The organism is Paenibacillus sp. GM2 (assembly GCF_900069005.2).
GTDB lineage: Bacteria > Bacillota > Bacilli > Paenibacillales > Paenibacillaceae > Fontibacillus.
Window position 1 is genome coordinate 288,358 of the sequence record NZ_LN831279.1, and the last position, 96,656, is coordinate 385,013.

General features: G+C 44.5%; 86 protein-coding genes and 4 pseudogenes (1 of these 90 running past the window's edge). 79 read left to right on the forward strand and 11 right to left on the reverse strand.

Annotated elements, in window-relative coordinates; genetic code table 11:
• From BN1360_RS11200 to BN1360_RS11260, 13 genes are all read left to right on the forward strand, one after another.
• A protein-coding gene (locus BN1360_RS11200) for a hypothetical protein (protein ID WP_229520982.1) crosses the window boundary here: on the forward strand, positions 1-1,701 show its 3' portion. 192 nt of this gene lie to the left of the window's left edge; 1,701 of the gene's 1,893 nt are visible here — the last part of the coding sequence; its start codon lies off the left edge, out of view; the stop codon is at positions 1,699-1,701.
• Positions 1,702-1,718: 17 nt separating this feature from the next.
• A complete protein-coding gene (locus BN1360_RS11205) occupies positions 1,719-3,434 on the forward strand; it encodes a M23 family metallopeptidase (RefSeq protein WP_068779927.1) in 1,716 nt (571 codons plus the stop codon).
• Positions 3,435-3,568: 134 nt separating this feature from the next.
• Positions 3,569-3,982, forward strand: a complete 414-nt coding sequence (locus BN1360_RS11210) for a hypothetical protein (RefSeq protein ID WP_068779928.1) — start codon at positions 3,569-3,571, stop codon at positions 3,980-3,982.
• Positions 3,979-5,268, forward strand: coding sequence for a hypothetical protein (locus BN1360_RS11215; RefSeq protein WP_068779929.1), 1,290 nt, complete (start codon positions 3,979-3,981; stop codon positions 5,266-5,268). Before BN1360_RS11210 ends, BN1360_RS11215 begins: the two co-directional genes overlap by 4 nt.
• A gap of 99 nt (positions 5,269-5,367) precedes the next feature.
• A complete protein-coding gene (locus BN1360_RS11220; protein WP_068779930.1) occupies positions 5,368-6,099 on the forward strand; it encodes a hypothetical protein in 732 nt (243 codons plus the stop codon).
• Positions 6,047-7,393 carry an ATPase, T2SS/T4P/T4SS family gene (locus BN1360_RS11225; protein WP_068779931.1) on the forward strand — a complete coding sequence of 449 codons (1,347 nt, stop codon included), beginning with the start codon at positions 6,047-6,049 and terminating at the stop codon, positions 7,391-7,393. The genes BN1360_RS11220 and BN1360_RS11225 overlap by 53 nt, the downstream gene beginning before the upstream one ends.
• A 3-nt stretch (positions 7,394-7,396) precedes the next feature.
• The gene (locus tag BN1360_RS11230) at positions 7,397-8,263 is read left to right on the forward strand and encodes a type II secretion system F family protein (protein ID WP_068779932.1); all 867 of its coding nucleotides are present in this window, start codon (positions 7,397-7,399) and stop codon (positions 8,261-8,263) included.
• A gap of 16 nt (positions 8,264-8,279) precedes the next feature.
• Positions 8,280-9,173, forward strand: a complete 894-nt coding sequence (locus BN1360_RS11235; protein ID WP_068779933.1) for a hypothetical protein — start codon at positions 8,280-8,282, stop codon at positions 9,171-9,173.
• 19 nt (positions 9,174-9,192) lie between these two features.
• Positions 9,193-9,441, forward strand: a complete 249-nt coding sequence (locus BN1360_RS11240; protein ID WP_036714855.1) for a hypothetical protein — start codon at positions 9,193-9,195, stop codon at positions 9,439-9,441.
• 105 nt (positions 9,442-9,546) lie between these two features.
• Positions 9,547-9,903: a DUF4320 family protein gene (locus BN1360_RS26385; protein ID WP_420707929.1), complete on the forward strand. Its 357-nt coding sequence runs from the start codon at positions 9,547-9,549 to the stop codon at positions 9,901-9,903.
• A gap of 17 nt (positions 9,904-9,920) precedes the next feature.
• The gene (locus tag BN1360_RS11250) at positions 9,921-10,355 is read left to right on the forward strand and encodes a hypothetical protein (RefSeq protein WP_009225522.1); all 435 of its coding nucleotides are present in this window, start codon (positions 9,921-9,923) and stop codon (positions 10,353-10,355) included.
• Between the two features lie 18 nt (positions 10,356-10,373).
• Entirely contained in the window at positions 10,374-11,159 is a 786-nt protein-coding gene (gene cpaB / locus BN1360_RS11255; RefSeq protein WP_068779935.1) for a Flp pilus assembly protein CpaB, read from the forward strand.
• 34 nt (positions 11,160-11,193) lie between these two features.
• Positions 11,194-16,167 (forward strand): fibronectin type III domain-containing protein, encoded by a 4,974-nt coding sequence (locus BN1360_RS11260; protein ID WP_068779936.1) that lies wholly within the window; start codon positions 11,194-11,196, stop codon positions 16,165-16,167.
• 65 nt (positions 16,168-16,232) lie between these two features.
• Here BN1360_RS11260 and BN1360_RS11265 read toward each other — a convergent pair whose 3' ends face one another.
• Positions 16,233-16,436: a hypothetical protein gene (locus tag BN1360_RS11265; protein WP_068779937.1), complete on the reverse strand. Its 204-nt coding sequence runs from the start codon at positions 16,434-16,436 to the stop codon at positions 16,233-16,235.
• A 203-nt stretch (positions 16,437-16,639) separates the two neighbouring features.
• Here BN1360_RS11265 and BN1360_RS11270 point away from each other — a divergent pair, with 203 nt between their 5' ends.
• Positions 16,640-18,151, forward strand: a complete 1,512-nt coding sequence (locus BN1360_RS11270) for an SAM-dependent methyltransferase (protein ID WP_068779938.1) — start codon at positions 16,640-16,642, stop codon at positions 18,149-18,151.
• A complete protein-coding gene (locus BN1360_RS11275; RefSeq protein WP_068779939.1) occupies positions 18,129-19,076 on the forward strand; it encodes a BsuBI/PstI family type II restriction endonuclease in 948 nt (315 codons plus the stop codon). The genes BN1360_RS11270 and BN1360_RS11275 overlap by 23 nt, the downstream gene beginning before the upstream one ends.
• Before the next feature lie 231 nt (positions 19,077-19,307).
• Here BN1360_RS11275 and BN1360_RS11280 read toward each other — a convergent pair whose 3' ends face one another.
• Together BN1360_RS11280 and BN1360_RS11285 are read right to left on the reverse strand one after the other, a co-directional pair.
• Positions 19,308-20,687, reverse strand: coding sequence for a helix-turn-helix domain-containing protein (locus BN1360_RS11280; protein WP_068779940.1), 1,380 nt, complete (start codon positions 20,685-20,687; stop codon positions 19,308-19,310).
• A 231-nt stretch (positions 20,688-20,918) separates the two neighbouring features.
• Positions 20,919-21,068 carry a hypothetical protein gene (locus BN1360_RS11285; RefSeq protein WP_157259344.1) on the reverse strand — a complete coding sequence of 50 codons (150 nt, stop codon included), beginning with the start codon at positions 21,066-21,068 and terminating at the stop codon, positions 20,919-20,921.
• 447 nt (positions 21,069-21,515) lie between these two features.
• Between BN1360_RS11285 and BN1360_RS11290 the strand changes: the two genes are divergently transcribed.
• The 4 genes from BN1360_RS11290 to BN1360_RS11305 all read left to right on the forward strand — a co-directional run bounded on the left by BN1360_RS11290 (position 21,516) and on the right by BN1360_RS11305 (position 29,765).
• Positions 21,516-22,505 carry an exodeoxyribonuclease VII large subunit gene (locus BN1360_RS11290; RefSeq protein WP_068779941.1) on the forward strand — a complete coding sequence of 330 codons (990 nt, stop codon included), beginning with the start codon at positions 21,516-21,518 and terminating at the stop codon, positions 22,503-22,505.
• Positions 22,506-22,678: 173 nt separating this feature from the next.
• The gene (locus BN1360_RS11295; protein WP_068779942.1) at positions 22,679-25,723 is read left to right on the forward strand and encodes a metallophosphoesterase; all 3,045 of its coding nucleotides are present in this window, start codon (positions 22,679-22,681) and stop codon (positions 25,721-25,723) included.
• Positions 25,724-26,423: 700 nt separating this feature from the next.
• Positions 26,424-27,305, forward strand: a complete 882-nt coding sequence (locus BN1360_RS11300) for a copper amine oxidase N-terminal domain-containing protein (RefSeq protein WP_068779943.1) — start codon at positions 26,424-26,426, stop codon at positions 27,303-27,305.
• A gap of 75 nt (positions 27,306-27,380) precedes the next feature.
• Positions 27,381-29,765: a CARDB domain-containing protein gene (locus tag BN1360_RS11305; protein ID WP_068779944.1), complete on the forward strand. Its 2,385-nt coding sequence runs from the start codon at positions 27,381-27,383 to the stop codon at positions 29,763-29,765.
• A 158-nt stretch (positions 29,766-29,923) separates the two neighbouring features.
• Here the strand turns inward: BN1360_RS11305 and BN1360_RS11310 are convergent, their stop codons facing one another.
• A complete protein-coding gene (locus BN1360_RS11310; RefSeq protein WP_197070091.1) occupies positions 29,924-30,034 on the reverse strand; it encodes a putative holin-like toxin in 111 nt (36 codons plus the stop codon).
• Positions 30,035-30,186: 152 nt separating this feature from the next.
• On the opposite strand from BN1360_RS11310, the gene BN1360_RS11315 reads away from it, so the two are divergent.
• From BN1360_RS11315 to recA, 11 genes are all read left to right on the forward strand, one after another.
• The gene (locus BN1360_RS11315) at positions 30,187-30,612 is read left to right on the forward strand and encodes a prepilin peptidase (RefSeq protein ID WP_068779945.1); all 426 of its coding nucleotides are present in this window, start codon (positions 30,187-30,189) and stop codon (positions 30,610-30,612) included.
• Positions 30,613-30,815: 203 nt separating this feature from the next.
• Complete coding sequence (locus BN1360_RS11320; protein ID WP_009225510.1) at positions 30,816-31,181, forward strand: hypothetical protein; 366 nt, start codon at positions 30,816-30,818, stop codon at positions 31,179-31,181.
• On the forward strand, positions 31,178-32,425 hold the full coding sequence (locus tag BN1360_RS11325) for an FtsZ/tubulin family protein (RefSeq protein WP_068779946.1): 1,248 nt from the start codon (positions 31,178-31,180) through the stop codon (positions 32,423-32,425). Before BN1360_RS11320 ends, BN1360_RS11325 begins: the two co-directional genes overlap by 4 nt.
• Positions 32,426-32,522: 97 nt before the next feature.
• On the forward strand, positions 32,523-33,164 hold the full coding sequence (locus BN1360_RS11330; RefSeq protein WP_068779947.1) for a hypothetical protein: 642 nt from the start codon (positions 32,523-32,525) through the stop codon (positions 33,162-33,164).
• Between the two features lie 241 nt (positions 33,165-33,405).
• The gene (locus tag BN1360_RS11335) at positions 33,406-34,419 is read left to right on the forward strand and encodes a replication-relaxation family protein (protein WP_068779948.1); all 1,014 of its coding nucleotides are present in this window, start codon (positions 33,406-33,408) and stop codon (positions 34,417-34,419) included.
• Between the two features lie 39 nt (positions 34,420-34,458).
• Positions 34,459-34,947 carry a hypothetical protein gene (locus BN1360_RS11340; RefSeq protein ID WP_068779949.1) on the forward strand — a complete coding sequence of 163 codons (489 nt, stop codon included), beginning with the start codon at positions 34,459-34,461 and terminating at the stop codon, positions 34,945-34,947.
• A 9-nt stretch (positions 34,948-34,956) separates the two neighbouring features.
• Positions 34,957-36,315 carry a type IV secretory system conjugative DNA transfer family protein gene (locus tag BN1360_RS11345; protein ID WP_082790025.1) on the forward strand — a complete coding sequence of 453 codons (1,359 nt, stop codon included), beginning with the start codon at positions 34,957-34,959 and terminating at the stop codon, positions 36,313-36,315.
• A gap of 7 nt (positions 36,316-36,322) precedes the next feature.
• A complete protein-coding gene (locus BN1360_RS11350; RefSeq protein WP_068779951.1) occupies positions 36,323-36,766 on the forward strand; it encodes a hypothetical protein in 444 nt (147 codons plus the stop codon).
• A 68-nt stretch (positions 36,767-36,834) separates the two neighbouring features.
• Positions 36,835-37,653 (forward strand): S1 RNA-binding domain-containing protein, encoded by an 819-nt coding sequence (locus BN1360_RS11355; protein ID WP_229520984.1) that lies wholly within the window; start codon positions 36,835-36,837, stop codon positions 37,651-37,653.
• A gap of 61 nt (positions 37,654-37,714) precedes the next feature.
• Entirely contained in the window at positions 37,715-38,386 is a 672-nt protein-coding gene (locus BN1360_RS11360; RefSeq protein WP_068779953.1) for a hypothetical protein, read from the forward strand.
• Between the two features lie 105 nt (positions 38,387-38,491).
• Entirely contained in the window at positions 38,492-39,535 is a 1,044-nt protein-coding gene (gene recA, locus BN1360_RS11365; RefSeq protein WP_068779954.1) for a recombinase RecA, read from the forward strand.
• Positions 39,536-39,623: 88 nt separating this feature from the next.
• Here recA and BN1360_RS11370 read toward each other — a convergent pair whose 3' ends face one another.
• On the reverse strand, positions 39,624-39,803 hold the full coding sequence (locus BN1360_RS11370) for a DUF2188 domain-containing protein (RefSeq protein WP_068779955.1): 180 nt from the start codon (positions 39,801-39,803) through the stop codon (positions 39,624-39,626).
• A 111-nt stretch (positions 39,804-39,914) separates the two neighbouring features.
• Between BN1360_RS11370 and BN1360_RS11375 the strand changes: the two genes are divergently transcribed.
• From BN1360_RS11375 to BN1360_RS11430, 12 genes are all read left to right on the forward strand, one after another.
• Positions 39,915-41,060 (forward strand): SEC-C domain-containing protein, encoded by a 1,146-nt coding sequence (locus BN1360_RS11375; RefSeq protein WP_068780026.1) that lies wholly within the window; start codon positions 39,915-39,917, stop codon positions 41,058-41,060.
• A 365-nt stretch (positions 41,061-41,425) separates the two neighbouring features.
• Positions 41,426-41,740 carry a hypothetical protein gene (locus BN1360_RS11380; protein WP_068779956.1) on the forward strand — a complete coding sequence of 105 codons (315 nt, stop codon included), beginning with the start codon at positions 41,426-41,428 and terminating at the stop codon, positions 41,738-41,740.
• A gap of 288 nt (positions 41,741-42,028) precedes the next feature.
• A complete protein-coding gene (locus BN1360_RS11385) occupies positions 42,029-42,940 on the forward strand; it encodes a hypothetical protein (RefSeq protein WP_068779957.1) in 912 nt (303 codons plus the stop codon).
• On the forward strand, positions 42,937-43,263 hold the full coding sequence (locus BN1360_RS11390; protein WP_020816499.1) for a hypothetical protein: 327 nt from the start codon (positions 42,937-42,939) through the stop codon (positions 43,261-43,263). Before BN1360_RS11385 ends, BN1360_RS11390 begins: the two co-directional genes overlap by 4 nt.
• A gap of 187 nt (positions 43,264-43,450) precedes the next feature.
• On the forward strand, positions 43,451-43,933 hold the full coding sequence (locus BN1360_RS11395) for a hypothetical protein (protein ID WP_229520986.1): 483 nt from the start codon (positions 43,451-43,453) through the stop codon (positions 43,931-43,933).
• Complete coding sequence (gene ssb / locus BN1360_RS11400) at positions 43,930-44,358, forward strand: single-stranded DNA-binding protein (RefSeq protein ID WP_036715197.1); 429 nt, start codon at positions 43,930-43,932, stop codon at positions 44,356-44,358. Before BN1360_RS11395 ends, ssb begins: the two co-directional genes overlap by 4 nt.
• Entirely contained in the window at positions 44,358-45,041 is a 684-nt protein-coding gene (locus tag BN1360_RS11405) for a PD-(D/E)XK nuclease family protein (protein WP_068779959.1), read from the forward strand. Before ssb ends, BN1360_RS11405 begins: the two co-directional genes overlap by 1 nt.
• Positions 45,042-45,176: 135 nt before the next feature.
• Positions 45,177-45,338 carry a hypothetical protein gene (locus tag BN1360_RS11410; protein WP_157259345.1) on the forward strand — a complete coding sequence of 54 codons (162 nt, stop codon included), beginning with the start codon at positions 45,177-45,179 and terminating at the stop codon, positions 45,336-45,338.
• Complete coding sequence (locus BN1360_RS26390) at positions 45,313-45,654, forward strand: type II toxin-antitoxin system PemK/MazF family toxin (protein WP_157273511.1); 342 nt, start codon at positions 45,313-45,315, stop codon at positions 45,652-45,654. The genes BN1360_RS11410 and BN1360_RS26390 overlap by 26 nt, the downstream gene beginning before the upstream one ends.
• Positions 45,655-45,679: 25 nt before the next feature.
• Positions 45,680-46,036 (forward strand): hypothetical protein, encoded by a 357-nt coding sequence (locus tag BN1360_RS11420; RefSeq protein ID WP_229520987.1) that lies wholly within the window; start codon positions 45,680-45,682, stop codon positions 46,034-46,036.
• Positions 46,037-46,172: 136 nt separating this feature from the next.
• Complete coding sequence (locus BN1360_RS11425) at positions 46,173-46,661, forward strand: JAB domain-containing protein (RefSeq protein ID WP_068779961.1); 489 nt, start codon at positions 46,173-46,175, stop codon at positions 46,659-46,661.
• Positions 46,658-46,822: a hypothetical protein gene (locus BN1360_RS11430; protein ID WP_157259346.1), complete on the forward strand. Its 165-nt coding sequence runs from the start codon at positions 46,658-46,660 to the stop codon at positions 46,820-46,822. The genes BN1360_RS11425 and BN1360_RS11430 overlap by 4 nt, the downstream gene beginning before the upstream one ends.
• An 875-nt stretch (positions 46,823-47,697) precedes the next feature.
• Here the strand turns inward: BN1360_RS11430 and BN1360_RS11435 are convergent.
• Positions 47,698-49,029: a sensor histidine kinase gene (locus BN1360_RS11435; protein WP_068779962.1), complete on the reverse strand. Its 1,332-nt coding sequence runs from the start codon at positions 49,027-49,029 to the stop codon at positions 47,698-47,700.
• Between the two features lies 1 nt (position 49,030).
• Entirely contained in the window at positions 49,031-49,717 is a 687-nt protein-coding gene (locus BN1360_RS11440; protein WP_068779963.1) for a response regulator transcription factor, read from the reverse strand.
• 278 nt (positions 49,718-49,995) lie between these two features.
• On the opposite strand from BN1360_RS11440, the gene BN1360_RS11445 reads away from it, so the two are divergent.
• From BN1360_RS11445 to BN1360_RS11490, 10 genes and pseudogenes are all read left to right on the forward strand, one after another.
• A complete protein-coding gene (locus BN1360_RS11445; protein WP_229520988.1) occupies positions 49,996-50,145 on the forward strand; it encodes an SHOCT domain-containing protein in 150 nt (49 codons plus the stop codon).
• A gap of 68 nt (positions 50,146-50,213) precedes the next feature.
• A pseudogene (locus BN1360_RS26395) lies at positions 50,214-50,414 on the forward strand (DJ-1/PfpI family protein); the annotation flags it as partial.
• Between the two features lie 269 nt (positions 50,415-50,683).
• Positions 50,684-51,511: pseudogene (locus BN1360_RS11455) on the forward strand (DJ-1/PfpI family protein); the annotation flags it as partial.
• 43 nt (positions 51,512-51,554) lie between these two features.
• Positions 51,555-52,193, forward strand: coding sequence for a DUF2306 domain-containing protein (locus tag BN1360_RS11460; protein WP_068779964.1), 639 nt, complete (start codon positions 51,555-51,557; stop codon positions 52,191-52,193).
• Positions 52,194-52,218: 25 nt separating this feature from the next.
• Positions 52,219-52,965 (forward strand): DJ-1/PfpI family protein, encoded by a 747-nt coding sequence (locus BN1360_RS11465; protein WP_229520990.1) that lies wholly within the window; start codon positions 52,219-52,221, stop codon positions 52,963-52,965.
• Positions 52,966-53,315: 350 nt separating this feature from the next.
• Positions 53,316-53,630, forward strand: coding sequence for a thioredoxin (gene trxA / locus BN1360_RS11470; protein WP_068779966.1), 315 nt, complete (start codon positions 53,316-53,318; stop codon positions 53,628-53,630).
• Positions 53,631-53,654: 24 nt separating this feature from the next.
• Complete coding sequence (locus BN1360_RS11475; RefSeq protein ID WP_068779967.1) at positions 53,655-54,557, forward strand: NAD(P)/FAD-dependent oxidoreductase; 903 nt, start codon at positions 53,655-53,657, stop codon at positions 54,555-54,557.
• Positions 54,558-54,668: 111 nt separating this feature from the next.
• Positions 54,669-55,577 (forward strand): class I SAM-dependent methyltransferase, encoded by a 909-nt coding sequence (locus tag BN1360_RS11480; protein ID WP_028537997.1) that lies wholly within the window; start codon positions 54,669-54,671, stop codon positions 55,575-55,577.
• 152 nt (positions 55,578-55,729) lie between these two features.
• Positions 55,730-57,115, forward strand: coding sequence for a DHA2 family efflux MFS transporter permease subunit (locus BN1360_RS11485; RefSeq protein ID WP_068779968.1), 1,386 nt, complete (start codon positions 55,730-55,732; stop codon positions 57,113-57,115).
• Between the two features lie 122 nt (positions 57,116-57,237).
• Entirely contained in the window at positions 57,238-57,639 is a 402-nt protein-coding gene (locus BN1360_RS11490; RefSeq protein ID WP_068779969.1) for an Rrf2 family transcriptional regulator, read from the forward strand.
• Between the two features lie 649 nt (positions 57,640-58,288).
• Here the strand turns inward: BN1360_RS11490 and BN1360_RS11495 are convergent.
• Positions 58,289-59,308: an alpha/beta fold hydrolase gene (locus BN1360_RS11495; RefSeq protein ID WP_068779970.1), complete on the reverse strand. Its 1,020-nt coding sequence runs from the start codon at positions 59,306-59,308 to the stop codon at positions 58,289-58,291.
• Between the two features lie 146 nt (positions 59,309-59,454).
• On the opposite strand from BN1360_RS11495, the gene BN1360_RS11500 reads away from it, so the two are divergent.
• From BN1360_RS11500 to BN1360_RS11535, 8 genes are all read left to right on the forward strand, one after another.
• Positions 59,455-60,339, forward strand: coding sequence for a LysR family transcriptional regulator (locus BN1360_RS11500; RefSeq protein ID WP_028537996.1), 885 nt, complete (start codon positions 59,455-59,457; stop codon positions 60,337-60,339).
• Between the two features lie 827 nt (positions 60,340-61,166).
• Positions 61,167-61,892 (forward strand): hypothetical protein, encoded by a 726-nt coding sequence (locus tag BN1360_RS11505; protein WP_068779972.1) that lies wholly within the window; start codon positions 61,167-61,169, stop codon positions 61,890-61,892.
• Between the two features lie 451 nt (positions 61,893-62,343).
• A complete protein-coding gene (locus tag BN1360_RS11510) occupies positions 62,344-62,784 on the forward strand; it encodes a hypothetical protein (RefSeq protein ID WP_068779973.1) in 441 nt (146 codons plus the stop codon).
• A gap of 88 nt (positions 62,785-62,872) precedes the next feature.
• On the forward strand, positions 62,873-63,769 hold the full coding sequence (locus BN1360_RS11515) for a DUF6744 family protein (protein WP_068779974.1): 897 nt from the start codon (positions 62,873-62,875) through the stop codon (positions 63,767-63,769).
• A gap of 109 nt (positions 63,770-63,878) precedes the next feature.
• A complete protein-coding gene (locus tag BN1360_RS11520; RefSeq protein WP_068779975.1) occupies positions 63,879-64,973 on the forward strand; it encodes an AAA family ATPase in 1,095 nt (364 codons plus the stop codon).
• A 3-nt stretch (positions 64,974-64,976) separates the two neighbouring features.
• Positions 64,977-66,344: a vWA domain-containing protein gene (locus BN1360_RS11525; RefSeq protein WP_069188332.1), complete on the forward strand. Its 1,368-nt coding sequence runs from the start codon at positions 64,977-64,979 to the stop codon at positions 66,342-66,344.
• 56 nt (positions 66,345-66,400) lie between these two features.
• A complete protein-coding gene (locus BN1360_RS11530) occupies positions 66,401-67,414 on the forward strand; it encodes a DUF262 domain-containing protein (protein WP_068779976.1) in 1,014 nt (337 codons plus the stop codon).
• Between the two features lie 85 nt (positions 67,415-67,499).
• Positions 67,500-67,805, forward strand: a complete 306-nt coding sequence (locus BN1360_RS11535; RefSeq protein WP_068779977.1) for a hypothetical protein — start codon at positions 67,500-67,502, stop codon at positions 67,803-67,805.
• 601 nt (positions 67,806-68,406) lie between these two features.
• Here the strand turns inward: BN1360_RS11535 and BN1360_RS11540 are convergent.
• Positions 68,407-69,105: a pentapeptide repeat-containing protein gene (locus BN1360_RS11540; RefSeq protein ID WP_068779978.1), complete on the reverse strand. Its 699-nt coding sequence runs from the start codon at positions 69,103-69,105 to the stop codon at positions 68,407-68,409.
• Positions 69,106-69,768: 663 nt separating this feature from the next.
• Between BN1360_RS11540 and BN1360_RS11545 the strand changes: the two are divergent.
• From BN1360_RS11545 to BN1360_RS11585, 9 genes and pseudogenes are all read left to right on the forward strand, one after another.
• Positions 69,769-70,131 (forward strand): annotated as a pseudogene (locus tag BN1360_RS11545) (CpaF family protein); the annotation flags it as partial.
• Between the two features lie 17 nt (positions 70,132-70,148).
• Positions 70,149-70,958 carry a type II secretion system F family protein gene (locus BN1360_RS11550; protein WP_068779980.1) on the forward strand — a complete coding sequence of 270 codons (810 nt, stop codon included), beginning with the start codon at positions 70,149-70,151 and terminating at the stop codon, positions 70,956-70,958.
• Between the two features lie 9 nt (positions 70,959-70,967).
• Entirely contained in the window at positions 70,968-71,843 is an 876-nt protein-coding gene (locus BN1360_RS11555; protein WP_068779981.1) for a type II secretion system F family protein, read from the forward strand.
• 168 nt (positions 71,844-72,011) lie between these two features.
• Positions 72,012-72,212: a Flp1 family type IVb pilin gene (locus tag BN1360_RS11560; RefSeq protein WP_068779982.1), complete on the forward strand. Its 201-nt coding sequence runs from the start codon at positions 72,012-72,014 to the stop codon at positions 72,210-72,212.
• 6 nt (positions 72,213-72,218) lie between these two features.
• Entirely contained in the window at positions 72,219-72,896 is a 678-nt protein-coding gene (locus BN1360_RS11565) for a TadE/TadG family type IV pilus assembly protein (RefSeq protein ID WP_068779983.1), read from the forward strand.
• A gap of 92 nt (positions 72,897-72,988) precedes the next feature.
• A complete protein-coding gene (locus tag BN1360_RS11570; protein ID WP_068779984.1) occupies positions 72,989-75,205 on the forward strand; it encodes a hypothetical protein in 2,217 nt (738 codons plus the stop codon).
• A complete protein-coding gene (locus BN1360_RS11575) occupies positions 75,174-76,175 on the forward strand; it encodes a TadE/TadG family type IV pilus assembly protein (protein ID WP_068780028.1) in 1,002 nt (333 codons plus the stop codon). Before BN1360_RS11570 ends, BN1360_RS11575 begins: the two co-directional genes overlap by 32 nt.
• 74 nt (positions 76,176-76,249) lie before the next feature.
• The gene (locus tag BN1360_RS11580) at positions 76,250-76,759 is read left to right on the forward strand and encodes an A24 family peptidase (RefSeq protein ID WP_068779985.1); all 510 of its coding nucleotides are present in this window, start codon (positions 76,250-76,252) and stop codon (positions 76,757-76,759) included.
• Between the two features lie 17 nt (positions 76,760-76,776).
• Entirely contained in the window at positions 76,777-78,543 is a 1,767-nt protein-coding gene (locus BN1360_RS11585; RefSeq protein ID WP_068779986.1) for a DUF6382 domain-containing protein, read from the forward strand.
• A gap of 249 nt (positions 78,544-78,792) precedes the next feature.
• Here the strand turns inward: BN1360_RS11585 and BN1360_RS11590 are convergent, their stop codons facing one another.
• Positions 78,793-79,800: an epimerase gene (locus BN1360_RS11590; RefSeq protein WP_068779987.1), complete on the reverse strand. Its 1,008-nt coding sequence runs from the start codon at positions 79,798-79,800 to the stop codon at positions 78,793-78,795.
• A 308-nt stretch (positions 79,801-80,108) separates the two neighbouring features.
• Positions 80,109-80,576, reverse strand: coding sequence for a DUF2621 domain-containing protein (locus tag BN1360_RS11595; RefSeq protein WP_068779988.1), 468 nt, complete (start codon positions 80,574-80,576; stop codon positions 80,109-80,111).
• 317 nt (positions 80,577-80,893) lie between these two features.
• Between BN1360_RS11595 and BN1360_RS11600 the strand changes: the two genes are divergently transcribed.
• The 10 genes and pseudogenes from BN1360_RS11600 to BN1360_RS11650 form a co-directional block, all read left to right on the forward strand.
• The gene (locus BN1360_RS11600; protein WP_068779989.1) at positions 80,894-82,006 is read left to right on the forward strand and encodes a deoxyribonuclease IV; all 1,113 of its coding nucleotides are present in this window, start codon (positions 80,894-80,896) and stop codon (positions 82,004-82,006) included.
• Between the two features lie 85 nt (positions 82,007-82,091).
• Positions 82,092-82,988, forward strand: coding sequence for a formyltetrahydrofolate deformylase (gene purU / locus BN1360_RS11605; protein ID WP_068779990.1), 897 nt, complete (start codon positions 82,092-82,094; stop codon positions 82,986-82,988).
• 951 nt (positions 82,989-83,939) lie between these two features.
• A pseudogene (locus BN1360_RS26400) lies at positions 83,940-84,299 on the forward strand (DUF7408 domain-containing protein); the annotation flags it as partial.
• 1,445 nt (positions 84,300-85,744) lie between these two features.
• Entirely contained in the window at positions 85,745-86,674 is a 930-nt protein-coding gene (locus BN1360_RS11620; protein ID WP_068779993.1) for an ABC transporter ATP-binding protein, read from the forward strand.
• Positions 86,671-87,621 (forward strand): ABC transporter permease, encoded by a 951-nt coding sequence (locus BN1360_RS11625; RefSeq protein ID WP_068779994.1) that lies wholly within the window; start codon positions 86,671-86,673, stop codon positions 87,619-87,621. The genes BN1360_RS11620 and BN1360_RS11625 overlap by 4 nt, the downstream gene beginning before the upstream one ends.
• 82 nt (positions 87,622-87,703) lie before the next feature.
• Positions 87,704-89,458, forward strand: coding sequence for a coiled-coil domain-containing protein (locus BN1360_RS11630; protein ID WP_068779995.1), 1,755 nt, complete (start codon positions 87,704-87,706; stop codon positions 89,456-89,458).
• 24 nt (positions 89,459-89,482) lie between these two features.
• Positions 89,483-90,472, forward strand: a complete 990-nt coding sequence (locus BN1360_RS11635; protein ID WP_068779996.1) for an AAA family ATPase — start codon at positions 89,483-89,485, stop codon at positions 90,470-90,472.
• Positions 90,469-91,488, forward strand: coding sequence for a DUF58 domain-containing protein (locus BN1360_RS11640; protein WP_068779997.1), 1,020 nt, complete (start codon positions 90,469-90,471; stop codon positions 91,486-91,488). Before BN1360_RS11635 ends, BN1360_RS11640 begins: the two co-directional genes overlap by 4 nt.
• A 444-nt stretch (positions 91,489-91,932) precedes the next feature.
• Positions 91,933-94,107, forward strand: coding sequence for a vWA domain-containing protein (locus tag BN1360_RS11645; RefSeq protein WP_068779998.1), 2,175 nt, complete (start codon positions 91,933-91,935; stop codon positions 94,105-94,107).
• The coding region (locus BN1360_RS11650) for a VWA domain-containing protein (RefSeq protein WP_068779999.1) at positions 94,091-96,656 on the forward strand (2,566 nt) is incomplete at its 3' end. The genes BN1360_RS11645 and BN1360_RS11650, both read left to right, overlap by 17 nt.

The following is a 96,656-nucleotide window of genomic DNA, read 5'->3' on the forward strand; positions in this document are numbered from 1 at the left end:
GATGGGTTCTTGCAAGGGGGTACGGAAGACCTTCGATCAAGTTTATACCTTGGAGTATTTTCCGAGGGAATGATGAATGCGATAGACGCGATCTATACTGCTTTGGAACGTTTTATACCGTATCCTATTTTTATTGCTCTTATACTGATAGCGTTCTTACTTCTCTGGCACGGATATACCGGGGAAGGGCGAACGAAAGCAAAGGATTATGCAACAGCCTTTGTTGTTGGGCTGATATCCTTAAGATTTGGTGTATATCTATGGAATTTCATAGCCACCATTGTAAGTTGGTTTACGGATTTAATCTGGGCGGTTATGGTTGATTATGGACTTCAGCCAGGATTGTTCCTCAATACGATTTGGGGGACAGGTGAAGCCGGATATGATAATATGGTTAGTTATCGGGGATTTATCGTTTCAATTTTAGTTCTGCTAGCCGCACTTATGACTGCAAAACTAAACTACGACTATACCATACGATCCATCAACCTGATGCTACTCATAATCACATTCGTTCCGTGTTGCATAATGACGCTGTTTCCTCGCTATCGCAACGCTTTGCAAACGTGGTGGGATCAGTTTGTTGCCAATATGATATTGCCCTTAGCCCATGCTCTAGCATTAGGGCTATTTTTTTTATTGCTTCATTTTAGTAGTGAAGGTATTTCTAATTGGGTGATTGTAGCGTATCTGTTTGGTTTTTCTTCCATACAAAATCTTGTTCAACGTCTATTAGGGGTTGAGCAGCCAGACTCTAGAGCGGGGAGAGCTTTAGGTTTCGGCACGATCCTTGCGATGAGTAAAATGTTTTCAGGAAAGAAATCAAACAGTGTTAATAATGGAAAGACGAGCGCGTCCAAAGACCAGTTGGTAGGAGAGAATAGCTCATCTGACGCGATCGGCGGTATGCCTGGTGATGCTACGTCTGCGGGGACAAGAGGAACCGTTTCTGGTACTTCGTCTTCTAGTGCAATGTCTGGTAAGCCGAATTTCAGAAATAAGGCGACAAATATAAGTAAAAAGGTCGCAGGTTTCGCATTAAATCAAGGAGCTAAAGGTGCTGGCGCTGTTTTAGGGGCCTCTATCGGATTTATGGCTGGGGATCCCCTAAAAGGAGCTGTAATTGGCGGAGCGGCTGGAGGCCTTATCGGAAAAGGAACCCAAAAAATTGGCCAAGGCAGTATGTGGTTGGGGAAGAAAGCTTACTCTGGAGTACAGAAATTAAATGGGTTGAGTGCAACTCCACCAGCCTCTGATGAAGAGGATGGCAGCGTGATGTCATCAGTACCATTTTATGAAGAAAAGCCGGTGCAATCCTCCACAACCGGTACAACAGAACAGCCATTCAGATCAAAAGCAAGAAGTGGATCAGGGGTTCTAAACGAAGGCGTAGTTATAAATGGCGGAAGGTTTGATGGGGATGTAATGTCAATTAATACTGACAAGGAAAAAAAGACACAAGGTAAGTCTGATATTGTCAATGGAACTCATATAAATCGAGGTGTCAAAATCAACGGTGGGAACTTTAAAGGTAACATTATTTCAGATGGTGGAGAAGTCACAATTACAGGAGGGGTAATGGATGCCAATAAAATCAAGAATGCGAATGGCGAAACTATATATTCGCCGAGAGAGAGCAACAGTCCGTCCTCTTCGTCATCTCCTACTTCTGGAGGGAAACATTATAACTACCACGTTTAAAGGCTCAAGGTGAAATTATGGATATAGAAAAGTTATTGAAGCAAAGCGGCAAGTTTCTTCTTGATAAAATGGCTATGGCTGCATTAAAGGCGGTACTCCCATATGTACTTGCTATAGGAGGCATTGCACTGCTTTTATTCTTGCTCTACTTCATGATTTTTGAGCTTCCTAAGCAATCGGTACTGGGCACATTTGATACCGTTAAGGAACGTACAACGGGTTTCTTCTATGGGACAAAAGAAGAAACCGATGAGCGGTTGTTTGATGAGTATCAGAGTATTGCTGACCGCTGGCATGAAGAATTAACAGCAGAGCAAGAATCGCAGGTTCAAACATATGCTCTAAATTGGCAATGGTTGGCTCAGGTGGATCGTTCACTCAACGATCCATCTTTTTTTAACACGTTTTTAAATGAAAATGTTAAGGAAGTGGAGCTAAGACCAGAAGAGACTTTTGAAGAAGTACGTCCCAAGTTCACTTGGAAAAATTCTGAGATTATCACGGTGAAAGAGGTTTGTCTTCGAAATGGAGGTGAGGAAGGTGAAGCTACGTACAAAAAGTCAACAGTGACTGAACGTCAGCCTGTTCTTCTTTTGAAAAAGGCAGAGACAATACAAAATGATTATCTTTATACCTACGCTTCAGAGACTACGACTGAAACTTCCCCCTCTGCATGTGGTGAGTTGACTACAACCGTGACCCAAGATATATTACAACGGATTGAGCCAATGTACAGCGAAGATTGGGTGCCATTAAGAGAAATCCTTATTGCTCATGGTGCAAAGAGAGTAGAAGATCAGGACTTTCTTTTAGAATACTGGCTTTCATATCTTTCTGATGGTGACGGCGAAGGAGATCCTCTAATTGGCTGGTCTCCAGTTATTGGGGAAATAGTTTGGCCAACAGAGGGGAGTAAGATCACATCAACTTTTGGAAGCCGAGTCCATCCAATCACAGGACTAATAAAACTGCACGCAGGCGTTGATATTGGAGTACCGATTGGTACACCTGTTTATGCTGCGAAATCCGGTAAAGTGATCTTTGCTGATTTTTTGGGTACCGCAGGCAATGCGATCATGATTCAACATGATGGTGGTATGGAGACGAGGTATTATCATCTGAATAAGGTTAAGGTGGAATCTGGGCAAACGGTAAAGGCAGGGGAGGAGATTGCAGAGTCGGGGAATACTGGCGGTTCAACGGGACCGCATTTGCACTTTGAAGTACGTGTCAATGGAGAACCTGTAAATCCGCTGGTTTATTTCGGTTATGAGGAATCATCCGATATATTGGTTTACCGCCCTTTGGATATACCTGTATTACTTGAATGGTTAGGCAAACGAAATTCAATGTTGGCTACAAAAGAGATATTAACCATGATTGACGATGCGGCAAAAGCTCAAGGAATTGATCCTTATTTGCTAATTGCTATCACTGGAGCAGAACAATCTTTTGTTCCAAAAAGCAATAAGTATGCGGATAAGATTGTGAAGAATCCCTGGAATGTCTTTGGAAGCTGGAAAGAAGGGAAGGGAGCTGAATTAACCACTAAGGACGCCGCTATAATTGCGGCCAAGACGATAGTAAAGCTTTCGAGGGGGAAACCATCTACAGTTAGTCCTATCGCATGGTTGAGCGATCCTGAAAATCCAAACGGGGTATATGCTACCGGTTCAAATTGGGTTAGGAACGTAACCAGTATTTATGTACAATTATCCAAATTAGTGGATTGACGGTTATCCAAAGTCGAGATAAAATAATATTGTCCTTAGCGAAGCTATATTCTTTTAATTGTAAAAATATTCCAAAACAACAACCTCTATATTCAGGGGTTGTTTTTGTTTTGCTATAAAATGGAGGAGTACAGATGATTTTCAAAGTACGGGCGTTGTTAATGGCGATTATTTTATTGGTCAGCCATGTCCCTTTAAATACGGCTTTTGCTTCAAATAATGCATCGATTGAAGCATCTATAACTCAGGAGATCAAAGACAATTCAAAGACATTTGATCCTGAAAAAGTGGGGAATCGCTTAAACGAAAAGGGGGAAGAACTTTTTTCTGCCGTTCAATCAGGAAGTAACTTTTATATTTATCTTGCACTTGGTATTTTTCTTATCTTGCTTATCGGCGGTCTATTCTATAAAAAGCTACTTTCAGTTGCATTTTTGCTCTTGTTATTATCCATTGTTGGATATCTAATCATCAATTTCTGGCCGCAGATATTTGACGGAGTGATGTCTATTTTGAATTGGTTGTTTGATGGGAGGAGCGAACAGTGAAACTACACCTGGTGTTTGATTTGTCCATTCTAACGCCACTTGCTGAAGCTTTAGAAACACAAGGTTATTCTATTGCTGGTACGGATGTAACGCTTGAGCAGTTTGCAGTTGCTGCATCAGCAGGGCAGGTAGATGCGGAAATTGCAATTGTTGATGGAGGGCTAGGAGTAGTACATAGGCAGGATTGTGTGAACTTCTTGAAGGAAGTGCGCATGCGCGTACCAGATACAAGACTGATTGTTATCTTGCCAGAAGTAGATAGCGAGTGGCAAAGAAGTTTGGGGATGTACGGTATATATGATGTTTATGCCGCCGAACAATTCGGAATAGAGGATGTACAAAGATGGATTCAAACGAAAAAAACATTGGCTGATATTCCTGGCTTTAATCCTGAATTACCGGCGTCTCAAAAGAAAGTTGAGAGGAAAGTTGGATTTTCTTTAGAGAAGAATAAGGGGAAGGTTCAGACGCTGTTGTCCGACTGGACAAGGGGATTTAAACGGGCTGAAAAAATTACTGTACCGGTAAATGATGAAAGTAAAGAGAGAGAAGCCCGTGAGTTAACAGATCATGTAGAGAGTCCTGTTACTTTAAAAGAAAAACAGGAATATGTAGACATGGATAAGCAGAACAAAACCGATTCTCAACCGGAGAAACTGCCGATCTATCATGTATCCCAGCCCTACATCGTTGCAGTTGGGGGACTGGCACGTAGGAGTGGTAATACACACACAGCCCTCCAGATTGCCTATGAGACAGCGAGTAAGGGATTGAAAACGGCTTTTGTTGAATATAGAAATAAGCCCAGACCATCAGACATCGTGAGTTTTGCTACAGATTTTGACGGTTTAAAGTTCAAGCGCCACGGTATTGATTTCTTCCCTAATCGTTCGCCATTTGATGTAGCTGAAGTTTATACGCTCGGGTATGACTCAGTTATTCTTGACCTTGGCGTATTGGTGGATGAGAACGAAGGAAGATTAGAAATGAATTCGGCTGCGCAAGAATTTTTGCGTTGCCCATTTCAACTCATTACGCTCTCAGCTGCACCATGGGATTTACACTATATTGTCCAACACTTGAGCCAACTTTCTGTCCTGTTGAGGAAATCCTCTTTCATTATTAATTATGCCGATGAAGATATGATCAAGGAATTTAGAGAGATGTTCCCATCTATAACCTCTATTATGAATCTTCTAGAGGCTAATCCATTTACGGATGCAGGGGAACTTGCTTATTGGCTGGAGCAGCCCAAGGCAAAAAGAAAACGATGGTTTGTACAATAAAGGAAGCCTCTACTCTATTTTTGAGTGGAGGCTTTTTTTATTTAAGAATGAGGGGAACATCTATTCCCCGATGAATTTTATTTGGAAAGGAGACACGGAATGCTTAGATGGAAGAAAGAAAAAGAACCACCGCGCTCACCGACAGGCGTTATGGTTGCGCTGTGGAACCCAGCGGGTACAGACTCTTCACTTCTCTTAGAGAAGCTGTTGAGTCAGGTGAAAAAACGGGAAGAAACGGCCGTGGTTGTTGAGTTTCCATGTTTGGGTTTGCCACGCGTTGCTTACCGCATGGGGGTGACGGAGCTCGAGCATGCACAGTCGGTAGATCAGTTGCTGATTGACTATGATAGGGGGATGTTACAGGGGATTCACCAGTATTTGCAGCATTTTGATGGGTTTGATGGATTACTGATTCAGCCCAAAAGCAAGCCTGATAGTCCTACATTGATTAAACTTCAACAAGACAAAACATTAAGTGAATTACCAGCGTATTTGAAAGTCCATTTGTCTGGATATCACTACATCTTTACGGTCCTACAGGGGCAACTGATTCATCCAATGACCTTCTTCTCGCTAAGAGAAGCAGATCAAGTCGTGCTAAATATGAATGAGCCGGTTGAAATTATTCGTACTTATGCAGCCTACAAAACGCTAAGACAGGACTACGATATAGGGAATGTATGTCTGTTTAGTAGTGAATTTAAAAACGGTGATTTTAAGGAAGAACCTCTTCTGAGCCGTCCAGAACAATTATTTGCATTATGGGAGGGAGAAAAGGATGGCTATCGGATTGATCAATCCGGCAGAGTACGTACAGTACCGTCGGCCTGAAATTAAGGCGACCAATACCCGCAGTAAGACGGATGACGAAAACCTAAAGACTTTGCTGGAGCGGACGCAGCAATACCTTATCACAAACTACAATGATGAGTTTGTACGGGCGATTATCGATGAACAGGCGAGAAACCGGGTGAAATACCATATTTCGGACTTTATCCGGGATCAACGGGATTTAAAGTTCAGTATGGATATTGGTGAGGTTATTGAGTATGTCCGTACCGAGATTACGGAGATGGGTGTATTGCAGCCGGCACTAGATGATCCGGCAATTAGCAGTATTGAGATTAACGGTCCCGCAGAAGTGATCGTAGAGCGAAATGGGTTTCCTGTGCATATGACCGAAATCCGTTTTCGTGATAACGATCATATTTATCAGACCATTGATAAAATGCTAATGCCAATTGGTAAGACGCTTACTGCAAATGAGCCTGTTATTGACGCGAATTATCGCGGATTCCGTATCAATGTAATTATGGATGTGACTAGGGGAGGGGTCAGTACCCGCAGCCCAATTATCTCTATTCGAAAATTTCCGCCAGATGTATTTTCGGATGATGAATGTATTTCTTATGGCAACCTGTCAAGGGAAATATCCGAATTCCTCAAGGATGTTCTCCCCTATGGGGTAAACTGCATCATCGCGGGTGGAACCAATAGCGGGAAGACAACTCAACTCATACGCTTCCCTCAGTACTACGATCCTTTGACCCGATTTTTCTGTATTGAGGATTCCGAGGAAATGTTACTCAAAGCTAAGCTTAGCTATCAGGATTATCCCAATATTGCTTCCGTAATTGTAAAGGAACATGAGGATGAGCGAAAAGCTTATCCAATTCCGAAACTTGTAAAAACGAGCCTTCGGCAAAATCCTGATGTCATTTTGATCGGTGAGGTACGGGATGAATTTGCTGCCAGCCAAGCCCTTGTGGCTGCGAACACAGGACATATTGTCCACCTAACGATACATGCTAATGGAACAGAAGAGGCTGCTGTGCGGTTTTTACAACTTTCAGGAAATAATCCTATGACTGCATCACAGATCGTCATGTCCTTTGACCTGATTTTGTTTCAGAAATATGAAGCGAGTACTGGGAAAAGGGTGGTCTTTGAAATTGGTGAATTGATTGGTTTTGAAGGTGATAAGCCGATTATTCAACCAATATTTCAATATGATCCAGTTCGTCGTCGATTTAATCAGACGGGAAAGCTGACAAAGCTAAAACGAAAACTGATTGCCGAAGGCGCTCCTGAAGAAACAATATCTCGTTGGTGTGAGGAGGAGTGAGTAATGTCATTATGGGTCAGTTTCATTTACTTTTTTGCTTTGTCTCTTGTAACATTGCTACTGGTCATTCCTAATGCCAATGCAGGTAAGGGATTCACACTCTCCAAGTTTCTTGGTTATGAGCAGGTGCGTAAGGAAGCGGAGACGGTTGGGTGGTCACTCACCTTTCGGGAGTTCGCTTTCCTGGTTGTGTTTTCCGTTGGTTTGATCGGCTTGATTGCCTTGTTCACAGGAAACTACTTTTTTATTGCCTTGGGAGCCGTATTGTCTTTTACATTGCCAAGAACGATTGTCCTGAAAGTGAAACGAAAAATCAGACAAAACGTCCTGTTCGATCTTCCTTCAAACTTGCGTCTTTTTATCAGCAAGCTAACTGATTTTCCGAACGTCCAGAAAGCATTAGAAAATGCAGTGCTTGATATGGACGGTGTGACTAAGCCGATCTTCGAAAAAGCATCAAATCAATTACGCGTGGGGCTTCCGATTGATCGAGTTTTTGAAGAGATGTTAAGTGAACTGAAGATCAGAAAGATGGAAGACTTCTTGGATAAGCTCAGAATGGCTCAGATGGAAGGATTTCATCCTCAGTCATTGGATAGTTTGAAGGAAACCGTGGATGAGATTGGAGAGGATATCACTCAGATTCAGGAACTGGACATTGAAGCTAAAAGCAAACGAAAACAGCTCTTTACTGTCATCGGTATGGCGTGGATGATGCCAGTCATGATGTCCTTTATGAACAATGGCAATGCAAATGTCTTTTTAAATACTTTGCATGGTCAGATTTATATAGTTTCCTTTGCAGCCGCAACGCTGTTTTCTATAGGAAAAGGCGACGATTACCTGTCGCTTAATCTCGACAAAGTTTAAAAAGGGGGGATGTCCATTGATTGTATCTAATATCTTGCTGTTTCTGTCCGTCATGATTATTTCCGGACTGGCACTAAAAGTTTTGTTGCCCAGTTTCGATATGGAAAAGCGCTATGCGAATCAGGCAGCGTTACTTCAGAAAAATCACAGAGAGTTACGGCAACTGAAAATGGACCCAATCACGGTTATGTTTGCAGAAAGGCTCATGCCGAAGTTACTCAATCTTCGGCTGCCAATTTTTAATGGGAAGCTTCGTCGGATGTACAATCTGCTTGGAAAAGAAAACACCTTTGAGGAAGAGCTTGCTGACAAAGCGGTTAAATCGCTTGCCGGGAGCCTTCCTTTTTTAGTGCTTCCTTTTCTGCTCGATCTTCCAGTTCTGTTTTTAGCCATACCGTTGGCAGTAGCTGTGTTCTTTTTTGCGCAACTTGGTGAAATAACCAAGGCCTATAAGCGCAGGCAGGAAGAGATCACAAGGGATTTGCCGCAGCTCATAAGCAAAATGATGATCGCTCTCGAAACAGGTAAGTCATTCATGACGACAATTCAGAGGCTGGAGGAAACGAGTGGTCCCCGGATGAAGAAAATGCTGGCACGGCTCAATGCCAACATCCGCATTATGAAACTCACCGATGCCGTAGATTTGTTTGCAGCTGAAACCGATGTTCCCGTCATGCGGGACTTTGCTGCTGCGGTAAAGATTGGGATTAATAGCGGTTACGGAGAAGCCAAGAAGTACTTCGACAGCATTAAGGGGGATCTCCGGAAACTCCGGCTTGCTGCGCTAAAGGAAGTCACCCGTAGCCAGCCAGAGAAGATTAAGACGCTATATATTCTGGTGGCTCTTCACGCTTTTGCAGCCGTCATTATTGCTTTTATTGATATTTTTTCACAAATTCAAAACTTATAAAATTCAGGAGGTAATTGGAATGAAAAGATTTATGAACAAAGTGGTAACTTGGAAAAATGGTGTGGCTGAGAAGTTGGTAGTTCGTACTGAAACAGTTGTACTCAGACTGGCAAGACCTTTACAAAATCAACAGGGGGCTTCAATCGTAGAAATTTTGGGTTACGCCCTGTTAGCTGTACTTGCTATTGTGGTTGTATGGGGCTTGATCAAAGGCTGGCTCCCTACTTTCTGGCAATCCATCACAGGGAAACTTGACAACCTTTCTTAATGATTAATACCAAAAAAAGCCACGGGAGGGGAGAGAAGTTCGGTGCTTAAAACATGGCTAGCTCCGCTCAGGAATAACCGTGGAGCTGTAGGTTCCATTCCACTCATGTTTTTCACGCTGGTCGCAGCCATTTTTCTCTATCTTGGTATCGACCTGTACGGTTACATCGTACAGCAGCAGAAATTGACTGTTGCTACAAATGAGTTGCTTGAAGTTATCAAGGCCGAGAATGGTTACGATAGTGCGAATCGCGAGCAGTTCAATAGGCTTATTCAAAAGACTGGTATTGATCCGGCTAGAGTAACTCTCACGGCTACTCCGAAACTTGTGGAAAGAGGAAATACCGTTGAGGTTGAGGCTAGTATGGAATATGAATGCATCGGTCTAAAACCGCTGGGAAAGACGGTAAAGCTCCCGATACGCGTAAAGCAAGATGGTTTAGCTCGTACATTCTTCCGATGACAGGGAAGTGATCTAATATGTTCCGAAATCTGGCGCTGATATTATTCGGCGCCTTTGCTTTGTTTTTTCTCACTGATTTTCTGGTAGTCTACAACGCCCATATCAAAATTGAGAAGGCTGTGGAACAAGCGCTTGATGGAGCGATTATTGCTGGTGTCGAAGAAATAGAGCACCAGAGAGGGAGGTTGGAACTAAATGAATCTATAGCTCAAAGAACGGTTCATAACATTTTGAAAACTAATTTGAAACTAAACACCGACCTAACCAATGATTTTTTTTCGAATAGTCACTTGGTGACAACAATTTCCTACCTGAACACAGCATCAAAAGTGCCAAGAATTGAAGCTCAGTTTGATACTCGTGTGAAACTCGTTGCGGGTAGGATTTTAGGATTTAATTCTTATCCATTAACTATCAAGCGCCACACACCTTATCTTGGAGAATTTAAGTAACAGGGAGTGAAATGTATTTTGAAAAAATTATGGAATAAGGCCACACGACGATTGCTCATCGTATTTGTCGCCTTAATTTTGGCTGGAGTAGCCGTTGTTATTCAGAGTAGCATCGTCAATAAGCAGGTGACAACGGAATTGGTTTATGTGGCAGCAGATAATTTAACTCCGTATAGTCTGGTGGAAGGTAAGCTCGTACAACGTAATGTTGTGAAGAGTGAAGTTCCAGATGATGCTATCCGGGATTTGAAGGAGCTGGAAGGCGAATCTTGGGTAACAACTGAGGTTGGAATTCCTAAAGGAATACCAGTTTCCAAGTCGATGCTTATCCCGGCTAAGGAAAGCAAATTTGGAGAAAGTCTTGAATTAAAAGACGGAGCGATGTTTGTTGGTGTCAAGACGGACCAGGTTAAGAGTGCCGGGGACATGATTAAGCCGGGAACCATTGTTGATGCTTATGTGTACATCAAGGGGCAAGACCGACAGCCACCCGAGTTGGTCACTCCTTCTGATGATCCTTTGCTTAAAGGTCTACTCATTAAAGATAGACAGAATCAGAACGGTTATGAACCTCAGAGGGAAGGATCGGGGAATCAGAATCCGATCCCAGCCATTGCGGTCGTAGAGACTACTAATCCAGATGTGGCAGCAGCACTGATTAAGTATCAACAAGAAGGAGAGGTTTACTTCACCCCGACTGGTGTGAACGTAGATGTGATTCCCTTAGAAAAAGAAGTAAATGCTGCTCAAAGCCCTGATGAAGTTTACTCATCCCCATCTGGTACGGAGTCCCCTGATCAGTGATTAGGGGACTTATTCTATAACAGGAGGTTAGAGAATGTTTAGAAAGTCACTTATATTTTTGATATCCGTAGCTATGTTTACATCTACACTGCTTGGACAAGGCCCACGTGCATTTGCTGATGATAAAGTTCAGATCAGCATTAAGGCTGATCCTAAGATTGACATTGCACTGGCAGCAGGAAGCACGAATTTAGAATTGTCCAATTTCGAGCAGGATTTAAAGGCTAAATTAGCTGCTAAAGGTGTAGATGCTAATCAGTTACAAGTACAAGCTTTAGAAATGAAGTCTATGACAGCAGAAGATACATTTGATTGGCAAATATATGACCATATTAATTATCCAGAACCGTATGGTAACTCACTTTATCGGCATATTATCGTGAGTAATAAGGATATAAGTTTCTATGGTTATACTGATAAAGCTCATAAAGATTTTATGTTTATGCCAGATTCCTCTGCGGAGAAAAAAACTTTCACGTTCGAGGTTTTAGAGCAAAAAATGGACTGGCATACACTCGAAGGGGCTGGATTCTTATTTAATGCAACCATTAACACTGGATACGTTTCAGGATATGTTATTTTATTCGGTCAAACGGAAATCAAATTATTTGAGCTAAATCAGGTAAATGTAGATCTTCTTCGAAATGGCACTTATAATTCATTAGCCAATGCAGGAAGGCTGGTTTCTACATTTCCAAGACTTGCGGTGACTTCGCATCAAGTCAAAATAGAGGTAACTCCAACTAGTATTAATATGTGGGATAACAATCAAGTGTTAATAAATAACTACACTTTAACAAGTAAGTATGGGAATGGGTTTGGTCCATTTGCAAGCTATACAAGCCATGGTTGCTCTTCTGTATCTTCCTTTACGTTTAAAAATATAAAAATGGAAACGAAAAAGCCAAAGCAATACAGAGAGGTATTATTGCAACCAATCTGGAGGGAAGGGTCAGATCGCTTTATTGTCAATGTTGATAATAATGTGATTTCCGATTTAAACAGTACAACGGCTTCTGGAGAAATTTTAACACGTATGATTAATAACGCTGTTGATTACGTAGCTATAGGCTCTTCAACTAACCAAGAACAGGCCAATGCCTTTATTACACGTAACAATGGTAACGGAGTATTTATTAATGGGAATAACTATGCAACTGCGATCGATCAGCTAGCAAACTATATCTTCACTAAAATCAGATCGAATGGCAGTTCACAATACATGATCCTTGATGAGGATAATCATCTTGAGGTTAATCCATCTTCATTCATGAATAATACCCAAACACCAGAATTTCCAAATGGCCGTTGGAAAATTGAACATGATAGTACGTATTATGAGAACAGTACTGGTCAAGCCCAATGGAGCGGAAGATGGCAAAAGGATTTGCCGCTGAAATTTGATAAACCAGGGCGCTATGAAATCTGGTTTGGCGAAGACCACCCTACACCACAATATCTCTATGTGCATCGTAGACCAGTAGCAGATTTTACACTAAAAGTTACGAAGGGGACTAGCAATTACACGATTACCGTTAACAATCAGTCCTATGATCTCGACATGGAGTCCACACCAACAAAGGGGATTGCACAAACGGAGTGGAAATGGCGCGAGACAACAGCCACCACATGGACAGATGGCATGATTCCTGGCAACCTTCCTTTGGGTAAGGACTATTTAGTGCAACTTAGAGTATTGGATTATCAAGGAGCATGGAGCCAACCAATGGTACGTTATGTTGCTACCGGTTCCACTGCATTGAAGCCTATTGCAGATTTTCGAGTTCCAGATCAAGTGACCAAGTATAAAACGCTTGAAATACAAGATCATTCGTATGACCCGGCTGGCAGAAACATTACACAAAGGGTTTGGAGTATTAAGAGAGAGGGTACTGAAATATACTCTGGTTCAACCATGATAAGTAACTTTTTAGCTTACGGTGCAGGGGAGTATACAATCTCATTAAAAGTTTTAAATGATGCCAATTTGTGGTCGGATGTATTTCAGCGTCATATTACAGTGACGGAGGATTTATCGGCACCTAAAATCTCATTTAGTCCTTCTGATGCAACTTGGACAAGCGATCCTGTATCTGTCACTATTCATTATTTTGATGATAGTGGATTGAGCAATAAATACTACAAAGTGACTCAATCTAACCAAACTCCGTCTTCATGGGATACGGCAATAGATATTGAAAATATTACACTTACCAATGAAGGTCAGTGGTATATTCACGCTAAAGCACAGGATATTGCAGGGAAAGAGACCACGATCTCAGCGGGGCCATACCAACTTCAACTGTCCCCGGATATTCCTGTTTTAAAACTCAATTCTATTGGTGAGAACTGGTCCGAGATCGGATGGTCACTGCCAAACCACTCTTTAGGGGATGGATATCAGTATAAAGTTGAGAATATTACAACAGGACGCTCATGGTTAGTGAACCATCCAACGGATCATATCAGGGAAGAAGGATTGGCTGCTGGATCGATTTATCAATACCGCATAAAGGCGGTGAATCACGTAGGAGAAAGTGAATGGAGTGAACAGTTTGAAGTGCTCACTCTTCCGGCTCCTGTTGATGGTTTGAAGGTATCATTTGTGCCAAATAACAGTGGGACGGTCAATGTCTCGTTTGATGATGTTGAGTCTGCTGTAAGCTACCAACTCACTATCAAGGAGGGATCTGATATTGTTTATGAGGAGGAGCTTAACACCGCTGGAACACATCAAGTAACAGGACTAGAGGGAGGCAAGCAGTATACTGTAATTGTAACTGCTCATAATGCAAGTGGCGCTGGTCAAAGTAGTGTACTTGGCTTTTTATCTCTTCCAGCAGCTCCGGGCGAATTCCAATCCGTTCAGATCAGAGAAACAGAAGTGGAGTTGTCATGGACGGCATCGCCAACCGCAGCGCTGTATGAAGTGCTGCGTGATGCAGTAAGTCGATATAGCGGGTCTGATCTATCCTTTACTGACACCGGTCTGAAAAGCGGAACAGAGTATGATTACTCGATTTCAGCTAAGAATGAATCTGGGTTCGGTGATATCGCTTATCTTAATGGGGTTTTGACGCTTCCGGGCAAGACGAAGATTACTGTCGATGAGATTGGTAAAGATGTGGTCAACTTTTCAATTTATACGGTTCGTGGTGCTGAGAAATATGTGGTGCTGGTGAACGGAGTGAAGGAAAAGGAATTGGCTCCTGAAACAAAGCAATTTGAAATCGATTCTCTTAATTCAGGCACTGAATACACATTTGAAGTCTACGCTGAAAACCGGAGCGGTACTGGCGTAGCCAACAGAGTAACAGTCCGCACTTTGCCTGACAAACCGGGTGAATTATTGATTACAGACATTTCCGATACAACGGCGAAGCTTAGTTGGCAGCCAGTAACAGGAGCGGATAAATACAAAGTTACAGTAACGGATGACGTGTATTTTGAGACATCTGGGACTGACATTTCGCTCAGCGACTTACGGGCTGGGGAAACTTATCAGTTGAAAGTGCAGGCCGGTAATGCATCGGGATATGGTGAGGCTGCTGCTAAGACATTATTAACATTGCCAGCCAGCCCCGATGTGCGGATAGACAATGTTCAAGCCACTCAGTTTACCTTGGCTTGGAACGAGGTCATTAGCGCAACGAAGTATGTAGTTCACAACGAGCAGGATGAAATCATTGGAGAGACAAAAGAAACTAGTTACACTATCACAGATTTGAAGCCTGGCTCCACTCATACTGTTTACGTATCCGCCGTGAATGAGACTGGCGAAGGTAAAAAATCCAGCTTCACTCAACGCACTCTTCCGGGTGAATGGGGCATCGATCCGAATGATCCTCAATCCAGTCAACCAATCACTGTTGGAGACCGAGGCGATCATTCTGTAGTGATCGTTATCGATCCGGTTGAGGGAGCGGATCAGTACAAGATTGTTGACGACGCTGGTAACGTCGTAGGCATCATTACTGCCCCTGAGACAGCCAAGGAGATCGGAGGACTGGAGAGTGCCAAAGAGTACGACGATTGGACGATTATCCCGGTTAACGACGTCGGAGAAGGTCAAGCAACTCCTGTTCCGCCGTTTGTGACACTGCCTTCTGCTGATTTTACAGTGTCGGTTGTTAATCCTACACATCAGACACTGACTATTATGATTGATAGTCAACTTGTAAACGAAACCTTCGTTTATACGCTGAATGGTAAAGAGTTATATCGTGGGAAGGACAAAACCTTCACTGTTCGTAATCTCACGCCCAACAAAAGTTATACCTTTAAGTTGTGGACGGAAAATAGTGCTGGTGATAAAACAGAGCCTAAATCGGTAAGCGGTCAGACACTATCTGTACCGTCATCTGACGGATCGGGTGGTGGAAGCAGCCCATTGAAACCGGAGACACCTGTAGATGAGAACGAATCCACGATTCCGGATACAGGGAATGATTACCAAACTGGTACAAGCCAGCCAGGCTTTCAGGACATAGACCGTAGCTTTGCTAAGGAAGAAATTTTTGCGCTTTACGCCATGGGCATCGTCAAAGGCGTGTCCGATTCCAAATTTGAACCGGACCGCCAAGTGACTCGTGTGGAGTTTGCATCAATGCTCGTGCGGGCTATGGAGTTACAAGAAGCCTCTGATGCAGCCCTTACCTTTGAGGACGTACAACGGACGGCGTGGTATGTGCCTGAACTATCCGCCGCTGTGCTAAATGGAATCGCCCAAGGGGTTAGCGTGAAGGAGTTCCGGCCAGTTGATCCCATCACACGGGAGCAAGCGGCTAAGATGATCGCTAATGCGGCATATCAAGGTAATGTACCTGCAGCCCAAGCCAATTATAAAGACGCTGGTCTAATTGCTTGGTGGGCGAAACCGGAGGTAGCTGCTCTGACTACTGAGCGAGTTATCACCGGTTATCCAGATCAGACATTTAAGCCAAAACGTGACATGACACGGGCTGAGTGTGCTGCTTTAATTTATCGGTCCTTGGGACTTATCAAGTAATAAAATTATGCAACAAGGCACTTATCAAATGATTCATATAGAATTTGATAAGTGCCTTTTTTCTGTTATGTATGTTTATTAAAACCTAGAATTGTTGTTACATGTACAATTTCATTCAATGGTATCCAAACAACCTTATCTGGCGATTTTATTTTTACCCTACTGTGATCCTCTCTCCAGCTTGGTAGTCCCGAAATTTTGGAATTGTCTTTGAGTGTAAGGATAACCTCTTTGTTCTCCTTTATTGCCTTAGCTATGTAAGTCAACATTATCTCGCCTCCCTGTAACTTAATTCCATATATTTACATGAAATCCTTCTTTTTTGGATGTTTTATTGAGTATTTACGACTATTATTGAAACATGCTACGAAAAATATTAAGAAACTATCGGACCCGTGCTGTCTGGTTGTTGGATAACAGAATTTCTAGAGCATGATATAATGGTTTAACAACGTAGTAAGAGGTGAATGTAATGTCTCAATTACTCGAAACTTTAGATAAAGAACGATTAGTGATCAATCCTTTGTTGAAGCGTAAATCCGAACTTGGACAATTTTTAACACCAGCAAGTGTCGCTAAATACATGGCTTCAATTTTTGATAAAAACAAATTATACGATCCTAAAATTTTAGATGCTGGAGCGGGTATAGGTACACTAACAAGTGCTGTTTTGGAGCGTATTGTAGCCGAAAAGACAAGCAACTCCGCTGAAGTTACAGTTGTGGAGATTGATGAAGTTTTACGCGAACGACTTCAGTCTACGCTGTCTTTATTTGAGAACAAGCTTAGCTTAAAATGGGAAGTGGTACCCGATGACTTTATTGAATGGGCAACCAATCATTTGCTCAATGAGGACAGCTTATTGGCTGAAAAAAAGATTCGTTATACTCATGCAATACTTAATCCGCCTTACAAGAAAATAACCAGTTCATCACGCCATCGTAAATTGATCCGATCAGTCGGTATCGAAACTGTTAATTTATATTCCGCATTTCTCGGACTAACCATCGAGTTGATGGAGTATGGTGGCGAGATAGTCTCAATTATTCCAAGAAGCTTCTGCAACGGACCATATTTCCGTCCATTCCGGCAATTAATCCTAGATAAAACAGCAATCAAGCACTTGCATCTATTTAATTCTAGAGATAAGGCATTTAAGGATGATGATGTGCTGCAGGAGAACGTGATTATCATGTTGGAACGTGGGGGAGTTCAAGGTGAGGTGATGATCTCAACATCACAGGATGACAGTTTTAAGGATTATGAATTAAACAGTTATCCGTTTGAGAAGATTGTGTACCCACAAGACAAGGAACTGTTCATCCATATTCCTACTTCCACAGGTGATGGGTTCCTTGAAAGGTATCCTTCGGTTTGTTTTTCACTTGAGGATATTGGAGTGTCGGTTTCAACCGGACCAGTTGTTGATTTTCGGGTAAAAGATCATCTTCGTGGGATGCCAGAGGAGGGTACAGTACCTCTCTTTTACCCTAACCATTTCGTCGGAACTACTGTGGAGTATCCGAAAGTCATGAAAAAGCCTAACGCAGTTGTTCGTGATGAAACAATAGAGAAGTGGTTATATCCAAATGGGTATTATACGGTTGTTAAACGGTTTTCATCAAAAGAGGAAAAACGTCGAATTGTTGCAGGGGTATTAAATCCAAATAGTGTTGATTACCCTGTTGTTGGCTTTGAGAACGGACTTAATGTATTCCACTATAAGAAACAAGGTATCCCTGCGGAGATGGCATATGGATTATATGCATACCTTAATTCATCCGCAGTCGATAAATACTTCAGAGTGTTTAATGGACATACGCAGGTGAATGCCACCGACCTCCGTGCTATGAAGTATCCTAGCAAGGAAAAGCTTGAAATTCTTGGTAGATGGGTAATGTCCAATTTTGATACAATAGGTCAAGAAGAGATTGATCGGAAATTGGAGGAAGTTATCAATAATGACAAACAAAACTCATCCTAATATTGAGCAAGCTATAGAAATTCTGAAAGCTCTCGGTTTACCCAGAGCACAATTAAATGAGCGGTCTGCCCTTTGTCTATTGGCAATACTGGATTTGACACCTGATAAAACTTGGTCTGACGCTCAAAATCCTTTGGTTGGAATAACACCAATGATGGATTTTAGTCGAACTCATTATGGAAAAGATTATGCTCCTAACACTCGTGAAACTTTTAGGAGACAAACAATGCATCAATTCGTTGATGCCGGAATTGCTTTATATAATCCTGATAATCCAACTAGGCCTGTAAATAGCCCTAAAGCCGTTTATCAGATTGAGCCTGAAACTTTGCAGCTAATTACGAAATATGGCACCCTTGAGTGGAATACTTCATTGGCAGATTATCTTGCTACAAGACAGACCCTGATCGAACGGTATGCAAAGGAAAGGGAGCAGGCTAGACTACCTGTTCAAATTGCGCCTGGCAAAAGGATCCACATTAGTCCGGGTGAACACAGCGAATTGATCAAAGCGATCATAGAGGACTTTGCGCCACGATATGCACCAGGTGGGATATTGATCTATGCCGGGGATACAGGCGAAAAGCTCGGCTATTTTGATGAAAGGTTGTTGGTTAAGTTAGGGGTCAGAATTGACTCACATGGAAAAATGCCTGATGTTGTGATTTATTATCCTGATAGGGATTGGTTACTACTCATTGAATCAGTGACAAGCCACGGTCCCGTTGATGGTAAACGGCATGAGGAGTTAGCGCGGCTGTTTCAAAGTTCTTCAGCTGGGATAGTATACGTCACAGCATTCCCGAATCGTTCAGTGATGGCTCGATATTTAGGGGTCATCGCTTGGGAAACTGAGGTTTGGGTTGCTGATGCACCGTCCCATTTAATTCATTTTAACGGCGAAAGATTTTTAGGACCATATTGAATAATTTATAAAAACTTGGCTCAAGCTCAAGATAGAAGATGATTCCTATACAATACAGGAATTATCTTCTGTCAATGGTCTCCTTTTCATTATTGTTGTTACCTAAGCCCTAATTAAACAGACCAGTTCGTGAACTGGTCTGTTTGTGTAAATGTTATAGATCTTCACATTCCTCCGTGATGATCCATTAGGTGAATAATTGGCGGAGAAAAAAGAACAATTAACGAGAGACTAGACATAAATAGTACTGCCAGTTTTCTTTTCATTATTATACACCTCTGTAATTATTTTTTGGTAGGCTTCTATTAAGGCTTTATCGCACTTTTCACGTAAGCTTTCAAAAAGGCCTACACATTTAATTATACAATTTTTTTCATTAATAAACGCTGATTTATTCAAGCTATTCATTAAGTACTTAAAACCATCCTTATAGAGGCCTTTGCTTAGGTGATAGTCAGCTAATTCAAAATAAAGGCGTGCAAGACGTTCTTCAATAGTCTGTTTAGTATAAACATCATTTGAATGTTCTGCTTTGACTATTGAAGAAATATCAAATCTTTCAAGAATGCTATCAACATTATAATGATAACGATTGGCCGCTTCGATGATATTCAATAAAGATAGCAATCGTTCGTCTTTGTTGGATTCAAGATACTGGATGTATTCTGGTAGTACGCTAAATTCTCCAGCTGACAACTTGGTGACCATTGTATTCATCTTAGCCCAAGCATAGAATTTTTCTTTCCAAATAAGCGTATCCTTATCATCTTCTCTTACCCAATCTAAGTTTGCGTACAATGCAATGTACTGCATGGCTCGTTCATAGTCTTTCTTGATTTCAAAAACGCTGCCTAATAGTAGATTTGAGTAAGCTATATATGTGAAAAGTGGTGTTGTTAGTTTATAGTCTTGATGATTATATTTTGTAGTTCTTTGATATAGGATTTCAGCCTTGTTTTTGAGTTTTTCAGCCGTTTCCTCTACTTTGTCCCACCGGCGTAATGAACGGTATGTATTCGCTAAATCCTTCAATGCGTCCAACTGATCGTATTCATCCAAGCGATCAACGAATAATTCAAATTGTATTGCTGCTTGATAATTTTTTTCTTGATCCTTTCCAAGTTTGCACATAAACAGGCGATATTGGCAAAGGGCCAAACGTTCTGAATGCTGACTTCTTTCACTGAGAGCAACATTTTCATATAAAATGATAGCAGCTTCTTTTTTACCGATTCTATAGAAATCTTCTGCCACTTCAAAGAGGTGTGAAGAATATAACAAGTTGTCGAGCAGCAATTGAACGGCTTTATGAATCAAGTCCCAATTGCCAATCTCTGCACACCCATAAATAAAAGGTTTAATTCTGCGCCAATTGGGAGTAGATTCTGCTAGAACTTCTTCAAAATACTGAATATAGAAATATCCTTTTTCAAAACCCATGCATTCGGTTATCAGGTCCAATTGATCAATACTCAAGGTTCGGTTTCCACTTAGAATAGAACTTAATGTTCCGATATTTATACCTATTTTTTGAGCAAATTGACTTAAGGTTAATCCCTCTGCCTTCATATAATCATTAAGTCTTGTAGTTATCGTGGTTACAAATTCCATACTAACCACCACCAAATGGGAATATATAATATTTCAATAATATCCAATTTTTGAATGTCGGTCAATTTTAAACCTCATGACACGAGTTCATTTTTATTGTCAACTTCGATCTCTACACCTGCATAGCGTTCATAGTGTTTTTTTATTTCTAGTACCATGATCTATATGAATCATGGTTGTTGCGAGGTGGGAACTACAAGCACTAATTAAAGTACAAGAAAAGGAGAAGTCCTACAATGATAACAGGTGGTCAAACAACGCCCTTACTAAAACGTTCCAATCACCGATTTCAGCACGATTAATCGAATCCGCAAAAATAATGAAAGTCTTGCGTTTATACTCTTCAAATTTATCCTTTTCTTGTTTTTCCCAGTTGTCCATACCGATCCCCCTATAATTTATGTGAGCAGGTTAAAATTCTTACACGCACTTCAATTTTTTATTACGTGTTCATTCCATTACCCGTATGGTTGCCCATAAATCTGCACCAGTACCAGAGTATGCAGTGCCGGGATAATATTGAACGTATCCCCAATTAGGGTTGGTTCTCCTTTATTGCCTTTGCTATGTAAGTCAGCATTATCTCACCTCCCTATTATCAAATCACATATAATTACATGAATTCCTTCTTTTTGTATGTATTTTGGATTATCTTTCTCTCATCTCTTCGAGATAGTCCTGAGGTCTGAAAATAGGTATATAGATTCATTAAAACAGCAGGAAAATGATTCCTTGTGGCGAAAATACATACTTAAAGTCAGATAATGTTGATTTTTTAGTAGTATATGGTTTCTTGGTGAGCATACATGAACTGGAGTAGATACTGAAATGAGTAATTCTCTTTTATCTAAGGACAAATTATCAGAGGCATATAAGAGAGAACTGAAAGAAATCAGGAATATCGTTGGGAATTCCTTAGAGCAACGAAAGTATACCATTGTTGCTGAGGTTAAGTTCATTAATGAGGGTAAGTATGGGACAAGCTTTGTTACTGTTTTTGATGAAGATGGTACAGAGATTCAAATGAAGGTGGCAGAACAACTTGCTTATGAACTTGAGCGTGAGAAAACCTACATATTCTCCGGTCACTTTGAAGTCGGTTACTCAGAGAAGTTTGGTGCTCTTCAATTTAAACCACAGCAAATTGAAGTATTTGGGAGCAGCTTCAGGACAATGCAACAGCATATTGCTTCAAGAGAACTTATTGAAAGTCAATACCTGAATAAATACAAAGATGATTTTTCTTCTTTTATGGGAATGCAGGAATGTCATGTGGCCCTGGTTACCTCAGCCCAATCAAAGGCAATTCATGATGTAGAGGAAGTTTTTAAAAGGCGGCAAGGTATTGTGTACAGCCTATATGAGGTGAAACTAAAAAATCCTAAGAGTATTGCTACAGGAATATTTGAAGCATCAGAATCTGGTTGTGATGTGGTAATGATCGTTCGCGGCGGAGGTAAGGATACTGACTTTCTTGTGTTTGATAGCATTGAGGTCTTACAGGAAATTTATAATTCCCCAATACCAGTAATTACCGGTTTAGGACATACGAGCAATTTTACACTTGCTGACCAGGTAGCGGATCGCTGTGAAACAACTCCAACTAAGGCAGCACAGTTTCTAGTAGATAAACTGGGCCAATATAGAAATGACACTAGATGTATGGTTCGAGAGCTAGGCATGCCATATATATCAGACAAGGAGACAATGAGTCATTATATTGGATCAAAGACTAACTGGAAGGGAAAAATAGCTCTATTAATTGTAGTAGTAGTCATTTTCATTGCAATGATCACAATATTTACTAAATATTCCTAAAATATTGATTTGACGGAACGTTGGGGAGAAATTTCTAGTAAATCTGGTTTAGAAGTGCTGAATAATACCTTGGTGATAGGTTCATTGCACTCTTTTTAAAAAAAAGATGATGTATATCAAGCAAATATTGATTGAAAATTAGTGCAAAAAATATATTAAGGAGAGACAAGCCATTGAATATATTATTTTTACATTTGAGTGACATTCACCTGGAAAGTAGATTTAGTTTAAACCCTTTTCATTTGAAGAAGATTGTCGATGCTGTCAGATCCCAAAAACCGTTTGACTCAATATTTTTAATATTATCTGGCGATATAGCTAATTCAGGTAAAGCTAATGAATACGATGTGGCTTACAAAATGGTTGGAAGGCTGATAAACAGTATAAAAGAAGAATGTGATTATCATGATAAGATATACATCTTGATGGTTCCAGGAAATCATGATGTTGACATGTCAGATTCTCCACTTCGTACTAGTGATCTTGTTGAATTGAGTAGGAATGGTGGATACACTAAACAGATTGATGCTGAATTGCAGCGCCAATCTAATTTCTTCAATTTCGCAAAGCGCAATAATTTATTTTTAGAAAACAAATTATATTATCAGAAATTATATAAACTAGATACTAACTTTACTGTGGAAGTTAATTTGCTAAACAGTGCTATATTCTCTACTTTGGAGGAAGATAAAGGGCTTCATTATCTTCCACCGGATGTTATTCAGAGTATAAACAATCCTACTGGTGCCGATTTCGTTCTGACCGTAATGCATCATCCAACTGATTGGTTTCTTGATTCAACGATGCAAGAGTTGGAAAATGTTCTTTATTCAAAAAGCAGCTTGATTTTTTATGGTCACAAGCATTATCAGGGAACTTCAAAGGTATTAAATCAATATGGAGGAGAGGCATTTTTACATGCTGGAGGTTGTTTAAGTGAAAAGAGAGATTGGAGCAACAGTGAGTTCCTAATGGGAAAATTATGTGTAAAAAGAGATGGGAAGAACGAACATAACTACTCCTTGAAAAACTACAAATGGAATCAGCAACAAAGACAATACGAAGTTACTTTTGCGAACGATTATAAACTTATTCATAAACCATCTACAGAACGAACACTTGTTATTAGTTCAGAATATCGTTTAAAACTGCTTAATGATCTCAAACAAGAATCGTCTAGTGACTTTACCAAATACTTTGTATTTCCACGGATTGAGAGCGCTGAATTATCAACTGGCCAAAGTAATGAATTTCTAACAGATGAAGAATTCGTAAATGAGATATTAGCTAAGAAGAAAGTAATGATTTATGGGCAGTATAATACCGGGAAAACTACGTTATTAAAATGGTTGTTTCTATCTTTATCAGAAAAAGGATACACGCCGGTGTTTTGTGGAACAGAGAATCTGAAGGGAAATCCTAATAAGATTTTGAAAAACTGCTTCGAGGATATTTACGGTGAGAACCCATCTGATTTTCAGAGATTCCAGCAGATACCTACTGAAAAAAAGGTGTTTATAATTGATGATGTAGATCTTCTTGTGTCGGATCATTTTGAAAGACTAATTGAGGCAGTAAAAAATGAATTTTCTTATTTTATTTTTTCCTCGAAAAAAAACTACAACTTAGATGTTATTGAGCAAATGAAAGAATTTCTGAAAACATCTGATTCCATTTTCAAATATGAATTAACAATGTTTTATGCAGACAAGAGAACTGAATTAATAGAAAAATCAGTAGCATGTCACATAACAGAACCTGCATTAAAAAATAAAATTGTGCGTAGCATTTCCGATACAGTAAACTCTCAGAAAAGACTTATCAGACTGGACCCCGATTTTATTTTAAAATATGTGTCGTATTATTGTAAGAATGTTGGAGACGCTGCTTCACGAACTACAAATGTTTTTAGTAAGGTATTCGAGGCTAATTTGGTAAATGCACTTAGTAGATTTAAGGCAAAAATTTCTGTTGAAAAAGCATTTATGTTGTTATCGGCAATAGCATATAATGTTCATTTTCAAAAACAATATCCAATACCAAGCGAAATGATCTTTAGATGTATTGAAAACTACAACCAAGAATATGGTACTAATGTAAATGTAAATGAAGCGCTTGATTTGCTTATCAAATCACAGATATTAACGCCTCTAGCTGATGATGAAAATTCATATGTATTTTCCAATAATAGTTATATAGCTTTTTTTGTAGCACGTCATTTAAATATTCAATATCACGAAACAGGTAATGATAAAGATTTACAATACATCATTAAGAATGCTTGTTTCGGGATGAACGGTGACATATTATTGTTCTTAACCTTGATCACAGATAATGTTCGCATTCTTAGATTCATATTAGAAATGGCTAATAATTTTACCGAAAGTTGGATCGAATTCAGATTAGATAACATCCCTGACTTTATGAAGTGGAGTAAAGATCATAAAGTAGAACTTCCTGCTGCTGATGCGACTACACAACACCAAAAGTCTGTAATTAAGGATGAAAAATCAACGCTGAGTGAAATTGAAGTATTAAATATATATGATTACTCCGAAGAGGAAGCAGAAGAGTTTGGAAATAAATTGATAAGAGCAATCCAATTGTTATCAATTGTTGCAAGATGTCTTCCAATTTTTGAACATCTGATGAGGAAAGAGGAAAAGGAAAGCTTTGTTAAGCAAATCTATGAATTACCTAATAAGATATTCCATGTTTGGGTTACTAAAATAGACGAAGAAGCTGAGAATTATGTAAACTATTTCAAATACCATTCTGATAAGCAATATATTAAACAAAAGCCTGCTAAAACTAAGGATCTTATTCAGGGGCTTCAGTGGATAGCTATGTCTTTCTTATTGGAGTTATACAAAGTATCAATGAAACAAGCTGTTAAGGAGCACACATTTAATTATATTGCTATTTATCCGGAAAGATGCGAGACTAACCAACTATATGAATTACAAAAACTTTTTGCCTTAGAGTTTGAGGGAAGTGCTAACGATTTTGTAAATGCTGCGATAAAAATGAATGATGCTGCTAAGGAGCCCATACTTAAAGTTATGATAAAACGTCTTGTTGCGAATGCAGCCATCTTTAAGGAAATGGATTATAAAGAGACTCAGAGACTTAACGAGGCATTTTTTAAAAACAATCCTGCTTACCGTACAAAATCGATAATAAGTCGTCAAAGATACAGAAAAAGAAGGGGTGAATAACATGTTGGTCCTGCCCCAACTGGTCGTTCCCCGTTATAAAAACGACCTATTTACAACGGGGGGAAGGCATGTCATCTAGCCACGCTGATGTTATTCACCAATTTATATTATTCACTTCAGCATGTACCTTATACACGGAGATCATCTTCACATTCATCTTCGGTTCTAATAAGCGAACAAATGATCTTGCATTTTCTCCTCATAAGGTATATAATGGTATTAACTTAATGGCGAAGCTGTAAAGTAAAATATGGAATTATTTAACAGTATCAATATCCTCTCTTAAGAGGGTATTTTCTTTTAGCGAGCATGTGGTGATACAGTGAGCGAGATGATAAGTAATGACAGAAGTAGACTTCGGTGGCCTATAAAGAGGATTTGTACAAGTTATTGATCATTTGAATGAGCGAGATCAGAACATTGCATAGTACCTAATTGACTATTCATAGAGATTGTTTGCTTGTCGCGCAGCTATATTTATAAATGACAAGTTTTTAGCTCCATCGACCTCAGTCGGTGGAGCTTTTTGCATTTTATAGAGGCAAAGTAAAGGGAGGGTAGAATTAATTGGAAGCAATTGAGTGATATTGTCATTTGGATTATAATGGAATCTATGTTGTGTATTCGGAATTTGAAGTTTTTTTGGAAATCAATAGGGTATGCGAATACCCCACTAATTCAGAAAAGGGAGTGTAGAAAAATGTTTAAAAAATTAGGACTTGTTTTAATGTCTACGGTTATGCTGCTGGGGATGGCATTGGGATCGGCTTCGGCGGCCCGGACAGTTTATGTTCAGGTTGATGGAAAGAACGTGAGCTTTCCAGATGCGAAGCCTTACGTTGAGAGCAATAGAGTATTGATCCCGGTTCGGTTTGTATCTGAATCGCTGGGGGCGAAAGTGGATTATAAGAAGGAGACTGTTGGTAAGAGAGTAAGCCGGACGGTGTACGTGACTCTAGGTGATAAGAACATTAGCTTGGAGGTCAACAGTAAAAAGGTACTGGTGGATGGCAGTATCGTAACCTTGGACGTTCCAGCCCGGGTTAAGCAAGATCGCGTGTTTGTACCGCTGCGGTTTGTATCGGAGGCATTGGGTGCTACGGTGGAATGGAAGTCCAGTCAAAGCCTTGTAAGCATTTCTACTGGTAAAGCTGTAACTGATCCTGATCCGGTTCCGAGTGATGATAACATGTATAGCACTGACTTCCAATGGAAAGCTGGCTATACGGAGCTGGCGAAGGAACTGTTTGTTGACAATATGAAGGCGAGCAACGGCAAGCTGACGTTTACCCTTCCCCAAGGGGCTAAAGCTCAATATTATGCAGAAGATGGCGATTCTACTGAACTTACACCAGGAAAAACCTATACCTACCCTATTGGGAAGGGTAACGGCTTTGTTTCTTTTGCGAAGGTTTATCCTGGGAGAGCTGAACAGGAAGGGTATACGGTGAATTTAGATGGTGCATTCAACGAATATTTGGTGGAACTATTCGGCGAAACTGATGAAGTAATTGTGATTAACTCTGGTAATTTCTCTGCATCACTGTTACCTGAAGTGATTTCATTTGCAAAGGAACTGTAATTTAATTTATTTTCGAGAGTCTGCGGTATGCTCGCAGGCTCTTTTTGCATTCATTTTTTTGAGGGAGGCGCAGAAATGAGAAGAAAAATAGCTTTAATTTCTGTGATGCTATTCATGATGGTTTCTATGGTGGCATCTGCCGCAGGAATACCGATGCTAAATGGATATGTAAAGTGGGAATATGGTGAAACAGGGGATCATTTCGTAGGCTATATCCCTGCATTAGGAGAAAAGGTGTCTGATAATCCATGGAAACTGTATCAATGGCAAGGAGTATTCACCTTTGCAGATGGTCAGAAGCAGATTATGGACAATTACGACGTGTTTGCTGTGAAGGAAAAACCGGGCGATCCGGTATTTTCCGATAAGAACGGATTTGGACTTACCTATAAAAGCAAAGAAGCTGTTGGGGAGCTATTTGACGCTGTATGGTCAGGTCATATGGATGTATCTCAGAAGCAACAGCAATACTTCCGGGATACTTTTACTGTACGTGGGATAGATTATGATTCTGATCATGACTACTTCTATACGCTAAATACTCGGCATTTCTTTCTCCGAACATCCGGCATCGTCAGCCGAATGGGTATCCAGTTTGACCGAACCCAAAAGGTTGATGGAAAAGGTCATGCATACTTTAATGTCACCACTTGGCCTACCTTGAAAGTCACACAAGGCGAGGAGCTAACAGTAAGCTTCACAACTGCTGGGGTTAATAACAGTCTGCGCCAAGTGGATGTCTATGCGTTGCCCAAAGGTGCATTCCCTGACATGACCAAGCGTGTGAAGCTTACCTCAATCACCACAACCGATACTGAGTACAGCAATACCGTTAAGATCGCCAGTAAAGAGCTGTCACGTGTACTTGGAAAAGAGGTAGACATTATCGTAGATGATGGCTACGGACGTACTCAGATTGAGAGTGTGACATTGGCAGATGATCTGAATATGGATTATGTTCCAACAAAACTGACGCTAACTGAAGGTGGTCAGCTTTGGGTCAAGTTCCGTTATGACGGTGATGAAGACATTATCTCCAGTGACTATGCAAGTGAACGCGGAATGCCGATGATAGCAAAGGTTACAATCGGCGGTGCGGTTTCTACCAACTTTAACCTCTCGTCCATGTACAAGGATTTGCCAGAGCAATTCACTGTAGGGAAAGAGTACAGTTATATGCTTGGCAAGATCGAGATCAGCGATGATCCAGGCACATATTACATCAAAGCAGATGTCACGATAAACAACCCAAATCATCCAGACAGAGCGCTGGAATCACCGAATGAGGCGTACCATAATAACGAGATCAAAGGTGGCTGGACGATCGAGCGCAAGGGGGCGGCGAACGATCTGATCGCCCAATCCATTACCGCCAGCCCATCGGCGCTGACTGTAGGTCAAACGTCTACCGTGACAGCAAAGGTGAAGAATGTAGGGACTACGGATGTTTCCAATGTCCTGATACGCTTCATGGAAGATGGCAAGAAGACCATCTATGAAACCAGAAAGAACATGCCTGCTAATACGCCGATTACTGTAGGCGGCTTCAAGTGGACAGGAAATACGGGTATCCATACCTTAAGCGTTCATGTAGACCCCGAGAAGGAAAAACAAGATAAAGATCGTTCTAATAACGTAGCCGTTACTGGTTGCTCTGTAACCAAGAATGGCGGCGATGCTTATTGTGATACCACGAAGCCGGAGGCAACGTGGGATGTGACATATCCATTGATTACTGGCTATCCAACCAAGACCAGAACGGTGTCTTGGACGGACTCAGAAGGTAAACGACATACTTCTACGGAAAGCTACACGGATTACAGCGACCCGATTTGGGAGAATCGAAAAGTAACCTATAATGAAAAGCTTACCGTTTCGGCTGAACTGAATACAAGGCAGGGAATTCCTACAGCCCCGCCTTGGAAGCCGGAAGAAGAGAAGGAATCAGATCGTGAAAGCCGAGGTTCGTGGGAAATCATTCCTTGGGCTGAGGAAAATGGCTTGAATCCAAATGAGGTTACGCGTGCCGGTTATGGTGTAGAGATCAAAGCAACGACAAAATACACCACAGATTGGGAAACCAAAGTCCCTAAAGGCTTAGAAGGGACGGCTAAACCCATTGGGGGTGAGCTAAAAGGGCCTACTGAGGTTAGGGTCTATATTTGGGACACCAACGGTGATTATGTGACCAGCATTGGTCTAGTTAAGACAGGTGGAGATGATAAAACAGCAACATGGGAGCTTCCAGAAGAGCATTTCAAATCGAAGTTTCTTGACATATATGAACGAAAATTCTATACGGATGTCAAAGCTCCCGATGGAGAGTATACGTTTAAAATTGTAGCCATGCACGCTGGACAGAATGACTTATCCTCTTGCATCATCAAGAAAATAACCATTTACGGTAGCATGTATGATGATTGGCAGACGAAGCGAGATACATCGGAGTGGTACAAATAAGGGCATTGCATGTATGTAATTTCAGATTTATAATAAAAATAAGAAAGGGGCGGCGGTAACCGTCCCCTGCAACAGCCGCTTTTAAGGGCGGTTCGGCATTAAGAAAAGATAATGCTTATTAAGGAATAAGACCGAAACCTTTTCTCAGGAGGGGCGGTCTATTTCTTTTGGTTAAGGATCGCTAAAACAATTGTAACTACCAGCGTCAGTAGCGCGATAATTAGCGAACTGAAACCGATCATAATTGTTAAAGCGTCTTTAACTTCCATGGCATCACCTCCCTTCCGAGAGGTTAGCCGACCGCCCATATAGCCTTTCTGTTGCAGTTTTAATTATATCATAGACGACCTCAAGCAGTCTCTTCGGAGGCTGCTTTTTCTATTAGTAGAGGGTTAGGTAGTAGAGGGTTAGGAGGAAGAACATGAACAATTTACTGGAGTCGATTCCGCTGATAATTCTGTTAGGGGTAGCCACGTATACAGATTTGCAGTATAGAATCATACCTGATTGGTTGAGTGGTATAGGAATTGGATATTTTCTTATATTTCGGCTATTCCATAATGAACAACCTTTTTATTATTTGCTAGGTGTTTTAATTGGAGCAGGCTTGCTTTATGTATTTGCTGTCTTAAAACCTGATTCATTTGGTGGTGGAGATATTAAGCTAATGGCAGTGGTAGGTATGGCTCTTGGCTGGCAGCAAGCAATGTTATTTTTGATTATTATGCTCACGTTTGCTTGGTTATTTGCTATAGCTTTCAAATGGGCTAGAGGTGGAAGAAAAAAACTTCCATTAGCACCGTTCTATTTAACGGCATATTTTCTATTTATAATTGGAGGAATATGAGTTATTGAAAAAATAGAAGAACTTTGGATGTATTTTTTAGTAGATGAAAATGATCGTGTAGTAGAGCAAACCATGCGCAAAATGTTAGAAGAGCAACGTAGAAGATTGATAAGAAGATGAACAAATACCGTTCAATAGCCTCTACCCTCAATTGGGTAGGGGCTTTTTTTGTTTTGCTAAAGGTTGAAGGGAGGTAGACGATCTTGATGAGCAGAGAAGCCATTTTGGATGCGCTACTATCGGCTACTGCTGAGAACGAAAATATGATGTGGATGTTGGCAGCACTTAGAATGGCAGAACGACCTGTACAGAAGGAGCAGCTAAGGGATGTAACCAACGCCTTGTACAAAAAGATACATCCTGATGTAGAGCAGGAGAAGTTGCCGATTAGATCAAGGCATTTGCTGGATGAAGCGGCAGCGATGTTAGAAGGAGCATCGCTGGTTCAGGTAGCTGAAGTAGCAAAATCCAAGCGATACACATTATCCCCATTAGGGGAAGAACTACTCAACTATAGGCAATATAAGCTGATGCAAGAACGAATCAAACGAAAGGGAGCGGAGCAATGAATATCAGTTTGAAGTATGGTTTTCTGGGGTTAGGGATGGGAGGAACTTCAATTGCTCATGCATGTGCTGGGATGCGGTTATCTGCCAAAAGTGAGCAGCGTCCTTATACGGCCTTATTGATTAACAGTAATGAGATGGATCTTCTCAAACTGCCAGATTATCCGAATATTAAGAAAATCAAGCTTCCTGGATTTGAACGTGGGGTAGGTCGGGATATTCAGCTTGGGCAGGAAGCATTCAATGTTCACAAGGAAATTATTGCAAAGACACTGCAGAGCTACTTTAATGACCGGGATTACATTTTCATCTGCTGTGGTTTAGGCGGTGGTACAGGAACAGGTGCGGTTATTGAAGCTGTTCGTCTGCTTCATGGAAAGGGCTTTGCAGGGCGATTTGGTTTGTTGCTTACGTTGCCACGTCGAGACGAAGGTCGGAAGGTTCTAGACAATGCCTTGCAACGTCTGCAAGTGATTAAGCGGGCGATGCAAGGCTTAGGAGCGATTGTTGTAGTGGACAATGAAAAGCTGTTCCAAACTGGCTTGAATAAAAATCAGAGTGTGGAGGATTTCATGAAATCATGTAATCGCCATGTGGCACGGCTGCTCCACGATCTGAACACAGTCACAGCCAGCTACAAGCCATATGGTAGCTATCACTTTGATGCTTCGGAATGGTTGAACATGCTTAAGACAGGTGGCTGCTTACACATTGGTAAGTGCATTCTTTCCGCTCAGGCTGTTGACCTGGCTTCTCCAGTAACCTATATGGAAGCGATCAAGCAGAGTGTGCTAAACGGGGAGTTGTCAGCCGGTTACGATCTTCAAGACGCAACAAGCAGCGCAGTTAGTATTGTAGCCGATAGTTCTACGGCAAGGCGTTTGTTCACTCATGCTTTTGTGGAGCAGATTCAATCATTCCTGCACGAGAGTACCCCGATTTTGGATGAGAACCCTGTGGCTACCTATGTTGGAGATCAGCCTGGGCAAGTAACAGTGTATAGTGTGTTTGCAGGGTTAAATTTTCCCGACAGCGTGAAAACATTGACGGAAGAGCTGGCCGAACTGGAGCGCAGAGCGGAAGAACGAAGCCAGAAGACAGATACCATTGCAGAGGCGCTAGCACGAGTCAAGCCTAGGGATAAGAAGGCAGCTGTCGATCTGGAGGCGTTGCTTGAAGATGATCCTGCACCAAAAACAGCCCAAGAGAAATCTGATCCCTTTGATTTTCTAAACAGTCTGAAGTGATACGCTTCAGATAAGCCTTTGTACAGCGGATAATGCGGCAGATAAAAGTGACAAGTGATGCACATATAAATTAAAACCAAAATGGAGAGTGAATCAGATGTCGTTTTGGGAGCAGCGTACTCGAAAAAGAACTGAAGAGTTGGAGGAGATGTACAAACAGGCAGTAGAGCTTTCTTTCAAATTAGGAACGGCTTTATCAGAATGGAGGACGATGCTGCCAGAAAGTACCTCTCCTGATCCGAAGGCGTATCCACCATGTATCTATAGAGCGTACATGCTGGGAGATAATCCAGTTTATCAATTCTCGTATCAAGGGATGTTGCCTCTTTATCTGAGAGACAAGCATTACGGCAATCAAATTAAGGACTACTACACTCAAGCTACTATTCAGGCCATAATGGAAACAGTAGCGGCTTCCCAAACAGAAACTCCTGTTCTGAGTTCGGCCTTTATTTATATCTGTCATTTTTTTGAGGATTTATTGATTCGTGACCTAGACAATCGTAACCGTAGCGCAATAATAAACGCGATTCGATATGCTGGATTGATCAAAGATGATTCGTGGAAGGAAATAGAAATTATGGAATCGGGATTCTTGGATGTGAAGCGTAAAAACCATGTTCAAGTCTTTGTTACACCTTCCCAAAATGCTATGAAAATGATTGAAAATATTCGTGAAAAGTATCGGGCCGGCCATGATTTTTCGGGTATGTTTGAACCCGATAAACACCCCCTATGAGTTGAACCCGTTATTTTCAGAAAGAACTTCTTAGAAATAAGTGCTGGATATTGGATTGTACCCGATAAGAAATCAAGGCTGGAGCGGAAAGGTGGGAAGAGGCTACCGCGAAACGCAGTTGAGCGTTAGACTCTGAGCACCCCGTCCTACGCCCCCCGTCCATTAACCCATAAACCGTCCCTGACAAGACGATGTGTCTTAGAATGCGGGGCAGTAAATTTCCAGCAGAAAGGAGGTAAACATGCCAAGACAACGTGAATGGACAGACCGGGACCTGAGTATATTGCAGGAACTGTATGAACTACGGGAAATGACGAAGAAGCAAATTACGATGAAGCATTTTGCCAGTGAGAAGTACGCACATAAACGGTTATATATCATGAAGAAGGAAGGACTCATAACTACGAATGTGTTTGGTAAGAGAACCGCAGGTCGAACAGTCACGGCGGCGTATGTACGATTAACCGAAGCGGGAATGGATTTGTTAATAGAACGCGGCTTATTGGACAGCAAGAACTATCGAGCAAGGGATTTGGGGCTGTCAATTCAACAGCGGCAGTACATTACGGATGCGAACGAGCTATTCGTGCAGATCCCCGAAGTGCCGTATATGGACTCTCGCCAGATCAAGCGCAAATACAATCTCAACCGTGGTAATCTAACGGTCGGTGGATTCAGAAGTGACAAAGGGGATTATATGATCTACATCCTGATGCCCGATGCCAGGGAACAAACGCTAGTCAAGATCATCAACGAGATCAAGAAGCACATGAAACTGCGAGGATTCCTGGTGTATTACAAGAGCGTATCCGTAAAACATGCTTTTGAAACCATGAGTGAGAAGCTAAATTTAGTTACAGGTGGCATTCCGGTTCACTTGCTGCCGTTCAATGAGTGGGGGATTCAAATCACAAGGGAATACATCCTGACAAACACGTTTTTAAGGCTACAGAAATTGCTTGAACCGTATGGAGAACTGAAAGAAGTTGGCCATTCCAGCAAATACGGATTTGAATACGGGCTGGTGCAAAAAGAACGGATTGGTCCGTGGAAAGACCCCTATGTCATCGAACTCCTGACGATGAACATGATGACTTTGAAACGATGTTTAACCAACTACTCCATAGGTGTAAGCCAGACAGCAGGACGAAGAGTCCTTCTTTTTTGTTATGAGGATGAAGTTGAACACTACAAGCAGGAGTTATCAACCGCAGCACATGTGGATATTGTGGGTATTTCAAAGAATTCCCTTTGAATTCATTTGAACGAAGATTTGAAAGGAAACTTATATGCCATGATCAGATTCGTAAGCTTATTGCTCACTCTTGGCGGGTGGGCTTATTTGTATTGGCGCTTACCGGGTTGGTCGTTATTTATTCCTTGGTCACTTAGCATCGTCGGTTTAATCATCTATTTATACGGCTGGGTGTTAGAACGGAAGAATAAGCTAATTTACTTCTTCACCAGCCTGCTTTGGATTGGGATAGCGTTGTGTCTCAGACTGAAAGAGGAGATTATAGCGACTCTATCCTTTCCGTTTTCGATAACAGGAACCGTGCACACAGCCTTTATAGCAGCACTCATTTTGTCCTCGTTCCTTACTTTTGCCAATTACAGACTCGAACACAATTTGAAAAACCGTCGAGGCAATGTGAGCAAGCAACAACTTGTCCATGTCAAACCTACGGCAGCCGATCGTTGGAAAAGTTTTAAACGTCTATTTATTTCCTCCAAGACAGAGATTCGGCTGATCTTGGGTGAAGAAATACCTATGAAGGATTGAGGTGAGAGCATGATTCAATGGGGAGGCAGTGATATGTTCACGCATATGCTTGTTGTTGGCCCTACCCGCTGTGGAAAGACAGCCACTTTACTCAAGCCCATGATTTATCAGTTGCTGCTTCTGAAGAAGAAGGGGGTTCCACTCGGACTTTCTGTTGTGGAGCCTAAAGGTGATGTTGCGGCAATGGTAGCAGAAATGTGTGATGAAATGGATATGCCCTGTGTCCATGTTGATCCCACAATAACTCATAGCGCGCGGTTTCCGGTGATGAAAGGCGACGAGGACGACGTAGCAGAAGCTACGGTTACTGTCCTTAAATCTATGTTCGGGAAACAGGAAGCATTTTTTGCTACAGTGCAGGAGCTTGCCGGACGGAATATTACCAAGCTTTTAAAACGTCTTTACTTGGATGATGTTAACCTGGGCGATGTACTCCGAACGATGCGAGATCAACGAATGCTGGAGGATAAGGTACAGGAACTTCGTTTTAAAGAGGGTGAATCCGATCTGGTTCAGTTTTTCCAATCGGAACTGCTTGGGGCACAGAAGGAAAAATATCAGCAGTTTGTTATCGGGCTTCGCGCCCAGCTTGAGAACTTAACGTCTAACCGGCATCTGGAGCCAATCTTGACTGGACAATCCGATTTCGACATGGACAAGCATTTTGCTTCTGGCGGTGTATTAGCCGTAAATACGGCCATGGGTAAATTGCGGAAAGCCGGGGATGCCTTTGGTCAGTTCGTCGTTATGCATTTGCAGAGCGGAACATTCCGCAGGCCGGGCACAGAGCGCACGCGCGTACCGCATTTTATGATCGTGGATGAGTATTCCCGATATATTAATCCCGATGTGGAGTTGTTCTTATCCATTGCAGCGGAGTATCGAACAGCCGGAATATTTGCTATCCAGTCTTTGGGGCAGCTAGAAGTCGAATCTGGCAAGATCAACGCTAAGGCCATGAAGCAATCCATTATGACGAGTTGCCGAAACAAAATCGCTTTTGGCGGGCTATCTTATCAAGATGCTGTTGAATTTAGTCGGGAATTTGGGAAAAAACAAATCATAATGCGTCAAAGCACATTTAAACAGCAATTATTACTCCCTAACTTTTTGCCGGAGAACTACCGGGACACGGAAAAGGAAGAAGACCGTATTTTTTACACGCAGATGATGGATGGACTACCCAAATTCCATTACGTGGCGAAGCTTCTGGACGATGGCACACCTTTACCGCCGAAAATAGGCAAAGGTTCATTTGTTCCGAGGGACTGGAAAGAGCGGCGGGGATGGGGAGGAAAAGGGCGGGGGGGGGGAGGGATTGGTGGCGTGATCAAGAGCTGGACCTTTACATCATCTAGAGTGGTGTAAGCGANTAATGCGTCAAAGCACATTTAAACAGCAATTATTACTCCCTAACTTTTTGCCGGAGAACTACCGGGACACGGAAAAGGAAGAAGACCGTATTTTTTACACGCAGATGATGGATGGACTACCCAAATTCCATTACGTGGCGAAGCTTCTGGACGATGGCACACCTTTACCGCCGAAAATAGGCAAAGGTTCATTTGTTCCGAGGGACTGGAAAGAGCGGCGGGAATGGGAAGTAAAGCGGCGATGGTGGAGAGGATTTGGTGCCGTAATCAAGAGCGGAGGCGCTAAACTTGAACAGGGCAATGTGGCATTAGATGTGCAGCCTAATCAAGAAACATTTACTTCACGTTTGAAATTTATATCCGATCCTATCCAAGACGAACCACATGTAGACGAAGATGATTTCGATTACACAACGACAAAAACAGAAGAAGATCCATTTGAGTAAGAACCTCAGCGCTAATTGTGCTGAGGTTTTTCAAATATCAAAAAACAAATTTATGGAGGTTAATGAACATGAGTGAAGAGTTAAAGAAAGTGCTGATTGAAGGTTATAACGAGGAGAAGTTGGAGCAGAGCAGCTATGATGAAGGCTGGGCGCAGATTTATAGTGCCCGGCAGAATGATCTTGTATTGCAAGCTGAACTAATTGGTCTTGAGCCAAAGCTAAACAAGCTGTGTGGCGTGGTATTAGTCGGTGGAGTCAGAGGATATATCCCACAGGATTTCTCTGGTACGAAGGATGCCCATGAATTTCGGCGTTTACTTGGAGAACCAGTTGCCTTTAAAATCCTGAGCTATGATCGTGATGGAGATACCTTCATCGCATCCCGTCAAGCAGCCCTGGAACATATGGAAGGTTTGACGTGGAAATGGCTGGAGCAAGATGCGGTAATTACAGCGGTAGTACGTAATGTTACTCCTAAGGTGTTGATGCTGGATATTGGCGGTATTACAACGGAGCTGCCGGTTCAGGAGTATGGTTATGGATGGGTAGATGATCTTCGTGAAGAAGTAAGTGCCGGGGATCACCTCAAAGTGAAGGTTGTAGAACTGGATAAAGAAAATAAAATCGTGAAGGTTAGCAAGAAGGCAACAGAGAAAAGCCCATGGCCGGATTGCGCAAAACGATATGTATCCAAAGGAACCTACAAAGGTAAGGTATCCGGTGTAATGGAATATGGCATTTTCGTTAATCTTGAGCGCGGAGTCGATGCTCTGGTTCCCCATATCCGGTTCGGAAAAGTGAAGCGGGGCGATACAGTCTATATTCGGGTCCGCGGGGTTGACCCTAGGCAAGAACGGATTTATGGACGGATTATTCCAAAAAAGTGAAAGGGGCGATTCTCGCCTCTTTCGCCTCTTTCCTTACTTCGGTTTTAGAAAGGAGCTTTGTATGAAAACATCACCATTCTCAATTACACATGAATGGACGTTTAAACCTGCTTCATTTTCGGAGGAGCTTGTACCGGGATATGCTCCATTACGAGCTGCTACCGAAGCAGATGGGCTCAGATCGCTTGGTTTAATCGGCTGTATGGGAAGTGTTCAGATGGAGCGTTTATTCCAGTGGAAACGACATCAAGTCCGGCGCATGTTAGCTGAGAAGAAGCTAATTCAGCACCTGCTTCTCAAGAACAAGAACACGATACCCATCTATACGATTGGCCCGCGAGCTGCGCAATTACTCAACCTGGAATGGTCACATGAGTTCTGGAGAACATGGACAATGGAACAGATTTTGTCCCATTTAGTGTTTTTTCAGTTTTGCTGTGCCATGCGGGATAAACAAAAAGCGTTTCAAATTCATGCCGCTCCTTATCCCTTTACGGGGAGAGTTGAGATTGGATCTGAATCCAGAAATGTATTGGTGATCCGTGGTGATACCAGTCACTTGCATGCATCATTACGGCACTCGTCGTATCCCATTATCGCAATATCAGAATCTCTTGAAGCAGTTAGGCCGTTGAATGAACTTTTGAAGGAAGCGAAGTTACTACTGGACGCTGACCTGAAACAAGAATATCGTTTCTACAGGCAGATCAAGGGAGAATGGGTAATTAAGTAAATGTCTTGGGAAAAATCTCCTTTCCTATTGAAATACGAACATATGTGTGGTAAATTTCCTATAAAAAGGAACATACATTCGTATTGTAGGGAGGAGTTTTGGACTATGGACAACCAAGAAAACAGACAAGCGGCACTAGAAAAGGCTATGAAGGAAATTGAGAAGTCTTATGGGAAAGGGGCTGTCATGAAATTAGGGGAGGCAGCTCATGTCCAAGTTGAAACCGTTTCGAGCGGCAATCTTGCTCTTGATATAGCTTTAGGTGTAGGAGGTTTTCCAAGAGGACGAATTATTGAGGTTTATGGTCCAGAATCCTCCGGTAAAACAACAGTGGCACTACACGCGATTGCTGAAGTACAGAAGTTAGGAGGACAAGCTGCTTTCATTGACGCCGAACATGCACTGGATCCTACATATGCTAAAAATCTGGGCGTTAATATCGACGAGTTGCTGCTGTCTCAGCCCGATACCGGTGAACAGGCGCTTGAAATTGCAGATGCCTTGGTACGAACCGGAGCGGTAGAAATTTTGGTTGTTGATTCCGTAGCGGCCCTTGTTCCTAAAGCAGAGATCGAGGGAGAGATGGGGGATTCTCATGTAGGACTTCAAGCCCGACTCATGTCTCAAGCGATGCGAAAATTATCCGGTTCGCTTAGTAAATCCAAGACGATCGCTATTTTTATTAATCAACTCCGGGAGAAAGTCGGCGTATCCTTTGGAAGTCCGGAAGTGACTCCTGGTGGTAGAGCTTTAAAGTTCTATTCAACAATACGTCTGGATGTTCGACGCGTGGAGATTCTTAAGGCAGGAACTGAAGCAACAGGGAATCGAACACGGATCAAAGTTGTTAAAAATAAAGTTGCTCCACCGTTTAAACAAGTTGAGGTCGATATGATGTTTGGAGAAGGAATCTCAAAAGAAGGCAGTATTATTGACCTTGGGGTTGAAATGGGTGTTATCGATAAGAATGGATCATGGTATTCGTTTGGCGAAGAAAAAATTGGCCAAGGAAGAGATAATGCAAAACAATTTTTAAAAGATCATTTTGGTATTGCTCGGCAAATTGAAAAACGAATCCGTGAGGCGAGTAACTCATTAAGAACAAGTTCACTAGATGAATCTTTGGTACAGAGTGGAGTGGCAGGATAAAAAATTGGATTTATAAGGCGTTTATAAATAGGGGCGGGACCGGGTGCTGATTTGTGTGTCCGTCTCGCCTTTTTTAGTAACTAGCCTCTTAGGGAAAGGGCCTCTTCTGGCTATCTATAGATCGAAACTTACCGTCTTTATCGTGGATGATAAGCTCGGAGCCTTGACTTCTTGCAATATCTCTAGCAGCGACAATGGATTTTTTCTTCGTTTTTTTTACTTTGGTTGCGAACCCATGTTCATATGGAAGAACATATTTGTTAGGCATATTATCCCCTCCTTTTTTAGGTCGAAAGTTCGACACAAAGGGAGGAAATACCTTCTTGAATGCCGAATATTGGATTCATTCAAGCTCAAACTATCATTACAGGTGAATTTTATGATATTGACTAAAAGTAGAATTGATCTTTTTGAGTTAAATCCTTACGAACCCTGTCCGTGTGACTCAGGTGCTAAATTTAAATTTTGTTGTTATAAAAAAGCAAAAGCTAGTAAGCCAAAAAGGATTATTGATTTAAGTTATTCAGATGGTCGGATACATAATTTCGTCAAGCAATTTTGGGAAAAGACAGATTTCCATACTTGTTTCGCCTTCAATAAAGAAGAGTGTGATGACTTAATTAAAAGCGCTCATTCAATCCAGAATAATAGAATTCTTAATAGAATTAGCAAAGATGGGCATTTATACACTATAAGTTCAACAGGGACTAAAGAGGGCCCAGTTTCCTATCTTAATAAAATCAGTAGAAATAAAGCCAGCACATTTTTTGGGTTTTGTAATATTCATGACACAGAGCTCTTCAGACCAATCGAAAAAAAAGAGTATATTGGAGAGTCAATACAAAACTTTTTGTTTGCATTTCGTGCTCATGCTATTGAACATCATAAAAAACTAAGAAAGCTTAATTCACAAAAAAATATTTTTATCGAGTTTCCGTTTACGATGTTAGAAAAAGAACATATTTATGTATATAGAGTCGCTCAACTTGATGTTAGAGATTGTTCCGTTGATTATGAAGTGTTTAAGAAAGATTATTCTAATGCGAATTTTGACAACTTTAGAACCTTATATCGAAAATTAGATTTTGAGGTATCCTTTGCAGCATGTTCATCATTTGCTGTTGAATATGACTTAGAAGGTAACATAATGAATGATATTTATAGTGTTGGTTACGAGCATATGCCATCAATTTATGTCAATGTATATCCGACAAGTGGGGGAACAAATATTTTATTATCGTATCATTTGAATAACGATGGGACATATAAAAATTATTTTGACCAACTAGAGAAACTAAAAAATGAAGACTTATTAAAATATTTAAATTTCTTATTAATCCAATATACAGAAAATATTTTCTTCGATCCTTTTTTCATAGAAAATTTATCTGAAAAACAAAAGAATTCATTATTAAAAAGTTTTGACAGTTCCATATATCCAATCGAAAAGGCTATCCTAATAAGCAAAGGTAGTTACTATAAGTTTAACTTGTTTGAGAAGAATATGGATAAATCTGATTCCTAATTTATTTGATGGATAAGAACATATGTTGCATTGATATTAGTCAAATGCTATAATATTCCTGTAATTATTTTTACCTCTAAACTCCCCATTGCCGGAGACAAGAGCCACCTGAATAGGTAAGATTGCAATACCTCCCCTACAAGCCGTTGAGCTGAGGATAAAGTAGGATAAAGCAATAGCCCGAAATCTCCAGCGCCGAGAACAAGGGAAGAAGAGTACCGAAAGGCTCTGATAAAGGTCAAACAGCACGCGCATGTGTAATTTAATGTACTGATAATGTGAATTAAAGCCGATTTTTGCATGGATTCGTCCGTGCAGAGATCGGCTTTTTTTATTTTCCAAAAAATGAAAGGGTGGATCGAAGCATGTTTAAACACTGGTTCAAAAAGGACAAGCGTCAAGATTCATTAGTTTCACGTCAAAAGCTGGTTCTTCCCAATGAGAGCGAGTGGACTAAGCTCAAGCTAATGTGGGAGAAATCCAGAAATGAGCATAGCTCTTTAGAGCAAAGTCTTATTCAGGCTGAAGCAGAAGCCTTTGACCGAGTTAAAGGGATGCTTGAAGAGACTCTATCGTTATTGGATGATGCCTGTGTCGAAACAGACGGAATGCTCAAAGTGAGGCTCCAGCAAATCTGGAGTGATCTGGATGAACTTGTGAAGACCTATACGTTTGATTAAAAATCAGAAAGGATTCCCTCCCCATCTTCCAATAGCATATGGAGTAAGCGGGGAAATTACCAAAAGCAAATGAACGGCAGGAGGGGCGGTATGTTAGGACATCCCTTTCAGCAAATCAACTTCATGACACTGTCGTGTTCCTTAAAATACCCATGTGGATTGAAGCAAGTAACAGTAAAAATGGTGAATAAACGTTGTTCCTGATAGAGGAAGGACGTTTTTTTATTTTACCTTTCTGTGCGGGTATAAAAACAGCACAGGCGTCAATTGACGGGTGGAGGTTAAAAAATGGACTTGTCGATTATGGAAAAGGTAGTAGTTCAAGGTGATCTTTCTTCATTGAAACCTGAGGAACGTTTGATCTACTACACGAAAGTTTGTGAGAGCGTTGGACTTAATCCCCTCACCAAGCCGTTTGATTATCTGAAACTGGATGGAAAGTTAGTGCTTTATGCTAAGCGCGATGCTACGGATCAGCTTCGTAAAATTCACAAAATCAGTATCACAATAACCAGCCGTGAACGCATTGGTGATGTTTACTGTGTGACAGCTCGTGGAACGACTCAAGACGGTCGTGCTGATGAATCCATAGGTGCTGTTTCCTTAATGAAAGAGGAGAAGATCTGGGACGAGATGCGTAGATGCAAAGTCCCTACAGGAAAGATTCTCCCGTTGACAGCAGATGAACTTGCCAATGCCATTATGAAAGCCGAAACAAAAGCGAAGCGTCGGGTAACGCTGTCACTATCCGGCCTTGGAATGATGGACGAAAGTGAGATTGAAACCATTGAAGGTGCAGAACGGATTGAAGTGGGTGAGCTTGCTCAAACGAATAATCAAGTTCCGAAAAAGTTGTCTTCTGATAGCACTGCATCCAGTTCTGATCCTAAGACTACTGAAAGTAAAGGTAAGAAAAACAATTCGGGTGGAAAGCCTTCAAACTCGAATCCAAAGAACTCGGGAGAAGTATACAAGATGCTGGATATGGCAACAGGAACCTCTCCGGGCGGAGTAACATTCGCCAAGTTGAAAGTAGTCAATGTAGGGACGGGTGAAGAATCCATTGTGCTTGCCAATACAGCTGAAACGCTTGATCAGGTCAATGCGATTTCAAATAACATGCAATTTAAACTTGATTTTGAAATGAGCAATGGATTCAAAATTGTGAAATCGATTCAGTTAGTGGGTGAAGCTGCATGAGTCTGACAACCTTTACGGATGGGAAGGCACTAATCTGTGCGTTCCCATCCAGTAAGCAAAATGGTGTGTATCTCGTGAAAGTGGAGCCTCATTACAACGATTTGATTATTACGCATGACTGCCCTGCATGTCATTTCGGACACAAGCAATGCAAGCATGTTCAAATGGCTGCGGAAGTTTACGAGCGTTGGCAGTGGTGGGAGCCTAAAAAACAGATTCACACGGTTACGCGCAAAATTGTTCTTTCGTCGGAGTGGGAACAGATACAACTTCCTCCCAGCCAAGAAGAACAATTAAGGGCAGTGATCGACCATGCTTCCTGACATTCTGGACGTTGCAGACCAGAACGGACTCATTATTAAGCCTTCCTCACAATCGAGGGAGGAAGTTCTCTGTAAATGTCCATTTTGCCATGAGGATTCTAAACCGGGAAAAAAGCGAAGATACTACCTTTCTCTTAACACCAAAGACCAGGTGTTCAAATGCTGGTTTTGTGGGGAGAGTGGGGGAGTGCTTCGCTTTATTTCTCTTTTGGAGGGAGTTCCGGAAGAACAGGTGCGGCAGAGATATCGTAAGCGGAAAATTGTGCATCCAGCTGAACGACTCAGCCGAAATCAACGAAAGTTATTGAGGCAACACACAGGAGGCAAAGAGCCTAATTGGAAGCTGATGAGAGAAAGAGATTTTGCCTATTACATGCGTTCTATGGATCTTCTTTGGGAGCAGTGGAATGAGTTTCTGGAAACAGAACGGCAAGGTGCTTATCTCTGGCTGATCATCGGGATAAAGAACTTTAAATATCAAAAGTACATTGAGCGTATCCGACAACGCGAGAAAGAAATTGAAGCTCCCTTATTGGACGATGTGCTCCAAATTTATTCATGTTCAGTACGTCCTAGGTGGACGGAAGACGCGGAAAGATTTGTTTGCAATTTTAAATCTGTAAGTCCTGAGCCTGAAAGGGCAGGCATGAAGACGGAGGATAAAAAATGAGCTTGAACCAAGCAGTATTAATCGGAAGACTGACAAAGGACCCTGAGTTACGTTATACACCTTCTGGTGTAGCAGTGGCACAATTCACATTGGCTGTAGATCGTCCCTTTACGAATCAAAATGGAGAACGAGAAGCGGACTTCATTCCTATTGTGGTCTGGAAGGCAGTCGCTGAAAATGTAGCTAACTATGTGAAGAAAGGCCACCAGGTTGCAGTTACAGGACGAATTCAGGTTCGCAACTATGAGAACAATGAAGGGCGCCGTGTATATGTAACGGAGGTAGTTGGACAGTATGTTCAATTCCTTACTAACACATCTAACGGGACTTCTCAAACCGGCGATCGTCAAAATTCGACAAATAATAAAGGGACCAATTCAGCCGGAGATGGATGGAACATCTCTGATGAAGATTTGCCATTCTAATGCTGTACTCTTATTCCCGGCTCTCGCTTTATGAAACTTGCCCTTATCGATTTTACCAAAAGTACATTTTAGGTAAAAAAGAGCCAGTTACCAAACCACTAGCTCTTGGAAAAGCAGTTCATAAAGCGATTGAGCTAAAGATCAATGGAGTATCTGAGCATGAAGCCATTATAGAGGCAATTATTGAATCAGATTTTCATCCCGAAGTGACTTATGAAGAGATTGCTTCATTGGTGCAGCGTGCTCCGGAAGTCAGGGGACAAACGGAAGTTCATTTTGTACTTCCACTTGGAGATAGCATTCAATTTCAAGGCTACATTGATCTTCTGGAAGAAGAACGATTTTGGGATTGGAAATCGAATTGGCGACTGTACCGAGCAAATGATACAAGGCAGCTTGCATTGTATGCTTGGGCAATTATGAAAAGAAGAGGACTTCGGCAAGTCAAGGGGACATTGTACTTTCTACGCTTCAGGAAAGCAGAATCGTTTGTATATAACGAGTCTGATGCCAATGAAGCTAGAGAATGGGCGCGTGGTTTGGCGGAAGAAATTGAAATGAAGAAGTCTTGTCTGGAATCATTCCCGGATATGGCTTCTTCTTTATTTCCACCTACACCAGGCAGCCATTGTAAGCATTGTCCGTTTGTGCTGGAGTGTTATTTAAAAAAGGGAGAATGCTGATTCGGTAAAACGAAGTTCTAAATTTGCACTCTTTGCAAGTGTGCGGAAAGTAAGATATATAATTACTGATCCGTTGATGTTCCCCTTCCGTTTGGTTACAATGAGTTTAATAAACTAAGCGGAAGGAGGGGCGTCATGAACAAGGAGGAGAAGCAAGTGGCAAAATCCAAAGATACAAATTCGGAAAATGCTAAATTAAAAGATATTCCTAGAGATGCTTGGGTCGTTGGCTCTGAGTATAATTTCTGGCTGAACGACAAGGACGATGTTTATGACGAACTCTACAAGGACGTTTAAACGTGGGAGTGTTTGGATTGCTGAAATTGTTTATCGTGACGATGTAAGCAAGTCCAAGAAGCGACCTGTCGTTGTGTTAATGGAGGACAATCAGGATGAAGATTTACTGATTGCTCCAATAACAAGTTCATATATGCGGAATCATTGGGACATAAACTTGCTCGATTGGAAGTTAGCCGGGTTGGTCTTTCCTTCCTATGTTAGAACGTCCAAATTGAGTAGCGTTCATTATGAACGACTAAAACATGAAATAGGAATTTTAACTGATGAAGACTTACAAGCGGTTCTTAATGCTTGTAGGTCTTTATTTTTATGAAAATTAAATTAGGAGAGTGTTGAAAATGACAGCAGTAATTGAAAAATTGACCGAAGAAAAAGCAATTGAACTAGCCTTAGAAATCGAGCGTACGGAAGCGGCGTTGAAGCAAATGAAAGTGAACTTGAAGGCTTATGTGGATGATAATGGCCCACTGCAAGCTGGAGATAAATTGTGGGGATACAGTGTTTCGACTTCTTGGCAATTTGGAGCCGATGGTTTAAAGGAATTAGCCGTGGCGATTACAGCAGAGGGAAAGAATGCTTGGGAGTTCCTGAGTCTTCCGGCTACTTCCATTAAGAAGCTCGGTTGGGAAGAAGCTGCGTTGTCTCAATATGGCACGCTGAAAGAAACGAAGCGTTTCGATTCGAGAAAAGTCTAATTGCATCTTTAGTTCTCAGAGTAAATTATGGTTCGAGATAGTTATAAATAATTTCGCCTCTCGCCCGGCGTTAAACGGCGGTGTTTATTTCCGACACCGCCGTAAGGCGGCTCGGGATAAACGGGAAGGAGTACAAATGGAAGATTTTATGGTGAGGGAATCTCAGTTGAGCGCTTTGCCACCTAAACGACGCAAACAGGCTGAGAAGTTGCTTGAACTGATACGAAAAGTGATGGAAGGGGAGAAAGATCACTATATCCATACACCAGCCGATGTTTTTCAGGCTGTGGCTACGGATTTAGTCGGATTAGATAAGGAGCACTTTATGATCCTTATTTTAAATACAAAGAACCGTATTTTGTCCAAAGAGGTTATCTCTATCGGTACATTAAATTCGGCAATCGTGCATCCTCGTGAAGTTTTTAAACCTGCGATTATCAAAGGTGCGGCATCTCTCATCTGTACTCATAATCATCCTTCGGGTGACCCTACTCCAACTGTTGAAGATATTAGACTGACAGAAAGGCTAATACAAGCCGGTGAAATTCTTGGTATCGATGTTTTGGATCATGTTGTAATCGGAACGGAAGGATATGTTTCTCTAAGGGAGCAGGGTATGATATGACAGCCAAGGATCGCTTTTTAAATGAGCTTTTGAAGCGGAATGGTAAGGAACGGTGGGTAGCTGCGTTGTTGCTTGCTGCTCCTCCTGAAGTTTTGAGTACAGTTACGGTGAAAACTTTGCGCAAGGAAGGAAAGGTGAGTATGAATGCTTCGGGTAGCTAATGAAATTAATTACTTTCAATCTACGCACTTTTCATAAATAAGTTGATAAGCCGGTAATCAAAATACATGAAATTTTTAGGATCAAATTCTTATTAGTACTTAAACTTTTAAAAATTAGCCTGTGGTATCCATTTCGTCCACAGGCTTATGATCTTAACAGGGCACAAATTAGTCTGCATTAATATTTGTTGTCCTAGACTTCTCCCAAACAACACTGGCTCCGATTGTCTCACTGATAAAACGAAGTGGTATTTACATGCCCCCCTCAAGTACATTCATCTTTTCTACAGAAGAGCGACAAATTCCACTGTTTAATAAGCCTTATATTTTCCATAAAACTACTAAACTATTAAAGTATATTATAGGATGTAAAGATCAATAGAGAGGATGCGAGAATATGAAGAAGTTTAGTAAAATTTGTAAAATCTACTGTTGTACTGTGTACTGCATTTCTGGTCATCAGGTACGCAGGGGCAGCACCCGCAACTGAATTGTCACAGGATCAAAAGGACGCTTACTACAAGCAGTATGTTGAAACTGTTAAAAAAGTTGTTTCAGAACATCCTGGTGTTTCACTTGAAGATTGAGTTGATCCTGCGATTTTCAAGAAAATTGCATAAGAATGAGCTTCCGCTAAATTAGTTGTCACTGATAAAAAAAGGGTTTTCATTGATGTCCACCGCTTCTGCTTCAAAGACAGCTACATTGAATTCAAACGGTGCAAGTGTAACTTAAACAATTATTGGTTCTTTTGAGACTTCACTGGCTGGCGGTAGACAGGTGTTTACGGGAATAAATTCAATTACTTCGTCTACTAATAAAGGCTCTTGTAACCAAACTGGCTACGAATATGATCTCTTCGATGCAAGTCGTACCTATGGCGCAGCTACGGATATCCAACCTGTTAGCAGCGCTCCACCTTCCGAATGGTTACCTGCGGAAAGTTCACCTCCGTGTAGCCTTACAATTCTTTGTGAAATGGTCAAGCCTAATCCGCTACCTCCAGTTGAACGATTTCTAGATGCTTCACCACGATATAGAGGTTCAAAAACTCGATGTAGTTCTTCCGAGGAGAAGCCCGGGCCTGTATCACGGATCATAAACTTTATTTTGTTACCTTCTTTATAACATTGAACAACAATTTCACCATACGAGGGTGTGTGTCTGACGGCATTATCCAACAAATTGTTCATCGCTCGTTCCAATAAATGCACATCACCGTTAATGAAGCAGTCGTCTTCAATATGGGTCGAAATCGAGATGTTCTTTTGGCGAGCTAGCGGACTTAAACTGTCAATCGATTTCAGGATGATGAGTTTAAAATCAATCTTCTGATTATGAAGATCCATCTGCACATGCTCCATCTTTGTAAATGTGAAAAGGTCCTCTACCAACCGGTCCAATTGCGCCGACTTTTCCTTACAAACGGCCAAATATTTGGTTATTTTATCCGGGGATTGGGCAATGCCTTGTTCCAGACCATCCAAGTAACCTCGTAAAGCGAACAACGGGGTACGCAAATCATGAGCGACAGCTGTAATGACGAATCGGCGCTCTTCTTCCAATTCTGCTTGTATTTGAAAAGCTTTTTGCATTCCATTCACCATCACTTCGAATGCATCGCGTACCTCAGAGATTTCGGTGATATAGGATCTAGGCAACTCTACGTCCCAATCTCCTGCAGCGATTTTTCTAGCTGCAAAGCTCATCTTTTCGAGAGGCTTAAGAAGAAACCTTCGCATTTCAACACCGACAATAAAAAAAGCTAACAATAGCCCGGTAAATATCGAAATGAACTTAGCCGCATTTGACTTCGGAAGATAAATAATGACCTTTCCAAGTAAATGACCGTCCTCTATAATGGAGAACCGTTCGGTAGAAGGCAATATGCCATGGCTCTGCGGATTAGAACGGTAAATTTCTTGATCTGATGCAGATAGAATAGCCGCTTCCATTTTCGCTTGTTGCAACTCATGATGCAATTGGTTTTGCCAATTCGGATCCCTCCAATTGTCCGAATTGGTTTCGATCAGCTGTACGATCTTCTCGATCCATTGTCCTTGCAGAATCTCGGCTTGAGCTCCGTTTTTTGCGAAGCTGAGCGTTTTTGTCTCTATGAAGTGTGTTGTCACATAAAAGATCCACGGCACTAACATTAAGAAAAAGAAAAGCAGTATAGTAAACGAACGAATACGAAGTGTTCTCATCTTAACCTCCCTCGAAGCGATACCCTATTCCCCATACGTTGACTAGGTATTGAGGATGGTTCGGATCGGATTCAATTTTTTCGCGAAGTCGACCGATGTGCACCCGAATCGTATGCCTGTCACCTACCCCATTCCAAAATTTCGAAAGTATCTGTTCATATGAAAAAACATGCCTAGGGTGTTCGGCAAATAATCGCAATAATTCATATTCCCTCGGGGTGAGCACTACACTCTTCCCATCCACGAATACTTCTCTTGTGGATAGATTTAGCTTGATGCGGCCAAAATCCAAGATTCTCTCACTCATTTGCAGTTGGGAAACAGAACGCCGTAGTACAGCTTTTATCCTGGCTACGATCTCGCCAGGTGAAGCGGTTTTTACGATATAATCATCGCCGCCGAGCGTCAAGCCACGAATCTTGTCTACATCGTCGCTGCGTGCGCTCAAGAAAAGGATCGGAACATTACTCTTCTCACGAATCCGGCGACATAACTCAAACCCGTTTTGCCCCGGCATCATGATGTCAAGAACAATACAATGAATGGAATTCCGCTCAAACAAAGTCCAAGCTTGAACAGAATCACAAGCGGTTATAACGCGAAAATTTTCATACTCTAAAAAGTCGCTCAATAGTTCGACAATGCTTTGATCATCGTCAACAACCAGTATGGTACTGATTTCACTCATGATATCCCACCTTTGAAAACTAGTTTATCATTTAACCCCATGCAACAAACAGAACCACCTAATTTGTGATGATTTGTTTATTGTTTTGTGACCTTTATACAACTTCATTTGAGATACTCGTTTGTTACGATACTTCTTGCCGAGTCGGACAGCAAATATCGCGAGTTAGGGCCCGTTCTACGCAAAAACGGATGAAGGAGGTTGACATAAACTTGGAATACGGAAGTTTCTCATTTTTTCCATTCGGTGCTCTATTTTGTCTTACACTTTTTTCTTTTATGGTAGTTCGAATTTATGCGATTAATCATCGCTACAGAGTTTCCAATCAAAAAGACCGTGACATCACATTGATTCTAAAAGGCCGGATGGCTAGTGGTGAGATCGACGAGAAGGAATATCACAGGCTGAAGGATCTTCTGACAAAATAATTTTTCCCTGATACGATCCGCAGGTTCGAGGATCAATCTACTGACTTTGAATATGAGGAGGTTTGTGGATGTTAACGGTTCAAGTCGTGCTTTTTGATGGCTTTGACCTTCTGGATGCCATTGCGCCTTACGAGGTTTTTTGTGCCGCGGCAATGTATGCTGAAAACGCGTTAAGCGTAGAATTCGTCACCGCTGAAGGGCCGAGAATCGTCACCAGCGGCATCAACGGGTTAAAAATTGAAGCGAGCGGCAGACTGAACCCGGAACGTACGGGCATCATTCTCGTACCTGGCGCGTCGGGTGACGTCGAAGGAGATGGGCCGAATTCGCCCCCAGCCATTCTGTCTCGGGCATTGAATACGGAATTGGCTGGATTGATTGAGCGAGCACTCGGGCAAAAAGACATCATCGTTGCCACGGTTTGCGGCGGTTCCCTGTTACTGGCCATGGGGGGGGGCTTGGAGGGCAGACCGGCGGGAACGCCACCTCTTGGGCAGAATGGAATTTGAGGAACCGGAGGCAATCCCCGCCCCGCCCNATCATTCTCGTACCTGGCGCGTCGGGTGACGTCGAAGGAGATGGGCCGAATTCGCCCCCAGCCATTCTGTCTCGGGCATTGAATACGGAATTGGCTGGATTGATTGAGCGAGCACTCGGGCAAAAAGACATCATCGTTGCCACGGTTTGCGGCGGTTCCCTGTTACTGGCCATGGGGGGGCTCTTGGAGGGCAGACCGGCGGTAACGCATCATCTGGGCATGAATGTACTTGGAGCAACCGGAGCCATTCCCGTCCCGGCACGCGTAGTGGATAGCGGCGATCTGGTTACTAGCGGCGGCGTTACTTCGGGACTCGATGTAGCGCTGTATCTGGTGGAACGCGAGCTTGGACCGCGTATCGCGCACGCGGTAGAGCAGCTGTTCGAATATGAACGGAGAGGAACGGTCTGGCGGGAAGAAGGAAGGGCGCCTAGCTCTCACAAGGCAGAGACCGACGAAGAAACGAACATCGCGACGAACAATACGGGGATGATTTATGATACCTCGGAAATCAAATTACCCGGAGAATCTGAATTCGACGGGGATTGGGATACGACAATTGCTACGCCTGTTGGGAAACTGGAGGTCAAGCTCTCCATTTCCATAAGGAATGGGTTGATCCAAGGCCAGGCCACACAAGGGGATGAGACGGTCGAGTTTATAAACCCCTTACTTCAGGACAATAAGCTTACCTGGTCGCTGCGCGTCACGAAACCTATGCGGTTAAATCTAAAATTCGAAGTTATCGTGCGTGGAGATGACATGATTGGATTTGCCAGGGCCGGCATACTGCCTGCATCCAAATTAACAGGCAAGCGTGTTACCTAACCCATAAATGCGAATTGGTCATAAAAATGAGGGGATGGATCGCATGAAGGAATGGAAAATAACATACGGACTTTTGGCCTGCATCAGTATTCTATTTATCCTTTACGCTTTGGTGGCCAATTTTATTATCGATCCTGGAGCCAAGGCGTTTTTAAGCCATAAAATCGGCCTGAAGCGCGAACTAAATCTTCCAGTCTGGATAAACGTTATGCACGTTCATGTTGCGTTTGCCTGCATCGCCATGGCGACGGGGTTGCTGAACTTCTCCAACCGCGTCTTTGAAAAAAGCCGCAAGCTCCACCGTATAAACGGCTACGTTTATTTAGTATCCGTCCTTCTTGTCGTGATTACTTCCGGATATATGGCTCCTTATGCTACTGGAGGAAAAATAAGCAGTATGGGGTTCAATGCTCTTAATATAATATGGCTGTTTATCACCATTATGGCGCTTGTACAAATCAAAAAGAAACGTATCATTCGGCACCGGAACTGGATGATCCGAAGTTACGCCTTTTGTTTTACGAACATGACAATTCATCTCATCACCTCCCTTTTTTATCAGGGATTTGGTCTCATTTACGCTACCAGCTATACAATTGGCGTTTACGGCTCTATTGTGCTGCTGTTGATCATTCCTAACATCATTATCAGAAATATCAATCGATCCAGAAAGGCAGTGTAGGATGAAAAAAATTATAGGAGTACTCATGTCGTTTGTACTAGTTCTATGTCTAGTTACCTCTACAGCAAGTGCGAATTCAAAAGAAAATAATGATCCATTCAAAGACAAAAGGATGCATGTTCAAATCGTCTTGTTCGATGGTTTCGATCTGCTGGACGCATTAGCACCATACGAAGTATTCGCTGCTGCGGGAATGTACTCAAAAGGAGCAGTTACTGTGGAATTGGTTTCCGCAGAAGGCAAGCGTTCTGTCCCGAGCGGTCTGAACGGGCCCGCTCTCGAAGCGCAAGCTGCATTAGACCCAAAGCGTCCGGGAATCATTTTGGTGCCTGGGGCTTCGGGCAAGCCAGCGGGAAATTCGGAAGATGCCATTCCAAATATATTAAAGAAGGCCATGAAGACAGGCTTGTCGGAAAAATTGAAACAAGCTTTTAACAATGAGGAAGTTATTGTAGCTACAGTATGCGGTGGTACACTACTGCCTGCGATGGGAGGTTTGTTGAAAGATAGACATGCGGTTACCAATCAAATAGGCATGGAAGCGTTAGGATCTCTCGGTGCAATTCCGATTGAAGCAAGAGTCGTTGAAGATGGTCCTCGCTTCGTAAGCGGGGGAGGCGTGACTTCGGGTCTTGATGTGGCCTTGTATTTGGTTGATCGTGAGTTAGGTCCCCAAATCGCAAATGCTGTAGAAAAGTTATTCGAGTACGAGAAAAGAGGCACGGTGTGGCGAGCGGAAGGCATTGCGCCGATCAATTTTAACGAAAACTAATACCGATCCGATAAGAGCAACAGCGGCAGACTAGGATGCAAAAGACCCTAGCCTGTCCGCTGTTGTTGGCTCGATCACATGCCAAAAGAATGCAACTGGCCTTGGTATGGCTAAATTTTCATGAGACTGACTTGCATCTTATACAAAACAAAGTTATCATAGATACATGAAGTCTTTAATTCGAAATGGAGGAGTACTATGAAAATTCACAAGCAACTGATTATGCGTTTGAGGTGATGTTCTATTTATTGGTTACTGGCAACAACGCCGGACAAGATTACTAGACCCATTTTATGACAAATTAAAGATATTATATATCCATAGTATATTTAATTGAAAGGAAGATCACGATGGCTATTCAACATGCGAAAGATTCTACTTTTAAAGAGATGGTGCAAACGGAAGGTACAACAGTAGTGAATTTTTGGGCTGCTTGGTGCGGTCCATGCAGAGTGTTTGCACCTGTATTAGAGGAGTTTGAAAAGGAAGCAAATGATTCCATTAAAGTCGTTAAAGTTAATGTAGACGAAAATCCGGTAACCTCTTCACAATTTCAGATTATGAGCATACCGACAACCATTATATTCAAAGATGGACAGCCTCTATATAAAGAAATAGGCATATTGTCGAAAGGTGCCCTGCAGCAGCTTGTTGCCTCCAAATAAATCAACAAAAAAGGGGAGATTCTTTTGACTTATGATTGTGCTATTATCGGCGGAGGCCCGGCAGGACTCAATGCGGCTCTGGTACTTGGGCGAGCCAGACGCAGTGTTGCGTTATTTGATAACAGCCAGCCCCGAAATGCGGTTACACATGCTTCTCATGGATTTATAACAAGAGACGGTGTGACACCAGCCGAGTTTAGGCGTATTGCATATGAGGAGGTTCTGGGGTATCCCTCCGTTGAACTTTTACCTTGGGAGGTAACCGAGATTCACCGGAATGATCACAGGTTCGTCGTCGTGACGTCAACCGGAAAACAGATTGAAGCACGCAAATTACTGATCACCACGGGACTTAGGGAGATTTTCCCGGATATTCCAGGTTTACGTGATTGTTATGGAACAAGTTTGTTCAGTTGTCCCTACTGCGATGGTTGGGAGCTTCGAGATCAGCCGCTAATTGTTGTTTCCGAGAACTCTGGAGTGTTTCATATGGCCAAGCTGCTCTATACCTGGAGTAAAGATCTTGTGATTTGTACAAATGGGCATGCTGTTCTGGACAACGATCAAAAACAATTGTTGAAATCCAGAAACATCGAAGTGGTTGAACAAGCAGTAACGATGTTTATCGGTCATGAGGGGAAATTGCGGCAGGTGGAATTTGCGGATGGCACGCGAATCGAGAGAACGGGAGGATTCATTACACCGGAATGGAAACCGAAGGCGTCTTTTCAGGGTTCGCTTGGTTACGAGGTAAATGAGTTTGGCGGTATCGCCACAAATGAGTGGGGCAAAAGCTCGGTTCCAGGTGTGTATGCCGCCGGGGATGCAGCTTACGTAATGCCTTCCCAGTTGATTTTTGCTGCAGCAGGCGGAAGCAAAGCGGCGATTGGCATCAACATGGAGCTGACAGAAGAAGATTTCGTTTAGCTCTAAGTGGACATGTCCTTCTCTTGGGGAAAAAGTTTCTTAGAGAGAAGGACTTTTTTCAAAAGTCATAAGTGTAATGGCTACATATAACAGAAAGGGATGAAGAGGATGATGACGAACGATTTTTTTAATGATGCCGTTTGGGAAGCAGCTTGGAAGAATGATCCAGATACAGCGGTTAGCAAAATGAAAAAAGCTGGAATTGATCCAGCACATACTTTTGACCATAGGGCAAAGTCATTTAACGAGCAGGCGTTTAGCGAAGAAGGCAGGCGAAGAACAAAACGGATTATGAATTGGCTGGAAAGTCAGGGTGTGACATTTAAAGATATCTCCATATTAGACATTGGAGCGGCCTCAGGCGGATTTACAGTGCCATTTGCGGAGAGAGGGGCTAGTGTTACTTCTGTGGAGCCTAGTCTTCCATTAGTTGAGCTATTGAAAAGTAATATAACGGGATTAAAGAACGGGAATGTAGAGATTGTGGCTGAGCCTTTTGAAGACATTGATATTCAAGCAAAGGGGTGGGAAAAAGCCTTTGATTTCGTATTTGTCTCCATGTGCCCGGTTATTGTCGATTGGGACAGTGTGGAGAAAGTGCTGAGCTGCGCACGACAGTATTGCTATATCAGCCTGTCTGTCGGCTCCAGGGAGCACAGTCTGGTAAAAGAGATTTGGCCTTTGGTCACTGATCAGCCCATGAAAACGGAACATTTGGAAATGGCTTATTTGCTCCATTTACTGTATCTCAAAGGGTATTCCTATCAGTCGCTCGTAACCCGGGAAATGAAATCTACAGAAGTATCTAGAGACACGGCGCTCCAGGAGGTTATGGAATGGCTGAGAATTTTCGGTTTGACTGCGGACGACCAGAATAGGAAAATCATAGCCAATTATTTGGAACGGACCTATCCGACGGATAAGGTTGTCATCCAGCAGGGTGGGCGTTTTGGCAAGGTGCTTATTCAATTGAAGGATCAGAGCATGTACACCGGTGTCCAAGAATTTCCCCATAAGTAATTTCTTTAACTGTATAATGGATAAAAAATATCTGTAATATCTACAAACTGTTAAGGGATGATTATATTCATGGCATTTCTACACGCAACAGATTCTACATTTCATGGGCTGGTTCAGACAGAAGGAGTGGTCGTAGTAAATTGAGGAACGTTATGAAAAGAAAACCTGTAATCATTGTCGCATCTCTAATCGTCGCGAATTTTTTGGCACAACTCATGCAAACCATGCTGAACACGGCTTTGCCACAAATGATGCTTGACCTTGGAATCCAGGTCAATCGGGCGCAATGGCTGATCACCGTCTATCTTCTGGTTTCTGGAATTGTCATCCCTGTGACGGGATTCCTGATCGGAAAATACTCGACGAGAACCCTGTTTTTCGCATCCGCTGGGGCCTTTACGACAGGGACGCTAATTGCCGGCTTCTCCGTCGACTTCACATTGATCCTATGCGGACGAATTATTCAGGGGATTGGCGCCGGATTGCTGGTACCGGTGTTCCTGAATACGATTATCCTAGTGTTCCCAAAGGAAAAACTCGGGGCAGCGATGGGACTGGCCAGTCTCATTGTGGGACTCGCCCCTGCACTGGGGCCGACGATTTCCGGCTTCGTGATTCAACATCATTCTTGGAGAATCTTATTCTATGGGGTGGCGCCCATAGCGATCGCGAACCTGTTTGTCGCCTATTATTGCTTGGAAAACGTTTGGGATACGCATAAAGCGAAATTGGACTGGAGATCGATTCTTTATTCAAGTTTGGGCTTCGGCAGTCTGTTGTATGGATTTAGTATCCTTAGCGATCAGGGAAAAGGGATTCAGCTTGCGCTGACCTTCCTTATCGTGGGATTCGCACTGTCGTTTCTGTTTGTGAAGCGCCAATTCAAACTGGCCGTCCCTTTGCTTGATTTCAACGTATTTCGTTACCCGAGATTTACTTATGCATCGATTATAGGCGTAGTCCTGTTCATTGTGATGGCCGGGGTGGAACTGCTGCTCCCGATATATGCACAAAATGTCAGGGGACTACTGCCTAGAGAATCGGGGCTAATGCTGCTCCCAGGTGCATTGCTGATGGGGGTGTCCGGAGTGGTATCGGGTAAAATCTACGACCGTTATGGCGGTCGCTATTTGATTCGGATCGGCTTCTTCGGGATAGCCGCCGTAACGGCTCTATTAACGATAGCGCTATCGATTCACGCTCCGTATGGTCTGTTGGTAGGGTTATATGCGTTGCTTATGACCGGGGTCGGTTTTATGATGACCCCAATTACTGCTTTTGCCATGGCGAGCTTGCCGAATTCGATGATGAATTACGCTTCGCCGATGACCACGGCCATACGTACATTGGGCATGTCAATGGGCGGGGCACTGCTCATCACCCTGGTGACAATTACCGCAGATTATAGCTCATTCTCTTTTCCGATCAATATGCATCAAGGAATTCAAGCCGCGTTTTGGTCACTAGCCCTCGTTGCAGCGAGTGGTTTTCTTCTTACTTTCTTTGTTCCATATGGTAAAGGTTCAGTGGAATCGTAGGTCTTGGAGTGTTGCCAGTTACAACGAATAAAGGAGTAATAAGGGAGGCGATATTTGACATAAGCCAATATAAAAAGTTATTATGGGCACATAAAGTCCATAATTGAGGTGAACATCACGTTATGAAATTTTCTAAAGCGACAAACTATGCTCTTCATACGATGCTCTTTCTTGCCGCATTCCCGCCGAACAAACTTATCGGCGTACAGCAATTGGCGGAGAGACAAGAGGTTTCTCCAACGTATTTATCCAAAATCCTTACCAAGCTGGTCAAGGCAGGAATGATTGAATCGACTTCAGGAGCCAATGGTGGATATCGCTTAAAACGGAATTGGGAAGAAATCTCGTTTCTCGACGTGATTCATGCCATTGAAGGCTCCGCCTCCTTATTCGACTGCGAAATGAATCATGGATCAGAGTGTTTAGTTCAGAAGGTGATGGTATCGGCTGAAGAGAAAATGGAGGACTTTTTAAAAAAACAAAAATTATCTGAGATTGCTAAGAAATTGACGGTAGTTCTTTGAAGAAAAACTGTTTTTATGAGAATGGTTTATTTTATTAAACCGTTTGGGAAAAGTATGAAAGGAAGATATACAAACGGCATTGAACAAGATAGTGCTGCGTTAGATTGATACCATTGTCCTCTCGACCGCATCGATGTTCGCGAAGAAGAGCTCTCGATATACCTTAATGGTGAATCGAGAGCTCTTCTTTTGCATATTCGGAAACTTGTCGAATGCAGGAGCCTGGAGGGTCTGGTTTAATTCGTGAAATGATGGGTCAGGAATCGGGATGATGGACTGAAAAATAAAGTATTAGACTAGGAAAAATAAGTTGTAGACTGTGAAATTAAGTTTTAGACTCACACGGTGGTGCTGAACGGGCAGTATAACACGACAAAGACTCTGTGGTGTATATAAGCTGGATGCTTATATGAATGGGCTGAAGAAAAAGGAAAATCTAAGCCAAGGGACTTATTCTAAACTGTCTGTTATTCCGTCAAGTAGGTTCAGCATTAGGCTTAGCAGCTGGCGGCCCTGCAGCAGCCGTGATTATTCCGGGTGGCGATTAGCTGCAACAAACAAACTTCCTGAGGAACGAAGCTCACTGCTCTGCTCTTCAGGAAGTTATTCAGCAGACAGTCCCCTCAGCTAGAGCCCAGTCAATGATCATTTATTCGTGAGGGCTAAGGGCTAACAAGCGTTTCAGGTTATCATCAATAAACAGATTATCCGCACTGTTGATTCCACGGCCGGCAAAATGGCCCCAGATGGACGGAATTGGCTTAAAGTCGGCATTAGGCATAAACTTGGCTTCGTATGCATTATCGTCGGCTGAGCAGAAGAGGTCCGTGCTCCCCGGCATGATGCAGGCTAGGGCTTTAATGCTTTTAAGCGCCTTCTCAAAATCCCCGTTGTATGAAGGGTTCGCACTAATATCTGCATGCTGGCCTGTCTCTAACATGGCCAGTACATTATGCGGATCCATCTTCATGAAGCTATGTTCCCAGACCTCGGTCACAAAGGCCTCCAAGGAGTCAAAGCCTAACTCCCGGTACAGCTCCTCCCTATAAAACGCCTGCGACAGTCCCCATCCGGCATAAACCCGGCCAACGGCGCGCATGTCTTCGGAAGTCAGCTGGTTTAGCTTGCTTGAATCAAAGCCTACTCCTGCCAGCAGCGCGGCCTTCAGACTGTCCAGCACCACAAAAGTATGAGGCCAAGTTTTGGCAATTCCCGCGAAAGGCGCAATTCGTTCCACCATCTCCGGGTAACTTGCCCCCCACTGAAAGGCTTGAATGCCGCCCATGGACCAGCCCACTACGAGTGCGATCTTTTGAATGCCAAATTGTTCGGTCACCAGCCGATGCTGGAAACTAACGTTGTCATAGAGGGTTACCTTGGGAAAATGAGCTCGGTCAAACGGAGGGGCTGTGTTGCTGGGAGATGAAGATAACCCGTTGCCCAGTAGATTGGGAACGATAATAAAATATTTGTCCGGATCCAGGGCCATTTCGCTGCCAATCAGCCATTCATTCTGAGTATGCTGGTCACCAAATGCAGTCGGATAGACGATAACATTATCTTTTTGTGCATTTAGTGTCCCATAAGTCTTATATGCTAGAAAAGCGTTCGGCAAAATCACTCCTGATTGCAAGGTGACATCACCCAAATTAAAAATTTCATAATCCATCCTAGAGGCCTCCCTTCAAAATGAAACCACATGTTCAAGGTCAGATGTGATTTCTTGTGTTTAGTATAGAGTCGTGATACTCTCAGAGAAAGTGAACACAATTCATAATAGTATTCAATAATTTTGAAGGTATGGGGGATCGATAAATGGAGCTGCGTCAACTGAATACGTTTTGTACGGTTGCATCAACCTTAAATTTCACTCGGGCCGCAGAGGTGCTGAACTACGTACCCTCTAACGTAACCATGCAAATAAAAGCCTTGGAGGAGGAGCTGGACGTTCGTCTCTTTGACCGCTTGGGCAAGCAGTTGGTTCTCACCGCAGCGGGTAAACGTTTTTTGATTCATGCCCGGAGCGTTCTGGACAAATTGGATGAAGCACGCAGCGTTGTTCATGATAACGAGTCTTTAAACGGTACTCTGACGATAAGTGCCAATGAGGTTATTTGCGCGTACCGGCTTCCTGCTGTCTTTCGGCGCTTTCGTTCGCAGCATCCCAGCGTTCGTCTGATCTTCCGCTCCGTTCCCAATCAAGAGCTCAAACAATCGCTTTTTGAGGGGAACTCAGATATCGTCTTCATGCTTGACGAGCCCATTCGCTCGAGCGGACTTGCCGTAGAACCGCTGCTGGAAGAAACCTTCCGCCTGTTTGCTGCTCCGGATCACCCGCTTGCTAGGCAAAAGGAGCTGCAACTGGAGGATTTTCACGGAGAAGTGTTCCTGACGAATGAAAAAGGCTGTCCTTATAGAACCATGTTTGACCGGTCATTTGAGAAAGAGGGCATTGACAGCATTACGTATTTAGAGTTTCAAAGTGCAGAAGCCATTAAACAATGCGCCATTTCGGGAATAGGTATAGCTTTTCTCCCAGAAATCGTAACGGAAGCCGAGGTAGAGCGCGGTGAACTTGTTGCCCTTCCCTGGCAAATTCCCGATCTGCATGTGTATACACAGATGTTGTGGCATAAAGACAAGTGGCTTTCACCCATCCTGTTGTCTTTCATAGAAGCGGCGAGAGAAGTTCTGACTTAACCCCCCTTTTTTTGTCGGGGATACAATCAAGGACTTTAGTTTTCACATGGGAGGAAATTGATGGATCTATAGCGTCTCACGCACCGGGAGCAACTGCTGTCGAAGTTGTAAAGTGTTGTAATGTCTGCAAGGAAGCTTCTGCGTTATATGGATGTAGAAGGAAAGAAGGCGGATTCGTATTTCGAACTTAATGAACTGAGAGAAGTTGGCACGCCTGGTACTAACATTATCACACTGACGGGATATCAATATACTGAGGCAAGTTTCTCGGATATTATCACTACGCTTATCACTCTACTAAATAAATCCGCAAAAATAAAAATCCAAAATTACATTGTAGTTTGATGCAAGAAGCGGCTAAAAGGTGTATACTCGACTCTGTTCTATCCCAAGGTCGAAGATTACAAGGAGAAGTTTATCACTTACGCTGAGCTAGAAATTATCTCATTAATTGACAAACCAAACACTCTAATTTATAGCCAAGGACTTAGAACTCCATTGATTTCCTTCTATCGGATTTTGGATGAAAAATACGTCAAATACGTTGGTTTACCAAAATATTCTACCAGTGCAGATCCTCTGTCTGGACAACTGGATATCTTGAACTAAAGGGAGGGCACGATATAAAAAACGACAATGGAGTACGTATGGCTATCTATAAAGAATAAGTAATAAGTGGGTGTGAGGGTGATGATATACGAGAAGTGTCGAATTAAACTGAAGTAAAGATTTTAGTTGTATTCTAAAACAGTTGATACGTTAAAGAAGTAATCCATTTCTAACGTCGAAGCTAGTTAGTTGCGATTAGAGTTTGAGGGGGCTACATAATGAATATTACTTATGAAGGTAAAGTAGATTTCAAGATGCCGTCCACTATTTTGCCCAGTAATGATTCAAATATTAAAAATATCACTGTACACGCGGACGGAAGTATAATATCGTTTCTTTTCGAGACGAATTATGAAAATGAAGCAGATGCACTTTATGCCACTAACAAAGAACTCATTAAAATCGAAAAAATGATATTTTTTACCTTTGAAGAGAAGATTCGTGATCTCGACTGGAAAAGCCAAGTAAAAACGAATGATGCTGGCGAAAAGGTTTTGATTATAAAAGATAAAGTTGATCTCGATTCGATATTGACAGTAAGACGTAATTATAACTCTGAGGATACTAAAAAGCTTAAATTGAACCTGGAAGCCTATAGAACCGAATCAGACATTTATAACGTACTTATAGATATTTTAAAGATGAAAGATAAGGTTGGTAGTTTTGTTATGCTCTATAGTTTGCTGAACATTTACGTCGGTCCTACTCAAAAGGAAATTGATAGGTATATAAAGGGGAAAAAACCTGAAATAGAGATGAAGCCTACCACTAGAGAGGGCAAGAATTACAAAGAGACAATTTATACATCTTTGCGTAATCAACTGGGACATCTTTCAGTCTCTTCTGATACTGACACTAATCAAATAATTGAAGAAATAAACAGACACTATAAAGACTTCTCCGCTGTAGTTAAACAAATGCTCGTCGAAAAAGAGATAATATAAAGACATTTCTTATAAAAAAAGATAAAGCAAAAATATTTTGGTTGAGACATTTGAATAATATCGAAACGATTTGCTAAAGTTTGGAGAGAACGATTCATGCTCCGAACGTATGATTGCATCTTTGAGAGCTGAATGCTATAATATTCCTGTAATTACTCTTACCTCATACTCCCAATTTTGCTGGAGACAAGAGTCACTTGAGATAGTAGTACCTCCCCTACAAAGCTTTATAGCTGAGGATTAAAGTAGGATAAAGTCATTACCCCCGACATCTCCTGTGCTGAGAACAAGGGAAGAAGAGTACCGAAAGGCTCTGATAAAAGTTTTACATTGGCGCATTTTATGGCGTTATAGAAATTTGATATTTTTTAAAAGCCGATTTTTGTATGGATTATTCATGCAAAAAATCGGCTTTTTTTGTTTTTATTAAAAAATGAGAGGATGAATAAATATGTTCAATTTATTTAGAAAAGAGAATCGTATTCAAGCCGAGTTCACTTCATTTTTACAACAAGAAAAATATCGGTGTAAAAAGGCGGATGAGTTTATTCGGATGCTCTCAGAAGCCATCCCATATGTTGCAGAAGAAGTATGGGGGCTGCGAGATAAAGAAATTACGATTGGCGATAATATTGTTTTTCAGTTTGAAGAAAAAGGATTTTACCTCATGGATGAAAGAAACGACACAATAGAAGAAGTCGAGATGTTAAAAGGGCAATTATACTGGAAAAGCGTGCAGGTAATTATGAACTATGCTAAAGATATGATCGAAGATATACAGGAGCGGGATGCAGGAAGAAATCGACTCGTTGCTGAGATGGCTAATTTGACACAACAAATGAAAAATAGCCCCATTATCTCTGACTTAAATGTGAAAGTATTTCGGGTGTAGGCCATTAGCAAAAATTAAATGTTAAGCCAAGACTGGTTCCTTACTCTTAGGAATTGGTCTTTTTTATTAAAATGAGGAGGTTTTTCTTATGAGTGCCATTTTAAAGGATGTAGTTGCTGTTCCATCCAGTAAAGACAATGCGATTGGATTTTTAACCTGGAATTCTCTATCCAGCATGCTGATTACTCCAGATGAGTTGAAACAAAAGCTTGTTGATTCTGGATTAGGGGCTGGTTGGATGCCAAAGGACATCCGATCCCCGGATGCTTTTAGAAGAGCCACAAGTGAAAAATTTAAGCGTGAAGTATCACCTGGAGTCTATGAGAACTACATGTTCCGTGAGGTGGCTTCAACCAGCACTTTCGTACAACGAAATTTAGTTTGCGAAACTAAGGATACGAAAGGTAGAAGATTAAAATATGTTCCTGATGTAGGGGCACTGGTATTAGATCGAAAAACGGAGACAGTAGAGACCAGCTATATTTCATCAATGGCGCAGCAACTAGTTAATAATGCTGCGTTGCAGTTTGAAATTTATCGAAACAATTACGGCTCTACTACACTACGTACGTTGATTACCAGCGTTTTAAAGAGTATGTCACCGACACCGGTCAGACCATCTGGTGGTGTTTACTTCATACCAGCACAATTTGAAGGCAACTTGGATGCATTAGTACAATTCGTGTCGTCTCTTGAAAAAGGGGAAGCGGAGAAGGTTCCCGTGATGAACACCATGGATATGAAAAACATGGTTACACGGAAGCTTTTAGATCATCTTCGTGACACTCTCGCTGCATGCGAGAATGGGATAGCTAATCAGCTCAAGAAGAATGAGCTAAAGGCCATCCTTGAGGATGCCAAGGCAGTTGTAACTAATGTGAAAGATTATGAAGCGATTGTTACTGGCGATTTGCTAGAGATGAAAACATACATTGCACTTATCCGTGAAAAGATTACGGATGCCCTTACAAATATGGCTGATTAAAACAGGAGTGTTTATGCAGTAACTAGGGATTTATAAAACAAAGAGCTGATGACTTCATTATAAAGAAGCATTGGCTCTTTTTGTTATATCTATAAATGGAGGTAGTTAAATGAAAATTAAGGATATTCAGTTGGCATTAAATAGTCAATATGCTGAGCGTGAAGAAGTAATAGAAGGGCTCATGGTAGCTATGATCGCCCGTCAGCATGCTTTGTTGATCGGGCCTCCCGGAACAGGAAAGAGCGCCCTTGTAAGTGATCTGACTAAACGAATTACTGGAGCAAATTATTTTCAATGGCTGCTGACTCGCTTTAGCACGCCGGAGGAACTGTTTGGCCCTGTTTCGTTGAAGGAACTAGAACAAGGCGTGTACAAGCGGAATACGGCTGGAAAGCTGCCGGAAGCCCATACCTCATTTCTAGATGAGATTTTCAAGGCCAACAGTGCAATTTTGAATGCATTGCTGACCCTAATCAATGAACGAGTGTTCTATAACGATGGCGCACCGGCACAGGTTCCCTTAATGTCCTTAATCGGAAGTTCAAATGAATATCCCGAAGAAGGTGAAGGACTGGAAGCATTGTTTGACCGTTTCTTGCTCCGATATGAAGTGGACTACATTGGTGAAGATCAATCTTTTATTTCGATGCTGAAAGGGTCTGCACCATCTACAGCCGATATGAGCATTGATGAACTATTTGAACTCCAGTTCTTTAGTGATACAGTCACTATTCCTGATGAGGTATTTGATGCACTAAGCAAGATCAGAAGGGAACTGATGGATGAAGGCATTCGTCCTTCTGATCGCCGATTCAAGCAAGTACTAGCCGTGATTCGTGCAAAAGCTGTATTGGCTGGCAGAGATTATGCAGAACTTGAGGATCTCATGATTCTCAAGCATAGCCTGTGGGAAAAGCCAGAGCAGCGTGATAAGGTGGCGAAGATTGTACGTAATCATGCCCAAGATGCTGTGAAGACGCGTGTGGAAGAGATTGAGGCCGAAGCAGCTGACATCTTGAAGAGTCTTGAACAGTCTAACAACTCAACGGATGTGGCTGTAGAAAGTACGAAAAAGCTCAAGAGCTTAGTCAGCGAACTTAAAAAGCTTCAAAAGGATAATCCGAACCGGACGGAAGTTGCGCAAGCTGTTGCTCTTGTCCAAAAGTCGTTAACTGATATCGCATCCCAAGTGTTGGGAGTGTAGGAGATGAAGGAGCTTAAAGGTTCTGTTTTAAACACAGATTCATATGATCGGAGACGTTTTGGGCAGCTTTTAGAGATGTCCGAGAAGCTCAGAAAGGTTAATAAAGAGGGAAGTAGTTTGTTTCCCACTTTCCAACCTTTAATGGGTGACATGTGGGCATGCCTTTTTAAAATGAAGCCCGAGTTGCTGGAGGAAGTTCCTGAAGGGCTAGAGATGAACCATCAACTTATGGAACGAGTCATGTCAGACGAAGGATATCAGGAGTTTCGTGAATTTACTCGTCTGGATGACCTGGCCGCTGCACTTGGCACAACAAAGTACAGCGAGACGGTTCTTGGTTGGGTGAAAGAACAAGCACAGAGGGATCAAGAATTAGCTGAAGCATTACAGAACCTGATGAATGGAGAACAGGGCGCTTCTCAGCAGGCAGCAGATGCTTTGTCCGCAGCCCTAAACCAGCAAGGAAACTCTCTATCTCGAATGTTGTCTCAAGCTACACAGGAAGCCATAGAAGCCAAAGAGAATGTAAAGTCTCTCTTGGGTGGAATCAAGGCGGGAAGTGGAGATAGTGAACTAAAAAAGGTTCCATTAAAGGATCAATTGCTTCTGGCAGAAAAGTTGAGTCACGATAAGAAATTGAAGGAGATTGCGAAATGGGCTGGGCGCATGAAGGTAATCGCCAATCGTAAACAGCGTTCTAAGCATAAGGATGCGACCAGCCGTAACGGTGTTCGGCAGGGCAATGCTGTAGAGCAGCTATTGCCAATGGAACTTGGCAGTTATGCCAGCCCTTTGACCAAAATGGATTTCCTGCGCCGATATGTTGAGGGCCAAACACTTCAGTACGAAACAAAGGGGCCTGAACAGCTTGGTAAGGGGCCGATTGTTCTATGCTTGGATCAATCGGGAAGTATGACAAACCAGGACGCAATCTCAAAAGGGTTTGCCCTTGCCTTAATGAGTATTGCCCGTAAGCAAAGAAGAGATTTTGCATGGATTCCATTTTCTTCGAATGCTGCTGCCCCGTTAATCTATGAGCGTGGGAAAATTACCGTTCAGGATATGATACAACTGGCCACTATTTTTTTAGGTGGAGGAACAAGCTTTGAACCTCCACTTAGGGTAGCAAGTCAAGTCATCCAACAGAGCCGCTTTAATCAGGCAGATATTGTTTTTGTGACAGACGGCGAATCTCATGTGAGCGAGCGTTTCTTACAGTCGTGGAATGAGTTGAAGAGTAAAAAGGGATTTTCAGTTTTGTCTCTGCTACTTGGTAGGGAGTCTATACAAGGGGTGCAAGGCTTTTCAGATCGAATTGTAAGAGCATCTACTTTTGAAGATGAGTCGGTGTATCAGGCGTTTGAAATATGAGAGAGCAGGGCAGATCATTTCTGTCCTGTTCTTTATTTTTAGGAGGGCTACTTATTATGAAAAGATCGAGTATTCAACGTACTACAAAAAGCCTTTTGAATATGCGAGATCGCATTCGCTTCGATCTTCCGTTTCAGCGCAATAGCGTTTGGAAGAATGATCGCCGTTCGTATCTGGTTGATTCAGTAATTCGGGATCGTTATATTCCAAACATTCTCGTTTGGGATAATGGAGACGGATACATCTGGGTTATTGATGGGCGACAACGTTGGGAATCAATCTTCTTCTTTGCTGACGGTGACTACAAGCTCAGTAAGGGAACTGCTGATTTCAATGGAGAAATCATTGCTGGGAAGAAATTTGAAGAACTATCATCTGATACGCAGTTTGAGTTTCTCACATACAACTTCACGGTAACAGAATTTCGAGAATGTACCTTTGAAGAAGTAGAAGAGATGTTTTATCGAGTGAATCAGTCGGTTCCATTGACATCAACAGAGAAGACTAGAGTCAAAGTGAGTCCTGCTGTACGCGAAGTTGTACAAGAGTTGGGACAGCATTTATTCTTCGAGAAAATTGCTTTTACCAAGGCAGATCGCAATCGGTATGTGGACGAACAGCTAATTTGGCAATTCATTGCTTCAACGACAAAACAGGATATTGATTTTGGGGGAGCCAGTCTAAATAAATTTATATCCGGTTTGGATGAGGTTCCAGCCCGTGTTGTGGACCTTATTGAACAGAAAATTGACTATATGGACGCAGCATTCAGAAATTGGAATAAGGAAAAACGTAAAATGCTTAAAAAGGTTCATGTTGGGAGCTTGTTTCAGGCAGTGGATTATGCTCTGGAACAAAATTGGACAGAAGATCAGTTTGGTGAGTGGGCAGAATCATTTCTAATTGTTCGGTACTCTCCTGACAGCCCTTATGGTCAATTATGCCAAAAAGGGGCGACAAGTAAGCAATTTATTGCGAACCGAGTAAATTACATGGTCAAAGATATGAATCAATTAATGTTGACCGAAAGTCACTCAGCGCAACTCACTTCGTCTATCGGACTGGACTGAGTTTCCGTGGTGGCTGAGAAGGTTGGTCAAGCAGAAACTACTTTATCCGCCAGAGAAGAAGACGATAAATTGAAGGGAGTTTATCATGAATCAGAGAGACTGGAATAAGGACATGGAACGAGCTAAGACAGAACCTATTGATGCTGCATTGATATATTGGCTTGAATTCGCAAGAGAAGAACAAGAGAAACGTGCAGAAGTGGAAATGATTAACTACGATTTAAGACAAGAATATCAGTTAGAAAAAGAGCGGGCAGACAAATTGGAAGAACGAGAAGAGCAACTGATACATTATATAAATCACTCTATAAGAATTATAGATAACATTAAATTTCACTTAAACTTGTTACACTCTACTATTCACCCTGCTAAAAAAAGTGGATTGAGTTAATTGAAAACTTGGGCATCGGAGTTTAATCTTCGACGTCCGTTAATTTATCTTGCTTCTGTAGGGTGAAACTTAATTCATTGTAGAATATTTGAAAATATTAATATCATGATAAGCTGATTTACATAATATGTCGAATAGGGATGGTGGAGTTTTTGAGGAAGAAGTAATTGCAGTCGGATTGTTCGGAGTAGTGCTATTGTCGTTCACGGTAGGAGCTTTTCAGGGGCTAGATTGAGAAAACACACGTGGTTAGCAGATTTTCAGTACGCCTTAGAGGCGTGTACTTGTTACATGACACCGATAACCAGATTGCTATGACTTAGTTCTTCATCATCTTTTTTATTTCGGAGAGATTCCAGGATACGATGAAGCCGATGCTATTTTTTTCAGCACCGGCTCAGCTTTTTTTTGTTATTTACAAATTTAATACCTCGAGTAATCGAGGTAGGACGTTATTGACAAACACTCCCAACAAGAATCCGACAAACGAAATACATGCTAGCCAGTTATTTATCATAGACATCCCCCCCTGAATACTTGCCACGTTCCATAGCCCTCATTCAACGTATGGCATTTTCCGAGGCAGGGCAATCTTATTTAATCACACTTTCAGGTAGCTTTTCAAGAATTTTTTATAGCTATAAACAGTGTAAAACCCTCTTTTATTTTCTCTGCGTAGTATTGCTCGAAGACCACGAGTTAGTTGCGCTTGAGAATAGCCTTGTAATAACAAAGATATGAACCACATATTAAATTTCTTTTTATTTACATGCAGGGTGTGATATTTATAGACATTTTCATCGCTTGAAAGATCATAAAGAATCTTTGCCAATTCAAACTCAAGCCGTAATTCGGGATATTTTGACATAATTCTTACATTAGCATCGGGATCGAGATTTCTTGCTTCTCTTATATTTGAATTTATAAAGTGAACATTATCAAAAGATGCTTTCTCAAAGTCAACATCTTTCAAATTACATCCAAAGAAAATGACATCTGTTAATTTAGCTCCTTTAAAGCTGGACCCTCTAAGGTTAGTATATATAAATTCAACACCCTCCAAATTAGCATTGCGAAAATTACACTTTGTAATGATAGAGGCCCTGTAGTTTACATTTTGGAAATTAGCATCTTTATATATAAGATTGTGTATGTTGGTCTGATACGCATATTTATTGCTACATCCTCTGTATTTTACTTTTGAGTTAGCCAAAACAAATCTGATAATCTTACCCGCTTTTCTTTTCTGTTTTCTCTTTGAAGCTTGTTTTCTCTTTCTATCTGATTTTCCTCTTCCCATTAACTGATCCTCCGCACATTTTTGTGTAGACAGTTTGGCTAATTTTATAAGGGCGAGTTAAATGATGTTGTTGATTGCCTGTTGGTTAATAGTATTACGCTTGTAATGTGTTGATTTTATGGTAAACCTGGAACTTTGGCAAGTCTAGCTGCAAAGATCATTTTGGCAGCAGTATAACAAATTAAAAGCATTGAGCCATACTTCACTCAGAATATGATTCATGTCCAGAACCTACACGATTCCGGCCAATGCTATAGAAGGTATAGGTTTTCTGTCCCTACTCTTCCTAAAGGACATATTAGGGACGGGATAGATGCGCAGGTTTGAAAAGGTAAAGAATTGGGAGACTGCTAGGTCGATTCTTTTATTAGTTTATTTGTTACTGTCAGATATTCTTCAACTTATGAGCAATCTAAGAAATATGTAGTGGCATAGTATCTGAGCGCCTGAGGGTGCTTTTTTTAATATCATGACGAAAAGAAATTATTATTTTAAAGAAACATAACAGGACGGGGGTATAACAAAGTTGTGCATCCTATTTTTGTATGCCTGAAGATGCTTCCAGATTGTCGAATCTTATATGAATACCATAATACCCATGATAGGTCTCCATCATGGGTATTGTGGTATAGAAAAATGAGTTGGAATCAACACCACAATATACATGAAAGGAGTCTGTCTACAGGGCACGCGAACTCCTCTATTGATATGATCAGTCGGCTGGAGACGATGGTGCTGAGCGGTGCTGATTTGCCGCTGGGGGTAGTCAGGCAACAGATTGCCTCGGCAATCGATATTATCGTTCATTTAAGCCGGCTTCGTGATCGTTCGCGGCGGGTTCTGGACATATCCGAAGTATGCGGGATGAGCGATGGGGAGGTGGTGCTGCATCCGCTTTATGTGTTTGAGGAAGAAGCGGAGAAGAACGGTAAAGTGATCGGCCGTTTGAAACGGACTCCACAGCGGTTAGTGCATGCGGACAAGCTGACTATGGCCGGCATCTCGGTGGAAGGGATGAACTTATGAGAGGAGGTTTCAAATCGATGAACGGCTTGGAGCGATCCGGTGCAGCAAAGGGAGTAGTGAAGAACAACGTCCAACAAGCCCCCCAATTGACGGATTATCGCGGCTATGGACTGTCTTCGAGACAAAAGCCATCGGTATTGCTGATCGGCGGAGCTGGTCTTTTCTTAATAGGATATATCTTCTTTCATTCATGGCTAATTAGTCTGGTACCGGCCTGTGGAGCTGTTTTTGCGCCGAAATATTGGAGCGGTTATCTTCTTCGTAAGCGAAGGGAGACGCTTGGACTTCATTTCAAACAGGCGCTCTATTCACTCTCCTCGTCCTTGGCGGCAGGCCGCTCGGTAGAGAATGGATTTCGTGAAGCGATTGAAGATCTGCAGCTGCTCTATCCCGGCAATTCCAGCGATATGATCATCGAGCTTGGTATTATCTGTACCCGTCTGGAATACGGTCAGCCGATTGAGGAAGCATTGCTTGACTTCAGCGAACGGGCAGGGCTGGAGGATATCAGCAACTTTGCTGATGTCTTCACGATTTGCAAGCGTTCGGGAGGGGATTTGGTCGAGGTGATCCGGCGCACCTCCGCAATTATTAGCGAGAAGCTGGAGATTAGTCAGGAGATCGGCGTTATGATTGCTCAGAAACGGTTCGAAGCGAAGGCGATGTCCGCCGCACCGATATTTTTTCTCGTATTTATGGAGTTCTCTTCACCGGATTATATGCTGCCGATGCATAGCGGCACAGGCCTCGCCATTTCATTTCTTGCATTGACTGTATTCGCGTTATGCTTCTGGCTAATGCTCAAAATTATGGATATTCGGGTCTAGGAGGCTACGATGAAGGTTTATAACGTTGCAGTGGTCGCGGTACTGGTATTGACCTGGTTGCTGCTGTACCGGAATTCGCGCCCCAAATATCAGGGCTGCCGCGAGATGAAAATGGACGGTCTGAGATTGCAGCTTATAGCTCCTCCAATGCTGTTCCTGCTGGAGAAGCTGAGAGTGTCGCAAAGGTTCCCTGTTTTTTTCTTCAAAATACAGCGTTCCGTGCAGAAGATTAGCGGAGATAAGCGTGGTGGCGAGTATACTTTGCTGTTCCTGGCTGAAATGCTCTCGTATGGCTGGCTTATTCTCATCGTTGGCGGTTCGTTCTCTCTACTTCTCGAAGGAGATTCTACGGTTATAATATTTGCTGGCTTTCTGGCCGTTCTTATTCCAATGGCTCTCGTCAAGGATTTACATCAGAAAGTGGTTAAGCGAGAGCGGGAGATTATTCTGGAACTGCCGGAGCTACTGAATAAGATAGTGTTACTGGTTGGGGCGGGCTTAACTGTACAGCAAGCCATCAAGCGGTGTCTGGAACGAAAGACCGGAGAGGAACACCACCCGCTTTATCGTGAATTGTTCAGAATGCAGCGGGAATGGGGGGGTGGATATTCCTTCCATCAGGCGATGGAGGGGGTTAGCAAACGATTGGGCGTTCAGGAGGTGTCCGCTTTTGTAACCTCCGTATTGCTTAATTATCGCCGTGGGGGCAATGACTTTGTGCTGGCATTGATGGATTTATCTCATACACTTTGGGAACGCCGCAAAGCCGTCAGTAAGACGCTAGGGGAGCAGGCTTCATCAAAACTCGTATTCCCTATGCTGCTGCTGTTTTTAATTATCGTGGTTATGGTAGGAGCTCCCGCACTAATGATTATGGAGCTTTAGCAGGTTCGAAAAGTCTGCTTTTGATGAGAAACCCCATCGAGACAAATTTAAGCTGAGCGACCGCGATTCAGAGGCAGGTTTTCTTTCGATATGGAATTTCAACAACTCTGTTGATAACTTATACCGGACATTAGGAACTTTATACACAATAATTATTAGGAGGGATATATGGTGTTGGATACTTTCGCACAACGGATTAAGGCGTTCTCTCACGACGAGGATGGTTTGGGAATGCTGGAGATGATTTTGATCATTGCTGTCATCGTTATTTTGGCGATTATCTTCCGCAAGCAATTAAAAGAGCTTTTGGAGAGTTTGCTTGGCAAAGCGAAGAGCAAAACCGAGAAGTTTATGGACGATGAGCCTTAAGCCGTTATGAAAAGGCTGATACGCGATCAGAAGGGGAGCTTTATTCTCGAATCATCTCTCATTTTCCCCTCCATATTTGTAGCGATTTTAATCTTGCTGTTCTTCTGTTTGTATTTATATCAGAACGCGGCCCTTGGACAAGCTGCAGCGATCGCGGCTGAACGAAGTGCGTATTCATGGGATAACAGCTATCGCAAGCCTCTGACGGGCGTCTACGAGACTGGAAAGTATGATTCGCTCTATTGGCGGCTTAAAGATGATGGCGTGCTGCAGTCGATATTTGGCTGGTCCAGTGATTTGCCTACTTCGGATTTGTCTCTTCCGTCCGAACCGATAGGGGATGGAAGCGGATCCTTATCACTGAAGAAGCTTGCGACAACCGGTGCGACGATTCCGACGGCGGTCCACGGCAGAATGCAATATGAGAACAAACTGCTGCTTCGCAAAGTCAAGGTAAGCTTGGACAGACTGATCCCGCTTGTCCCTTTGGAACGGGTGGTCGGTGATGTGACGCAATCCGGATGGGCCGTCTCTTATGTAGTCGAACCGGCGGAATGGATCCGGACAGTGGATTTGGCCAGATACTACGGGGCTAAATTCAAAGGCAGCGGTGCGGATAAGATGGATCAAAAGGAAGCGGGCAAAGCGTTGATGTTATTCGGCAAACAGGGAGAGCAGCCTTAGCTCAGGACAGCAAGAAATAGGCATTGATCGGCCAGTTGATGAAGGATGAGAGAAGACCGGGTGATTACACTTCTGAAAGAGGGGGAAGCAGGGTGCATAAAAAGCAGCGATATCGTGCGGAGAGCGGAGCAGTTACCGTGTTTCTGGTTGTTATTTTTGCTTCGGTATTTGCATTTGTCTCCATATTTATTGATTTTACAAGAATGGCGGCGCTGCAGACTAAGGCGGAGATGATGGCTCATTCTGCATCAAGGTCGGTCCTGTCTTCCTATGACCCGCAGCTGGTAGAGCAGTACGGTCTGTTTGCCTTCGGGCATACTGATGCGAATTATATAATGTCCAAGGTGTTGCAGGAGCAGATGGATATATCGAAGCGAAGCGATGTTATTCCGCTAATGAACGCAAAGCTTGATTCATCGATGGTTGAACTGCTGCGGCCCTTAGGAACCTATGAAGTATTCGAACAACAGATTCGTGAAGAAATGAAATATAAGGCGCCGATAGATTTTTCGATAGAAATTATAAATCGCTTCAAGCCGATGTCGAAGGTAATGAAAGAGGCTTCGAATACCGTCGACCTGCTGAGTAAACTGCAGAAGTTGTATGATCAGCGGGAAGCCAAGCTGGATGAAATACTGGAGAAACAGCGGGCTGCGGCACAGACCGTGACGGAAACGGCAGCGATTATCCCTCGTTCAGGCGTTTCTGCGGGCTCAAGTGGCGTTGGTATAACGGTTTCATCTATTGCCGGGGAATATGCAGATTTTGCGGCTAAATATAACGAAGATATGTTAAGGGAACCCGAGAAGCGGCAATACTCCTATGAAATTCAAATGTACCAGTCGAGGGCCTCGGGGGTATTCAGCAGCTTGGAGCGCAGTAGGCAGAAATCTTCAGAGCGCCATGCAGTACTGCTTCCTGAAGCGAGGAAGCTGCTCCAAGAGGTTATCGCAATAAATAATCAGATGAAAAGGACTATTGATGAGGCGGAAAAACGTTCCGTACTTGATGGTTACAATGAGGTTGCAGCGCATGAAGGTCTAGGCAATAATGAGGCAATCGCAGCTGATCAAGAGATCGCCGCTATTCGCGATCAGAGCGGTTCGCTTCTGCTATCTGCCGAACTGCTGGCAGATCTGGAGGGAGATATCAGGCAACAAGAGGCTGATTTTACTTCATTTTATGCCGGGGCAGGCTTCTTCCTAGGCATAGAAAGCTCCGTCCTGTCAGCTTCCATCTCAGATTCATCATTGTATTCAGCCGTAGATAGCCTTGACCGCTCGACTGGCGCTTATTTGCGTAAATACGTGGCAGCAGGCAGCAGCAATGTTCTGGAGGATAACCAAAGACAGCTTGAGCAGCACCGTGCCTCTGATCAGGAGCGCAAGTCGATCGAGCATCAGGCTGAGACGGCGCTACGGGATGCCAAGGGATTGATCGGCAAAATTTCCGCACTCAAGGATAAGCTCAAAGATGCACAGAAGCAATTCGATGAGCTTGAGACCTTATACAACGACAATTTAGAGTTTAATCAATCTTTTTCAGCGAGAGAGGTAGCGGTGATGGGTCCGGGTGACGACCCGGCCGATGCCGGTGCTGAAGCAATGGGCGGTATGGATATTTTCTTTGGAGAACTATCTCACGTACTGCAATCCATGACCGATGCTGCTTTTCAGGGAGAATATGCTGTACAGTACTTTTCGCTATTCAATATCGGAACGTTAGACGAATTGCTCAGCGGTGGAGGGCCAGGGGTGATTGACACAATAGGAGATTCATTCATGCCCGGGAAGCAGGAGGTTGAATACATATTGTACGGATTCCATAATCCGGTGGGCAATATCGCTGCTGCCTATGGAGAGATTTTCACGCTACGACTGGCAATTCGGACAATGGAAGGACTGCTGAAAAATTTGAACAAAGGTAATCCGCTACTAATTCTTGCCGCTGCCTTGCTGTACGGGGTGGAACATGCTGTAAAAGATATGCTGATGCTAACCAAGGAAGGAAGTATTCAGCTTAGTGATTTTATGAAGGTGAAGCTGACCTATAGAGATCATTTGCGCATCTTCCTGCTAATGCATGGCTCGAGTGAGCAAAGGCTGTCGCGGATGCTGGCGTTAATTCGGAGGAATACCGGAGTTTCAGTAGAACAGCGCGCAACTTATTTAAAAGGAGGAGTAAGTATCTCGATGCCGCTATGGTTTCTGCCGGGAGTAGCAAAGACATTGGGAGCTTCCGGGACCTTGAAAGGAAGAGTGGAAGGAAGTCGATATTATGTTGATAAACAAGCGGACTTCTCCTACTGATTTGATAGAGTCTCCTCCGAGCGGCTGCAAGGATGCTCGAGGCAGCATTGTCCTCGAAGCTGCTATGGTCATGCCTGTATTTATCATCGTTATGTTTTTCTTTATTTACATGATTCAGATGACAGTGATCTCTAATCAAATGCAGATAGTAGCATCAAATGCGGTCAAACAGGTGTCCTCTCATATATATCCGGTGGCATTGGCGGTCTCTGCTATTCCGAATGAGGAAGGGGTCAACGCGGCGAACAGTGAGTCGGGATCGGACTGGAGGCTGCCAAATCTGTCGTTGGAGGAATGGGCCGGGCAGTATGCCGAGGCTCTGCCAGAGCCGCTCTCTGAATGGATTAAGGCCGCTGTCCATAAAGGGGACGAGCCTTTGCAGAACCTGAAGAACAATGCTATAGAGGCTGCTCTGGATGCCGTAATCGGGCCCCTGCTTCATCCTTTTTTGGCAGATGCGAAGCTAAACGAGGAGAGGCTGCATGTGAATCGTGTAATCGTGCCTGATTTCAAAAGTGGCCGAACTCCTTACTTTGGCCTGGAGATCAGCTATGAATTACCGATTCGCATGCCATTTACAGACGAATCGGTCAGACTGCAAGCGAAGGCTATGGAGCGTTTATGGATTGGAGATACCGATGAGCTTGGTCAAGGAGTTGGGGACGGAACGGAGGGTGAAGGCCAGCCTGCAGTAATTTTATCTAAGCCGGAGCCAGCTTACGCCGGGCACCGAGCCTTGGTCGCGGCTTTGATCAAACCGGGAACTACGGCAAAACTTACGGTGTACTACAAGAGTGGTGTAAGTCAGGCCAAATATTTAGGGGAAGCAACGGCGGATGAGAATGGCAGAGTGGAATGGAATTGGCTGGTGGGTGGTAATACAACACCCGGCACATGGACTTTTATTATTGAGACGGAGGACGGGGTGAAGACAACAGCTCAGTTCGATGTTGAGAGCCCCCGCAAATAATAAGTGAACCAGGCCATATACCGGCTCGATTACGGACTGATAATCAAGATTTGTGACGAGGGGGACCTACGGCTATGACATTGGAATATTGGGGGTGTCTGGTTATGTTGATTGCGGCATTTATTACAGATATTAGATCGATGAAGATACCTAATAAGATCACGCTTAGCGGGTTCATGATCGGTCTGGTGTATCATGCGGCGACCGGGGGGATCGAAGGGATTCTATTTGCTATGAAAGGGGCTGCGGCCGGCCTTGGACTGATGTTCCTGATGTATTTGCTTAGGGCCGTAGGAGGAGGAGATGTCAAGCTATTTGGAGCAATCGGGGCGTGGCTTGGCGTGAGCCTGACTCTATCCATTCTCATGTATTCCATTTTAGCTGCGGGGGTGCTTGGAATGATTCTGCTGCTCCTCCGGCAAGAATTTATTATACGTATTCGCAATGTCATGCATAGCTTGTTCGGAATTCTGATTTTGCACAGCTTAAGCCCGGTTCAGGCCGGGGCTAGGAAGCAATTGCAGATGCCGTTCATGCTGGCGGTTCTCCCGGGAGCCTTATATGCGATTATGACATTTTCTTAGGAAGGAGGGAGGATTTGATGCCGGCATTTAAAGTTGATTTCATGAGGAATGGCGGTACCTATATGATTTTGAAGGCTGAAGGCGGGCTGCAATCGAAGGATATTAATCGCGTTCAGCATACAATGTTAGCCTCAGTGGAAATTCCCGGCTTGCTTCCGGTTGACCTTCGCGAAATCGATTTTGAAGTTAATCTTCATTATGAAATTACCGGGAAGCGTATGTTGTCCCAATGCTTAAAGAATGACAAGCTGAGCGCACAGGAGTTCTATAGACTGCTGCTGCAAATTGTCACAATCCTGGACGATAGCCATCAGTATATGCTGTCTCCCTCCAATTTCATCATAAATGAGGAATATATATTCGTTGAAGAACCGCTTGCTTCAGCGATGTTGTGCTTAACCTATGTTCCTACATGCGAATCGACGGCTGCTCAGGAGAGCCTGGGTCTTTCATTGTTAACGCTGATTACCCGTATTTTGAGCAGCGTAACCGCAGTTGAGGGCAGCGGAATTCAAAGAATCGTCAGCTTCTGCGGGAATGAGCTGTTCTCTACATCAGCGCTGAAAACGATGCTGCTTGATCTGTTGGGAGGGTATCGATCAGAGGCCAAGGACGTAGACCTGATTAGGGCAGCTGACACCAGGCGGCGCCGGGCAGATTCATCGGTCATGATTAGAGAATACGTTCAGCCAACGGAACAATCCATCCCGATGAAACCCCATGATAGACCAAAGTTTGTACAGCCCCATGAATCTGTAAAGGCCGGCGGGATGAAGCGCAACGGGAATGAACAAGCCCGGGCAGATTCCGATTTAGAGTCATCATTGGCAGAAATGTGGAATCCACCTACAATTAATCCGGATGATGAGCGTGAACCGGTCAAAAAAAACAGCAAATTTACTTATTATGCACTTGGTGCTTTGCTGGTTGTAGGGTTCTGTTGGAAATTTATCTATTTGGATGATCCTAGCTCATGGGGGCTTTATGCTTGTATTGGTATTACGCTTATCCTAATTGTCGTATTGCTGTTTGTGCGCAAGGGTTGGTTCGATCCGGTGAATGAAAATATATCTGAAGTCATTAGTCGCTTAAGCCGTCGTTCTTCCGGGGGAGAAGCGGCAGCTGCAGATGAACCTGATAACTGGAAGGAGCCTTGGAATGGAGGATGGGGGAGGCGGGACATAGCAGATGAAGACGGCACACGGACGCAAGATGCTAGTCAGGATAGATCCGGACAGATGCCTGTATGGTCGGAGATGATCAACCTGGGGCAACAAAAGGATGAGTTGGAATCCTCTCCGGTCATGCCGAATTCAATATCCTTAGCGCAAGCCCAGGGTCTAGCCATGGATCAGAGTGGAGTAACTGTGAGTTCTTCCAACTCGCTTCCAGCAATGGGTAAGCCGATATCCCAATCTGCAACCGTGCTGCTTAGTCGTATGGATATTCCGCCCCAAATACCATCGCCAACAGGGTTTTATCGTCTTGAGAGATATGGTGCGGAGGGAGAGCAGGCGCATAGGCCGGATACAATCGCTTTGAAGCCGGGTAGCCTTGTGATAGGCCGCTCTGAAGAGGTTGCCGGGTATATCGAGCGGGCAGTGGGCGTATCGCGAGCGCATGTCGAACTGATGGTGCGCAAAGAGGGCTGTAGTATTAAGGATCTCGGTTCCCGCAACGGCACGTGGCTTAAGGGGGAACTGATTGCCCCGTATAAAGAGTACCTTTTGGAACCGGGGGACATCTTTCTGATCGCGGATAGAACCTACAAGCTGTGCATGTAGAGCACACTATAGAGGTAGATGAAAAAGATAGAATGAAACTAACCAGGAAAAATAAAGCGGAATAGCTACGGGGACTAGCACGCAACTAAATATACGAATACATTTAGTACACAATAAGTAGAATTGAAGCGCTGTGCCATAAATTCCTGAATTCAGCCCCGGTCTGATCCAATCAGGATCAGACCGGGGCTGAATAGGTGTAGCGATGAGGTTATATATGTCGTAAAGCTCCTCACTTTGGAAGAACATTTAACGCCTCTGTTTGAGATCCGCAAGGGCCTCTACTAATTGAGGGCAAGAATATTTGAAGCCGGAGGAAATAGCGACCTGTGGCAGGACCCGTTGTCCTTCGAGCAGCAGCAGTGACATCTCACCGAGTACGGCCCTGAGTACAAAGGAAGGCAGTGGGAACCAGAAAGGCCGATGATGAACATAGCTGATAGCGCGCCCGAATTGCTCATTGGTCACCGGATTTGGACTGACCGCATTCACGGGACCCGAAATTTCCGGATGGGTGATACAGTAATCGATCAGCGTGACGATATCATCGATATGAATCCAGGGGACCCATTGCTGGCCCGTTCCGATTCGACCGCCGGCTCCAAGCAGGAAAGGCAGCCGCATCATCGGGTAGGCACCGCCCTGATTGCCTAACACTACTCCGGTTCGCAGCAGTACAAGACGTGGCGCAGGATCATGGGGAGTCTCCAGTCCAAGATTCGAATCTGCAAGTGGGAAGATAGCTGACGTGATCGCCTCTGGCGCAGCTGACTGTGGAATGCTATGCAGCGCTGTATCTTCCCAGGAGGTTGTTACTTTAGCAAGGAAATCGGCAGTAGAGCCAGGGGAATGCTCCGTGAATTCCTCGGTGAGCGAGGTGCCGTATATACCAACCGCAGAGCCTTGTACGATGACCTTAGGAGCCTCACTACCCAGCATATGGATCCATCGCCCCAGAGCCTGGGTTGTATGCAGGCGAGAATCCATAATCCGCTGCTTTGCTCTTCGCGTCCAGCGCTGGCTAATCGTCGCGCCTGCCAGATTAACGATGCCATCCAGCCCTCGGAGCAGGTGCGGGTCCTGGTTTATATCGTTCCAAGTATAATAGGACAACTGTTGCGTCGTAGATTTGCTGCGAAATTCCTGCTGCTGCGAACTTTGACGCGTAACGATCATGATCTCATGTCCGCGCTTAAGCCAATACTGGGTCAGCGCGCTGCCAATAAATCCGCTTCCGCCAAGGATTGCATATTTCAAGCTTTCCTCCCCCTTTATCTTTGATAATAAAAACAGCATCCCGGTAATGGGGTGCTGTTGAAAGGTGAGTTCAAAAGTCCGGCTTCCAGCACCGTCTGATGTACGTTTCTTTGAAACGCTTCAATTGGAGGAAGCTGGGGGCTGAGGAGCGTAGCTAGGTGTTTTCGAGGATAACGCCGCCGCAAGTACATACTTGTAGTTTGTACATGAGCACCAGAGCTGTTTCCGCAGGAAGCATAACTTTGTAGCATTGCTTGGACCCGGGTGAACGCAAGATTCACTGGGGACTTTTGAACATCCGTTATACGTTATTTGTTCATTAGATGTTGATAGGGCTTGTAATCAATTTTGTTCTTCTCTAAAAAAGTAATGAGAAACTTATTATCTCGCTTTGGAGTCGCCGAGATATAGCCTTTGATGCAATGCTCTTGGGTTACCGTATCTGCATGCTCTTCCAGGGCGATTCTACCGATCTCTGCAGCGATGGAATGCTTGGCGATGTCGCGGAACGGGCCTGGAACCGGTTGAACCAGCATGTCCAGGAAGGCCTTGCTGTCTTCGTTCCATAGATGGCGGCTCGTCTCAACCCAATGGTTCTGCCAATCCAGCTTGGACCTGCCGTCGGCCTTGGGCAATACCTTCAGGAACTTGCGGAACATGAAAAATCCGCCGATGCACATCATGCCTAGCAATATGAAACCCCATAGCGCAATAGAATTCATGAACCAGCGATTGGGCTGAGTAGCCGCGAGAATTTGAAACGATGTATGTATCATTTGAAATCATCACCTCATTAATAAAATATGACGTATACCAAGGGGAAGCGGATAGAATTACAAGAAGCTAGTGCTATACCGATATGATAAAAGATGACTGTTCAAAAGTTGAGTATGTCTAATTTAGTACAATTGCATCTTTTCCTTGACATGAAGTATAACTTATTTTCCATATTTTATCGAGAGTGCAGACTCTTTTTCATAGTGTATGATGATGAAGAAATGATTTGTATTTATCCGTACGACTTTATTTATTTGCGCAATCAGGCTAAAATAAGGGAAGTTTAGCGGTTTACTGCCTAAAAGGGGGAATTTTAATGCTGAAAATAGGTTCACATGTGTCGTTCTCAGATAAAGGTCTATTAAGTGCAACGGGGGAAGCCGTGTCCTATGGCTCAAGCTCATTCATGATATATACCGGTGCTCCACAAAATACACGGCGCAAACCGATGGATGCGATGTATTTGCCGGAAGGCAAGGAAGCGATGAAGGCGGCGGGAATTGAAGAGATCGTCGTGCATGCGCCATACATTATTAATCTAGGTTCTTATAAATCCAATACGTATCAGTTGGCTATCGATTTCTTGCAGGAGGAAATTCGCCGTACTCATGCGATCGGGGTGCGTAATATCGTGCTTCATCCCGGTGCGTTTACGGACAAGGATGCCGAATACGGTGTAGCGCGGATTGCGGAAGGCTTAAATGAAGTGTTAAATGGAACGGACGAGACCGAGGTGAATATCGCCCTGGAGACCATGGCTGGCAAAGGAACCGAGGTTGGACGCAGCTTTGAGGAGATCGCAGCGATTATCGATAAGGTCGAGCACAATGAACGGTTGACCATCTGCCTTGATACTTGCCATATTCACGATGCAGGTTATGACATTGTCAATGACCTGGATGGCGTGCTGCAGAAATTCGATCAGACAATTGGTCTTGATCGTATCGCAATTGTACACATTAACGACAGCAAAAATCCGGTTGGCGCCGGCAAAGACCGTCATACACCTATCGGTACAGGTTGGATCGGCTTTGAAGCGATCCATCGTGTCGTTCATCATGAGGCGCTGCAGGGCCGCCCGTTCATTCTGGAGACGCCTTGGGTGGGCAAGGATGCCAAAACGCAGCGTCCGATGTATGAAGTGGAAATCGCCTTGCTGCGCGGGGACGTAGAGCAGCGCTTCGGCGCGGATTTCCTTGCCGATGTGGCAGGATTGCAAGACTTCTTCAGCAAGCAGGATATTCATTACCGTTCCTTCGTACTCGACACTTGGAATTTGCTGAAGAATGATGCGAAGGCGAAGAAGGCGGACCCTCGCGAACCGCTGGAGCGTTTGTACGATATGGTGATTGCCGCGAATATATTCCCGGATTGCTCGGAAGAGCAAATCAACCATCGCTTGATCGCTTGGCTTGCGGGAAGCAACTAAGCGCGGTCAACAGCCGTTTTTTTGGAACGACCTCTATTAAGTATCAACATAGAATACTAGTGCGCCAGGGGGATATGAGAAATCAATGGATAAACATGCAAAAATAAGTGGACAAGTTAAACCGTATGAGCATCATCGGGCTCGGATGCTGATCTCTTGCCCGGATGGCCCTGGAATTGTGGCGACAGTCTCCCGCTTTCTGTATGAGCATGGAGCGAATATCGTGCAATCAGACCAGTATACCATGGATCCGGAAGGCGGAATGTTCTTCATGCGGATCGAGTTCGATCTGGATCAGCTTGAGGACCGCATAGACAGCTTGAAGCAAGACTTTGCCGAGATTGCTGATAAATTCCAGATGGAATGGAACATTTTCCAATTAAGCCGGAGGAAGAAGCTGGCTATCTTCGTATCCAAGGAAGATCATTGCCTTGTGGAATTGCTGTGGCAATGGCAAGCCGGCGATCTGGCTGCGGATATCTCTATGGTCGTTAGCAACCATCCGGATATGAAAGAATACGTGGAATCCTTCGGAATCCCTTATTACCACATTCCGGTTACCCCGGAAACGAAGCGCGAAGCGGAGCAGAAGCAGCTGGAGATTGTAAACGGGAAGGTGGACTTGATCGTCTTGGCCAGATATATGCAGATCGTATCGCCGGCCCTGATTCAGCCTTACCGCAATCGGATCATCAATATCCATCACTCCTTTCTCCCGGCCTTCGTGGGCGGGAAGCCTTATGCCCAGGCTTATGATCGCGGTGTGAAGATTATCGGGGCGACGGGTCACTATGTGACCGAAGAATTGGACGGCGGGCCTATCATTGAACAGGACGTACAGCGCGTCAGCCACCGCGATGATGTGGCGGAGCTGAAGCGAATCGGACGCACGATCGAACGTGTCGTGCTGGTCAGAGCTGTAAAATGGCATATCGAGGATCGCATATTGGTTCATCAGAACAAAACCGTTGTATTTAATTAAACTTTTTATAGCAACCGCCATGGCAAACTTTATCGACTTGCATGGCGGTTGTTTTTGTGAGCAGAGGAGAGGTTTATATTTCCCGCTAGGCCTGCCGAGTAACTTTATGTTCTGGCATCGCGTTAATATATTGAATGGTTATTGATAGGATTATGAGTTGAAGGTTGAGAGGGGAGAATCATTTGTATAATTCGGTGAAGCGTGGAATGTACGCGCTAATCTTAGGCATGCTCGTTATGGCTGCTGTAGTCGGGGGGAGTACGCAGCCCGTTCATGCAGCCGGTGCGAGTATCAGCATAGAGAGTGAAGTTGGCTATCACGGAAGCTATAAGATGAATAAATGGACGCCTCTGACGCTTACTTTAAAAAGCGATGAAGATATTAGCGGGGAGGTTGTCGTCCAGGTTGCGGTTCCCTATTCAGGCAGCAGCCAGTCTTATGTCAAGAAGGTTGATCTGCCGGCGGGAACCTCCAAGCAGGTCACTTTTGGCGTTATTGGGAACACCTTTGATAAGAATAACAGTTCTATTCGCTTCTATAAGGATTCGTCAGAATCAGGAAAAAATATAGCTTTTACTTCCGGACAAGCCTATCTGCAATCGAATCAGAGAAACGGAGCATTTATCGGGCAGCTTGCCTCCGATCCGGACAGCCTGAATTTCATGAATTTGCTTAACAATCAAAATAACCCGATTAACGTCCTCAGATTAGCTCCGGAGCAAATATCTGAGGATGCGGCTATGCTATCTTCTTTTGATGTTCTGTTTCTTAACAATTTTGCCTCCGATACGATGGAGGAAGGGAAGAAGCAGGCGATTTCAACCTGGGTGCATCAGGGGGGAACCCTTGTATTGGCGGGCGGGGCACGTGACCCACAAAAACTCACAACGACTGTNTAACCCGATTAACGTCCTCAGATTAGCTCCGGAGCAAATATCTGAGGATGCGGCTATGCTATCTTCTTTTGATGTTCTGTTTCTTAACAATTTTGCCTCCGATACGATGGAGGAAGGGAAGAAGCAGGCGATTTCAACCTGGGTGCATCAGGGGGGAACCCTTGTATTGGCGGGCGGGCCAAGCTACCCGAAAACCGTCAAAGGTCTGGAAGCTTTGTCGCCGGTGGAATATACAGGCACCCAGGAAGCCAGCTCACTGCCTGGGATGGAGAAGCTTGCGAATAAGGAGCTGAAGCTGGATCATGCTATTTCTATATCAACCGCGCAGCTGAAGGATGGGGCGGACAGCGTCGTTAATGTTCAGGACCAGCCGCTGATTGCTTCCTGGCCGCTGGGTAAAGGAAAGGTAATCTATGCTGCGTATGATCTGGCCGCTGAGCCGGTTCACAGTTGGAGCGGTCATGCTGATTTTTGGAATAGTCTGCTCCAGAGCAAAGTGTCCGGTTCGATTATGGATAGGAACAATGGGGCCCAAGGGATGAAAAATAGTCTGGATAATTATCTGAACTTTTTTCCATCGCTAGCGCTACCGCCCTTCTCTCTATTTTTCTGGCTGTTAATCGGTTATGCCGTGCTCGTTGCCCCGGTGCTCTATTATGTACTTAAGAGATTTGACCGGCGCGAGTGGGCTTGGATCCTGATTCCGTTAATTGCGATTATTACTAGTATAAGCATCTATTTAACCGGCACTTCAGGGAAATCCTCTTTGCAGGCCCATACGCTGAATGTCGTGGAGCTGGATGGTCAAGGGCAAGGCACGCAATTGACAGCTTCGGCTTTGTTCGTTCCCCGCGGGGGAAATTATGAATTTGAAATCCAAGGGGCAACCCATATAACGAGCAAAAGAGAGGACGGTTATATTTCCGGGGGAGGAGAGGAAGGAATCGGCCGTCAAATGATCCGTGAACAGGATGGCAATACCTCGGTTCATCTCAAGGATATGACCCACCGCTCGATGGCGAAGCTGTGGATTGAGCAGCAGACAGGAAGCTTTGGCTCGCTGGAGATTGAGGTAATGCTGGATGCGAAGGGAGTTCCACAGGGGACTGTAACCAACCGCTTGGATCGTGATCTTAGCGATGCGGCGTTAATTTTGGGCGGAAATATATTCCTCTTAGGAGAGCTTGCCAAGGATCAAACGGTGCAGATTCCCGCGAATTATACCTCTAGCACGTATGGCAGCTACAGTTCGATATTGTTCCCGTATCCTAGCGGTCCTTCGGATGAGAAGAACCGGGAACGCGGCATGATGAACAGCCTGCTTGAGCAGAACACAGGCTCGATGAGCAATATTTTGATCGCTTGGAGTAAGGATTCGTTTGGAGGATATACCGTGAATGGGAAGAATCCAGCTGCAGATCAGCTTAACATGTGGGTGCAGCCCGTGACAGTGCAGTATAAGCCATCCAAGGCCAATGAAATCGATGTGCCTTACGGCTATATCCCTGCGCAAATCACCAGCGTATCTACGACGGGCTGGGGGGCGGACTACGGCTCAGACAGAGTGAATATGGATAAGGGTGAAATGCAGTTTGAGTTTGCGCTGCCGATGCCGGGCAAGATCGATTACACTTCATTGAGATTGCAGCAAAATGATCATGGCCAGCGAACGAATACAATGATCTGGAATTTCAAGGAAGCCAAGTGGGAAGATCTGAACTGGGGCAAGGCAGACGCGCAAGTCTCCGGGTCTGTCTCCAATTATATGCTGAACGGCGCAGTGGTGAGGGTCGCCGTGAAAGCTGAAGAGTGGTCCAGCTTTGACATTCCGAAGATCTCGTTGAAAGGCCAGGTGAGACCATGATCGAAATTAATAATTTGACGAAGGAGTATGGAAGCTTCCATGCTTTGGAATCGGTTAATATAAAGATTGATAAGGGGACGGTATTCGGTTTTGTTGGCCCTAACGGGGCAGGCAAGACGACCACGATGTCCATTTTGGCTACGCTGCTGCTTCCCACTTCAGGGACAGCCAAGGTAGGCGATTATGACGTTGTTCAGCATCCGCATGAAGTACGTAAAAGAATTGGCTATATGCCGGATTTCTTCGGTGTATACGATCAGTTTAAAACGACGGAGTATCTGCATTTTTATGGTGCCAGTTATGGCATTCCTAGAGGGGAGCGGGATAAGCTCATACCGCAGCTTCTGGAGCTGGTGAATCTGAGCGATAAGAAGGATAGCTATGTGGACAGCTTGTCCCGAGGGATGAAGCAACGCCTCTGTCTGGCGCGCTGTCTCGTGCATGATCCCGAAGTGCTGATTCTCGACGAACCGGCCTCCGGGCTTGATCCGCGGGCGCGCATCGAGATGCGGGAGATCATCAAGGAATTGAAGCTGATGGGCAAGACGATCATTATTTCTTCGCATATTTTACCGGAACTGGCGGAGATGGTCGATGAGATCGGGGTGATCGAGCATGGCAGAATGGTTGCCCAAGGGAAGGTCGCCGAGATCCAGAATCGCTTAAGAGTCAAAAGAGTTCTTCATATCCGCACGCTGGGTCAAGCCGACAATCTAGGCAGCTGGCTGCGGGATGAAGCTTTTGTCAGCCAGGTGTTCGTTGATGCTAGCGGTGTCCATATCCATTTCAATGGCGGCGATCTGGAACAGTCCGAGCTGCTGGCCAGAATGGTCTCGGCTGGCTTCAAGCTAATCTCCTTCAATGAGGCGCAGACCAATCTCGAAGATGTGTTCCTGGAGATCACGAAAGGGGGAAGCAGCGAATGAATTGGCGAAGCATATTGATTAATCCCGTGCTGGACAAAGAATTTCGGCTCAGAATGAGAACCCCCCGCTCGGCGATTTCATTGCTGGCTTATGTGCTGGTGATGGGGCTGATCGCGATGGGTATCATCTATGTGTCAACCTCCGGCGGAATGGGCAGGACAGGCAGCTTTGATCCGATGGTGAGCCGGATCATTTTCTATGCGCTGAGCTTCGCTCAGTTGATTATGATTGCGTTCATGACCCCCGCGCTAACGGCAGGGGTTATCAGTGGAGAGCGCGAGAAGCAGACGCTAAGTATGCTTCTAACGACACAGCAGAGCTCGGCTACGATTATACTGAGTAAATTGCTGTCATCGCTCAGCTTCATGACCCTGTTAATCGTCGCTACTATGCCGGTATATTGCATCGTTTTCATATATGGTGGAGTATCGCCCAAGCAGCTGGTTGTTGTGTTTCTATTCTATTTGTTCATTATGCTGCTGCTAGGTTCCATCGGTATCTTCTTCTCTACTTTGTTCAAACGGACAATGATTGCAGTTATTGTGACCTATGGTGTCGGCCTAGTGATTTTTCTGGGTACCGGACTTATTTATCTGTTCGCTATGGCGATGACACAAGTGAATTATAATTCTATAAATCCACCGGAGTTTTCCTGGATTGGTTATATTCTTGGATTAAACCCGGGTGGGGCGCTGATCAGTATTTTTGAACCTTCATTTTCCAAGACGGCCTTTATGTCCCGAGGAGGAAATATGGGGACGAGCGCGCCGATCGAGCTGTGGCTGGAATTTATTATCGTCTACAGTGTAGTGATCGTGTTAATGTTGTGGCTGGCCATCCGTTATATCCGTCCGGTGAGACGGCGCAGCAAGAATATCGATATGATGGAACAAAACTCCCCGGGTGGGGACAGTCGCAATGAAGGGAAGATGGAGCCTCAGCAATAGGGGAAGCCATGCATTACTTCGACACGTTTTCTTATGAAAGGATGACTTTTGGAATGACCTCAACCAGAGAGGAGAGATGGGCTTGGAGACGATATATCGCCAGCTGGAGATTGTACGCCAGCGCCTGAAATGGCTGCGCGCTTTAGATCAAGCAAGGGTCGGGTTATTGGCCGGGATTGCCTGTGCCCTGGTCTGTCTTATCGCCGGGCGGCTTTGGCCGATTGAAGCGATATGGGCGTATGCCGCAGCCTGTCTGCTGCTTGCCCCAATGGCAGGCGGACTCTGGGGCTGGTTTGCTCATGTATCCAACGGGCTGTCCGCCAAGACGATGGATCGGTTGAATCAAAGCGGTGAGGCCGAGGATTTAATGGTTACAGCATTAGCGTTTGCGGAATCAGATAGCCAACTGGCTAGGCAGCAGCGATGGCAGGCCGAGGAATATGGCGCAGCGTTTATTTCCAGGCTGAAGAGCCATCTTCCTCTTACCCGCAAGCCAAAATGGTGGATATTCATCGGATTGGGTTTTGCCGTAGCAGTCGCGTTTGTTGTTATGCCTAATCCGATGAATGACGTGATCGATAAGCATAAACAGGAACGGCAATGGGTCCAGGGGCAGGTGAAAGAGACGGATCAGATGATCGAGCAGCTTGAGAGTAAGTCCTTGGACCCGCTGGTCAAGCAGGCTCTTGAGAAAGAACTGCAGACACTGCGGCAGTCACTGGAGGAGAGCCGGGCCGGGGAACAGTCTCTTGAAGCGCTTGAGAATACGATGAAGAAATTGCAGGAAATGTCTGATCGGCTTGAGCGGAGGCAGCAGGAGAGAAACGCATGGTTAGACCAATGGAAGAAAAGTCCGTCTGCTGCAGAGCTTGCTAACGGATTGCAGCAGAATGATCAGCAACAAGCAGGGAAAGAGATCGATAAGCTAAAGTCAGATTTGCCTAAGCTGTCCCCGGCGGAGCGGAAGAAGCTGGCGGACGAACTGCAGGAGCTGGCCGCGGAAGCACCGCAGCATGATGAGGAAGCGAAACGGTTGGCTGAAGCCCTAAGCAAAGCGGCTGCGGCGCTTAAGGAGGGCAATGCGCAAGAGACGGAACTGGCGATGGAGCAATTAAAGCAGCTGGTGCAAGAGAATGCCGGGGCTGCCGCATCCCGTGCCCAACAGCTTGCGGAAGCCTCCCAGCTCGCTTCAGCCTTAGCCGAGCAAGGATTGGGCCTGGCTCAGGATATGTCCGCTTCCGGGATGGCGGTCGCTGATAGCTGGAGTATGGGTGGCCTTGCTGAGCAGTTAGCCTCTGCGGGAACCGTCAGCGCTGGCGGAGAGGCGGGTGCAGAAGGTTCTGCTGGCAGTGGTTCGGCTTCAGCAGGCTCCTCCGGTTCTCAATCCGGCAGTGGATCCGGCGAAAATGGCCCCGCTCAGGGGAAGGGGGCCGCCACAGACGGTGGATCAAGCGGAGCGGGAACCGGGAGCGGAAACGGCAATGGTGCCGGAAGCGGCAGCGGTAGTGGCAGCGGCAGCGGGACCGGCAGCGGTGGAAACGGAGCTGGTAGTGGAGGCTCTGGAGCAGGACTAGGCAGCGGCGGTCGCAATCTGATCACCGTGCCCCGCGATTATAAAGGCAGTGGAAATGTTCAGAACGATGGAGGTCCTGCTACTGGCGGTCAGGTGCAAAAAGGTGGGAAATCACCGGTTTTTGAGGGAGTTAGCCGCCCATATAATGAGGTTTACAGGGATTATGCCTCCGAGGCCAAGCGCTCGCTCGAGCGGAGCGAATTGCCGCAGAGCATGCAGGGACTTGTAGAGCGTTATTTCATGGAGATAGATCCAGGCAGTTAAATGAGCGAGAGGGAGGAATAAATCATGCCGGATACGAAGGAGCAAGCAGCGGTCTGGAGAGAGACGATCTCTACTGTAAGGGAGGAAATCGGCAAGGTCATTGTCGGTCAGGAGGAGGTCGTCGAGCAGCTGCTGTGGTGTATTTTTGCCGGGGGACATGCCTTGCTGGAGGGGATTCCCGGACTTGGGAAGACGATGCTTGTCCGTACGATCGCGGATACGCTGGAGTTGTCCTTCTCACGAATCCAATTTACACCGGATTTAATGCCAAGCGATATTACCGGAACGAATGTCATTCGCTTTGGTCCGCAGGGGACGAATGAGATGGTGTTCCAGCCGGGACCGGTGTTTAGTCAGATTGTGCTCGCGGATGAGATTAATCGGGCTACTCCAAAGACACAAAGCGCCATGCTTGAGGCGATGCAGGAGCAGACGGTTACCGTCAGCGGGGAAACCCGGCGTTTGCCGCAGCCCTTCTTCGTGCTGGCAACGCAAAATCCGCTGGAGAACGAAGGGACGTATCCGTTGCCTGAGGCTCAGCTTGATCGCTTCATGTTAAAGATCAATGTCGATTATCCTACACCGGATGAGTTGAAGCAGATCGTGCACAGAACGACGGCGGCGGAGCAACCGCATGCGGTTCGTCAGGCGACCGCGGAGCAATTGCTGGAGATTCGGCAGGCCGCCAAGGAAATTCTGTTAGCCGATGAAGTGTTGGATTATGGCATTTCTCTATTGATGATGACCCATCCTCTGGAAGCATCAGCACCGGAGTCGGTCCGTAAATACGTTAGCTTCGGTTCGGGTCCACGCGGAATTCAGTCTATGGTCGCGATCGCTAAGGTAAGAGCGCTCTGCAAGGGACGATGGCATGTCTCGACGGGAGATCTGGCTGCAGTTGCCGTTCCAACCCTGCGCCATCGCTTGTTCTTGAATTTCGAAGGCCAGGCGATGGGCATATCGACGGATTCACTGATTGAAGAGATTATCGCGAAGCTGGAGAACTCACGATGACAGCCCCTTTATTGCCTCCGGCCTTTTTGCCACGTCTGGAAAGGCTATCGCTGATATCTGGCAGGCGAGTCCGCGGGACAGCCCAGGGCAAACGCCGTTCCGGCAGCTTTGGAGCATCGCTGGAATTCGCTGATTACCGGCAATATTCTCCCGGCGACGATATCCGCCGCTTCGATTGGAGCGTCTATTCCCGGACGGGGCGTCCGTTTGTACGGCAATATTGGGACGAGCAGGAGCTTCCTATCAGCCTGTATCTTGACGTGTCTGCCTCTATGGATCACCGCGGGGCAGGAGGAGCTGCAGCTTCATCCGGACAGGCTGCGGGATTGCATCGGGAACAGTCGGCAGCTGAAAGTTCAACGAATGGGCGTGCGCTCGGCGGGATCATCCCGCAAGAACGAGGCGGTAGCGGAGATTCGAAGCTGCAATATGCCAAACGGCTGGCCGCCGCTGTCGGTTATATTGCCTTGGCCGGCTCAGACCGGGTGCAGGCTTATTTGTTCCACTCGAAGCTGGAAGCATCGCTTCCTCCGCTGCGCAGCAAGGCAGCTGCGGTAAAGCTGTTTTCTTTTATTCAGTCGGCGAATGCAGGTGGGGCGGGAAATATGGCTTCGGCGCTGGGCAGCGCACAGTCTATGCCCCGGCAGCCAGGTATGGCCTGGATTTTCTCCGATCTATGGCTGGAGGGCGGACTTGAGGAGCTGAAGCAGAGCTTGGAAATGCTGCAAGCGGCAAGACAAGAGATCGTGCTGGTTCATATCCTTTCCAGGGAAGAGCTTAATCCGCGACTTAGCGGAGACCTGCGTCTGATCGATATTGAGCTAGGGACAGGCAAGGAAGTGGCTATCACCGGCAAAATACTTGAGAAATATATGGCCGCACTGGAGCGTTATACAGAAGGAATCTCCCGTTACTGCAATGAACGCGGGATCCGTTATGTTATGGCCCCCTGTGACCAGCCCTTGGAGACGGGGATTTTTGAAACGCTGCGCAAGACAGGAGCTATTGGGGTCTAGGGGGTGTGTAAGCTTGGGATTTGCTGCTCGGCTTACTGCTGCTAAACCTGTGATGGGGATATAAAAAACTTAGAACGTAGGTCCCGTTTGAAAACATGGCATGCAACTGTAGCACGGAAATACTTTACAAGTACATTTTTTTCGATGAGATGCGCTTGAAGTGAACAACACCTGCAAAAGTGCAGGCTTTCTCTACGACTTAGCTCTGACTCACGGAAAATGAGGACAAAGCCTGTAAATTTACGTTTTTTAAATCCGTCAAGGCAACTTGGCGGGTAAAAGAGGGAAGCGCCGTTGTCTCTTAGATTGGAGTCATTCTCTGCATGCTGACCAGCAGGTTATGATCTAGCAGCGGTGTAGCCGCTTGTCCTTGAATTGACCTTGATTTAGAGGCTTTCTTAGCGAAATGCGGACTAGTTGAACTACCTTAAGGAGGGGAGCAGCATGGGGATAGCGTTGTGGTCCGGCCTCTGGTTCGGTTTGGCCATTCCGGTCATTCTGCTCATGTACCTGTTCAAGCGAAAATACATAGATACGACGGTATCAAGCCATCTGCTATGGAATCATGTTCTCCGCAACATTGAGGCGAACCGTCCTTGGCAGAAGCTGCAGAACCGCCTGCTATTATGGCTGCAGCTGCTTGCGGCTGCGCTGCTCGTATTTGCGCTCATGGCTCCATATTTATGGGTCCAGAGCGGCAGTAAGCATACGATTGTGATTGTTGATGCCTCGGCAAGCATGAGCATGCTCTTGGACGAACGGGCGGAGCAGGGGGCCGATCGTGTCGGGGAAACAGGCGCCGGGAATGATATGCCAGGCCGGGAAGCTGGGAGTTTGGGCACGCAGCCCGGGAATGAAACCGTTGGACAGGAAGCTGGACAGTCCGGGACGATCAGTTTGAGCGGAAAAGACGCAGGTCCGACCGGAACGATTAGTCGAATGGAACAGCTAAAGGGCGAGCTAAGCGAATTCACCGCTACTTTGAGTAGGAAGAGCGAGCTGACGCTGCTTAAATTGGGCAGTAAGCCGGAGGTGCTTCTGTCGCGAGAGAATGACCGCGGTAAATGGAAGCAAGCGATATCGGCGTTAGCCGTGGACTACGGCACATCGGCATATCGTGAGACGCTGTCCTTGGCAGCGGCAATGACGAAGGGGGACCCGGAGGCTCAGGTCGTTATTTTTACCGATGGGCGTTGGATGGAGCGGTCTGATGATATTTTATTTGATGTCGCTGTCCGTATCATGACGGTGGGGGAAGCGAAATCCGGTAATGCTGCCATTGAACAGTTCGGGGTGCGAAGCAAGGAGGCGACAGGAGCAGTAGATGGGGTTGCCACCATTCGCAATGATGGAAGCGATGCTCTGGAAACCGAATTGAATCTATACGGGGACGATAGGCTATTGGCTTCACGGCAAGTTGTGATTCGCGCTGGACAAACTGTGACGGAGTCATTTGCCGAGCTGCCTGCGGCGGAGGTTTATCGGCTTGCGCTCAGTCCGGGCGACTCTTATCTATTAGATAATGAGGCGTATGCGTTTCAGGAGCAGCACGCCGCTCCTAATCTGCTGCTTATCTCCCGTGGCAATCTATTTTTGGAAAAAGCGTTGCAGCTCGCCGGAGCGAATGTAATCCGTATGACTCCTGCTGACGAGGATGGAGAGGGAGTGGCAGCAGAGCCCAGGCTTCCGGCGCCAACGCCGGATATCATTGTGACTGATGGCGTTATGCCGGAGTACATGCAGCAAGGCGCTTGGGCGGATCTGCTATCCCGTACTCCGCTGTGGAGCATCGGAGGAGCTGGTGACAAGCTCCAATTGTCGAGCGGAGAACTGAAAATAGAGGATCATCCTCTGACCCGTTATTTTTCCTTAATGGATTCGCCAACAGGCTTTCTTCAACAGGCACCGGTACCCGAATGGGCCAAGACGATTATGAAAATCGACGGATTGCCAGCGATCTATGCGGGAAGCGAAGCCGGGACGGCAAGACTCGGATTTTTGTTTGCACTGGAGGATAGCGATCTGCCTTTGCGTCCCGAATTTCCGATACTGGTGCATAATGCGGTGGAGTGGCTGCAATCCGGAAGGGCAACCGGCCTTGGCAGGGCTATGGTTGAAGCGAAGGTGGCCATTCCCGTGAATGCCGACGCCGAGCAGGGGAGCTGGACTGCGGTCAGCGGGTATGCTCTGTTAATCAAAGTTGCTGATATTCCCGCTGAAGCGCAGAACGGAAGCCTATCGGCTGAACAGACTGCACCGGCAATTCCCGGATTGTGGCGGTTCGTACAGCGCGATGTGAGTGGGAATGAATTGGTCAGTTACTACTTACAGACGACAGCCAGTCCGCTGGAATCGTTGACTCAAGCTGTGTGGCCGTTGCAGCCGGCAGCTGCAGCGCAGGGCGGCGAGCAGATAGAGCAGTCTGGAAATGAAGAAGCAGCTGACGGTACAGGGAATAGCACGGCAGTACAGGACAGAGAGTCCGGGCAGACAGCCAGGGCGGGAGAAGGGCATGGAGATTTTTCGAGCAGGTACTCGCTTGCTTTTCTGATTGCGCTGCTCGCTTTTATCGTTATTTTTGCCGAATGGGGGGTGTATCAGCGTGGGCGTTCAATTTGAGCATCCCTTGTTCTTATGGCTATTCATTGTGGTCGCAGCCTTTGCAGTATATGCCTTCCGCAGTGACTTCCGCTTGAGCGGAGCGAGGAAAAAGTGGGCGATCGGACTCAGAATTACGGTAGCGATACTGCTCGTCCTGGTGATGTCAGGCTTCCATACCTTCAGAATGGTATATGACAAGGAACTGGTGTTTGTTATCGACCATTCGGCAAGCATGCCGGAGGGCGAGTCAGCATTGGGCTGGATGAATGAAGCGGTTCAGGGCAAACAATCCGGGGACAAGCTGGGCATCGTCGGATCGGGTCTGGATGCGGCCGTAGAGAAGAGTCTGGATACTGTCTGGTCGGCAAATACTGGCTCGAAAGCGGCGATAAACCCGCAGTATACAAACCTTGAAAAGGGGCTTCAGTTAGCCGGCAGCTTGTTCAGCGGGCATGGGGGCGGCCGGATCGTCCTCGTTTCAGATGGGGAAGAGAATGTTGGCGATGTACGCTCCGCTGCTCTGTTGTTACGGGAACGTGGAATCACGCTGGATGTGCTGCCGAGTGAGCGCAAGCCGATTCAGGATGTGGCGATAGAGTCCCTGAAGATGCCGGACAAGCTGTATCAAGCGGAGTCGTTCAGCTTCGAGGTTACCGTGCGGAGCACTTTTGCCGGAGAAGGGGAACTCAGGCTCTATGAGAATAATGAGGAGATCGGCCGTACGAAGCTGATGCTGCAGCGCGGAGAGAACCGTGTGGCGTTGCAGGGCTTGGCTCGACAGACCGGGATGCACCGCTATCGGGCCGAGGTGTTCGCCTCGGGAGACGAGCAGGCGGCGAATAATGTCTCCTATGCTTTTACAAGAGTAACGGGGAGCCCTAAGGTGCTGATCGTGGAAGGAGTAGCGAATACGAGCATCAATATGGAAAATTCGCTGAAATCCAGCTTGATCAACTATGAGGTCACTGCCCCAGGGATGCTGCCGCTTGAGCTGGCGAAGTATGCCGGATATGACAGTATCCTCTTTAATAATGTGTCCGGTGAGCAGGTTGGTGGCAAGCAGATGGAGCTGATTGAGCAGGCGGTGCGCTCCTACGGTATCGGATTTATAATGGTTGGCGGTGAAGACAGCTTTGGAATGGGCGGCTATTTCAAGACGCCGATTGAGAAGCTGCTGCCCGTATCGATGGAGCTGGAAGGCAAGCGGGAGGTTCCATCGCTTGGTCTGATTCTGGTAATTGACCGTTCCGGCAGCATGGACGGAGATAAGCTCAAGCTGGCCAAGGAATCGGCGATGCGCACGGTTGAACTGCTTCGAGCGAAGGATACCGTGGGCGTAGTAGCCTTTGATGATCATCCCTGGTGGGTAGTGGAACCACAGGTCCTCAGCGATAAAGAATATGTTCTGTCACAGATCAATGGCATCCCGAGCGCAGGCGGTACGGATATTTATCCTGCGGTGGCGGATGCGACGAAGAAGATGCTGGATGTCGAGGCGCAGCGCAAGCATATGATTCTCCTGACTGACGGGCAATCGGCAGGCAGTTCCGGCTACAACGATCTGCTGAATACGATGCTGGAGGAGAAAATTACGATGTCCACCGTGGCGGTTGGTGAAGACGCGGATGTGCAGCTGCTGCAGTCGCTGGCAGATGGGGCCAAAGGGCGCTATTATTACGTTCAGGATGCAACGACGCTGCCGGCTATCTTTAGCCGCGAGGCAGCGATGATCTCCAGAACGTACGTGGTGAACAAACCTTTTGTTCCGGCATTGGTACAGCCTGGTGATTGGCAAACTTTGTTTGCTGACGGGCTACCGCGAATTTATGGCTATGTGGCTGCGACGCCAAAAGCGACGGCGCAGACGGTGTTGTCCAGCCCGGAGCCAGATCCATTGCTAGCGCGCTGGCAGTACGGTTCTGGGCGAACTGTAGCCTGGACCAGTGATATGACCGGCAAATGGTCGCGCGATTGGGTAGGTTGGTCGCGGTTTGCCGAGATTTTTGCGGAGATGGTGAAGTGGACATTACCGCAGTTCACCGCTTCGGATTATGCTGTGCAAACCACGGTCGAAGGCAATCAGGTTCATTTCGAAGTCCGCGCAGATGAAGAGGTTCTGCCTGGGAAGCTCGATGCTGTAATCAGTTCGGAGGCCGTACCTGAGCAGAGGGTGCCGCTGCTTCAAACTTCTCCAGGGATTTATACGGGTTCGCTGGAAGTGAGCGATCCGGGTTCTTTTCTGGTGCAGCTACAGGGGGAAGAGAATGAGGACGGGCTGCGGCCAAGTTATGGTGCAGGGAGCGGCTTCGTTGTCCCGTATTCGCCGGAATATTCGCTTGTATCCGGGAACCCGCCGGATAAGCTAGCCGCTCTGGCCGAGCTGTCCGGCGGTCGGGTGCTGAGCTGGGATAAGCCGGGCGAAGCGCTGAAGTATCATGCGGCGGGCTACGCCGTGCCGCATGATTGGGAGCGCCCGCTGCTGATTGCGGCGCTCCTGCTCTGGCTGGTCGACATCGCCGTGCGGCGGATGTCGCTGCCCTGGAGCCGCATCGCGGAGCGCTTGCGGC

Excerpts from the sequence above, each read along its gene's own strand:
- BN1360_RS11205 (WP_068779927.1), top strand. The coding sequence starts at position 1,719 with ATGGATATAGAAAAGTTATTGAAGCAAAGCGGCAAGTTTCTTCTTGAT.
- BN1360_RS11210 (WP_068779928.1), top strand. The coding sequence starts at position 3,569 with ATGATTTTCAAAGTACGGGCGTTGTTAATGGCGATTATTTTATTGGTC.
- BN1360_RS11220 (WP_068779930.1), top strand. The coding sequence starts at position 5,368 with ATGCTTAGATGGAAGAAAGAAAAAGAACCACCGCGCTCACCGACAGGC.
- BN1360_RS11225 (WP_068779931.1), top strand. The coding sequence starts at position 6,047 with ATGGCTATCGGATTGATCAATCCGGCAGAGTACGTACAGTACCGTCGG.
- BN1360_RS11230 (WP_068779932.1), top strand. The coding sequence starts at position 7,397 with ATGTCATTATGGGTCAGTTTCATTTACTTTTTTGCTTTGTCTCTTGTA.
- BN1360_RS11240 (WP_036714855.1), top strand. The coding sequence starts at position 9,193 with ATGAAAAGATTTATGAACAAAGTGGTAACTTGGAAAAATGGTGTGGCT.
- BN1360_RS26385 (WP_420707929.1), top strand. The coding sequence starts at position 9,547 with ATGTTTTTCACGCTGGTCGCAGCCATTTTTCTCTATCTTGGTATCGAC.
- BN1360_RS11250 (WP_009225522.1), top strand. The coding sequence starts at position 9,921 with ATGTTCCGAAATCTGGCGCTGATATTATTCGGCGCCTTTGCTTTGTTT.
- BN1360_RS11260 (WP_068779936.1), top strand. The coding sequence starts at position 11,194 with ATGTTTAGAAAGTCACTTATATTTTTGATATCCGTAGCTATGTTTACA.
- BN1360_RS11265 (WP_068779937.1), bottom strand. The coding sequence starts at position 16,436 with ATGTTGACTTACATAGCTAAGGCAATAAAGGAGAACAAAGAGGTTATC.
- BN1360_RS11270 (WP_068779938.1), top strand. The coding sequence starts at position 16,640 with ATGTCTCAATTACTCGAAACTTTAGATAAAGAACGATTAGTGATCAAT.
- BN1360_RS11275 (WP_068779939.1), top strand. The coding sequence starts at position 18,129 with ATGACAAACAAAACTCATCCTAATATTGAGCAAGCTATAGAAATTCTG.
- BN1360_RS11280 (WP_068779940.1), bottom strand. The coding sequence starts at position 20,687 with ATGGAATTTGTAACCACGATAACTACAAGACTTAATGATTATATGAAG.
- BN1360_RS11285 (WP_157259344.1), bottom strand. The coding sequence starts at position 21,068 with ATGGACAACTGGGAAAAACAAGAAAAGGATAAATTTGAAGAGTATAAA.
- BN1360_RS11290 (WP_068779941.1), top strand. The coding sequence starts at position 21,516 with ATGAGTAATTCTCTTTTATCTAAGGACAAATTATCAGAGGCATATAAG.
- BN1360_RS11300 (WP_068779943.1), top strand. The coding sequence starts at position 26,424 with ATGTTTAAAAAATTAGGACTTGTTTTAATGTCTACGGTTATGCTGCTG.
- BN1360_RS11305 (WP_068779944.1), top strand. The coding sequence starts at position 27,381 with ATGAGAAGAAAAATAGCTTTAATTTCTGTGATGCTATTCATGATGGTT.
- BN1360_RS11310 (WP_197070091.1), bottom strand. The coding sequence starts at position 30,034 with ATGGAAGTTAAAGACGCTTTAACAATTATGATCGGTTTCAGTTCGCTA.
- BN1360_RS11315 (WP_068779945.1), top strand. The coding sequence starts at position 30,187 with ATGAACAATTTACTGGAGTCGATTCCGCTGATAATTCTGTTAGGGGTA.
- BN1360_RS11325 (WP_068779946.1), top strand. The coding sequence starts at position 31,178 with ATGAATATCAGTTTGAAGTATGGTTTTCTGGGGTTAGGGATGGGAGGA.
- BN1360_RS11330 (WP_068779947.1), top strand. The coding sequence starts at position 32,523 with ATGTCGTTTTGGGAGCAGCGTACTCGAAAAAGAACTGAAGAGTTGGAG.
- BN1360_RS11335 (WP_068779948.1), top strand. The coding sequence starts at position 33,406 with ATGCCAAGACAACGTGAATGGACAGACCGGGACCTGAGTATATTGCAG.
- BN1360_RS11340 (WP_068779949.1), top strand. The coding sequence starts at position 34,459 with ATGATCAGATTCGTAAGCTTATTGCTCACTCTTGGCGGGTGGGCTTAT.
- BN1360_RS11345 (WP_082790025.1), top strand. The coding sequence starts at position 34,957 with ATGATTCAATGGGGAGGCAGTGATATGTTCACGCATATGCTTGTTGTT.
- BN1360_RS11350 (WP_068779951.1), top strand. The coding sequence starts at position 36,323 with ATGCGTCAAAGCACATTTAAACAGCAATTATTACTCCCTAACTTTTTG.
- BN1360_RS11355 (WP_229520984.1), top strand. The coding sequence starts at position 36,835 with ATGAGTGAAGAGTTAAAGAAAGTGCTGATTGAAGGTTATAACGAGGAG.
- BN1360_RS11360 (WP_068779953.1), top strand. The coding sequence starts at position 37,715 with ATGAAAACATCACCATTCTCAATTACACATGAATGGACGTTTAAACCT.
- recA (WP_068779954.1), top strand. The coding sequence starts at position 38,492 with ATGGACAACCAAGAAAACAGACAAGCGGCACTAGAAAAGGCTATGAAG.
- BN1360_RS11370 (WP_068779955.1), bottom strand. The coding sequence starts at position 39,803 with ATGCCTAACAAATATGTTCTTCCATATGAACATGGGTTCGCAACCAAA.
- BN1360_RS11375 (WP_068780026.1), top strand. The coding sequence starts at position 39,915 with ATGATATTGACTAAAAGTAGAATTGATCTTTTTGAGTTAAATCCTTAC.
- BN1360_RS11380 (WP_068779956.1), top strand. The coding sequence starts at position 41,426 with ATGTTTAAACACTGGTTCAAAAAGGACAAGCGTCAAGATTCATTAGTT.
- BN1360_RS11385 (WP_068779957.1), top strand. The coding sequence starts at position 42,029 with ATGGACTTGTCGATTATGGAAAAGGTAGTAGTTCAAGGTGATCTTTCT.
- BN1360_RS11390 (WP_020816499.1), top strand. The coding sequence starts at position 42,937 with ATGAGTCTGACAACCTTTACGGATGGGAAGGCACTAATCTGTGCGTTC.
- ssb (WP_036715197.1), top strand. The coding sequence starts at position 43,930 with ATGAGCTTGAACCAAGCAGTATTAATCGGAAGACTGACAAAGGACCCT.
- BN1360_RS11405 (WP_068779959.1), top strand. The coding sequence starts at position 44,358 with ATGCTGTACTCTTATTCCCGGCTCTCGCTTTATGAAACTTGCCCTTAT.
- BN1360_RS11410 (WP_157259345.1), top strand. The coding sequence starts at position 45,177 with ATGAACAAGGAGGAGAAGCAAGTGGCAAAATCCAAAGATACAAATTCG.
- BN1360_RS26390 (WP_157273511.1), top strand. The coding sequence starts at position 45,313 with ATGACGAACTCTACAAGGACGTTTAAACGTGGGAGTGTTTGGATTGCT.
- BN1360_RS11420 (WP_229520987.1), top strand. The coding sequence starts at position 45,680 with ATGACAGCAGTAATTGAAAAATTGACCGAAGAAAAAGCAATTGAACTA.
- BN1360_RS11425 (WP_068779961.1), top strand. The coding sequence starts at position 46,173 with ATGGAAGATTTTATGGTGAGGGAATCTCAGTTGAGCGCTTTGCCACCT.
- BN1360_RS11430 (WP_157259346.1), top strand. The coding sequence starts at position 46,658 with ATGACAGCCAAGGATCGCTTTTTAAATGAGCTTTTGAAGCGGAATGGT.
- BN1360_RS11435 (WP_068779962.1), bottom strand. The coding sequence starts at position 49,029 with ATGAGAACACTTCGTATTCGTTCGTTTACTATACTGCTTTTCTTTTTC.
- BN1360_RS11440 (WP_068779963.1), bottom strand. The coding sequence starts at position 49,717 with ATGAGTGAAATCAGTACCATACTGGTTGTTGACGATGATCAAAGCATT.
- BN1360_RS11445 (WP_229520988.1), top strand. The coding sequence starts at position 49,996 with ATGGTAGTTCGAATTTATGCGATTAATCATCGCTACAGAGTTTCCAAT.
- BN1360_RS11460 (WP_068779964.1), top strand. The coding sequence starts at position 51,555 with ATGAAGGAATGGAAAATAACATACGGACTTTTGGCCTGCATCAGTATT.
- BN1360_RS11465 (WP_229520990.1), top strand. The coding sequence starts at position 52,219 with ATGTCGTTTGTACTAGTTCTATGTCTAGTTACCTCTACAGCAAGTGCG.
- trxA (WP_068779966.1), top strand. The coding sequence starts at position 53,316 with ATGGCTATTCAACATGCGAAAGATTCTACTTTTAAAGAGATGGTGCAA.
- BN1360_RS11480 (WP_028537997.1), top strand. The coding sequence starts at position 54,669 with ATGACGAACGATTTTTTTAATGATGCCGTTTGGGAAGCAGCTTGGAAG.
- BN1360_RS11485 (WP_068779968.1), top strand. The coding sequence starts at position 55,730 with ATGAAAAGAAAACCTGTAATCATTGTCGCATCTCTAATCGTCGCGAAT.
- BN1360_RS11490 (WP_068779969.1), top strand. The coding sequence starts at position 57,238 with ATGAAATTTTCTAAAGCGACAAACTATGCTCTTCATACGATGCTCTTT.
- BN1360_RS11495 (WP_068779970.1), bottom strand. The coding sequence starts at position 59,308 with ATGGATTATGAAATTTTTAATTTGGGTGATGTCACCTTGCAATCAGGA.
- BN1360_RS11500 (WP_028537996.1), top strand. The coding sequence starts at position 59,455 with ATGGAGCTGCGTCAACTGAATACGTTTTGTACGGTTGCATCAACCTTA.
- BN1360_RS11505 (WP_068779972.1), top strand. The coding sequence starts at position 61,167 with ATGAATATTACTTATGAAGGTAAAGTAGATTTCAAGATGCCGTCCACT.
- BN1360_RS11510 (WP_068779973.1), top strand. The coding sequence starts at position 62,344 with ATGTTCAATTTATTTAGAAAAGAGAATCGTATTCAAGCCGAGTTCACT.
- BN1360_RS11515 (WP_068779974.1), top strand. The coding sequence starts at position 62,873 with ATGAGTGCCATTTTAAAGGATGTAGTTGCTGTTCCATCCAGTAAAGAC.
- BN1360_RS11520 (WP_068779975.1), top strand. The coding sequence starts at position 63,879 with ATGAAAATTAAGGATATTCAGTTGGCATTAAATAGTCAATATGCTGAG.
- BN1360_RS11525 (WP_069188332.1), top strand. The coding sequence starts at position 64,977 with ATGAAGGAGCTTAAAGGTTCTGTTTTAAACACAGATTCATATGATCGG.
- BN1360_RS11530 (WP_068779976.1), top strand. The coding sequence starts at position 66,401 with ATGAAAAGATCGAGTATTCAACGTACTACAAAAAGCCTTTTGAATATG.
- BN1360_RS11535 (WP_068779977.1), top strand. The coding sequence starts at position 67,500 with ATGAATCAGAGAGACTGGAATAAGGACATGGAACGAGCTAAGACAGAA.
- BN1360_RS11540 (WP_068779978.1), bottom strand. The coding sequence starts at position 69,105 with ATGGGAAGAGGAAAATCAGATAGAAAGAGAAAACAAGCTTCAAAGAGA.
- BN1360_RS11550 (WP_068779980.1), top strand. The coding sequence starts at position 70,149 with ATGAACGGCTTGGAGCGATCCGGTGCAGCAAAGGGAGTAGTGAAGAAC.
- BN1360_RS11555 (WP_068779981.1), top strand. The coding sequence starts at position 70,968 with ATGAAGGTTTATAACGTTGCAGTGGTCGCGGTACTGGTATTGACCTGG.
- BN1360_RS11560 (WP_068779982.1), top strand. The coding sequence starts at position 72,012 with ATGGTGTTGGATACTTTCGCACAACGGATTAAGGCGTTCTCTCACGAC.
- BN1360_RS11565 (WP_068779983.1), top strand. The coding sequence starts at position 72,219 with ATGAAAAGGCTGATACGCGATCAGAAGGGGAGCTTTATTCTCGAATCA.
- BN1360_RS11575 (WP_068780028.1), top strand. The coding sequence starts at position 75,174 with ATGTTGATAAACAAGCGGACTTCTCCTACTGATTTGATAGAGTCTCCT.
- BN1360_RS11580 (WP_068779985.1), top strand. The coding sequence starts at position 76,250 with ATGACATTGGAATATTGGGGGTGTCTGGTTATGTTGATTGCGGCATTT.
- BN1360_RS11585 (WP_068779986.1), top strand. The coding sequence starts at position 76,777 with ATGCCGGCATTTAAAGTTGATTTCATGAGGAATGGCGGTACCTATATG.
- BN1360_RS11595 (WP_068779988.1), bottom strand. The coding sequence starts at position 80,576 with ATGATACATACATCGTTTCAAATTCTCGCGGCTACTCAGCCCAATCGC.
- BN1360_RS11600 (WP_068779989.1), top strand. The coding sequence starts at position 80,894 with ATGCTGAAAATAGGTTCACATGTGTCGTTCTCAGATAAAGGTCTATTA.
- purU (WP_068779990.1), top strand. The coding sequence starts at position 82,092 with ATGGATAAACATGCAAAAATAAGTGGACAAGTTAAACCGTATGAGCAT.
- BN1360_RS11620 (WP_068779993.1), top strand. The coding sequence starts at position 85,745 with ATGATCGAAATTAATAATTTGACGAAGGAGTATGGAAGCTTCCATGCT.
- BN1360_RS11625 (WP_068779994.1), top strand. The coding sequence starts at position 86,671 with ATGAATTGGCGAAGCATATTGATTAATCCCGTGCTGGACAAAGAATTT.
- BN1360_RS11635 (WP_068779996.1), top strand. The coding sequence starts at position 89,483 with ATGCCGGATACGAAGGAGCAAGCAGCGGTCTGGAGAGAGACGATCTCT.
- BN1360_RS11640 (WP_068779997.1), top strand. The coding sequence starts at position 90,469 with ATGACAGCCCCTTTATTGCCTCCGGCCTTTTTGCCACGTCTGGAAAGG.
- BN1360_RS11645 (WP_068779998.1), top strand. The coding sequence starts at position 91,933 with ATGGGGATAGCGTTGTGGTCCGGCCTCTGGTTCGGTTTGGCCATTCCG.